Below are 115343 nucleotides of genomic sequence, written 5' to 3'. Positions count from 1 at the left end.
GAGCTGCTTTAATTTTTGCCAATTCTTGCTTATACCCGGTAAATACTTTTATTAACAATATCAATTCTTTAGAACGGATTTTGTGGGCTGATGCAACCGTTAATTTACCGACATACAATTGCTATAAACTATTGTTTAAGAATCCAAGCAAACATTAACGGAGCCACAATTGTTGCATCGCTCTCTACTATAAATTTTGGGGTATGAATGTCTAATTTACCCCAAGTTATCTTTTCATTGGGTACTGCGCCAGAATAAGAACCGTAAGAAGTTGTAGAATCTGATATTTGGCAGAAATAGCTCCAAAAAGGTATATTCTCCATTTCCATATCTTGATAAAGCATTGGCACTACGCAAATTGGAAAGTCGCCCGCAATACCGCCGCCAATTTGGAAAAAGCCAATTCCCTTGCCTCCGCTATTCTTAATATACCAATCGGCTAGATAGCCCATGTACTCAATTCCGTTTTTTACAGTACTTGCCTGCAACTCTTTCTTCATTACATAGCTTGCAAAAATATTGCCCATGGTGCTATCTTCCCATCCTGGCACCACAATAGGTAGATTTTTTTCTGCAGCGGCAAGCATCCAAGAATTTTTAGGGTCTATCTCATAATACTGCTCCAACACGCCACTCAATAACATTTTGTACATGTATTCATGTGGGAAATACCGTTCGTCAACAGTTTCGGCATCTTTCCAAATCTTTTGAATGTGTTTTTGCAACCTGCGGAATGCTTCTTCTTCTGGAATACAGGTATCGGTTACTCTGTTGTAATGATTTTCTAACAAATCCCATTCTTCTTGAGGTGAAAGATCTCTATAGTTGGGCACTCGTTTATAATGCGAGTGTGCAACAAGATTCATAATGTCTTCCTCTAAATTAGCACCTGTACAAGAAATGATAGATACTTTATCTTGCCTTATCATTTCTGCAAGCGAAATACCCAACTCTGCTGTACTCATGGCGCCCGCAAGTGTAATCATCATTTTACCACCTTCATCTAGGTGTGTTTCATATCCCTTTGCAGCATCCATCATCGCGGCAGCATTAAAATGGAGATAATTTTGCTCCATAAATTGAGAGATTGGTCCTCTATTGCTCATGCTTAATTATTTTTATAGTTTGCCCAAAATTAGCGGTTTTTTGCCAAATAGGAAGACTAAAGAATGAAAAACTGCAATGGCAACATTGCTAACCAATAAAAACTAGGTTGAATCTGTGCTAATAAAATCGTCTGGCGCCTTTAAGGAAATTGCATTTGTCTTAATCGTATCTCAGAGCATATACTTTGTGCAGCATAAGAAATTATTGCTTTATTTTGCACACCATGAAAAAGATTCTATTGTTTGGCGCTGTACTTTTTATGTCAACCCCAATCTTCGCACAGATGAAGTTGATTAAAAAGTTACTTTCAAACCAAAAAGATACCACCCGAAGTGCCAGCTTTCTACCTGTGCCTTCTTTTGGCTATTCGCAAGAAACCGGACTACAGTTTGGAGTTGGTGCCATTTATTCCTTTTATATAGATAGAAAGGATACCACCAACCGAAGTTCTAATTTTTCTACCACGGCAACCTACTCAACCAAACGAAGCTATAATTTTAGTTTGTTTGGTGATGTTTGGACAAAAGGCAACCGCTACCATATTTTAGAAGAAATTAGGTTTAAAAAACTCCCTTTTAGCTTTTATGGTCTGGGCAACAACACCAAGGCTGCCGATGAAGATAAGCTAATACAACAACTCATTAAATTAAACTTCGATCTAGAAAAAAACACTGCAAAAAACGCCTATACTGGTGTATCAGTTGGTTTTGAGGATTATGCTTTCGACGATAAAAATCCTGGCGGCATTCTAGACTCGGGCAAAAATATTTTAGATAAAGATGGCGGCCACGTATTGTATGTTGGTCTTTCTCAAAGTTATGATACACGGAACAGCAATAACTATCCAACAAAAGGTTTTTTTGGTAGGGTAACTTATCAATATGCGCCCAATGTTTTTGGCGGTCAGAATTTCGAAGGCAGCAAAATCGGACTAAATCTTAGAAATTTTTGGCGTTTGGGAAACAGGTTCGTTTTGGGCGCACAAGGCATTTACAACAACGTGCTTAGCCAAAATACACCTTTTTATCTGCTGCCGCAACTGGGTAATGATGAGATTATGCGTGGCTATTATTCTGGGCGCTACCGCGACAAAAACCTCTTAGCCTTGCAAGCAGAGTTGCGCTATAGATACAACAATAGGTTTGGAGCGGTAATTTTTGCAGGCGCCGGTACAGTTTGGGGAATAAGCGAATTTTCTGTAGATAATTTTAAACCTAACTTAGGTGGCGGTCTGCGTTATTTCTTCGACCCAGCGAAAGGCTTGAGTATTCGGATAGACTATGGCATTGGCGAAAAAAGACCAGCCGAAAAAAGACAAAGTGGCCTATACATTAGTTTGGCAGAAGCATTTTAGTATTACTGGGTTAGTTGGTGAGATGGTTAGGTGGTTAGATGGTTAGACGGTTAGATGGTTAGACGGTTAGACGGTTAGATGGTTAGATGGTTAGACGGTTAGACGGTTAGAAAAAAAGCAAAAAAACCCAGGTTAAAAAACCTGGGCTAACCAAATATATAACTTTAGAGTTAAGCAACTTCTGCAACCGGCACTGGCTTAGCATAAGTTTTTAAATATTTTTTTAAAATTCCCCTTGCAACATGAATTCTTGTCTTTACCGTGCCAATTGGGATTTTTAGGTTTTCTGCAATCTCGTGGTACTTATAACCTTCAAAATATTTGATAAAAGGCACGTAATAGTCCTTTGGAAGTTGATCTAAAGCTTTGCGAATATCACCCATAACAAATTTACCTTCAGCAGCGTTTTTACTAGAGCTAAAATGTAAGTTTGCAGACGAAATATCTTCGCTTTGCGTAATAAGCGTATTTGTTTTAACCATTCTGCGGTAGTTATTTATGAAGGTATTCTTCATTATGGTAAACAACCACCCCTTTAAATTGGTTCCTTCTTTAAATTTGTTAAAATAAGTGATGGCCTTAAGCATGGTATCTTGAACCAAGTCGTTGGCATCTTCGCCATTTTTAGTAAAGTTTAATGCGTAAGACCTTAATGATACAGAGTGATAATTTACAAGGTTGCTGAATTCGAATTTTGTCATGGTTTTACTGCTTTAGGTGTTTAAAAGATTTTCATCTTTTTGCACCTTTAACAAAACAATTTTAATACCAAAAAAAACAATTCTGTAAACATTCGTGTTAGAAAACGCATTAAGACCATATCGGTCACAATATATTTACTTCCCTACTTAAAGTTACTCCAAACTTAGTGTGTACACTGTCTACAATTTGTTGCGAATAATCGTAAATTTCTGTACCGCTGGCACCACCATGGTTAACCAATACCAAGGCTTGATTTTTCCAACTACCGGTATTTCCAACAATTTTCCCCTTAAAGCCGCATTGTTCTATCAGCCATCCGGCGGCAAGCTTTATACGTTCATCGGGCATTGGGTATGCCACAATACTTGGGTGATTGGCCAAAATTAAGTTGAAGGTATCCTTGCCTATAATTGGATTTTTAAAAAAACTGCCCGCATTGCCAATGGTAGATGGATCGGGCAATTTACTTACCCTAATGTGCGCCACTGCAGCAGAAACGTCTAAAATAGTCGGTTGATTTATTTTCCGCCGTTCCAATTCGCTTTCTATCGCACCATACGAAGTGTTTATTTTCGCTTCTGCAGATAATTTAAAAGTGACCGAAGTAATGATAAACTTTCCCTTTAACGCGCCTTTAAAAATACTCTCACGATAATCGAACTGGCAATCTTCGTAATTAAAGATTTTAGTTTTACCTGTTGCAAGCTCAAAGGCGCTACAACTAGAAAACACATCTTTAAGTTCTACACCATACGCGCCAATATTTTGTACTGGCGAAGCACCTACCGTACCCGGAATTAGTGTTAGGTTCTCCAAACCAGCAAAGCCATTTTTTACACAATAAGTTACCAAATCGTTCCATACCTCGCCCGCGCCCGCAGTTACAAAAACATGGTCGCCCGCTGTTTTCGCTCCTATTCCCGTCATGCTAATTTTAACAACAAGACCTTTAAAATCTTTTGTAAAAAGCATATTGCTGCCCCCGCCAAGAATTAAAAACCGCTCTTGTTTTAAAACATCACTACTAAAGAGCTCATGCAAATCTGCCTCGTTAAATAACTCAACAAAAGATGTAGCCTTTGCTTCTACACCAAACGTGTTGTACGTTTTTAAGGAAATGTTATGTTGAATTTGCAGCATGTTGAAAAAAGATATTTAGCCACAAAACTACTAAATTAATGCTATTGAGGGTAATCGGAACACGCTACTTAAGCAGTTTGGTAATTGCCTTATCGAAATTGAAACTTAAAATTTTTGATTCACTTCCCTGTTCCGTTACGCCCACTAACTTCCAACCAATAAATTTGGGTTTTTCTTTTTCGAGATCTAATAAACCATAACGCTGTTTTGTTAAAGCAGCGCTAATTCTGCCCACACTATCTGATGCTGACTGTGGCAAATGCTCGATCTGTCCCTCTAGTTCTGCAAGTTGTAGATCTAATATTTTAGCTTTTTGTACGCTATCTGCATAAGCCTGTGGAGAGATGTTGTAAAGGCTGTCTAGCTCAGCTGCATCGAAATTAAGTGTTGCATCGGTGTTTTGATGGCTATTTTTAACCAAATCTATGGCGCGTTCTTTAGCTGTCTTCTTGCCACAAGAAAACAAGGATATAGCTAATAAAAGCACAAAATAAAACTGATTTCTTTCCATATTTACCATAATATCATGCTATAATTCTACATCATTCCGTTTTAGTTTACCTTAAAAAAAGCCAACTTATACGGGCTTTTCTTGCCTTTTAAAAACAGCGCTACTTGCATACAACAACCCAAAAGCTATACCATGTTCCTTCTCCATACTTTTATGATGAATTTTGTGTGCTTTTCTTACTTTGGTTAAATAGCTGTTCTTAGATTTAAACGCTTTAAATCGTTGATGCACAAACCAATCATGCACCACAAAATAAATAATCCCGTAAACCGAAATGCCAACGCCAATAAAAAACTTATAACCAAGCGCCGTTCTGTCTATAAACATTAGATAGAGGGAGAGCGCTGCGAAAAATACTGAAAAAACATCGTTCCACTCAAAAAAACTATGCTTTGCGCGATGATGAGTTTTATGGATAAACCAAAGCGGACCATGAAAAAGAAATTTGTGCATTGCCCACGACAAGCTTTCCATCACAACGATGGTGCACAACACAATAAGAATGTCTATAACAGTTTCCATGCTTGTAAGTGTAACGCAAATATATAGTTTTTGGTTTGACCGCCTGCTATGCCGGAAATTTCGTTTACAAAGAAAGGAGAAATCTCAATACTAATGGCTAGTTTGCGGCTCCTTTCTCTAATATGCTGCGGGTTGACCCGCAGCTATGATTTCGTCCGAAGAAACGCATCTGTAAAATAAATTTTTGAGACCTCTCGCTGCATATCGACTGATTTATGATTTCAGATTTCTTAGCACGTCGTCCTAGCCATCACGCAGTCATTTCGATAGGAGAACTCTCAATGCTATAACCGATTTGAGTTATGAGAATTGAAATCGATTGCCTCGTTGCGAGACCTTTTCCCGAAGAAGTCGGGACAGGCGCAAAATCATGTACGTTTTACATAGGAAGCAGAACCTAGCGAAATGGCCAAGCAACTGGTCGGTAGGGAAATTAGTTTTGCATCAAGAATAGCTGATTTCTGAGAACTGACTTCTGAATGCTCTGATTTTGTCCGACCACCGACCTCTGACTTCCGACTTCTTTTTTCCCCCTTGCTCCTTCGTCAATAAAAAGTCAGCTTTTCTAAAAAACTAATCAATTGATTAGTTTTTGCAAATTTTCATTATCTTTGACCAAAATATTAAAATAGTCAGAAAGTAAAAAGGTAAGATGAATGGCTGAGGCAGATAAAAAGAGAGAACAGATTATTGAGGGCGCAATAAAGCGTTTTAGCCATTTTGGGATACACAAAACCACTATGAACGACATTGCCGATGACCTATCTGTTTCTAAGCCTTCTTTATACTATTATTTTCCTGATAAGAAAAGCCTAATAGTTGGTGTTATAGAAAAGGTGTTTAAGGATTATTTTGCGATGCTTAGAACAAACCTTAACGATAACGACAATTTAGAAACTGTTTTATTCGGCAGCATAGATGTACGAAATAGCTTTTTTGAAAAGTATTTTATGCTAAAAATCTCTGAGGGTGTGCCAGATTTAATGTGGGATGATGATGTAAAAGAAAGTTTGGATGTTTTAAAAAAAACAGAAGCTGATTTATTTGCCGACATTTTTAAAAATGCACAATTAAGAGGGGAAATACACGAGAATGACATGCAGCATTTGGCATCGCTTTATTTAGAAAGCTTAATGGGCCTTACCAACATGTGCATTATGGCAGGGCATAAAAAAATAATGCCCGAGAAAAAAATGCTTAAAGATGTTGCAGATAAACAAAAGGCGCTTTCGGCAATTTTTGCACGCGGGCTGAGGTGTTAACATCCGCGGAAGCGAAAAAATAACATTGCCCTAAATAGATGTATACGTTGTAACAAATTTTAAGAAAAAACGACTAAAAGGCACCCTCGAAAAACCCAAAAATTTATAAAATAAAAACCCAAAAACAAAAATAAATGATGCTTAGAATAAAGATGGTAAAATTGTTGTTGACGCTGATGGCATGCATTGTTTTGCCTAATTTGGTGGCAGCACAACAGCAACTAACCTTAAAAGATGCGCTAAACTATGCGCTCCAAAACAACACCAATGTGCGCAAAGCAAAGCTAGATATAGAAGGTGGACGCTACAAAACAGAAGAGATTAGAGCGCAGGCTTTGCCGCAACTTTCTGCCAATACTGGTTTAACTTACAATCCAATTATCGGGCAAATTGTATTTGGCGATCAAGCCATTCGGCTGGGTAAGCCTTGGAACTCTAATGCAAGCGTACAATTATCGCAGCAATTATTTAACCAACAGGTTTTTACTGGTTTGCAGGCTGCAAAATCTAGCGAAGAGTATTACGCACTAACCGCAAATTATAGCGAAGAGCAGATTATAGAAATGGTTGCCAACAATTATTACCAAGTTTTGGTAACTAGGCAGCAGCTTAATGTACTAGATACCAACATAAAAAACGTTGGCATAGTAGGGAAAATTATTAAAAACCAATATGCAAACGGTTTGGCAAGAAAGATAGATGTAGATAGAATAAACGTTAACCTTACCAATTTACAAACGCAGCGTGATCAAACTCTTAATGCCATTACTCAATTAGAAAACCAATTGAAATATAGCATGGGCATGCCTGTAACTACTTTAATAAACTTGCCAGAATCTGAACTTACAGATGTAAAAGCACTTCCTGAATTCCAAGACACTATAAATCTTGCAAATAGAACGGAAATAAAACTTCAAGACATTAGAAGAAAGTTATTGGTGTTGCAAAGAAAAGCATACATAGCAGAATATTATCCATCTTTATCATTATCGGCAAACTATACATACGCAGCCCAAAACGATAAATTTGATTATTTGGGTGCAAGCAGCGGATCTATTGCTTTTGGTGCGTCTGCTATTGGAGTATCTTTAAAAATTCCAATTTTTAATGGCTTCGCTACTCGTTCTAGGGTTAGACAAGCAACCGTAGACATTAAAAAAGCCGATGAGGATAGACTTGAAGTTACAAATGGATTGAATTTGGCTTACGAGAATGCTAAAATTCAATTGAGAAACAACTTTAACACCATTAATGCTCAAAAGAAAAATGCAGATCTGGCTCAAGAAATTTATAAGAGCACACAGAACAATTATAATAATGGTTTGGCATCGCTTACAGATTTGCTAGACACAGAAAACTCGCTCACCCAAGCGCAAAATAGTTATACGCAAGCTTTGTTAAATTATAAGGTTGCAGAAATACAGTTAATAAAATCGAACGGAAACATTAAAACGCTAGCACAATAGACATGAAAAGAATTATTACCACAATTGTAATATTGGTTGTAGTTGCCGGAGGAATATATTTCATCCTAACAAACAACAAAAAGAAGAACAACGCAAAAACGGCTATTGTTGCCCAAAGTGGTGGCAAAATTGTAGTTAGAACTGCCAAAGTAGAAAAGAAAGCTGTAAATTTGGATTTTAGTACAAACGGTACTTTTCAGCCAAATCAAGAGCTAAATTTTTTGTCAGAAAACCCGGGCAGAGTTACCGCCATTTACGTTAAAGAAGGATCTAGAGTTAGAAAAGGTCAAATTTTGGCAAAGGTAGATGCAGAAATTATCAATACCGACAGAGAAACGGCGCAAGCGAACTACCAAAACGCAGTTAAAGATTTAGAACGCTATCAAAGTTCCTTTAGCACAGGTGGCGTTACGCAACAACAATTAGACCAAGCTAAACTTACCGCAAATACTGCAAAACTTCGCTTACAAGCAAGTCGGCGTAGGGTTAGCGATACGAATATCAAATCTCCAATAGATGGTATTGTAAACAAGAAATACATAGAAGTTGGCGCCTTTGTTACCGGCCAAGGAACGCAACTGTTCCAATTGGTAGATGTAAGCAAACTTAAGTTAGATGTAAATGTAAATGAAAGCCAAGTGGCGCTTTTAAAAATGGGCGATAAAGTAGATATTAAATCTTCGGTATTTCCGAGCGATGATTTTTCTGGAAAGATTACTTTTATTGCAGCATTGGCAGATAATAGTCTGAATTTCCCAATTGAAATCCAAGTAGATAATAACCACAAGAACACTTTAAAAGCCGGTATGTATGGTACTGCCGTTTTTAAGTTCCCAAAACAAGACCCAACAATTTCTATTCCGCGTGGCGCATTTGTAGGTAGTGTAAGCAGCAACCAGGTTTACGTGGTTGTAAGTGGAAACAAAGCACAATTACGTAAAGTGGTAGCAGGTAGGATTTTGGGAGATCGGGTAGAAATTCTTGACGGATTGAAAGAAGGCGAAACAGTAATTACCAGTGGCCAGATCAATTTATCAGAAGGCGCTGAAATAGAGGCGGTAAAATAATTTTCATCAGCCGCAGGTTGAAACCTGCTTTAAAATCACTTTGCGATACAAAAAAATATAAAATGAAAATAACAGAAATTTCTATAAAGCGACCTTCGCTGGTTATAGTGGTCTTTACGGCGCTTACGTTGTTAGGTTTGTTAAGCTACTTCTCGCTTAGTTACGAGCTGTTGCCAAAATTCTCCAACAACGTAGTGTCTATCGCAACCATTTATCCGGGAGCATCGCCTAATGAAGTGGAGAATACCGTAACCAAAAAGATAGAAGACGCGGTATCTTCTCTAGAAAATATAAAAAAGTTAAACGCTGTCTCTTACGAAAGTTTATCGGTAGTAACCATTACCCTAACAGATAACGCTAATGTAGATATTGCATTAAATGATGCCCAGCGTAAGATAAATGCAATTTTGGCAGACCTTCCAACTGACGTAAAAGCGCCATCGCTAAACAAATTTTCGCTAGATGATTTGCCGGTGATTACCATGAGTGCTTCTGCAAAAATGGACGATGCAACCTTTTACGATTTAATAGACAAACGCATCTCTCCTGTTCTTTCTAGAGTAAATGGAGTTGCCCAAATTAATTTAATTGGTGGCCAAGAAAGAGAAATTAACGTTGGTTTAAATGCAGATAAATTGCAAGGATATGGATTATCGGTTATCCAAGTACAGCAGGCAATTTTAAGTTCTAACTTAGATTTTCCAACTGGATCGGTAAAAACCAAAGATCAAGACATCCTCATCCGTTTGTCGGGCAAATATAGAAGCGTAGAAGAGCTTAGAAATTTGGTGGTTGCCACCGATAAGAATGGCGCTCAGATAAGACTTCAAGATGTTGCCGATGTGCAAGATTCTCAAAAAGATGTAGAAAAAATAGCGCGTATAAACAGACAAGGTGCAATTGCATTGCAGGTAATAAAGCAGAGCGATGCCAACGCGGTAGATTTAAGTAAGCAAATGCATTCGGTTGTTGATACTTTAATAAAGCAATATAAAAAAAACGACCTTAAAATTAACATTGTAAATGACAGCTCTATCTTTACTTTAGAATCTGCAGATGCCGTAATACACGATTTATTGTTAGCAATTGTGTTGGTTGCACTCGTAATGCTCTTCTTTTTACACAGCATACGTAATGCCATTATTGTAATGGTTTCTATACCCGCATCGCTCATTGCAACCTTTATTGGTATTAGTGCGCTTGGTTACACGCTAAACTTAATGTCGCTTTTGGGGCTCTCTCTAGTGGTTGGTATTTTGGTAGATGATGCCATTGTGGTGTTAGAAAACATTTACCGACACATGGAAATGGGCAAAAACCGAGTGCGTGCAGCCTATGATGCAACTAGTGAAATTGGTTTTACGGTAGTTTCTATAACCTTTGTAATTGTGGTGGTGTTCTTCCCAATTGCAGTAAGTACTGGTTTGGTAAGTAATATTTTGCGCCAGTTTTGTGTGGTGGTAATCATTGCTACACTCCTGTCTTTGGTGGCCTCTTTCTCTATTGTTCCATTAATTTCATCTCGCTTCGGTAAACTAAACAAGATTGAGGGAAAAAACATTTTTGGCCGCTTTATTTTATGGTTCGAAAGGCAGTTAAAGAAATTTACCGCTTGGATTACCAGCATATTAATTTGGGCCTTAGGCCACAAAGCCATTACCTTAATTGGGGTTTTCTTATTGTTAATTAGCTCTTGCGGTTTGTTGGGCGGAGGTTTTATTGGCACCGAATTTTTTCCGAAAACAGATAAGGGCGAGTTTTTGGTACAGCTAGAATTGCCAAAAGACGCTTCTTTGGAGCAGACCAATTTACTAACCCAAAAGGCAGAAGCTTTTTTGACCAAACAGCCAGAAATTACAAAATTGATTACTACTGTAGGCCAAGCTACCGGAGATTTTGGTGGAACCCAAGCAACAGCATATAAATCAGAAATCGACGTTACCTTGGTTCCTCGCGCGGACCGTGTAGATGACCAAGCAATCTACTCTACAAAAATAAGCCGGAAGCTATCCAAATATCTCGTTGGCGCAAAAGTAAAAACTGTACCGATTAGCATTTTGGGTATTGCAGAAAATGCACCTATCGCACTTGTTGTAATGGGGCCAGAATTAGATAGCGTTTTAAAATATGCAGAAGGAGCCAAAAAAGTTTTAGAAGGCGTAAAGGGTTCGGCACAGGTAGAACTTTCGGTGGAAAAAGGTACTCCCGAAATTAACGTACGGGTAGACAGAGATAAAATGGCCGCACTGGGTTTAAACTTACAAACAGTGGGTGCTACCATGCAAACTGCCTTTAGTGGCAATACCGATGGTAAATTTAGAAGTGGCGAGTACGAGTACGATATAAACATACAGTACGAAGCTTTTAATAGACGGAATATTGATGATGTTAGGAATCTAATTTTTATAAATAACGCAGGCCAACAAGTAAAACTCTCTCAATTTGCAGCTATTGGAGAAGATTCTGGTCCATCGCAACTAGAACGCCAAAATAAGAGCACCTCAGTAACTGTTAAAGCACAATCTATTGGCCGTCCAACCGGAACCGTAGTTTCAGATTTTCGTAGCCAATTAGAAGCTTTAGAGAAAAATGGAAAGATGAAAGCGCCCACGGGCGTTAGTTATACTTGGGGCGGCGATGAAGAAAACCAGGCAGCAGGTTTTGGCACGCTCGGCATCGCACTTTTGTCTTCTATTGTGTTGGTTTACCTAATTATGGTTATGCTTTACGATAGTTTTGTTTATCCATTAGTAGTTATGTTCTCCATCCCGCTTTCGGTTATTGGTGCCCTGCTTGCCTTGGCCTTAACAAATAATTCCCTCGGTATTTTTACTATTCTCGGGCTAATTATGTTAATTGGTCTTGTAGCGAAGAACGCCATTATTTTGGTCGATTTTACCAACCAGATGAAAAAGGAAGGGAAATCTACACACGACGCGCTAATTATAGCCAACCACGCGCGTTTACGGCCAATTTTAATGACAACCATTGCCATGATTTTTGGTATGCTTCCAATTGCCTTGGCAAGTGGCGCGGGTGCGGAGTGGAAAAACGGTTTGGCTTGGGTAATTATCGGCGGCTTGTCCAGCTCGCTGTTCCTAACCTTAATTATTGTGCCGGTAATGTACCAATGGTTCGATAATATATTAGACTACTTTGGCATGAATAAAAAAGGCCAGTCTATCGAAGAATTGATGGTAGAACCTTATGACCATAAAGATGTTGCAGAATATGAGATAGAATCGTCTTTCGACTAAAAACATTAAAACAATCATTGCAAGCCGTCCTTAACCCAAGGGCGGCTTTTTTTTGTTTCAATGGAGCAAGGAACAAAGAGCAAAGACTAAAGAGCGGAGATAAATATCGAGCGCTGCGAAAGACCTCACAACTAATTCTGGCATGGCGTGTTGGAAATAGCGTTTGAGATTTCTCCTATCGTCTAAATGACGCGTGCGAGCGAGTAAGGCGCATTTCTATGGAAGTCATCATGTTGAGGACAGCGAAACATCTCACTAGCAGGTCGACGCAAAGCAAACACGCCCCACATTTAAAATTAGCAAATCGAATATAGCGAGTGAGACGCTTCATCTGTAAGCACGGCGATAAAGGGCATCCACAGTCGCTTATAAAAACCTAAAACCGTAGATTAAAATCTACTATATTCGCTTCTATGTTTAAGGCAACCATTTTTTTATTTTTCCTGTTCATAGGCTTTGCTGCAAACGCTCAGTTTCCTCCTGTTTTCCCATTCATGAAAACTGATACCTCAAAAATGAAAATCGGCAACCTGAACATCAATTTGGTAAAGTACAGCTTCAAACCAAATGGGGTAAGGTTTTTAGTGGTGCACGATAATGAAGACACGGGCGTAAAGGCAGCGTTCGAATACATCCGCTGGAGCGGTGGCGAACTCATCGACAGTCAGTATGGCAGCATTAGAAACTACAATTTTATGTATATGGATGATGCCTACCACATTGACCCAAATGCCATTTATACAGATATTGGTGTAAAAACGCGCTTAAAAATGGACCCCAATAGCAGTGTTGAAGTTGCCGATAAAATCATCGCCGCAGGCAAACAGATCCTATCTTTTTACGATGCGGCTAGAACCGGGTATATTTTAACCTTGCACAACAATAGCGATGGTGCGTTTGGAATAAAATCTTATGCAACTGAAGGCGAATTGGCAAGCACCACAGATTCCTTGTACATCAGTCCGCATTGGGACCCAGACGATATGTTATTGGTTACCAAAGTTGCACTCTTTAATTATCTAAAAAAGGCAGATGTAAATGTGGTGCTTCAATCTAAATTTGCAGAAAATGATGGCTCTCTCTCTATTTATGGCACGTTAAACAACATTCCATATATCAACGTAGAGGTTCAGCATGGCCACCAATATGAGCATTTACAACTGATAGAATATGCCCTTGCTGCACTAAAAAGCCAAAACCTCATCAAGCCTAATTAACCGGAAGGTTAGCACCACTTTTAGAAAGCTTTGCTAAAAAATTGACAAAAAAAAAGTCTCGCGACAAAATCATTTGATTTTGTCGCGGGACTTTAAAATAAAGCTCTTACTATCTTTGCATTTGTGGTGCCATTGTTGGTGGCGCAGGTGGAACCGCATTTGGGTTGCCTTTCTTAATGCCTTGCAATTCTATATCAAATACCAATGGAGTATATGGATTTATCGGGCCACCGCCGTTTTCGCCATAAGCAAGTTTAGATGGAACAATAATCTTAATCTTTCCACCAACACCAATTAATCCCACACCTTTTATGAAACCTGGCGCTAACTGACCCAATAACAAAGGTCGAGCTGCATATTGTGCCATAGGCGAAAACATCCCAGCTTCTTTGGCGATTTTTGCGTTAGAGGTATCAAAAACATTTAATTTACCGTCACTTTTTTTGTTGGTAAACTGGCCAGTATAATCAACAACCACGGTATCTATCAAATCTGCTCTTTGCTTATCGCCTGGTTTTTCAATTACATATTTTAAGCCATCGGCAGTAGAATCTACTTTCAAACTATTGTCTTTGATGTATTTTTCTATTTTACCTTGTTCGCTTTTTTTGTTTTTGGCAATCAAATCTTTGTACTCAGCTTCAAAAAACGTTCTTTTTTTCTTCTCGAAAACAGAATCTGCCTCATTGGCTTGTTTGTGCAACACCTTTTCTATTTTCACGGTAAAAAGCGCAAAGCTGTCTTTTGCGTTTGTAGGTTTAGGCTGACCAGAATATTTGGCCATACTATCTAAATTTAATTTAAAACTCGCACTATCGCCTTCACCCAATAATTTTAAGGCAGAGACCATATCTCCTTTAAACATCGACTTGCTAATTGGGAAAAACGCCGGACGTTCATTATCATACGTGTTTACCATCATAGAATCCTTGCCATCTTTAGTCTTTACAGATTGAATGCCGTTCAACTTTACAAAATCTCCTTCTTGAATTTTTGGTTTTTTTTCGTCCTTGTAGATTTTGTAGGTCATATCGCCTTCGCCCTTTTTAAATTGATTACAAGCGGCTAACCCCAAGGTTGCGACAGACAGAATAATTAATCCTTTTTTCATTTTCATTTATTTTGTTTTATTAGAAGCACGCTCGCACTTCTGTCTTTATTATTTTCTTTTATAAGTTTCTAATTATTTATGCCAAAAGCTGTGTTTTATAGTCTGGCAAAATACTTTTAAACACCTCTATAACCTCTTTTAATGGCTTGGCCATTGCGCCACCTGCTGCATTGCGATGGCCGCCACCGCTAAAGTATTTTTTACAAATCTCGTTTGCAGGAAAATCTCCTGTGGAACGCAAAGATAATTTTACCATATCTGGCCGTTCTATTATAAACGCCGCAAGCTTTATACCATTAATAGAAAGCGCGTAATTTACAATACCTTCTGTATCTCCAGTGGCACTGTGGTATTTGGAAAGTTCTTCTTTTGTTACCGATATAATGGCGGTATTAAACTCTTTTAAAACTTCGAGTTTGCTAGACAGACAATATCCTAAAAACTTAATTCTGTCTTCACTAGAATTGTCATAAACCAACTGATGGATTTTCCAATGTTCTGCGCCAAAATCTATCAAATCTGCTGCAATACGATACACATTTGCGCCTGCCAACGGAAAACGGAAAGAACCAGAATCCGTCATAATACCTGTGTAAAGGCAAGTCGCAACATCTTTGTTTATTCCTTCTTTATCTTCTAGCTGGTTTACAATAAATTCATACACCAACTGGGCGGCTGCACAGGCGTTGATGTCCCAATGCCTATAATCGTCAAAATCTTCTGGATCCAGATGATGATCTATCATGATTTTTTTTGCACCGGCGGCACGTACTATTTCGCCAAGTTCGTTAATGCGGCTTAGTGCATTAAAATCTAAACAAAACACCAGCGCTGCCTCTTGAATTAGCGATGTGGCTTCCTCTTTCTTATCTGTATAAATAAGTACCTCGGCGTTATTTGGCATCCATTGCAGAAAATCTGGATAATCTGTTGGGGCAACTAAGCTAACATGATGTCCCTTTTGAATGAGGTAATTATAAAGGCCAAGTGATGACCCCATTGCATCGCCATCTGGCTTATGATGCGTGGTAATTACTATTTTTTGTGGCGTAGCCAATAAAGATTTTAACTCTGTTAGTGTAAGCATATTTATTTTGCGCTGCAAAGCTAAGTATTTTTAGTTTTAATTATACTGTTAATTAGCTGTTTAATTGAGACCATTAGGTATTATAAACAGTTAACAGAAATGACGAAGAAGATTTTGCAAAAGAAAACGGCGCAATTGTGTTGTTCGCGCCGTTCTACACTTATTATATTATGCTATTTATAAGACCCTATCAAATTTTAAAATTTTTATTTTATTTACTAAAAATGCCCCTGCTTTGTCCAATGCTGTCCTATCCGGACGGGAGTCCTACTTTTTTCTTGAAAAAAAAGTAGCAAAAATTCAAGGCTGGCATCTCTTTGGGTAAAAATCCGTCAAGCTATTTCTCATCGATGACTCGAGGCCTTTCCTACGCTTTTCCCACACGGCTGCGAATCATCTTCGGAGGCGTAACTCGTCAGGTCTATGCAAGCAGCTTTAGGCGTTTTTTCCTCCAAACTGCTGCTAGGCCAATCCCACCGAGATGGCTATAGCGCTTTTACTTTGTCCAAATTTAAACAGCTTAACTTTTTAAATTAAAAACGATAAGAAAGTGTGGTAATGAACTGTCTGGGAGCGATTGGATTTACGCTATAATTTTCGTGAACGAAGTAATTTAACTCGTTGGTAATGTTACTTATTTTTGCTAAAAGAGAAATATTTTTCCAAGTGTATCCACCTGTAAAATCGAATGTTGTAAAAGGTGCTAAAGGTATTACGCCGCTAGATGAACCATCTTTTTTAGTATTTCTGCCCCCATTTCTAAAACCAGTATAAAATGCAGATGCACCTAACTTTAACCCATGTGCCCAACCTTTATTAAATCTATAAAATAGGGTTCCGTTTGCAGTATGTTTGGTAGAACCTATCAATCGCTCGCCTTCTACTACGCCGCTTCCAGCAAATGTGTTGGTAAACCGAATGTAGTTATAACTGTATCCGGCCAAGAAATTTAAACCTTCTATTATATTTCCGGTAACGTCTACTTCTACTCCATCGCTAGCGGTTTTACCATTTAATTCTTTAATATTTCTATCGGCGTTTGCTGATCCATCTGCCAAAAACAACGCTTGCTGTGCATACTTATCGTTTAAGATTTTGTAAACCGTTAAGTTTACGGATAACCGCCCTTGTAAGAAATCATTTTTTATACCCGCCTCAAACTGATCTACCAACGATGGATCTAAAGGTGCATTATAAATATCGGTGCCTGTGTTGGTGATAAAATTATCGGCATAACTGACATATAAAGAGGTTGTTTTTAAAGGTTGATAAATTAAGGCAACCTTTGGAGAAAAAGCACCATCGGTTTTGCCATTGTCACCGACAGATTTTTTGTTCTGCGTTAAATCTGTTGTTCTGGTGTTTGCAGTTTTTTGGTTAGTGTACCTTAAACCGGCCAGTACTTTAAATTGATTATTTATGGTAACCAAATCTTGAGCAAATATGCCCATTCTGTAAACTGGAGCCAATATTCTACTTACGTTATTCGCCTCAGGCTCAATACCCGAACCGAAATACGTAGATGGATCTAGCAAGTTAACATTGCCATAGTTAAAAGCTGTTTGTCCACCGGCATATAGAAAACCGTTCGAGGTAGTTCTCAATTGATCTGCATCTGCGCCAACAAGTAGCGTATGTGCTATTTGCCCTGTTTTAAAACGACCGTTTAAATTTATCTGCTGGTTAAAGGTAAACTCTTCTGTTTTAGAACGCGTTACATTTCTGGCAGCAATGCCATTTGCATCGGCAAAAGGACGCTCCGCACTAAAATAGTCACGGTTGTAGCTCTGAAAATTACCAATCAAATTAATTTTCCAGTTTTGGTTAAAAGTATGGTCTATGTTTAATTGTGAGCTAACCGTATTTGTGTTGTTATAAGCCCAAGGCGCATTTAAGTAAGATCCCCTACCAATGTTTACTATTTTGTTATCGACCGTGCCGATGCCAAAATCGGGGGTAAAATCACTTTTTAAATAATCTCCTTGCAATAAAATCTCTGTTTTTTCGCCAAGTTTATATAGCAATGATGGATTGATGTAAGTTCTTTTAGAGCTAACTTCATTTCTGTAACTATCAGCACCCTCAAAACTTCCAATTAATCTAAAGGCCAAATTTTTGCTTATTGGCCCATAAATATCGCCGATAGGTTTGTACATATCATAACTTCCACCCCGAAGCGATACCTCACCGCCATAGTTAAATTCGGGTTTTTTGGTTACTAAATTTACCACTGCTCCGCCAGTAACACCTCCGTATAACAATGCAGCACTGCCCTTTAATACTTCCACCGATTGCAAAGAACTTGTTTCTGGCATTCCGCCAGTATTGGTGCGCGAGCCATTTTTAAAAACATTGTCTCTTCCTAAACTATATCCTCTCGCAAAGAACGTTTCGCCATTTACAGAGCCCCTATTTTCTGCATAAGCCACACCGTTTACATTTTGCAGCACATCACTTAGTTTATTTACCTGTTGATCTTTAATAACTTCTGTACCAATAATTTGAACCGATTGCGGCAGATCTAATGAGGCAATGTCTACTTTGCCAAGGTTAACAGGCTTTCTGTTTTGAGAAATGTATCCTTGTACAGCCACATCTGCCAACTGTGCTGCAGATTCTGAAACAACCATGTAAATAATTTTATTCGTACCGCTGCTAACGATAACGGCTTGCTCTTGAGCCGTCATTCCAATAGCCGAAATTTTTAGCGTGTAATTACCCAGTATAATATGTTTGAGTATAAATTCGCCATCTTCATTTGTAGAAGTTGTTTTGTTGGTATTTAGCAAAGTTACGGTTACGTTTGAGGCCGGTTTACCGTCTGTTGTTTTTACTTCGCCACGCAGATTTGCATTTCTTGTTTGTGCCATTACCGGCGAAAGCATTGCTGCAACAGAGAGCATGGCGATGCAAAAAATCGTATTAAATCTATTCATTTTTATTTGGATTAATTCTAAACAGCCCCAAAGATAGATGGCAAAAATTAAAATCCAAGAGTTATTTAGAATTAATTTAAATAAATATAGTGGAAGAAATTATTACAAATTGCAAGCTCAGCCCGATATAGAATACTATTAAGGCTTTCGATTCACATTACCTTTTTTAATGGCTTTAGTTTCTAGCTACTGAGCTGCCTGGTACCGATTATTGCTTCAACTTTAAAATTGTTCCGTATTGATTTTCTTTGATTTCCGATTCAGAAATAATGGTAAAAGTATAAGATGCTGAGTTCTGTGGCGTCTTAACCTTTATTTTAGCACCATTAATTTTATAGGTGCCTCGATAAACAATGTCTCCGCCTGGATTAACATCTGCAACTCCGTCTGGCTGCAGTGTTAAGCTAAAACCACCATCATAAGCATTGGCTGGTACATGATCAACTTGCGAATAATGTTTTTCTTCGTTTACGTCCAATTGATTCTTTTTACAACCCGTTGAGAACGTTGAGAGCATTAAGAGCGTTAGGAACATTGAAAGCGTTAAGAGTGTTGAGAGCGTTGAGAGCGTTGTTAATGAATTTCGCTTAAAAGCTGGCACAGCGTAGGTTTTGGATAGATTTAATTTCATGGTTAATCTTTTAAGATGATTTATTACTGTTAATGGTAAAACGAAAAAAGTCTCTTAAACGCTACAGTAAATAACAACTTAGCCAGTTCTGTATGTTTTGTCAAAACAAAAACTTTCCTTTTACAGATTAAACATTACTTTTGCAAAAAAATTAAACACCCTATGAGCACGAATAGAACTTTTACCATGATTAAGCCCGATGCAGTTGCTAACGGCCACATTGGCGCGATTATAAACGACATTACCCAAGCAGGTTTTAAAATAATTGCACTAAAATATACCAAACTTACTTCAGAAACCGCTGGCAAGTTTTACGAAGTGCATGCAGAACGTCCATTTTACAAAGACTTGGTTAGCTTTATGAGCTTAGGGCCAATTGTTGCAGCCATTTTAGAAAGAGAAAATGCAATAGAAGAATTCAGGAAACTGATCGGCGCAACCAATCCAGCAGAAGCAGCAGAAGGAACAATTCGCAAAAAATATGCAAAATCTATAGAAGCTAACGCCGTGCATGGCTCAGACAGTGATGAAAATGCCCAGATTGAAGGGGACTTCTTCTTCGCCGAAAATGAGCGTTTCTAATACAACATATCGGCCTTTCCATTTTTTATGGCATAGTAATTTAAAACATAAATCCCGACTTATATCGGGATTTATGTTGAACAATCAATTCTATCTCAACAACAACAATGTCTCTTTTTTTAAGAGAGAAAATAATTTTTAAAACGCATGAAAAAGACAATCTTAACCATAACTATTGCTGCACTAAGTCTCACAGGCTTCGCCCAAAAAAAGAAAGCAACAGTAAAGAAAACAACTATAGTTTCAAAAACCGTAGCTCAACCTGGGTTAAAAACCAATCTAGACTCTGTAAGCTATGCTTTTGGAACTTCTATTGGAGCTAGTTTAAAGACTACAGGAATTACCACATTTAATTTCGAAGCGCTAACTAAAGGCTTGAAGGCAGCATTTTCTGGCGAAACCCAGTTGTTGACCCAGCAACAAGCAGAAGAAAAAATTCAAGCTGCCATTACCAAGGTAAATGAAGCTAAAAATTCTGGGCTTACCGCAGAGGGTAAAAAATTCTTGGCAGAAAACGGGAAACGTCCAGGTGTAAAAACAACAGCTAGCGGCCTACAGTACGAGATTTTAAAGCAAGGAACTGGCCCTAAACCCATCCTAACCGATTCGGTACTTGTACATTATAAAGGAACACTGTTAAACGGAAAACAATTCGATAGCTCTTACGACCGCGGAGAACCAATTACCCTGGCTTTAGACGGAGTTATAAAAGCATGGACTGAGGGCTTGCAATTGATGCCTACAGGTTCTAAGTATAAATTCTTTGTGCCTTATAATTTAGGATATGGAGCGCGTGGCGCCGGACAAGATATTCCGCCATACAGCACATTAATTTTCGAAATTGAATTGCTAAAAGTAAATGGTAAGTAAAAAAATTAAAACTTTATTTTAGTGCTTTTGTTGTTGTTGAAAAATAACTAGATATGAAAAAAGCACTTCCATTACTATCGATCGCATTAATTTGCAGTACACTTAGCAGCTGCGAACTTATTGGTGGCATATTTAAAGCTGGCGTTTGGACAGGAGTCATCGCTATTGTAGTAGTAGTAGCGTTGGTTATCTGGATCTTGGCAAAAATATTTGGAGGTAAGTAATTCACTTACCTCTCCTTTTTTGATTTTACACCCACTAAAAGAATCTACAGAAATACGATTTCTGTAATCACCTCGCTGCCCGCATTTTCATTTAATTTTTGGATAATGCCTTGCCTTACCATCAAAAGTTCGTTTTTTATAACAGACGATTCTAAACGAATGAATAGCTTCTTATCGTAAATATAGATTTGCGTAGTTCTATTTGCTATGGCAGTGCCCATAATCTCTGGCCATAAAGCTACAATTGATGTTTCATCGAATTTTTTTCTAAGCCTATATACATCGAGCATTTTGCCGATTGCATCCTTAACGCTCACATCATTTGGTTTACGCATAATTAATTCCTCCGTTCTCTACCTCAAATAGCGTAATGCTTACAGCTATGCCCTCAAAAATTCTCTCTACCCTATTTTTCCCGGTATCAGTGATAAAGATTTGTCCAAAATCTTTATGAGAAACCATTTGCATCAACTTTGTTATTCTGTTATCGTCTAATTTATCAAAAATATCATCTAACAATAAAAGCGGCTTAAAACCTTTGTTTTTAGAAAGATAGGCATATTGTGCTAATTTTAAAGCAATTAAAAAAGATTTCTGTTGCCCTTGTGAACCAAATTTTTTCAAAGGCACCTCTCTTATCGTAAAAGCAAGTTCGTCTTTATGAATGCCTGTGGTGGTACGCTCTAAAATTCTGTCTTTTTCTACGGTAGCCTTCAGCAGGCTTATAAAAGGAGTTTCAGTCAACTGAGAAATGTAGCTAACCTCCACCGTTTCTGCATCATCAGTTAAATAGCGATAATACTGATTAAATAAGGGGATAAATTGTTGGATAAAAGCAGTTCGTATGGCAAAAATCTTATCGCCAATGCCCACCAATTGATCGTCTATAATTTGCATTAAAACTGCATCATAGGCCTTTGAAATGGCAATCTGCTTTAGAAACGCATTTCTATTTGCAAGTACGCGGTTGTATGCTATAAGCTGATCTAGGTAATGCGCATCTGTCTGCGAAATAACATTGTCTATAAATTTTCTCCGCTCCTCGCTCCCTTCCATAATAAGGTTCACATCATTAGGCGAAACCATTACCAAGGGGAACAACCCAATGTGATTTGCCAATTTATCGTAGTCCTTTTTATTGCGCTTAAACTGCTTCTTTTGATTTTTTTTAACTGCGCAGGTAATTTTCTCGTTTTTATGCTCGCGATCAAAATCACCCTGAATCATAAAAAGCTCTTCGCCGGTCTTAATTTGTTGCCCATCTATCGGGTTAAAATAGCTTTTGCACAAACAGAGATAATGTATGGCATCTAACATGTTGGTTTTTCCAGAGCCATTATTTCCGGTAAACACGTTTACGGTTTCAGAAAAGCTAAGGGCAGCATCTGTGTAATTCTTGAAGTTTAAAAGGGTAATATTTTTTAGCCACATATAACAAATCGCAATTTAGCCATTTTAAACCGCCAATTAACTAACTTTTAATCAAATACTTTTAGATAAAGGTTGTTTCTTTAAACGAAAAATGTATTTTTGCACTCTCAAATTTTTTTTAAAACCAACATGTCTAAACCAATAAATAGAACATCGCCCACCCAAAGAAAAACCTCTTTTATAGAAGAGAACAGCAAAAGTCTGTTGTTTATTGCCGGTGCGGTAGTATTACTAGTGGTAGTTTATATCTGGTATCAAGGTGTATATTTAAAAGGCCGAGCCAAAGAAGCCTCTGCCAAAATGTATAAGGCCGAGCAATTTATAGGCATAGATTCCTTATCGAACAAAGCCATTAAAGGCGAGGGCGGTTATCCGGGCCTGGAAAAAATTGCTGCCGATTACGACAACACAAAATCGGCCAACTTGGCCAACCTTTACATGGGCGGTATTTACCTGCGCAAAGGTCAGTACAAACAAGCTGTAGATGCGTTGAGCAAATATAGCGCTACTGGTAGTCCGGTTGCAGATCCTTTGGCTTTGGGCCTAATGGGCGATGCATATAGTGAGTTGAAAGATTATAAACAAGCTGAAACATTTTACACTAAGGCTGCCGAAAAGGCAAGCAAATTTACATCTCCGATGTTTTTAAAGAAACTGGCATTGGTGCAAGAAAATCAAAAAGAATTTAATGCTGCTGTTGATTCTTATAAAAAGATTAAAACCCAATATCCAGAAAGTGCTGAGGCACAATTGATTGACGGTTATATTGCTAGAGCGCAAGCACAGGCGAAATAAACACATTAACCTATTTTTAGAAAGCTTCCAAGATAATTGGGAGCTTTTTTTTTGAGCAATTTTTTTGCAGCTTTACGCGATAAACTATTTGTTAAAGTCTGTCATGGTTTGGGCCGGCCCGATGGTAACAAAGCTTTTTATAAGCGCCACACTTCTTGTTACTAATATGGGAAGTTCTTTCTGTTCCTTTTTATCAAATGCACCCAATACATAATCTACCTGCCTACCTTTTGCAAAACCGCTGCCGATACCAAAACGTAAACGGGCATAATTTTGCCCGCCACAAACTTCCTCAATGCTTTTTAACCCATTGTGCCCCGCGCTACTTCCCTGAAGTTTTAACCGCAACTTACCAAATGGAAGCGCCAGATCATCAACCAGTACCAACACATTTTCTGGCGAGATTTTGAGCTCTTTCATCCAATGGCTAACGGCCTTGCCGCTCAGGTTCATAAAAGTTGTTGGTTTAACTACATGAAGTTTCCTCGCCTTAAAACCCACTTCGGCATGATAGGCCAACCGACCGATTTCGAAATTTCCCCCTAAATTATTCACCAATTCATCGGCAATATCGAAACCAATATTATGCCTCGTGTGCGCGTACTCGGCGCCTATATTTCCCAAACCGACAATCAGGTATTTCATGCGGGCAAAGATATAAAAAAGGGCTTAAGACCAAAGCGAAAAGAGATTGAGAAGGTTGAGGTTGAGGATTGGAAGGTAGAGGGTTGAAGGTAGAGGATAAGACCGAGGTTGAGGCTGAAGAACAAGGAGCAAAAACCAATCTCTTTAAAATCGTTCGAAGCACAGCCCCAAAGTCATAAAGTTAAGGAAAAACCAATAAAATAGTGTCATCCAGAGGGTTAATATATTTCATATAAATCAACATAAGTGACGCTTTTTTAACTCGCTATAGCCATCTCGCTAGTCCCGGCCTAGCAGCAGTTTGGAGTAAAAAACGCCTAAAGCTGCTTGCAGAAACCGGACACTTTTCAGCTACGAAGAGGATTCGCAGCCTTGCGCGGGAATGAGTAGGGGAAAGGCCTCGAAGCATCGTTATTGAACAGCTTGGCGAATTTTTACCCAAAGGGGTGCCAGCCTTGATTTTTTGTAAACTTTTTTATCAAGAAAAAAGTTTGAAGCCCGTGCGGCTAGCACAGCGTTAGGCAGAGCAGAGGTGATTTTCGGAAGGGCCGAATGAAGGGATGGTGGAAATTAAATAATATTATAATTGTTTGATATTCAATTGATTATAAATAACGTCAATGGTAGCTTCCCGAATGGTCGGGACAAGTAGTCGAAGGACAACCATTTTATTGGTTTTTGGATTTTTTTAAGGTCTTCGACAGGCTCTGACGGACAAACGATTTCTTTAAGTTAATGACATTGCCCTCTCTAGCGTAAGTGTCCACTTGTGTTGTCATGAGACTTGAGAAGCGCCGTCTGGCAATTACCGAGAACGACTTTTTGGCTTCCTTGAATCAAAAAAAACGACAGGCAATAATTACCTATCGTTTTAAAAAATTAGATTCATATAAAATCTAGCTTACTTCTTCGCTACTTTAGAAGCTTCAGTTTCTGCTTGTTTTAATGCTCTAGATAAAGAAACAGAAGTAATGGTATCTTCTGGAGTGTTTACCACAGCAAAACCTTCTGTTTTTACATCTCTCACTCTAATAATATCTCCAACTTCTAATTTAGAAATACTCACATCAACACTTTGTGGCATAGCGTTTGGCAATGATTTAACACGTAATTTACGTAATTTCTGCACCATTTTACCACCCATTTTAACACCTGGAGAAGTACCAGTTAATTTAATAGGTATTTCCATAACAATCTCCTTATCATCAAATAACTGAAGAAAATCGATATGCATCAAAACATCAGTTAATGGATGAAACTGTGTGTCCTTTACAATGGCTTTTGTCTTTTTGCCACCTAAGTCGATTTCTACAAAATTTGCCTCTGCTGTATAGATTACGTCTTTTAAATCAGTAATCAATACAGAAAAATGATGTTGTTCTTTACCTCCGTACAATACTGCTGGAGCTTTACCATCATAACGAAGCCCCTTGGCGTCGCGTTTCCCTACGTTCTCTCTAGGAGAACCGCTAATTGCGATTGTTTTCATTTTTGTCTTTATTTATCTCTATTGTTTTGCTTTCCTATTTGATATTTAGCTAGGCCAAATCCTTTCGGTTCTGCTATTTGTATTAACGCTAATCAACTTGATACTTGATATTTGATACTTGATACTTGAATCTATATACTCTACACTTTAAACAGTTCACTTATGCTGCCATGTTCGTTTACGTTGGTAATTGCCCTTGCAAAAAGATCTGCTGTGCTCAATACCTTTATTTTTTCACTTTTTTCCCTTAACGGGATGGTATCTGTAACGATAAGCTCTGCCAAAACCGAATTTTCTATGGTTTGCACAGCGTTGCCCGATAAAACAGCATGTGTACACACGGCCCTAACACTCGCAGCGCCACTTTCCATAATCAACGCGGCCGCTTTAGATAATGTGCCAGCGGTATCGCAAATATCATCCATCAACACCACATCTTGCCCGGTTACATCTCCAATAATAGACATAGATTCTATCTCATTTGCACGTTTTCTGCGCTTGTCGCAAATAATTACTTCGGCATTAAAAAACTTTGCGAAGGTTCTGGCACGATAAGACCCGCCCATATCTGGCGATGCAATGGTAAGGTTTGCTAATTTTAAACTTTTAATGTATGGAACAAAAATAACCGAGCCATCTAAGTGATCTACTGGAATATCAAAAAAACCTTGAATTTGTGCAGCGTGTAAATCCATCGTCATAATGCGGTGTATCCCAGCCGATTTTAACAGATTAGCCACCAATTTAGCTCCTATTGCCACGCGGGGCTTGTCTTTTCTATCTTGTCTAGCTAAACCGTAATAAGGCACAACCGCTGTAATGTAATGGGCAGAAGCACGTTTAGCTGCATCTACCATGAGCAAAAGTTCCATTAAATTATCGGTAGGTTGGCAAGTAGACTGAATTAAAAACACATCGCAGCCACGGATAGATTCATCAAAAGAAGGCTGAAACTCTCCATCGCTGAAACGATGAATGGTAACTTCGCCCAATTTTTTACCGTAATTACCGGCTATCTTCTCTGCTAAATCCCGTGAACCAGTTCCTGAAAAAAGTTTCACATTGTTAAACTGCAATGGCATGATCCGTGTAGTTAACTGTTTTTAAAAAAAATCGGATCATGTTTTGTTAAACATGATCCGAGCCTAAACTTATGTTGTCCGACCTGGATTCGAACCAAGACAAACAGTACCAAAAACTGTCGTACTACCCTTATACTATCGGACAAAAATCAATCGACAAGGCAATCATCGAAAGGGAATGCAAATGTAGGCACCTTATTTTAAATTTGCAAGAGTGTTGTTAAAAAAAATGTTGTTTTATCAACTTTTCAAAATAATTAAAAAATCTACTCTAAAAAATCTTACTGCATGCAACATCAATTTATCTTTAACGTCCTTATGGGTACATCAGCAAAAAAAAAGCAAAAAAGACTTAACATAATCATCAAGAAAAAGTGTTGTATAAATTTTATCGGTAGAAATGAGCTAAAGGGTTAAATATTGTTAAAACAATCTGCCAAAACTTTATTTTTATCGACATTATTGGTTAATTTCGGCAGCATTTTAGTAAGCCTAATTTTTAAAAACAGTTACCAACTAAACAATGAAATATTCAAAAGTTAACAATATAATTGGGTGGATATGTTTCTTTATCGCCACATTAACTTACGTATTAACGCTAGAGCCATCCTCCAGCTTTTGGGATTGCGGAGAATTTGTAGCTTCTGCATTTAAAATGCAGGTTGTGCACCAACCAGGCGCGCCGCTATTCTTAATGATTCAACGCTTTTTTTCTCTATTTGCCTTGGGCAACCTTACCGAAATAGCTTACTGGATGAACGTTGGCTCTGCGGTGTGTAGCGGGGCTTGTATTCTTTTCCTTTTTTGGACCATTACCGCCCTAGCAAAGAAAACTTTGGTTAAGGCAGGAGAAGAGGTTACAAAAGCACAGTTGATAAGCATTATGGGCGCTGGTGCAGTTGGCGCTTTAGCTTATACTTTTTCTGATAGTTTTTGGTTTTCTGCAGTAGAGTCTGAAGTGTACGCACAATCATCATTGTTTACCGCAATCGTTTTTTGGGGAATTTTAAAGTGGGACGCTCATGCCAACGAGCCAAAAGGAGATAGATGGTTGTTATTTATTGCCTACATGATGGGACTTTCTATCGGCGTACACTTGCTCAACTTGCTGACGATACCTGCAATGGCAATGGTTTATTATTTTAAAAGAACAGAGAAAACAACTTCTACGGGCATTTTTAAAGCACTCTTTGTAGGGATTTTAATTTTAGGTTTTATTCAATACGGCATTATCCAGTATGTGGTTTCTTTAGGCGCTTATTTCGATTTGTTTTTTGTAAACACTTTGGGCATGGGCTTTGGTAGCGGTGTGTTATTTTTTGCGGTAATTTTAATTGGCGCATTTGTTTGGGGGATAACCTACTCTATTAAACATCAAAACAAGATTTTAAACCTAGGTTTAATGGCTACGGTGCTTATTATATTTGGTTACGCATCTTTTGCCATGATCGTAATTAGAGCTAAAGCGGAGCCCAACCTAAACAATAGTGACCCAGAAAATGCTTTCTCGTTTTTAAGTTATTTAAACAGAGAGCAATACGGCGATAGACCACTCCTATTCGGTCCCAACTATAATTCTGAAAAAACTGGCGTAAGCGAAGGAAAAAATATCTACCGCAAAGGGGATAAAAAATATGTGGTTGCAGGGCAAAAAACAGATTACGACTACAGCAATACCACACTTTTGCCACGTATGTATAGCGATGACCCAAGCCATGCGGCATTCTATAAAGAATGGATGAACCTAGACGACAGTGCAAAACCCGGCTTTATAGATAACCTTGGCTTCTTAACAAGTTACCAAGTGGGCTATATGTACATGCGTTACTTTATGTGGAACTTTGTTGGGCGGCAAAACGACGAACAAGGACAGGGTAGTGGCTTTGAAGGTTCTTGGCTTAGCGGCGTTAAACCCATAGATGCGCTGCGTTTAGGTAATCAAAGCCATTTACCACCTTCTACCGTAGATAGTAATGCCTATAACCGTTTCTTCTTTTTACCACTTATTCTTGGGCTTTTAGGTGCTATTTGGCACTTTAAACGCAACCAAAAAGATGCTGGTGTGGTGGCTTTACTTTTCTTTTTTACAGGATTAGCAATTGTACTCTACCTCAACCAAAAGCCTTTAGAACCTCGAGAGCGAGATTATGCCTACGTCGGGTCTTTTTACGCATTTGCCATTTGGGTCGGGCTCGGGGTGTTGGCCATTCAAGAATGGCTGTTTAAAAAACTCACTCCCATAAAGGGTGCAATAGCTGCAACGGTAATAGGTTTGTTGGCGGCACCGACCATTATGGGCGAGCAAGGTTGGGATGACCATAATCGGTCTACCAAAATGGTAACACATGACATTGCGTACGATTATTTGCAATCTTGCGCTCCGAATGCCATTCTGTTTACCTACGGGGATAACGATACCTATCCACTTTGGTATATTCAAGAAGTAGAAAACGTACGCCCAGATGTTCGTGTAGTTAACCTGAGTTTATTTGATACCGATTGGTACATTAATGGCATGAAGCAAAAACAAAATGAATCTGCTCCATTGCCAATTACCATGACGAAAGCGCAATACGTACAAGGTGTAAGAGATGTAATGCCTTTTGATGATTACAAGATTCAAGGAAATATTGAGCTTAAAAAGATTGTAGATCTACTGCTGTCTGAGAACGCAAGCGATAAGGTTGCCATGCAAGACAACACGCAGAGCAACTTTTTGCCGACCAAAAACTTTAAGTTGACCATAAACAAAGCTCAGGTGATTAGTACAGGCACCGTTCCGGCAGCAGATTCGGCAAACATTGTTTCAGAAATGGACTGGAAATTCAATAAGAATTATGTAACCAAAGGAACATTGGCTATGTTAGACATTTTGGCACACAACAACTGGAAACGTCCAATCTATTTCGCATCTACCGTGCCGTCAGAACAGTTTAATGGCCTAGATAAATATTTACACACAGAAGGATTAACACAGCGTTTAGTACCTTTAGAGGTTGACACCACCGCGAAGGACGATGAAAGATCAGACCAACTAAATACGCCGGTGATGTACAACAATGTAATGAATAAATTTAAGTGGGGCAAAATGAAAACCGCGACTTATTTGGATCCACAATCATCAGACGATACCTTTATATTTACCAACGTTTTTAACAGCTTAACATCAAGCTTGATTAAAGAAGGAAAAACTGACAGCGCTAAAAAAGTGGTAGACAAATTTTACGAGGTGATGCCGCAGCGCTTTTTTGGCATCCGCACTGTAATGCTTAAATACTATCTTGTAGAGAATCTTTACAAGTTGGGCGAAGTAGAGCGGGCGAATGATATTTTAGCTAAGTCTGGTGATTATGTAAATAAAGAACTTATTTACCTTGCAGATATCTCAGATTCCAAGGGTCAATTGACAGGAGCGCAAAATGTGAGAACAGGTTTATACTTTTTGGGAAGAATGAGTGAAGCAGCAAAAGCGAATAATCAAATTAAAATCGCCAAGCAGCTTGATAACATCTCGAAAGGGCTTGAAAACCGGTTTACCATATATATGGGTCAAGCACCTGCCCAATAAAAACTTAGAGATATAAATGGATTAAGTAAAAGCCCTGCAACTATATGCAGGGCTTTTTTCTTTTGTAGATGCTTCTCTGATGCAATGCCTATAATTGTCGTTCTTGTGAGATGTTTCGTTGCACTCAGCATGACAGTTCTGTGGTTTAGCATTTTGACAAATAGACCATTTGCCGTCATGCTGACAGAGGAAGCATCTCACGCGCTACCTCCGCCTCGCAATAATAGCCTTTCTAGTGAGATGTTTCCCTGCACTAAACATGACGACCGTTGGAAAAAAGCGCCTTACTCGTGCACACGCGTCATGCTGACATAGGAAGCACCTCAGTACTACGAGAAAGACGTTATACAAAACTAGTTGTGAGATTTTTCACTGCGTTTAAAATGACGAAATCCTTAAGTTAATGACACTGTGTAGATGCCGCCAGGCTTTTGATCTAACAAACGCCGAACAAATATAACTCTGCGACTGCCAATGCCTAGTCCCTATCACATACGCACCTAATACCTTTTACCTAGCACCTCAAAGCTTTACACACTTTCCTTCTGTAGCAATGCGGGTATAGTTTTAAGAATTAGGCGTAAATCGTTTACGAAACTTTGATTTTTAGCGTAAGTATTATCCAATTCCAAGCGTTCGTCTTCGCTCATATCGCCTTTTCCGCGTTTTTCTACCTGCCAAAGTCCAGTAATTCCAGACGGCGCTGCAAAGCGAAGCACATACTTATCTGTTGTTAACTTCTCTGCTTCATATAATGGCAAAGGACGGTTACCTACAATACTCATATCGCCAATCAGCACATTCCAAAGCTGTGGAAGCTCATCAATGCTTGTGTTTCGTATAAAATTCCCTACTTTGGTTATACGGGGATCATTTTTGATTTTAAAAAATGCGGAGCCTGCTGTGTTAGATCTGTGATCAAGGAAATTCTTTTCGCACCATTGAACTTTATCTGCATACATCGGAAATTTACATATCCCTCCGCCCGCACAATCTGCACAAAGCCCTTGAGGTTCGATAGCTGCCGATTTTTCTCCTGCATCTATATTGTATTGATTTAGGTGCATTAAATCTTTAATGCGTTGATCTGCATCAACAAACATAGACCTAAATTTATAAAATTTGAATACTTTGAAACCTGTTCCAGCCCGTAATGAATAATAGAACACTGGCCCTTTAGATTCTAGCTTAACCAATACGTAAATGACCAGAAACAAAGGAGAAAACGCCAAAAGGGCAAGTCCTGCGAAAAAAATATCGAATACTCGTTTTGCTAAACCAGTACTTTTTACGGAGGGAACATCTGCCCTAATGCTACTTTTTAGTCCATCCCAATGGTCTACTAAAAAATTAATTCTTTTTTCTAATTTTTCAGTTACTAATGGAAACCTAAATACGTCGGCAATTCCTGCCTGCAGCGCAAGCTTTCGCAAGTTTGGGTTAAAATAATTTGCTGCAAGGAAGAACGGAACTCGTGGAGTCTCTTTATTTTTAAGTGTTTCTATAAGCGCTAAACCACCTGGCGCCATAATTTCGCTTTGCGAAACAATTGCAACAATGTCTAATCCCTGTTCTATCCAAGCTGTAGCCATTTTCATCCCATTTTCGAAACTTAGCAGCTTACGATCGCCAAAGTCGCAAGATTCAAAATACTGAATGTTGGCAGAATCAAATGCAATTAATGCAATAATCGGCTTCTTGGTGTCGCTTAAAATGTCTTCGCTCATGTCTTTGCAACGGTAAGTTTGCCCATCCTTCTTAACACCACCCTAATCCTTGCCTTTAACTCTGCGGGGTTAAATGGCTTCACTACATAGTCGTCAGCGCCAGAGTCTAAGCATCGAATTCTCTTTTCAGAACTTTCTTCGCCAGAAAGGATAATAATCGGAATAGAATTAAAAAAATCGCTACTTTTTACCTGTTCAATCAATTGCAAACCACCCAACTTAGGTGTATTCAAATCAGCAATTATTAGATCTGGCATGTTTCCATTTTGCAAATAGGCGAGCCCGTCCATGCCATTTGAAACGATTTTTGTGAGATATTGGCTTCCCAAAATCTCCTCTAAGATTGCCTGCATAAAGACGTCGTCTTCTACAACGAGAATACTTCTGGGTCTATTATCGGATAAATTCATTATTTGGGACTATTAATTTATACTTTTCAATACTGGAACAGGCAAAATTTCGCTTAAAATTAGACACCCACTCTTGCTTACGAAAATTAAACAGAAGCAGATTTCCATGCACAAATCTAATCATAACATATCTCCCCTTAAAAAGATATACAATTATACGAAAAAGCAATAATTAAAAGGCACACAACACAAACTAACTATTAAAAAACACGCAAAAACTGAGGATTTGTGGAGTAAAGGAATATCTAAAAAAAATATGCTTAGCCTGCATTAAAATACTTATATTTACCATTTTACAAACAAACTCTACCAGCGAACTCAGAATTCTCTCCCAAAGAAAAAACCTTAAGACGCTTTATATCGTAGCTTATTATCGGATTATTGGAAATGAAAATGCCTCAAATATCTTTTACTGAAAAACAGTTAAACCACCTGTTCCCCTATTTTATCGTTTTTGATAAAAATTTATGTATTTCGAATCGCTCGATAGCGCTTACTAGCCAGCTTGGCGATTGCATTGGCAAGCCCTTTAGCGAGTTTTTTACAGTTGTTGAACCAAACGATGCGGGTATTAGCTATGAAAAACTTATAGCACAAGAACAGCTGAGTTTGAAGCTACAGTTTAAAAATCAAAGAAATGCATTGCTTAGCGGCAAATTGGAAGTACTTACAGAAGATCTACTGCTTTTTGCAGGCAGTAAAAGCGAAGAGCCACTTACCTACCCGAGCGTTGGAAAAACGCTTGAAGAGCGTTTAAATATACTTTCGCAAATTGTAGAGAACAATATTCATAGTGTAACCATAACCGATTTGCAAGATCGGATTACTTGGGTAAATAGCAGTTTTACAGAACTCACACAATTTACTTTACAAGAAGCGTTGGGGCAAAAACCAGAGCATCTGTTAGGCGGAAAGAACACGAGTGGACATACACTAAACTATTTAAACAGCCAAGTGGCCAATGCAAAACCCTTTAATAGCGAACTGATTAACTACAAAAAAGACGGAACGCCATATTGGGGCAGAATTAACGGCCAAACAATTCATAGCAATGATGGTGATGCAACGGGCTTTTTTACGGTAATAGAAGACATTACCGTACAAAAACAGATCGAAGAAAAAGCGGCACTTGCAGAAGAAGAATTTAAGCTTGCGCTAGAACAGATTACCCATTTTTGGGAGCATAATTTTGACACCGGGATAACTACCTTTTCTAAAGGCAATATAGAATTTTGGGACGTACAAGGAAAAGATTTTGAGGAGCGAAAAGCCAATTGGTGGAACAAGATTCACACAGACGGCAAAGAAATAATACAGGAGAATATTAAGAGCTATAGGCTCGGGTTAATAGACTCTCACAATGAAAAATATAGGTTTTATACTTCTGAGGGAGATGTAAAATGGGTATTAGACCAAGGCGTGGTTGTTAAAAAAGATACAAGCGGACAACCTTTAAAATTAATCGGCACGCATACAGACATTACTGGCATAAAGGAAACAGAAGAATCTTTAGAGAGAGCGCTTGGACAGTTCAAATCGCTATCAGAGCATTTGCCTATTGTGCTTTATGAATATGAATATAGATCCGACGGCTCTGACGGAATGCGCTATATTAGTTCTGCCATAGATCGTGTTTTTGGCCTTAAGCCCCACGAGTTTTGGAATAAAAAAAGCATTTCGGATGTAGACCAGCGCAGAATAGACCGTAAGCAACAATATAGCCGCCGAACCCTAAAACCATTTTATGATGAATGCCAGATTACTACGCCAAGTAAAGGGCCACGCTGGTATGCTATTAGCTCCGTTTATTCTTACACCACACAACAAGACGCCATTGTTTATACGGGTTTTATGGTAGACATTACTGAAAGAAAGGCAGTAGAAGATTCTATCCGTGTAAATGAAGAAAAGTATCGCAGCATCTTGGCCAGTATGAAACTGGGAATGTTGGAGGTGGACAACGAAGGTATAATTACCTACGTAAATAAAAGCTTTTGTTACATGAGCGGCTACAAAGAGAAGGAATTGCTAGGCATCAATTCAAAAGAAATTTTTTCAGACAATCTACAAAAAATATCAGAAACAAACGCCAATGGAGTTTTACCTGCTTACGAGTTAGAAGCTTTAAACAAAAGCCGAGAGCAAAAATGGTGGATGGTTAGTGTTGCGCCACGGTACAACGAGAAATCTGAGCAAACCGGTAGTGTAGGCATCTATTTAGACATTACTGAAAACAAAGCACAAGAAAAAGAACTTGTAAAGGCTCGTATTGATGCAGAAAGGTTGGCTCAGGCAAAAGAGACTTTCTTGGCAAACATGAGCCATGAAATGCGTACGCCTATGCATGCCATTATGAGCATGACAAGCCAGTTAGAAAAAACCAATTTAGATTCTAGCCAGAACTTTTACCTAGAAACCGTGCGCAAAGCTTCTAAAGGTTTACTGGTTTTGATAAACGATGTGTTAGATCTTTCTAAAATTGATGCTGGGCAACTTAGCTTAGAATACATTGGCTTTGATTTAATGGCAGAGTTGTTAGATGCCATTAAAGTGGTAACTCATAAAGCCGAGCTAAAGGGTATTGTATTGAACGAGCAGTTTGTGCAGGGAACTGTTGCTCCCGTACTTACTGGTGACCCACATAGGCTCAAACAAATTATAATTAATTTGTTAACCAATGCCATTAAATTTACAGAAAAGGGTTCTGTAACCGTAAACTGTAAGGTACTGGAAGATAGGCCAGACGCTCAACTCATCGAGATAGCCGTTCAGGATACTGGTATTGGAATGGAACAAAGTTATGTGGCACGGATTTTTGATAAATTTAGCCAAGAGCATGAATCTGTTAGTAGAAAATACGGTGGAACTGGCTTGGGCATGAGCATAAGCAAAAGTTTGATAGAACAAATGGGGGGCACCATTACTGTTGATAGTAAAAAAAGCGTAGGAACTAGAGTTACATTAAATATCGAGTTTGAAAAAGGATCGAAGCAAGACCTGCCAGAAAACAAAATAATTACTTTTAATGATGATTTCTTGGACGGTAAAAAGATTTTAATTACCGATGATAATGACCTCAACAGACTCGTTGCATCTATTTTGCTTTTAAATTATGGCGCAACGGTTATTGTAGCAGAGAATGGAGAAGATGCTTTAGAGATGATTGGTAAAAACAGCTTTGACCTCGTTTTAATGGATGTACAAATGCCCGTTCTAAATGGCTACGAAACTACTAGAATTTTGCGCTCTCAAGGCTATACCCTTCCGATAATTGCGCTTACTGCATCTGCGATTGAAGGAGAGCGAGAGAAATGCATAGCCGAGGGTATGAATGACTATATTACCAAACCTATAGAAGAACAGCTGTTCTTGCAAAAAATAGACAAATGGTTAAATGAAACCGATATTATGCGCGCTCTTGTGCCAAACGAGGAGAAGAAAGAAGAGCAAGATAACAATCCTCTGTACACGCTCGATTCTCTAATACAGATAAGTAAGGGTAGAGAAGACTTTGTAATTAAAATGGCAGCCCTGTTTTGTACGCAAATGCCAATTATGGTTCAGGAAATGAAAATTGCCTTTTTAAACAACAATCTATTAGAAATGGGTTCTGTTGCACACAAGTTGAAATCGAACATAGACCATTTAAAGGTTTCCAGAATTCAACGCGTTATTAGAAATATAGAAGAACTCGGTAATGAACAAATAAACGATAAATCGCTAGCCACATCTATAGAATTGGTAGAACAAACTATAAACGAAACCGTTAACTCTTTAAAAGAAAAATTCCCGGTTGTTAATTAACCTCCGGTTAAGCTGGATACGATAATAAAATAATTTGAATCTTCTGTACGCAGAAGGCCACTTTCCTTACGATTTGAACTCTTTTTAATACGGGAGAACGCTGCAATTTCCAATTGTCCTATCGTACTTGTTTGATTGGAAAAAATTGCCAAGTAAAGAAAATACTTTATTAAAAATATACGTTTAAAAACCTGTGCATTTCAACCACCGAGTTTGAGTATATTTTCTTAAAAAAGATTCGAAATTACTTCTGTCTAAAAAAGATCTGAATAGGCGTGCCAGCAAAATTGAAATTTTCCCTCAGTTTATTTTCTATAAAGCGCTTATATGGATCTTTAATGTATTGGGGCAGGTTACAAAAAAAAGCAAACATGGGTGAGCTTGCGTTTATTTGGGTAATGTATTTTATTTTGATGTGCTTACCTTTTAATGCCGGTGGCGGGAAGTTTTCAATAATTGGGAGCATCACATCGTTTAGTTTAGACGTTGGCACTTTTTTCTTCCTATTCTCGTATACCGCAAGTGCTTCCTCAATTGCCTTAAAAATTCTTTGCTTGTTTAGTACCGAGGTAAAAATAATCGGCACATCGGTAAAAGGCTTAATACGCTCGTGAATTGCCTCTTCAAAGGCTTTCATGGTTTTGGTGTTTTTTTCAACCAAATCCCATTTGTTAACCAAAATTACAATACCTTTTTTATTCTTCTCTGCAAGATGAAATATATTAATATCCTGACTCTCAATACCTTCTGTAGCATCAATCATCAACACCACCACATCGGCTTCTTCTAAAGCTTTTATGGTACGCATTACCGAATAAAACTCTATGTTTTCTCTTACTTTGGTCTTTTTACGCAGTCCTGCCGTGTCTATAAGCATAAACTCATGGCCAAACTGATTGTAATGGATTTTTATAGAATCGCGGGTGGTACCAGCAATAGGCGTTACAATGTTACGCTCTTTTCCTATCAGCGCATTTATTAGTGAAGATTTACCCACATTCGGTCTTCCTGCGATGGTAATTTTTGGCAGAGAATTTTCTTCTTCGGGTTCGTCTTGAAAATGTTTAACTATATCATCCAACAATTCGCCTGTCCCAGATCCCGTCATAGAAGATAATGGATAGATTTCTCCCAATCCAAACCCATAGAAAGTATGTATTTCTGAGTGTAGCGCAGTGTTATCAACTTTGTTTGCCACAACAAAAATAGGCTTGTCGCTTTTTCTTAGCACACTTACTATGTCATCATCCAGATCGGTAATACCTGTGGTTACGTCCACCATAAAAACAAGCACACTTGCTTCCTCTATGGCAATCATTACCTGTTCGCGAATGGCCGCCTCGTAAATGTCGTCTGGATTGGCCACGTATCCGCCAGTATCTATCACCGTAAACTGCTTATCAGTCCACTCCCCCACACCATAATGCCTATCGCGGGTTACGCCACTTACATCATCAACTATTGCTTTTCGGCTTTCTGTTAAACGATTAAAAAGGGTGCTTTTGCCAACATTTGGCCTTCCCACAATGGCTATTATATTACTCATGTTTTTCTGAAATTGATATGAATTTTAGTTAAGGTTACAATCTTTAACCCAGACTATAAGGATAACAAACTGCGCGTTTTTCTGTGCTTATCTAAAAATAACGCGACAAAAATACGCTTAATTATCGTAACCAAAGCTTTTTAGATAATTCTTCTTACTGCGCCAATCGGGAATTACTTTCACAAAAAGCTCTAAGAAGACCTTGCTTCCTAGCATTTTCTCTATCTCTATCCTTGCCTCTGTTCCAACCTTTTTTAACATGTTGCCAGCGGTGCCGATGAGAATATTTTTCTGCGAATCCCGCTCAACGATAATTTCTGCTGTAATCCTGACAAGCACGTCTCCTGCTTTGCCAGATCTTAATGGTTCTTCTTTAAACGATTTTACAATCACTTCTGTGCTGTACGGAATTTCCTTTTGGTAATTTAAAAAGATTTTCTCTCGCACAATTTCCGAAACAAAAAACCGCTCAGATCTATCTGTATAGTCCTCTTTGTTGTAGTATGCAGGATGCTCTGGCAACATAGACAATATTTTATCTAAAAGGCCATCTACATTATGTTTGTGAAGCGCAGAAATTGCATAAATCGCCACCGGATGCAGCAGCTCTTCCCAATAAGCAATTTTCTCTGCTACCTTATCTTGCTTTGCGTTATCTATCTTATTAATTAACACAATGGTTGGAATATTTTTATTCTTTATCTTTTCGATTGCGTCTTCCTCATCGTGTTTTTCGTTCACGTCTGTAACAAATAAAAGCACATCGGCATCTGTTAAAGAACCGTTAACAAAGCTCATCATACTCTCTTGCAAACCGTACTTTGGCTTAATAATCCCGGGTGTATCAGAAAAAACAATCTGATAATTCTCGTCATTAACGATACCTAAAATGCGGTGTCGAGTGGTCTGCGCTTTTGGCGTAATGATGCTAAGTCGCTCGCCCACAAGAACATTTGTTAACGTAGACTTACCCACATTGGGCTTTCCCACTATACTTACAAAGCCTGCTTTATGTGCCATTAAAATTTTTTTTAAAATAAATTTGCACCGCAAAGAAACGAATTATATCTTTGCATTCCAATTCGGGGGAGGCGTTAAGGATTTAAAGCCGCTAAAAATTGGAATTGCTACTTATGTAGCCTCTTTAGAGTAATGGTTTAAAGAGATTAATTTTTGAAATATATTGCGGGGTGGAGCAGTTGGTAGCTCGTCGGGCTCATAACCCGAAGGTCGCACGTTCGAGTCGTGTCCCCGCTACAAAGTTGATGTACGGTTTTAGAATTACGAGTTACGATTGTTTTTAATCGTCAATCTAAAATCCAAAGTCGTAAGTCAAAATGGCCCGTTCGTCTAGGGGTGAGGACGCCAGATTTTCATTCTGGAAACAGGGGTTCGATTCCCCTACGGGCTACAATAAAACAAATTAAACCACTAACTATCAATGAGTTAGTGGTTTTTTCTTTTATCCTCGGACAGATTTCGGACACTAAATTTATTTGATGTAAATTATCCCAGACTCCACGAATTGGCTGAAGTCCTTGATTTTCCTTTCCTAGATAGAAACTTTAAAGCTTCGTTCAATAAACTTGCTCTTTCGGTTGATAACCCATCATTGGTTGAGGTAGCGTCCTCTTGACCGAAATCACTATTAAATTCAGATTCATTAATTAGTAAATATCCGGTGTCAAAGCCGAAGATTTTTAAAACGCCGTTTATACTACAAATTTCCGCGCGGCTATCTCCAGCCCAAATTATATAATCCCCAGTTTGGATTTTCCAGAAGGCGCTTATCTCATCTATTTCAATTTGATTTAACGATTTGCGATATACCTTTTTATGTTTCTTTAAAATTACATTAACGTTTTTATAGCCTGAAATTTGGTCAGAAGAAACGTAAAGATAGTTAGGCAAGTCTTCAACCCTATTAGTAATTGCAATCGAACTACCAGCAGACATGACGCATAAATCCATTATACCATAGTTCGCTGTTTTTGATAAAAGTCCACCAGAATCACGAACCCAAATAAAAAGATCATTTTCTCTACATGGAAGTAGGATTGTTGAGTCATTTTTCAGGCTCGTGATAAGAAAATCGTTCATTATATCTATGAATCTAAATTTTAGAACTTAAGTGTTGAAAGGCTTTTTAACAATTAATAAGTATCTATAAAAATTGAGCAAACATTATGGCTCACGAGATAAACAAACGTTTGGTGAAAATTATTTCAACTGCATAATTATCGACCTAAAATTTTCTATCCCGGCCTCTAAATTTTCCAAAATATCATTTGCCAATACATCAGGATCTGGCAGGTTATCTAAATCTGCCAAAGAACTATCTTTAATCCAGCTGATGTCTAAAGACGTTTTATCTCTAGCTATAATTTCCTCATAAGTGAACTTTCTCCATTTTCCATCTGGATTGGTTTCTGAATGATAAGTTTCTTTTCTCTTAGCTCGATTCTCCATTTGATACAAGGAAACGAAATCTTGCAAGTCTTCTAACTTTAATGGGTTTTTCTTCAAGGTATGGTGTACGTTGGTTCGGTAATCATACACCCAAATTTCTTTTGTCCATGGGGTTTTACTGGCTGGTTTAGCATCCCAAAAAAGTACATTTGCCTTAACGCCATTCGCATAAAAGATTCCGGTAGGCAATCTTAAGATGGTGTGCAAATCTGCTGTTTCCAATAATTTCTTTCTGACGGTTTCTCCAACCCCACCTTCGAACAAAACATTATCTGGCAAAACAACCGCAGCTTTACCTGTGCTTTTAAGCATCGATTTAATATGCTGTACAAAGTTTAGCTGCTTGTTTGATGTGGTTACCCAAAAATCTTGACGGTTATACGTCAAATCTTCTTTTTCTTGCTCTCCTTCTTCATTGGTAAAAGTCATGCTGCTCTTCTTACCGAAAGGCGGATTGGCCAACACATAATCATATTTAACACCTGTATCTGCAATTAATGAATCATTAGGCGAGATGGCGGAATCTGCATCAATGTCTCCAATGTTGTGGAGGAATAAATTCATCAACGCCAAACGACGCGTTCCTGCAACAATCTCATTTCCATAAAAAGTACTGTATTTCAGAAATTTCTTTTCGTCTTGATCCAAATCTCGATTTTCTGTTAACCAATCATACGCTGCCAAAAAGAAACCACCAGTTCCGCAAGCAGGATCTGCAATGGTCTTACTTGCTTCTGGCTGCAAACATTCTACCATTGCTTTAATTAAAGCCCTTGGCGTAAAATATTGACCGGCACCGCTTTTTGTATCTTCTGCGTTCTTCTCCAATAAACCTTCGTAAATATCGCCCTTATCCTTAACGCCCATCAACAACCACTGCTCTGCATTTATTAAAGCAATAAGTTTATAGAGTTTTGCTGGATCTTGTATTTTATTTTGGCTCTTGGTAAAAATTTGCCCCAATATGCCTTTGTCTTTCCCTAACTCTCTTAGCAGAATGTTATAATGGGTTTCTAGTTCTGCTCCAGACTTGTTGGTTAACGTATCCCAAGCATATTCGCTTGGAATGGGCATTGTTCGGCTATACGGTGGTTTTGTGTATTCATCGGCCATTTTCAAAAAAAGCAAATAGGTTAATTGCTCTAAATAATCGCCATAACCTACGCCATCATCTCTGAGGGTATTACAAAAAGCCCATACTTTATTTACGATGTTTGATGCGTTGTTTGCCATTATTATACTTTGCTTTTTTTGTTAAAGATGTAAACTAAATACAGAGTTAGGCTACATGTTTGAAAAGATGTAGCCTAAAGTTGAGTTTTTGAAATATTTAATTTTCGACTCATTTACCTAATTTTCGTTAAAAATATCTACATAATTGCGATAAATATATGTTTTGCCGTATTTAGCATTTTCATCTAACGGAGATAAAATATTCAAACCAATAAATCTATCTATAATTTTATTTGCTCCTGATCTGCTAAATTTCATTTCTCTCGCTACAGAAGCATTTGTTATTATTGGATTTCTATATAATTCCTTTAGGAAAGAAACGCCACTATTGGCTTCTCTTTTTCCCAAGGCTTGAATTTTACGCATATCTTCTTCCCGAAGTTGGGTAATTTTTTTCGAAGTTTCGATACTCTGCAAGGCAATTTCTATTACACCATCTAAGAAAAAATGCATCCATTCTTTTGGTCTATTTTGATGATAAGCTTGTAATTTATCATAATACGTTTGCTGATGCTTTTTGAAATAACTACTTAGAAACAAGACTGGTTGTTCTAAAACTGCTCGTTGAAATAAAAACAGGGTAATCAACAACCGCCCTGTTCGTCCGTTACCATCTAAAAACGGGTGAATTGTTTCAAACTGTGCATGTAGTAAACCTGCTTGCAACACAGGCATTAAAGTTTCATCGTGAATAAATTCTTCTAAATCTGCCAAAGCGCTATTCATAGCTGCAACGGGTGGCGGTACATAAGCTGCATTTTGCAGTGTAGTTCCTCCAATCCAGTTCTGGGATTTACGAAACTCGCCGGGATCAGAAAAATGCGTAGAACGAGCGCCAGTCATTAACTCTTTATGAAGCTCTCTTATAAAACGAAGAGAAAATGGAAATTGACCTAATCTTTCGGCTCCGTATTTTAATGCCTTAATGTAATATAAAATATCATCTGCATCGGTATCTTTTACATTAATGCCCATGCGCATTTCTAAAGCGTCCATCATGGTTGCTCTTGTTCCTTCTATTTGGGCAGAACTTGTAGCATCTTTAATAATGTACATGCTCAAAAAGAAATCTGCATCGGGTAATACATGGGTAATCCCATCTAATTTTCCAATTAGTCTTTCTGCTTTGGCTGCTTTAAGTAAAATATCAGCAGAAAAGCCTAACAGTTCTACTGCAGGAAATTTGTCTGGAATAAAAGCTTGATAGCCTTCTGTTTGCTTAATTAATCTACCGATTTGCATTTTTGTTATTTTTGCATTTTAGTTTACATCTTTACACAAATGTAAACTAAAATTGATTATAGTGTACATGTTTTAAAAGATGTACACTATAATTTTATTTCACCAACCGGCCCTCAAAAGCTTTTTTTAATATACTTTGCCTTAAACTTTCTGCCTGTACTAAACTTTGCTGTATGCTTTCCTCCATTTTATCGGCAACGGAAAGGCGGGATTCTATTTCTTCGATAACTTTAGTTTGAATCTTGATAGAAGGTAGAGGAATTTTAACTTTTTCTAAAATATCTACGTTGATGTTTTTCTGAGCAGTTGCTGGAGCTAAGGCCTCGAGTTTGGATTTATGTGATATGAAAAAGTAATTGGTGTAGCTATTTAAAACTTTTTCTTCGTTACAAACTAATCCCACAACGCTGTCAGGAAAACACGCGTTCATTTTCAAAATTGCTGTTTCACCAATATTGGCAGCAACTGTTATACACAAAGTCCCAATTGGCCAAAGCTTGCTCTGTTCTAGTCCCTTCTTGCTATAAGTTTGAGAATAGTTACTCAAAAAACCACCATTTGCATTTCGAATATCTCCTGTTTGTATGAATGGATATTTACCACCAAACAAACTAGGCTCATTTCTTGGCCTATGTTTAGATTTCCCCCTCTTTATTAAACATATATCTTTCAACTGTGTAAGTATCCAGCCTTCTGGCAATCCTCCATTGTCTGAACCTTGATTACTTTGATTGGCATGATTTTCTTGATTACCTGCTAATCGTTTAGTCTTGTTACTTTTTAAATCAAGGCCATCTTGTAAATTCTTTAAATCATTGTTCAAATTTTTTGCCGATTGATAAACCGCCCCAGGTTCTGCCACCATGCCTAACTCATGTTCATCAGGTAAATCATTAAAATTACTGTTAATACCATTTGTTAACCTACCCTCAAAAGCCCATTTTAAAACAGCTTGCCGATAAACTTTTAATTGTTGTTGGGCTGTTTTTAAATTCTCTACACCTTTATCCAACTCAGAAAATAATTCTTCTATTTTGGATACGATGGCTTGTTGGGCGGGGAGTGGAGGGAGAGGAATTTTAAATTCCCTCATTGCTTTTAAAGAAACGTTTGGAATAGTACTTCCGCTTGCGTTCTTTAAAGCATAATTTATAAAGATTCTACTAGTTAGGATATATCTTACGTAGTGCTTGTCTGCTTCATCAGACAGATTAACATAACATGCACTTTTACCTAAAATTACTTTTTCTTGATTGTAGAATGCTGTGTTACCTAAAGTTCCGTTAATAGAAATTAATATTGTTGAAGAATTAAGGTTTTTCTTATGCTTCTGATACTCATCAATATTTACTCGCTTTGTGGATTCTTTAAATATTATTTCTCCGTCAACTAAATTATTCCCATTTATGAAATAATACTCACCATCAGCTGTATATTTTGGAGTTCCATGTAGACCATCTCCGATTAAATCACTAACTTCTTTGAGGTTTGTACACTTCCATCCCTTTGGCAATTCTTTCAATTCGTTCATTTTAGCTTTTCAGTCAAATAGCCGTCAAATAAGATAGCGCTGATAATCATGTAGTTATGATTTAATTTTTTTTAAAAATATTTTTTCAGTCAAATAAGAAATAAGCAAAATGTTAATAACTTTCAAATCCAGTCAAATAGCCGTCAAATAAAAACTATTTGATAATCAAATGTTTAACTTTCTTTTACTAACGTTTTCTATTTTCAGTCAAATAAACATCAACTAATTAAAGAGTGGTTTTTGTGCGCAATTGCCACAAAAGCATAATTTTAATTTAATCCATTTTAACAAACGCAGTTTTCGACGTACACCTGAAAGCAAAGGGCGGTTTGTTCTTATTAACGATTTTCTTGATATTCTCCCATTCGGAAATAAGCTTTTTTACCATTTCCCAATACTGATAGCCAAGTTTTGAAGGTGGATTTAGAAAGAAAATGCCGACATCATTTTTAAGATAAAGTTCTCGTTGATGTTTTTGAGTTTGTATTCTAAAATCTTGGGTAATTACTATACCATTTATTGCTCCAACTTTAGGTATCCAATCTTCATCTTTTGCTCCGATACCATAAACATCAGATACAGAAAGAACTTCTAATTCAAAGCCATCTCTAATGTTTTGTGGGCGTTGCAATTCATTTAAGCCAATGGCTAATTGTTTTGGTAAGTTTTCATCTATAAATATTTTAAATTTTTTCACTAAGCGGCAGATTTGTAAAATTCTAGCGCGTGTTTAACTTCAGAAGTTGAAATTGAATAAAGTTCGGCAATAAATTTTATTGGTTCTTTAGCTAAGTGCATTCTGTAAATGGCTTCTGCTTGAATGTTCGTACCGTCAATAACTGCCTGACCGAAACGATGATGAGGATCACAAACTATTTCTTTACCCTTGCCTAGTGGCCAAAAACGTGAGGCAAGCATTTCTCTATCAAAATCTAATTTCTTAAAGAACATCCTAATGAAATCCAAATTTAGCTGTTTGGTTCCATCTAATGTAATTGTGTCCTCACCTTTCCGCAAAAATATTTTTTTACCATCCGTCGATATGTTGTCTAAAACTTCTTTAATCGCGAAAGGAAAAATGGTAAAATGTTCTTTGGCTAGCATCTGGTGAGCCGTTAAAATCTGCCTTATACTGGCACCAGCTTCAGCAAATTGTACCATCACGTAAAACTCGACTAATGTATGAAAGCCTATGGCTTTCGTGTCATCAACTTTCCAAGAATAATTTTGCTCATAGGCCGTCCCAAGCTCTCCGTCCCAATATTTACTAATCCAACAGCGCACCTTTTGAGCCGAAATTCTAAGAATATGGGAAATCTCAGGAATGGTATAAACGCCATTTCCTAGCTGTAGTTTATTTTCGAAGTTTTCTAACATTTTTAGTAAAATTAGTCTAAAATTTGTTTTAAAGCAAAATCTAATAGTCAGTTACGCCGCTAAAACTTCATTTAATTCTTCAATAATTCCCTCTGTTCTATCGCCAAAGAGTTGCCACATTTTACCCAAACCGCCATTTTTGTTAAAAGGGTCGAGTTCAAAATCTTCTTTATCTACATGGAAAGAGTTGGCTACATAATCTTTAATCATCCGCAGCCATTGCATTTGCTCTTCGCTAAACTTTAAAGTTCCCGCTTGTTGTTTAAATACCCAATCTTTAAAATGAGCATCTACGGTTTTATCATAAGCGGTCAGGTTTTCATCTAAACCAATTACCCGCCTAATTAAAGAAACCAACGCCACCAATTCGTTTTTTGGAGAGCCGTTTACTTTTTCTAGCTGTTCGTAACTTTTCCAAACAGAAAGCGGTGCTAACGTTGGCGCATCGGTTCTCAGGTTTCCGTACAGCTCTTTAATCATTTTATAAGTCAGCTCCCTGCGTTGATAACTTTGCCCGTAAAATAATTGTAAAGCGGTAATCTCGTCTTTATGGTCGACAATCCACTCACTAAAGCTATTGATTACCATCTGCGCATTTTCAGTTTGATCTTTAACCCAACCAATATTCACAATTTCATCTATGTTAATGCCATCAATAATCTGATCGTACTTTTTACGCACGTCCATAATGTAATCACGCAATTCGGGATTGTGAAATACTTCTACTGCATCGGCAATAAGCTGTTCTGTTTGCTTATTAATTTCTTTTTCTATCGCAAACGGAGATTGCCCTTGCATTTCGACATTTACTTTTTGAATAATCTCTAAATGTGTATCTGGGTCGTGCGCGTTTAGCAATTGTTTTACTACGTGATTTATGGTAAAGCCATTTGCATGCTCGGCGAAAGCCATTTTCTCTTTCTCATTTATTTGGCGATCCATGCGAATTAATCGGTTTGCCAAAGTGGAAAGTATTTCTTCTTGCGTATTCCCTACAGAAACCATCTGCAATAAATCTTTTAACGAAATACCGGGCGCTTTTTCCAACTGCCGGCTATCGGTTTTCTGCGAGCTTTCTACCCCTATCGCATCAATGATTACAAAATGGTCTTTTGTGATTTTGGCGGTCGGCGTACCCGTTAATTTCAATTGTTCTAGCGAACAAGTACGTGTACCACGACCTTTCATTTGCTCATAATAACTTTTGCTTTTTACATCGCGCATAAACACCAGCACCTCTAACGGGCGAATGTCTGTACCGGTAGCAATCATATCTACGGTAACGGCAATGCGTGGGTAATAATCGTTACGGAACTGACTTAATACCGTTTTTGGGTCTTCTGTACTTTTATAGGTAATCTTTTTGCAAAACTTGTTTTCTTCGTTAAACTCTTCTCTTACGATGTTTATAATGTCTTCGGCGTGAGAATCTGTCTTGGCAAAAATCAAAGTTTTGGGTACTTCAAAAGCTCCATCTTTATCAAACCTATCGGGAAACATTTGAGGCAGATTTTCTTTTATGGCTTTAACAATCGTTCGGATCTGACTAGGATTTACGATGTCTTTATCCAGCTGTTTACCGGCATACTCAATATCTTCATCCACACTTTCCCAAAACTTCTTTCGGGTTAATCGCTCGCGTTTATCTACCTTTTCGCCTAAACCAATTTTAGCTCCGTCCTTTGTAATTTTAGTTTCGATACCGAATACATTGTAAGGAACTAGAACACCATCAATTACTGCTTTTTCATAACCATAATCAGAAACTAAGTTTTGGTTAAAATAACCAAAAGTTCGGTTATCAGGAGTGGCGGTTAAACCGATTTGGAAAGCATCAAAATAATCTAACACCTGTTTCCAAAGGTTGTATATACTTCGGTGGCATTCGTCTATCACTATAAAATCGAAAAAGTCTAAAGGAACTTTTTCGTTGTAAACTACCGGCAATGGTGCCTTCGCCTTAAATACACTTTCGTTCGGATTATCCTCTTCTGCACTTTCATCCAATTCTGTACCCTTTAAAATGGCATACATCCTTTGAATGGTGCTGATATAAACTTGATTGTCTGTTGGGATGAAACTACTTTTTAAACGGGTTGCGCTATAAAGTTCTGTAAACTTACGGTTATCGTCATTTGGCAAATACGCCATAAATTCTTGTTCCGCTTGTTCGCCTAAGTTTTTGGTATCAACTAAAAATAAAACACGTTTTGCTTTGGCATATTTAAGCAAACGGTAAATAAAAGTGATGGCCGTAAAAGTTTTGCCAGCGCCAGTCGCCATTTGAATTAAAGCTTTCGGTCGGGCATCTTTAAAAGACTTTTCTAAATTGTTAATCGCTAAGATTTGGCAGTCACGTAATCCAGCTTCTGGCAATGCCGGAATATCATGTAGTCTTGTTCGTAAAGAGACATTTGCTTTAATCTGTTCTTGAAAAGTTTCTGGCCGGTGGAAACTAAATACTTCTCTTGAGCGTGGTTTTGGATCGTGATAATCTGTAAATCGAGTAAGCGTTCCCGTACTTTCGTACACAAAGCGCAACGGTTCGTTATCTAAATATTTGAGTTTGGCGTTGGCATAATCGGTAGATTGATCTTCTACTTTAATCAATTGATAACCTTCTTCTTCCTTTTTTGCCTCAATTAAACCGACAGGTTTTTTATCTACAAAAAGCACATAATCTGCCGGACCAACGTCGGTTAAATATTCCCTCACTGCAACGCCCAAACCAGCTGATAAATTTATTGCTTTTTTAGACTGAATAATCCATCCGCAGGAAATCAACTTATCATCGATGTGATCGCGTGCAATTTGTTCTGGGTTTTGGTTCATCGGAGCGGTTGGTAGGTGCTAAAAATAGTATTTAGTTGGCGAAAATCATAACGGAATAGAATTTTTGTCCCTAATTATGTGAATGCTCCTGAGATTTCGCATCGGCAAAAAAAACAGACTCCCAGCTACTAATGTCAACTATATTGACAAAATTATTGGGGTTCCAAATGCCCCACATTTCAGAATCAGTTTGGAATACCTTTTTTTAATTCCATTCTATTTAATTTTTATACCTGAAATTTTGGTTCCTTTTGACAAATCTTAACTTGATTATTAATTCGCGGCCCAAGGCTTCGATTTACCCTATAGTCTAAAGGTTTCATATTGGAAAAATCATCAATCGTCAACAGGACGACGCAAATAATGTTATGCAGCGACTACAAAGCCGCAAAATCGTTACCTCGAGGAATGAGAGTTCTCAGACGCAAGTAACAGCATTGCAGGCAAACTCAAATCTCACTTCTCCAATCTCAAATCGGCCATAGCATTGAGATGTCTCCTATCATAACATGACGACGCACCGGAGTTGGCGCGAGCAATCGTAAATCATTAAATTTGCTTAACACCGAAATTAAACAACTTTTGCAGCCACTTTTTACTATAATTGTTTTCGAGATCGTAAAGATGCCCGATGGTGCTGGTATGAACAGGGTTTATTTGGCGTTTCTCTAACATGATCTTTTTTACCGACAGGTAGGTTGGCTTTTCATTCTCTTGCCAATCTTCCCATGCCTTGCTATCCAGAATAGAGATGATGCGGGCTGACTTGCCAGAAAAGTTGGTATCCACGCTAAATATCTGATCCGGAAGAAAGATACGATCGAAAAATCCCTTTATTTTGGTATTGATAGACATTTTATACACCGGACAGAAAATAGCAATGTGCGCTGCGCCCTTTATCATTTTGATGGCATTCTGCAACCCCGGCTCAGGCAAGCTGTCTTTTAGACCAAATGTTTTATTGGGATTAAAAATAACATCAGCGATAGCCAATTCTTTGATCGTTGCTTCTGATTCCCTTGCGCCTCTTACATAAGCATTGATTAAGGCCCGCGTTATCGGACTTTTATCTATATCGGCATTGATGATTAATACACTTTTCATTAGCCAACAAAAGTAAGCAGATATTTAACAATACATACATCAAAATTTCAACGATACTTTAGGCTATACTCTAATTAAACGAAAAAACGCCTGCTCAAATTAAGAACAGGCGCTGCGTTTATCTTAAAAATTTATCCTTATTGTTGATCATAAGCAGACTCCCAAGTGGTACTTTCGTCTTCTCCTTTATGCCCATCTAATTTAACCAAGAAACTTTTTGCAGGAAAATAAGGGGTAATGTGAATGTCTAAATTGATGCGGTCTTTTTGTGTCTCATCGCGTTCAAAACGCATGATTTTAAAACGTTCAATCAATCGTTCCGGTCCTTGAATTTTATCTAAAAATTTTACAATCTGCGACCTTAAATCTTTTTCTGTTTTAGAATTCCAGTTTTCGAATGCCCTTCGGTTAAGAAAATCGAACAGCACTTTAGTAATGTAATCGAAAACCCGCACTACAGAATAGGTCTGTAAGCCAATGTTATCTCCGTTAAACAAAGTTTTAGCCGAGAACGCCATCACTTTGCCATATTCATTAACCATTGGTACAAGCCCTATACGCTCTAAATTAGAAATCTCGCTTTTCTTCAAATCGAAACGTACACCATCAACTTCATTAACCGCACCATGCTTTTTACCCGCCGTAACCTGAGACATCAGCGTATAATACATTTTTCCGGCTAAAGCTGCTGAACCAGGTACATAAACGTCCTCTTCTTCCCCAACTTCTGCAACTTTTCCCCTACCAACCATCCAATTACAGGTCATGATGGTATTGGATTTAAATGCGTCTCCACCAGTAAGATTCGCTGACGTGAACAAGTCGACCACATCATCTGGCTGATCTAAATCTGCAAAATCGGTGACCAACATCACCTTGTTGTCAAACGCAATTTTAGACCAACGTTCAACTACTTTATTGGATCCCAGATAACCCGGAATTACCATGATAGAATAGTTTTCTCTTAAATCTAAGCGATCGTAATTTTGTTTTAGTTCACTAGATACGTGTTCAATAAAACGCGGATTGTCCAATTCTTTCAATTGGTCTAAACTGGCATTCATTAAAACTACATTCTTAACTTTGTCGTGTTCGGTATTTTTAAAAAATAAATGTACCGATCTATAAGCCTGTTCTAATTCGCGCGTGCTATTTAAAACCGTCAACATATTTTTTTTGAGGTTGTCATCTACCGATTGCAATTTTTCAGTACTGCTATCTACCATCTCGCTCAGAGAATCAGAACTTTCTAGCGCAGCTATCCAAAGATTTAATTTTTGTTTTAAGTCTTCTCTTTCATTCTTCTTCTCATCATCTGTCAGAAATATCTGCTTTCTTGCCTTCCTCTCGGGATTAAGGTTTTGCAAGCCGTCTATCGTAGTTTCTAACAGATCAAATCCTCCTACTTTCGCTAATTTGTCTAAACTCTGATTTAAAGAAAGCGCAGTAGATTTCTCTTCGTGCTTAAATGATTTTTCTTGGGGATCGCTATATGATTGTTCTTTCGAAGTTGCCATGTTTGGTTTATTTATGTAGAGTACGTTATTTTTCTAATTCCTTTACGAAACTCTTCAAAGCGCCAATAAATGCTTCTTTTGTTTCGGCGTCATTTAGAGTGGTTTTAAGTGTTTTGTTTGTTTTCAACTGCTTAATAATGCTCATGTACATGTCTCGCTCTACGTTAGCTCTACGCAAAAAGTTGCTCTGTTGTACCATGCTTTTAATGTTGAAATCGCCAAGGTGATCGAAATGAAGTTTCTCATTCACTACACTGCCATCTTCGTTATCTAGCGAAACACCCACATTTGGCTTAAAATGTTTAAAAACATCTTCAACTGTTTTTAAGCCTTCTACTGTTTCTGGCTTAAGCGGGTCTTGCTCGGTTAACTTTTGAATGAACAAAGTCTTATTGGGTGAAATGTCTCCAAAAGCTTCTGAGGTATCTACTTTTCTTTCGTTCCCTCCTATTTCGTAATTAAACATGGTGTTAAATTTAGTGTTTGGCTAATATAATTATTTATCTATTAAGTTTTTAATCTAGATTTTGTTTTTATCAACGGAAATTAAAATTTATTCAATTGCCCAAGTTAAAGTATCGTCTTCTTTATTTTTATCAACGTTAATTTTATTTCCTTTTTTCAATTCTCCAGAGATGATGTATTTAGATAAAGGTCTACGCAACTGGTTTCTAATCACCGCAGCCAATTGTCTTGCGCCATATTTTGGCGTAAATCCGGTTAGGGCAAGCATAGATTTAGCTTCTTCTGACAAGGAAAATTCGATACCCATTTTATATAGAGATTCTTGCAGACTTTTAAGTTGGATTTCAAAAATCCTGACTACATTTTCTTCTGATATTGGTGCAAAAGGCACAATCTCAGAAAGTCTGGCTAAAAATTCTGGTCTAAAATGACCAGCCATAATTTCCATAATCTCATTTGAAGTCGGCATGTGTCCTTCTTTTAACCGTTCGGCAACCCACTCACTCCCAATGTTCGAGGTAAATAGAATAAGCGAGTTGGAAAAATCGCCCGCTTTGCCCAAGCGGTCGTGAATGTGGCCTTCATCCATAATCTGCAAGAAAATATCAAAAACCGATGGATGTGCTTTTTCAATCTCGTCAAACAACACCACCGAATAAGGCTGTTGCCTAATTTTGTTTACTAAAAGGCCACCTTCTTCGTAACCAACGTAGCCTGGAGGCGCACCATACAGCAGAGCAGCAGAATGCTCTTCCTTAAATTCAGACATATCGAACCTTATCATCGCCTTCTCGTCGTTAAACAAAAACTCGGCTATAGATTTCGCTAGTTCCGTTTTACCGGTACCTGTTGGCCCCAACAAAAAGAAGGAACCAATTGGCTGACCCTTTTTATTCAATCCGCTTCTCGATTCCAAAATGGCATCGCTTACCGCCTTTAGTGCTTGGTCTTGTCCAACAACTCTCTTTTTGAGAAAGCTTTCCATATTTAAAAGCCTTTCCTTTTCTTGAGCTTGAATTTTGCCCAACGGAATGCCCGTTTTAAACGATATGATTGCCGCAATGTCTTCCTTATCTACTTCACTCGTCTTTTCTTTTGCTAGCTCAGCTAACAACGCAAAATTCTTTTCAAAATATTCGATGTACTCCTCGGTATTTTCAAAAGCTCCAACTTGGGTTTCATCTTCAAGTCTGCCCAAAAGTACGGCGCTCATCTTATTCTGCATTAAAGAATACAACCATTTGGCATCCTTAAATTTTTCTTCCTCAGTTTTTTCGCTGTTTTTAAGCGACAGTAATTCTTCGTGTAATTCAGCAATAACGGTTTCAGAGGTATCGTTCATCATCCTCAAGGCAGCCATGGTTCTATCCAATAAATCAAATGCTACATCGGGCAGTCTTCTATCTTTCAAATATCTTTTCGCAAGCCTAACACATTCGCCAATTGCATTGTCGTTTACTTTTAATTCATGATGTTCTTCGTAGCGAGGCACTAATTTCTCGACCATTTTTATGGCCGTATCCATATCCGGCTCCTGCACATGCAATACTTCAAACCGTCTGCTAAAAGCTTGTTCTGGTTCAATAATTTTACGGTATTCTTCTGTGGTGGTTGCCCCGATTACTGTAATTTCGCCACGTGCCAATTCTGGTTTAAGTAGGTTGCCCACTCCGCCACCCATAGGCCCTTTCTGATCTAAGAGTGTATGGATCTCATCAATAAACAAAATGGCTTTTTCGAACTTTTTTATTTCTTTTAAAATGTTTTTAAGTCGATCTTCTATTTCGCCTTTGTAAGATGCTCCCGCGATAAGCGAACCTAAATCGAGTTCGAAAAGTTGCACCCCAGCTAAATTTGATGGCGTTTGCTCGTTTACAATATCCAAGGCAAAGCCATCTACAAGCGCAGTTTTGCCCACTCCGGCATCGCCGGTAATGATGACATTTGGTTTAGTTCGGCGACCTAATATTTCCATCATCATGCGCGTTTCTTTATCGCGCCCAATTATTGGGTCTATTTTTCCCTGTCTCGCCTGATCTGTTTTATCTACACAATATTTAAACAAGGCGCCATTCAGGTTATTACCAGTTTCTTCCTCATTTTCCGTACCACCACCAATGGCTTGCTGCGTTTGCGCTCCATCCATATAAATAGATAACAGTTCTTTCTCTTTTAATGGGAAAGATTTGAGCTGATTTACATCGAAACCAATATTTGGCTTAATCAATGCTGCCAACACACAAACTGGAGTAATTAAATCTACACCTAGCTTTAATCTGATGTTATCTGCTTCTTCAAACACCATTTTCACTTGGTCGTTGCCCAACATTTCATCTGGAATGCTGAGTGCAGGCTCATATTCTTCCATGCGCACTTCTGCCCAATCTGCAATGTAGTTGGAATCTTTGCCCAAAGAAGTAAGCATTTTTCTCAATCCAACCTCTTGGTGCATTAAGCCTTTTAACAAATGTGGTGGCCCAAATTCTTTATGATGGTATTCTTTCGCCAAAGAACGGGCAACATTTAGGGCGGTTTGTACAGATTCGCTTAAGTTTATGGTGTTCATACTTCTCGGTAAATTAAATAGTGGTTAACGCCAATTCGACTGCGTAACATAATAGTATTTCTTGCCGTTAGAGTAAAAATACTGTTTAACCAGGGTGTCTTTGTTAATGGTGTTGATTTTACTTTCTAAAAACTTAATGTACGTTTCAAATTCTGGCAGAGGCATTCTGCTGCTGCTCCGTAAATTAACCACGGTATATTTCTCTAACATTGGATTGCTAAATACCGGTATTCCTGTTACTTTCTGTATATAAGCTGCAAGTGTCATGTGTTTGATGGTACCTCTAGATAAATCCATATTTAATTTATCTTTGATAATAGAAAAGTAGTTTTTAACCAATTTTCTTCGATAGCTTCCGGCATCTTTCTGCAAATTATCGCCCACCATTAACGAAAGGATATCTGTCATTTGCTTATACTCCTCTTCATTTAAAATGATGAGGTATTGCAGTTGATTTGGATGTTCGGTAACAGCTGATGCCGACATTTCTGCGGGTAAATAATATTTAAATGCATTATGTGGCATGCTGCTTCCAATGCTATCAGAAACTGATGGTGTAAGTTGCGCCAAAACTACCGGATAAACCAAACTGTGTTCGCGCCCGGTTAACCTGAATGCACTATCTAGCAATGAAATTTGGCTGTTTATATCAAAATCCGTCTCCTTCATAAACCGACTAAGAGACTCCTCTATGGTCTTGTTGGTTTTTACTACGCCTTTCGGCGGGAAGATAACTCCACCTTGAATAAGGCTATTTTTTGGATAATCTAAATAAAACGACACCGAATCTGTTAGCGAAGTATTGTATTGTTGTACATCGCTCAACCCTTCGCCACTAACCATAATGCTTTTTTTGTTTTCGGCCAACAGGGCAGCAGATTGCGAAACTAGTTTTCTAGATTGGATAACAAAGTTGTTATAAAGTGGATTGTAATCGCTAAACACCTGGACCGCCAAAATTCGGGCATTTACACTGGCCACATCAGAAGCTAAATTAGCCAAGTAACTGCTAGCAACATCTTCATTGCCGGTACTTCCCACCAGAACAATAAGATTGGTTTCTCCGGGATGATTTTTAAACATCGAAAGTGCAGCTTGAATGCCTTCAAAAACTGGTTGGCTGGTTACACCTCCATAACATGCCGAACTAATTTTACTTTGCTTATCTAAAAAGCGGGTCAGGTCTCTATAATCTCCACTAAAAGGCTGCTTAACTATGCCGCCAACAGCACAGCCAGAATTGTTGCGGTAAACCACACTTCCATACTGAATGATGTTTTTTCGTCGGTAAGGGGTAAATATGTTTTCAAAAGATTGGATAGAACTGGTAAGGCCAGCAAAGTACGTGCGCATGGCGTTGCCACCGTCTACCACATAAACCAAATTAATTTTATGGCTGTTACGCCTTAAAGAAAGGTACTCTTTATAGCTGATGTAACCTCCTTTAATGTTTAAAATGCGGTTATTTGATTTATCATATACATCTTTGGCTATGCCGAGGCTTAAATCGCCAGATTTATAATTGGCATCTTTGGCAGAGATAACAGGTATGCTAAGCAACAAAGGCTTGTCTCGGTCTATCAGTGGATCAAATGCAAAGCCAGAAGAATTGGTTGCTGACTGAACGGAAATTTTTAAATTCTTATTGATGGTTACCGCAGCAGAATCATCAGCAGAATAACTTTTTAATAAAGAACTAATGTACAATCTATCTCCCCAACTGTGTACCGCATCTGCAGGTATCCAACCATACACACTTCTCGAGGCGCTATCTGCCAACAGCTGACTTTGAGAACCTATCAAAACTGTTCTACCATCTGCAGATTTTTTATAGACATATACTAATCCATTTAGCGCAACCTTTGCCTTTTGCTTATCTAATTTTGGAGAATTGTACACATATACAGAATCTGTGTTATCGTAATAAAACTTGGGCATGGTTAAAGGTCCTTTGCCAGAGATAACGGTAACCGCTTTAGAGGGATACCTAGATTGAGGGTTTACAAAAGCAGATTGCCAAAGCAACACTTTACTCCTGCTTACCCAACCGTAGCTTTCTGCTGCTTTCTTGTTTTTAAGTTTTCTACCCAGCACCATGCCCGCTTGGTACTTCACAAGCTTTAAATATCCATCTTTTTCTTTGCTTACGTAAAAAGGCTCCATAAAATGGATTTTTTTCATAACCAATGATCCGCCTGGTGAGGTATATGTATAATTTTCATCGCGATCAGAAAACACAATCCAAGGCAAACTGCTCGATCTACCATTGTCATAAACATTGGTCTTATCCGTTGGATTTTCGAAAGTCCTAGGTAATTTGGCAACTTTTTTCTTTAACGAAAATGGTGATTGGGCGGCCACGGCCATAGGTATAACGAGCGCAATTAAAGCAATAATTTTTTTCATAGTTGTAAGCATTAAAGAGCTTTAATAATATATATTTTTTAGGGTTGTTGATGTTTGGTTGAATGCTGTTTTACATTTAAAGCACCCGCACATTTTGATTTTGGTTTCAAACTTACCTTGGCATCATCTACAATGGTTCCGCCACCAAATGTTAGGCGCATACAATAAGAATAGAGGTTACTTTGCTTTTTTGTACCATCTGCCTCTATGCTCACCGAGACATCTTCATCTCCGCAAAAATATTTCCTTACCAAATAGTAATAGTGAGTATTAAAGTCGGCACCGTTGGCTATGGCTTGCAAATTAACTTTAATATCATCCACCATCTCACGTTCCCCTTGCCCAGGATCTACAATGTTATAGTAGCTCGAATCTGGACTGGTAATGAGTATTTTATGATATATTGGCTTTGTACTGGTTTCTGTTTCTAATTTAACCAAATAAGTGCCCGGAATCTGGAAGGTATAAAAAGCAGTTGGGCCTTTAACATCTACGCGTCCGGTCTCGCCAAAAGACCAGTTGTAAATCCTTGCGTTCCCTTGTGCTTCTAAACGGACTTGTTCATTTACAATTCCCTGCGTAGGGCCATTAATGGTTATGGTAGAATCTATCGCTACAGCCACTGGCTTTTCTAAAATATTTATAGGAAACTGCTGTTGCAATTCACCATCTACCGTTACTCTTACAATGTAAGCCCCTGCTTTGTTAAATTTATAAGTGCCGTCTTGCTTATCAGATTTGGCACCGTTTCCAAACTCCCAAAGCCATTTCTTGGCATTCTTGGTATTGTCGGCATAAACTAGGGGTTCGTTTACAGACATTTCGTCTTTTAAAATGCTAGCGTTTATCGTTCGGCTATCAAAAATAGAGCTCCTAAACAAAAATATAAGTGCAGCGATTAATACGATGCCTCCGATAACATAAAGCAAGGCATAATTTTGCCGGTTGGTATCTACCGCTTTTCCTTCATTTTTCATAGATATTATTAGATTTAGATTATTAATTTAGATTATCGAGCTGCGCCAGCGCTAATACTTTGCTGAAGCTGGCTGGTGGAAAGCTTACAGTCGTTTAGTAGTTTGTTGACATTATCAATATCGTTGTAATTACCTTTAAGTTCTTTTCTGTCGTAAAAAAGGTTATCATATAATTTAGATGCATAAATAAAACATTTATATCTGCTATCGTATGGTTTCCTGTTGTAATACGATTTTATAGATCCAATTGCATTTTTTATATCATTCTCTAAAAACTGCGCTTGCACATTTGGGTTATATTTAGCAATGCGCGCGTAAGTAGAATCTAAACTAGGTAAAACTTCTGTCGTAGCCTCTTCAAACTCGTTCTCCTCTTGCAGACGTTTTGAAAATTCTTTTTTTGAAATTTTCGAATCATTGTTATAATTGTAAAAAATAGCCGTACATAAAATTGCGGCTGCCAACACAAAAACACTAATAAAAAAGAGAAAACGTTCTCTTTTTTCTTTTAAAGTTAACTTTATCATATCAATTATCGTCCAAATCTACCTCTTAACCGGGCTACTGCGGCATTATTTGCCTGCTGGCATAAATTTAACTGGGCACGCGCACTTTCTATTTGAAAACGTGTAGTGAATAAAGAATCTTTCACAACTGCAGCGGCAGCAACATGATCGCTTAGCTTTTGATAAAACTCAAAACTTTTGAGCGGAAGTTTATTCTGCTGAATAATCCCTTTTATGTGCTGGTTGGCATCCTGTATATCATTTAATAGCATAGATTGGTTATTTCTCTCTGTAGAACTCATTTTCGTAAAGGCAGATAAATCCTGCAAGCGTTGGACAATCAATTCCAAATCGCCATTTATTTGGTTTCTGATACTTATTAAACGATCTGATTCTTTTACTTTTTGATCCAAGAGCGTAATCTCTCTATCAGACGTAAGAAAATAAAAATAAACGCTTGTTACGCTAAAGGTAAGCAAGAGTGCAAACAGTAAAAAAAACTTGCGGTAACTTGCTCTTAGATCATCACTATTTACAGGTTTCATATATGCCGAGGCTAATTTAGATTTGTAGCTTGTAAAAATTTCAACAGGATTAAATTTTTTGACTAACGTATTTGTTAACTTTTAGTTTTCGATTTCTATAGGTTTCTCTTTTGACATTGAAAATTTCCTTAAATCATCCAAAAGTAAAACTATCCTGCTATTTTAAGAAAAAAAAATCAGATAATATGCTTAGTGGGTAAGATTATTGTTTGTTTTAAATTTTTGATAATAAAAAAATAATTAGTTTCGTAGCACATGGCAAATCCCCTATATAAAAAACCCTTACAGATTAAACGTTTAATGCAGGGTGCCGACCTTGAACACCAAGACCTTGGTATTTCTATTTCTCAATTTATAGAGTTGATTATTTTTACGCGATATGGAGAGCACCGTTATCTCCGAGATTTCGGTTGTGAAATTTGGGATTTAGACTTCGAATTGATTGTTAGTGAAAGTATGTGGGAAGAAAAATTGAGACAGTCTTTGTTGCGTTCGATAAAAAAATTCGAAAAACGTATTTATAACGTTAGTGTTGACATTAATATCTCTGAAGTAAATAAATTTTATCCGATGAAAAACCTCTCTGAAATTAAAAAAAAGGTGGAAATAGCCATAAACGCCACCATACATCAAACCGGAGAAAGTTACTTTTTTTCTACCTCCTTATTTCTTAGCCCCTTATCTGCTTAACTATGTCTGCTACTATTTTATTCAATTCTAAAGAGGAAATAAGAAACAGAATGCTCAAAAATGCGCTCGATTTTTGGGGTTCTACCAATGTAAATGACTTGGATCCGTTTGTTAAAATCATTGTCGAGGCATTGAGCACAGAAATTTTTAATGTATCCAATGATGTTAAGAATTTAGAAAACAGGGTTTTAAACAAAATATCTAGAATTCTCGCTTCCGATTATTTGACCAATTCTTTGCCCGCGCACGCTATCTTAACTGGAAAGCCGCACGAATCTACAGAGAATTTAAAAACCATAAACCATTTCTTTTACAGAAAAGCTAAGGCAAAAAATGCTAAAGAAAAAGACGGTAAAACAGACGATGCTTTTGATGTTTACTTTACCCCCGTTGGCGAGGCAAAACTATTTAATGCCGATATCCGATATTTTTTCTACGACAACCAACTTATAGAGTACGATAAAAGTGGCCACAAAATGCCAGTGGCAAATGCCATCTCTGCAAATTCTAAACGCGAAGCTTTTATTGGGATACAGTGCCATGGCGATTTAACAGACTTAAGAGATCTATCTTTATTTTTTGAATGGCCTGGATATACGAATAACGAAGATTTTTACAAGCTACTTGCGGTATTGAAGTGCCACGCCGGTGAGGATGAATTGGAAATTGCGACCGGTTTAGGGTATCAAGAAAACCGAAAAGCAAAAAAAAGACCTGTTTTTTATGAGCAAAATGTTATAAACAGAATTACCGATGACATTAAGAATTTTTACGACAATAGATTTATTTCTCTAACAGACGAAAGGCTAAAAGATATTGGAAATTATGCCGACTTACCCGCGAGTTTTAAAGAACACTTTGCTGCCGAAGATTTAAAAGCCATTAAACCTTGTTTTTGGCTCAAGCTCACTTTTCCAACCACCATAACCTCACAGACCATTGCAGAGCTAGATATTTCTTTAAACTGTTTCCCCGTACTTAACCGGAAACTTTTCGAAAACAAACTGAGGTTAAAGGACATTAACAACATTGTGCCGGTAAGACCACCAGATAACGAATATTTCTTATCCGTTAACGACTTGCGTGATGATTTGAACATTGTTTACAACGAGGTGATCTATTCTGAATCTAACAAAAGCTACGAAGGCAGCTATTCTATTCGCAACGGAGGCGCCGAACGTTTTGATCAGCGGAATGCAAGGCAATTGATAGAATATTTGTTCGAACTGATTAGAGATGAGAAGGCTGCCTTTTCTACGTATGGAAGCGACTTTTTAAACAGCATATTAACAAGTATGGAGCAAAATCTTGCCTTGGTAGAAAAACGAACAGCAAATACGCTTTTAAGCAACGAACTATTAAACTACATTATAGTTAAGCCAGAAGATAAGGCTACTATGCTATACGTAAAGTATTGGACCACGCTAGCTGCAGATGCCAACCACATTAGAAAAGGATCTAAGTTGCAACAGTTTGAAAATGTAAAACTTCAACCAGAATCTTTACGTTTACTAAGTACCACTCTGGGCGGCAGGAACACGTTAAATGCATCAGAGCGTATACAAGCCTACAAATACGGTTTAACGACGAAAGATCGCATTGTAACCCAAGCAGATTTGACGAGTTTTTGCTTTTACGAACTGGGGGGTAAAATACAAGATGTAAAGGTGCAAAAAGGCGTGGCAATCTCTAATAATCCAAAAGAAGGATTGAAAAAAACCATAGACATTTACTTTAAACCGTCGGCAGGTATGGCATTATCTACAACAGAATGGGATACCCTGTTAGATTTATTGCGTTCCAAATTAGAGCACAGAAGCATTATGAACAGTAATTATCGGCTATTTTTAGGAATTTGATCAGTTGAGAAACGTTGTATAGCCCATGCAGCAATTTACACTTTCATTGCCCATCACAAATTTTTGCGAATCTATATCAATGTCATATTTAAAAATGATTTCTGTAGAAAACGGAATAAAATAAGAAAGAAAAACATTTAAAGCTTCTGACGTTTTGTTGCCCGGCAAAAATTCCAGCATTTTATTGGCGCTCAATGGACCAATCTCTATCTTTAATTTTTCTTCTTTTTCTTTAATTCTACCTGCAATAAAATTTACACCTAAATCGGCAGCGCCCAGTTTCGTGTCAATAGCTTCTAATACTGCTTCTGGCACATTCATCTCTCCATCAACATAATTTAGGTTTACAGAAACTTTAAATAGCATCGCTAAAATGCTGCTGATAAAATTTAGGTCGTTACGGTGTTCGTGAATAATTGGAAGTACCTGCAAAAAAACAACCATCTGCTCCTTATCAAAGCAAGTAAACTCTGTCCATTCTTTTAAAAAAATTAAGATTAGGCTATCGTATTTATTCTTTTTATCCAGATGACTTTCGTACAGTTCTATCCGCATGCGCATTTGGTATAGTTCTGCTTCTAAGGGTGCAAAAAACTGACGGGCCTCCTTCTCTTCCTCTCTTCTTTTCTTTATGCCTTTAATCATTGTCTCTTCAGTAGCCAGAACATTGGTTATAGGCGGCGCATGAAAAAGACCTTCTGGAAGCATGTCATACAAACCCTCTCGGTTAATTTGTATATTTGTCATTTTAAGATTATGAAAGGCAGAAATGTATGTAGAAACATCACCCACATCTTTAGAATAGGCTCTTCTATGAGACCCAATAGGCAAAATGACAATTTGATCATCGCTTACAGCCCCGTCTTCAACCAATTCTGCAGCAATTACGGTAGCTTTAAAATCAGAATCTATTAGATTGTAACTTCTTTTTTTCATTTTTGTATGATTAAATCTTCTATATTTAAAACAATTAACGTTTTTATTTAATAATTGCTACAGCAACCCATATTTAACAGCAACCCATCCTCTCCCAATCTATGGACATTAAATCGTTTTTCGTAAGATACCTACTTTTTCCTCTTGTTTTTTTAATTGCTACTGCAATTATGACCATCGTAAACAAGAAAAACAAATTGCTAAGCAACAAAAGGCTAATCATCATCCTTTTGATAACAGCAGTATCATTGGGCATCCCCGGTCTGTTAGGGTTTTTAGGCTTATATTTTATGCCATGGGGATACATTTTATGTCAACTGATTTATTTAATACTAGGTATTATGTATGTTTGGCTTGCAGGAAAATATCAGGAAAACGAGTTGCTAAATAAAAAATTATTCTTTTTTTTCTGCACACTCGTATCGGCTTTACTTGGTTTTTTTCTTTTCAAACTTGGATTTAACTGGTTAAATGAAATGGATTATGGAATCGTAGCGGCATCTTCTATCTTCATATTTTTTGTGCCGATTATTTTTTGGTGGACATATATTGCCTACTTGAGTATTCCGTTAGAAATTTACAAAATATGGGAGTATCCATTGATTGCCGATGACATTAGCATGGAGCACTTGGATTTTAACAGGTTATTGGTGTTAGAGTTAGATCTTTACAAAAACACCAACGACATGGAACCTTTAAAAGTAAAGGCTAAGGCACCGCGTAACATGAATTTCGGTTTATGGTTTCAAAAATTTATAGACGATTATAATTTAAAATTTCCAGACGCTCCCGTACACTTTAAAAGCGCAACTGGCGAAAATTATAAGTGGATTTTCTACATCAAACCTTCTTTTTTTAAGCAACGGTCTTTTATCGATCCAGAGTTAGATATAGAACAAAATAATGTAACGGAAAACTTTACCATTTACGCCAAAAGAGTTTCTGAAATTATTAGCGAAAGAACAAGGAGTGCTGACGAAGCTGTATTTTTATAAATTTGATATATAACCTATGATTTTACCATTAAAATATAAACCCGTTAATTGGATAGATGGAATGAAAATTTCGAGCGGTCATTTCGTAAATACCGATCAGTTTATTCAAGATATTAACCGAGATACAGCATCGCTTTTTATAAATAAAAATAATTTTGGCCTGCTTCCCCCGTTTAAGGGAGAAACAAAATCTCTAAACTTAGAAATCTTGGCGCGTGCTTCTAACCACTTGCACATAAAGCTTAATGGCTGTAATGCAATCAATTCAGATGGCATGCACATTAGCATTGGGGGTTCTACAGAGGGCTACACATTTGATCATTATTTTAAACAAGATAATGCCAGCGATTCTGATGGAACTTATTTTGTAATACTTTCTGTAAATCCTTTTGATAGGATTGCGTCTGGCGTTCCAGATCCTGATGAAACTCCCTTACGCTATCCAGAGATAGAAAATAATTACAAGATTTCTATTGTTCCGGCAGGTCAAATCAATGGAAAAACCAACGATTATTTCGAAGTTGGAAAATTTGTAAAATCTGGCGACAACATTCAGATTGATTCAAATTTTATCCCAGCCTGTACTTCTGTTGTAAGCCATCCGGCGCTAATTGGTTATTATGAAAATTTTGGTTCTTATCTAAACGAATTTCAACTTCTTTCTTTTAGAATTATAGATAAGATTACTTCTAAAGAAAATATTTCTCCGATTGGGAAAAATGTTAAATCGCTTTGCGATAGCATGGTAAATTTTGTGGCCCGAATTTATTTTTCGTATCGCAATGATGCTCAATACCGCACGCCGGTATTTTTGGTGAACTATTTTTCAGAAATGGCCCATTTATTCTTTACCAGTATAAAAAGTATTTCGGGTGCGGAGCGAGAAGAGTTGCTTAAATATTTTTACGAGTGGAAAGATGTTACCCCAGGCAATTTCGAGGAATTGTTATCGCGTTTAATCGAGCACGTTTATCAACACCACGACATCCAATCATCAATGCAGCTGATTGATGAATTTATGAAGGTAATGATTGCACTTTGGACAAAACTAAGCTCTTTAGAATACATTGGCCAGCGCAAAGAAAACATTGTGGTTGCCGAGCAGCAGATGAAACAGCAAACGCAAGCAAGAAAAACCTGGACGCTGTTGGATTAATGTCGATTGTAAATAAACTTTGATTGTGTTCGATTTTATTCTAAGTTCAAATATCGAAAATTCTACGGCAACATTTCATCAACCTGCAGAAATCTTTAAATCGCATATACTGCTATAAGCTTAACTCTTCTGCACAATACCCCATCAGCTTTTTGTAAAGGCAAGAAAAGCACTACCCGATGCGCAGGCTAGCAGTGGAGATTTATTTGTTAAAAACAATAAGAACTATGATCTATAAATTTTGTATAAAGCCTCCCAAAATATAGCCTTCGAACAATTTTACAGGACGTCTGCCTATCACATGATTGTCAACGATATCAATGTTTCCAGAATTAGTATTTAAGTTTTTTAAATCCGCTTCTGTAGCCGTCTCTTTCATTTCAAAACATGTTTTTTTTGTTAAGTATAAAATCGATTCCCTTGCCGGTCTTTAATTGTTAATAGGCTACATCCCCAAAATGCAATAAGTGATTGAAGACTGCACCTTCGTCCATAAACAGAAAGACAGATGAACCGAAAAACACTAAAAAACTTAACCTTCATAGATTATTGACCGCAAAGCCATTACATCAGGTAAATATCAAATAAGTAGCTATAAAAGCAAAATACACCCGCGAGAGCCTTTGTAGAAACGCCTCGGGGAAATCAATTTTAAGCAAAACAGCGTCTTCCAACTACCTTCATCACTAGTGCGCTATTCGAAAAAAACAGCAAGTCCTTCATTGTTTTTAAGCCGTTCAAAACATTCGTCTTTTAACGGTTTAGTTATATAATCTATAACCATCTCATAAGAGAATGCCTTATCAATATCCCTCTGGTTTACAGATGATGACACAACTGCTACCAGAATTTTTTCTCTTTTTGGATGATTACGTAACTTATTCAGCATTTGCCAACCATTTACGAACGGCATGTTTATATCCAAAAAAATAAGGAAGCGCATATCTTGGTCAGGCTCATTTGCAATGTATTCAAGTGCTGTCCCAGCACTAAGAAAATACTTAGCCTTGGCTGTTAAAATACTGCCTTCTATAACTACTTGATGGATGAACAGAATCATGCTGTCATCATCTACAACTAATATTGTACCCTTCATTACAGTCTGCTTAAGTTTTCCTGCTGCTCTGACTTTTTAGTAATTTCTCTTATTATGTGATCTAACTCTGCTGTGCAATGCTCAATATTTTCGGTAAGTATTTTTTGTTTTTCTAAATCGCGCATGGAGCGTTTACCCAGTAAAGCAACCAATCCCATCAGTTTTGCCAATGGTGCCCTTACCATGTGAGACTGTACCCAAGAAATTTCTCCCAACACCTTGTTTTGCTTTTTCAACGCACTTAAATACTTTTGGCGTTCGGTGATGTCATTAACCAAAACTAACTTAGCCTTCTGACCTTTAAAGTTAACGACATTGCTCTTAATTTCTACATCTATAATTTCGCCATTCTTTTTCTGATGCTTGAAAATTCCCATGTAAAATTGACAACCTTCTTCTCTAGTTATTTCTACCGTATCTTCCATAGCCGGAATTTGTGATTCAGGTCTTATGTCTCGTAATGTCATACCCATAAATTCCTCGTAGCTGTAACCATAGTGACTTAATGCCATCTCGTTAACATCCATAAATTGAAGGGTTTCATAATTATAAACCCACATTGGATTTGGGCTTAGATGAAAGAGATCACTGTACCTTTTTTCTGACTCCTCCAAATCCTCCAGCGCAACTTTCGCCTTTATTTCTGCTCTTTTTCTAGTGTCAATATCTTGAAAGCTGCCAAATATTCGGGTACATTTTCCGTCAACCATCTCTGCCTGGCCTATTGTTCTTACCCATTTTTCGTTGCCCTTAAAAGTTAGGATTTCCAGCTCCTCATCCCATGGAAGTCCATAAGCGATGCATTCGTCAACTTTTCTTCTAATTGTTAGCTTGTCGACGTCTTTTCTAAAATTGTCTATGCCCGTGTTTAAGTCAGGTTCAAAACCAGGGTCTGCCTCGCGTATTTCTCTCGTAACATCAGACCAAAAAACAGTGCCCGCTAAGACGTTAATCTCCCAGCTTCCCACTTTTGCCAAACTGTTAGACCTCGCAAGTAGTTCTTCTAAGTTCTTTTTATCCGTTATGTCCTTGGCAACAGAAAATATCAAACCCCTATCCACTATCGCATGCGATGTCCAGGCCAGCCATTTAATTTCTCCAGTCTTTGTCAGATAACGTTCCTCGATAAAATAATTAGTAGTACCTATACCGTGAGGATGAACCCTGTCGATAGCCAAATTCCTGTCTTCTGGATGAAGAAACTCAGTAAATGGTTTCGACATCAATTCTTCTGTAGTATAACCCAAAAGGATACTCGCTGCAGGATTTACTTTTTTGAAATAACCGTCGAAATCAGAGATGGCGATAATATCTGGAGCGAAGTTAAAAATCTGTCCTAGTTCCTGTTCTAGCTGCTTCCGGCGAATCTCTGCCCCAAGGTGCAACCCGAATTTCTCAGATACGATACCTACTTCCGTTTGCACCTCCTCAACCTGCGACCCGAGAACGAGCACCCCAATCGGTTCTTTATTGTAAAAAAGAGGCAAACCGAAGATTGTGCCTAAAACGGTCTGACCGGTAAAAATTTTTTCCTTATTTTCTGAAATAACCCTCGCCTGGATTTTTCCCGCTTTCCAAACTTCTCCAGCAAAGCCATGCGCTTTTTTAACCTTTGTCCTTAGGTCTGTACCCTTATATAACATTTCCTGTTCTGGACATAAAGCATGCCTTCCCATAAGGCTTAAGTGCAAGGCGTCATGATCAAGCATCCAAATTTCTCCATAAACGTACTTTCCAGACTTTGTAAGTAGCTTCATCGTTTTCTCCATTGCTTCCACAAGTCCGTCAGTCCTGTTAAATATCTCGCTAACAGAAGAAATTATTCTTTCTTGATTCTGCAAATTTATCAGGTCGCTTATGTCCCGCCCAATAGAAATCCAGTGGGTGTATACGCCACGTTCATCTGCTACGGGGTTCATGGAAAAATTATTCCAAAACTCTTCGCCGTTTTTTTTATAATTGATAACTGAGACCTCGCAGGATTCAAATTTTTGTAGAGATTTACTTAGCCTATTGAGTTCCTTCCTGTCTGTTTTCTCTCCTATTAACAGTCGGGGTGTTCCACCTATCAGTTCTTGGACAGTATATCCTGTTAACTGACAAAAAGCTTCGTTGACATAAATTATCTTCAATTTTTCGTCACTTTCCGGATCAGCCTCTGTAATCATTACCAAATCGTCTGTGTGAGTTACTACCGATTCTAATAGTTTGAGCTGGTGTTCTTTTCTGCGTTGCCTACTTACATCCTGCATCGCACCCACTACTCTCGTGGCTTTCCCCGTATTGTCTCTCACAACAAAACGCCTGTCAGACACAACGTTAAACCCTCCCTCTGCTCTGGCGAATCTATACTCGTCCGACCACTGGATTTCTGAACTTTCCAAGAACAACGAGAGTTTTTTCTCGACGTTTGGAAGGTCTTCGGGATGCACCAAATTCGCCCAAGAGCTTATGTCTGCGCTTAGCTGGTTGGGCTGCCAGTGAAAAATACGCTGAAATCCATGCCCCCAATACACCTTATTTGTCTCCAGATTCCAGTCCCATACAGCATCGGAAGTCGCCCTAGTGGCGAATCGATAACGCTCTTTGCTCAGCAGAGTATCTCTTTGGACATTTATCTTTTCGGTAATGTCTCTAGAGTTTGCAACAATACCTTTTATAGCGGGATCCTCGGTAAGATCGGTAATAACAGTTTCCATCCACCTCCAGCTTCCGTCGTTGTGGAGGAAACGATATGGCGGCAACTCAATTTTTTGTTTAATGTTAAGCTCACCAAATTTCTCCATCGTTGACTCTTTATCGTCAGGATGTATAAAATCAAATGCATTCTTACCTAGGTATTCTTCCGCCACCTTACCCATCACGCTCTGTGAAGTATGACTTACATAAAGATAATTCCCATTCGAATCGAGAATAGAAATCAAATCTGACCCATCTTGAACTAGGGTTTTAAACCGCTGCTCACTAATTTTGAGATTATCTTCCGCCACCTGTTTCTCAGTTCCATCCTTCGCCACACAATATATTATACGTTCCTGATTGTCCCAACGTGCAGACCACACCAACGGTATATAGGTTCCGTCCATCCGCCGCAGCCTATTTTCAAAATGGCTGATATCCACCCCGCCAACAATTTGGCTAAGTACTGTCCGCATCTCTTTTACATCTTCCCGATGTAGCAATTCTGCACAGTATTTGCCTTCAAGCTGTTCTGGCGCATAGCCCCACATCCGTTGCGATGCTGCATTTAGACTTAAGAATCTTCCGAACTCGTCGAGGGTACAGATTACATCGGGCGATGATTCTAGAATTTTAGAAAGTTTTCTGTTCGTTGCTTCAGCTATTTTCTCTAATTCTTTATGGTCTGAAATATCGTGTATAGATCCGATGAGTTTTTCGCAGCATCCATCCGTATCAAATACAGGGGTTACAGTAACAATGACGGTTTTTTCTCCTGAGGGATATTGCATTACTTCTTCCCAGCTCAAAGATTTACTGCTAGCAATACATTCTTTATAACGCGCAATGGCGGTTTTAATACGAGCCTTTGGTATAACCTGATCAATTGGAGTACCTACAACGATCTTTGCAGGCATATCTACAAGTTGTAGGAAGGTCTTATTTGCTGAGATAAACTTAAATACAGACTTTTGGGTTACCCCGATTACAAAAACGGCGTAATGTAAATTGTCATATATAAAGCCAAGTTCTCTTTCATTCTCTTCTAACCTTTGTTCTGTGTTGCGTTGCACGGTTATATCCGTCCCAGAAACAAAAATACTCTCAACCGCCCCTGAAGCTCCAATTATAGGTTTGAAATCGAGAATTAGCTTTTTAAATACATTTGTTGAAACCTCTGTAATGATTTCGGACTGCTCTCGCTTTCCACTAAGTACCCGTTTGTATATTTCTGCTACTAGATCTCGTCTCTCCTCTTTCGCATAATCAATAATAGAGCGGCCGACCTCAACAGCTTTTCCGTAATACTCCTTATAAAGAGCGTGAAATTTCTTGTTACAGAATGTAATATGAAGCTGGCTATCTAACAGCACAAAAGGTTCTTCCGCACCCTCACCAACGGCTTCGAGAATTGCAAGAAGTTTTTCGGATGGCTGACCCAAATTTTCTGCCAGAGGCCGCATGGAAATATGCCCAGAACCCGAAACCTGTATAGGGTTAACTGTATGAAGAATGTAGTTCCCTGCACTATCACTAGAGGAAAGCAGTATATTACGAACGTTAACAGGTTGTTGTTGATGTGTTGCAAAAGAAGTTTTAAAAGAATAATTCTCTAGGTTTATGTGTTCTTCAGGATTATCGTCTCCTAGGCGATTAATTGCAGTCATTAGATTCAGCGAATCCTCTAGTGCTATACTGGAGAATAGATCTATACCTAGTAGTTTCTCCTCCGTCAATTCCATTAGTTCGGTGTAAGAATGGTTTGCCGCCTCGATAATAGCTTTGCCAGATTTAACGCACAGAATAAGCGCAGGTTCTTTAATATTTGTAAAAATATTTCTTACCAGCGCATCCTTTATCATCTTCTTCTATTTAAGCTGTAACCTAATAATCTATATAAAAATGCCCGTTTTCTATGTTTGAACGAGCATGACTTCTTACGAATATAAGAGATAATTCTATAAACTAAAAGACAATGCAGATATAATGTTTAAGATTTATACTCGCTCAAAAATTCAGAAATTCTTTGGAGTTTGCTGCACCACATACGCAAAAATTTTACACGAAACTTCCAAATTTTTTTATAAACGCCTTTAGGGAGATTTTTATGCTGAAATTCATAAGGTGTAATTAAATAGCTGAGCATTACATTTATTGGCCGTTTAATAAAATTGTTGACTTACTAATTTCCAAGTTCTTTTTATTTTCTTAAATCTAAGATGTAATGTAAATGCGAATTATTTAAAACAAAACTTGTCATTTCATCATGAATTGTGGGACTTAATTAAATATAAAAAAATTTGCTTATTCCATAAGGGTTATATTTGATAAGTATTTGTTTGAATTTTTCTTCCTCTTCTTATACTTATTATGACTTGTGGCTTATGGCAAAAATTGATGATAAACAGTACATTATAGCAATTGGCGCCTCCGCAGGAGGTTTGGAGGCTATTTCCGCTTTTTTTGATTATACTCCGCTCGATGCTGTATCCTACATCATCATCCAACACCTTTCATCTGATTTTAAAAGCCAGATGCCAAGCCTGCTTGCGAGTCATAGCAAGTTGGAGGTTGTAGAAGCATTGGAGAATGTAGCCATCAAACCAAATACGGTATATCTTATACCAAGCACCAAGTTCATGTCGGTACAAAACGGCAGACTTCAGTTATCTGATAAGAAAGATCAGCCACGGCCACACATGACCATCGATTACTTTTTCTCATCGCTTGCAAAAGAACGCGGCGACAAGGCAATCGTGGTCGTACTTTCCGGAACAGGAAATGATGGGTCGAAAGGCATTGAGGCTATAAAAAAAGCTGGAGGCATAGTCTTTGTGCAAGACCCAGCTAGTGCAAGTTATAATGAGATGCCTTTGGCAGCAATTGCAACCAGTTGTGCAGACATGATTCTCTCTCCAAAAGCAATGCCCAAAGTGATTGAGGATTATGTGAAAAATGGGTGGCTCGAAGAGCGTAATGGCAATAAATATGACCCGATTAGCGAAACAGAGCTTACAAAAATATTTGATCTGATAAAAGAAAACTTACCTTTGGATTTTTCAGAATATAAGCGGCCTACCATCATCAGAAGAATTAGGCGGCGGATGGCCGATCACAACTTTGACAAGGTAGATAAATACCACGATTATTTAAAAGACAATAGCGGCGAAGTAAGTTTATTGGCCAATGATTTCTTGATAAGCATTACTTCTTTTTTTAGAGACATTGAAGCATTTCAAATCATTCAGGAAACGGTAATTCCAGACCTTATAGAAAAAAATGAGACGGATGTTTTAAAGATTTGGGTTGCTGGCTGTGCCACTGGCGAAGAAGCATACACTATGGCTATTTTGGTTACAGAATATCTAACCAGTCATCCTAAAAACATCGAAGTAAAAATATTTGCCACCGATATAAGCAAGGCGGCTTTAGACACTGCATCCAAAGGCATTTATACCGGCAACATAGAAAAATGCCTTTCAAAAGAACGATTGAACCAATTTTTCACTAAATGCGGAGATTCTTATAAGGTAAAATCTAATATACGGAAAATGCTTATTTTTGCACAGCACGATTTGGTCAAAAATACCCCATATTGCAATATCGACCTGATTAGCTGCCGGAACTTATTAATCTATTTAAATCCAACGCTCCAAAAGAAAGTTTTCTCCTTGATGCACTTCGGCCTTAAGAAAGGCGGCTATCTATTTCTGGGGCCAAGTGAAAGTGCTACAATATCGTCAGACGATTTTGACAAGGTCAACAGCAAATGGAACATTTTAAAAAGCACCAATAAGGGTAGGTCTGTCAAACTCGACACATTTTCTTCTAGTTTTATCGAAGGCGCAAAAACAACGACGACAGAAACGAACAAAAGGAACGTATTACCCGCATCAAAATCCACATTGACCGAGCAGATCGGCGCGGCAGTTTTCGAAGCATCTGGCTTTGTCGGTGTCTGTACAGATGAAAATCTAATCGTAATGGAGTCTTTTGGTAATATGAGCTCCTACCTTAAAAATATAAATTTCAATTACAATCTTAACGACTTATTGCCAGACCACATTTCGACTGTTTTTAAAGCAGCCGCCCATAAAGCTTTAAAGCTAAATGAAAAGGTAACACTTAACAAACTGCACCTACCAAAAAAACATAATTACAAAGCGAGAACGGTAACTATCCATATCATTCCGTTTTTTATCAAAAAATTAGAAGAACAGTTGCTGATTATTGAGTTTACTGAAACCAACATTAAAGGCTTTGAAAAAAACATAATTAATGTTGGCGATATCAATGAGGTGACTAAAGAACATTTGATTAGCCTAGAACAGCAAAATATAGAGCTAAAGCAAAAACTTGCAGTTGCTTATGGGCGGATCGAATCTTCGAATGAAAATATGCAATTGTATAATGAAGAATTGCAATCTGCAAACGAGGAAATGCAGTCTGCCAATGAGGAAATGCAGAGCACGAACGAAGAGCTGCAATCGGTAAATGAAGAGCTTCAGACCATTAATGAAAACCACGATGTTACCATCGAGAAGCTGACCGATCTGAACGATGACCTAAATAACTATTTTCGTAGCAATACCAATGGTCAGATTTTTGTTGATAGGGATTTATTGCTCAAAAGGTATTCTCCCAGTGCAACCAAACATATAAATATAAGGGAAAGTGATATTGGGCGACCCTTAACGGACATATCCTCCAACGTTAAACTGGAGACCTTAATTCTTGATATTAAAGAGGTTATAATCAACGAAAAAACCGTAACCAGAGAAGCGGAATCTACTGATGGCAAGATATATCAGGTAATGACGATGCCTTATATCAAAAAAAATAGCATCAAAGCCGATGGTGCAATTGTAAGTTTCTATGATATATCAGAACTAAAACAGTTACTAAAGGAGCTAAATATCAGCAATGAAAGCTTCCGCAGGATAAACGAAGATCTTAACAATTTTGTTTATGGGGCATCCCACGATCTTAATGCGCCACTTTTTAATATCGAATCGCTGATGGGGATTCTGAATATGAAAATAGATCTTTCCAACCCAGACTTATCGAATATATCTGGAATGATGGATAAGGCTCTGACCAATTTTAAGGAAGTTATAAAGGAAATGGGCAAGATAGTTGTCCTAGAAACTGAATCTAGTGAAAATGCGAAGCTGGAAAACTTCGAAGGTGTATTTAAAGAAATTGAAGGTGCAATATCTGGAAGGATTAAACTTGCCAACGCCAAAATAACTACAGATTTCAAAGAAAAAGAGGTTAGGTTTTCTAAAAAAAATTTAAGGAGCATTCTCTTAAACCTAACCACCAATGCCATCAAGTTTCAGTCTCCAAACAGATTATCGGAAATATCGATAAAAACCAAAAAGGAAGATAATTTCGTTGTTTTAACAGTAACTGACAATGGAATTGGAATAAAAAAAGAACGACTTGGTTATTTATTTAAAATGTACCATCGCATCAATGATGATATTGAAGGTCAGGGTATCGGCCTTTACTTAATTAGAAAGATAATTAATGCCTCCGGCGGCAAGCTAGAAGTGGAAAGCGAAACAGACGAGGGAACCACATTTAGGATATATTTTAAAATTTAAACAGATAGATAAGGGGAAAACGGACGCTGATTTTTTATAAAGGCTAAACGTTTTAGCGATAATATGTTTATATTATTGCTATTTTAAATCACTCTAATAAGTTTTATCACATCTATAACCCCGAACTTTTCGTATCTATTAAGCATGAAAAACTCAGAAAAGAAATATAAATGTGCAATTATAGATGATGACCCTATTTCAATCGGCATCTTGAGTGAGTACATTTCAATGATACCAAAGTTGGCCTTAATCAAAACTTATACAAATCCATTGTTTGCCATTAAAGAAATTCAGGAACAAGAGAGATTGGACTTCCTCTTTTTGGATATAAATATGGACATATCTGGATTAGATGTTGCTTCTATTCTCCGTGAACACGTGGAGTGTCTAATTTTCGTAACGGGTTATCCTAAACATGCTTTTGACGCGTTTGGAGTTTATGCTGATGGCTTTTTGGTAAAGCCCATCGATTTTCAAAAACTCCTTACCTGTGTTAATCGGGCTATTGTTATCTCTTTATCCCTCCAATAATCTTAATAAGTTTAACACCATTAATACTGCGGATGTCCTTTTTATGATTTCTGTTTTTTTTGGGAATCCCATTTATACATAGCCTTTTCCTTCAAAACATAAACCGTCACGACAAGCCCTTTGGAAACAGCACCTTTTCATAAGTTCTTGTTTTCTGAAAAAGAATTTAATTCTTAAGCTCGGAAAATAAAAAAAAGTCGACCTAAAGCAATCGTGCCAAATGCCAACTTTTTTTCGTTTAATCGTTACCGTTCCACATCGTGCGGAAACTGATGAAACTTTTACCTAGATATATCGGTTTATTAAATTCTCAAGGTATTCTTGTTTACCGCTTGTTCTTGCCGGTTCGCCTTTACTTGCTGCGTAATCGCGAAGGTCTTTTAAAGAAAGTTTGCCATTTTCAAATTCTCTGCCCGCACCGCTATCAAAAGAATTGTACCGATCCGCCCGGGTCTTTTTATAGTCTGATTTCTGCAAAATGTTATCGGCAATAATGAGCGCCCTGGCAAACACATCCATACCGCCAACATGTGCATAAAACAAATCTGAAGGATCGGTAGAGTTGCGGCGAATCTTGGCATCGAAATTTATTCCGCCACCTGCAAAACCGCCTGCCTGTAAAATAATAAGCATGTATTCCGCAACCTCCATCACATCATTAGGAAACTGATCGGTGTCCCAACCATTTTGCATGTCTCCACGGTTGGCATCCATCGAGCCCAACAATCCGTTATCTACCGCAACCTGAAGTTCGTGCTGAAAAGTATGCCCTGCAAGTGTAGCATGGTTAACTTCTAAGTTCAATTTAAAATCGCCTAACAAATCGTATTTCTGCAGAAAGCCGCATACCGTGGCAGCATCATAATCATATTGATGCTTGGTTGGTTCGCAAGGTTTAGGTTCGATGAAGAAGGTACCTTTAAAGCCCTGCTTACGCGCATAATCTTTTGCTGTGTGCAAGAATTTTGCCAAATGGTCCTGTTCCCGCTTCATATCGGTATTCAACAGGCTCATGTAGCCTTCTCTCCCACCCCAAAAAACATAATTCTCTCCTTTTAAAGCAATGGTTGCATCTATGGCCGATTTTACCTGCGCGCCAGCATGTGCCAGTGCATGAAAATCGGGATTGGTAGAAGCGCCATTCATATAGCGGCTATGGCTAAATACATTGGCCGTTCCCCAAAGTAGCTTAACGCCACTTTCAGCTTGCTTTTGTTTGCCATATTCTACCAAAGTATGCAACCTTTTTTCGTTATCCGACACATCGTTGGTATAATCTACCAAATCAATATCATGGAAGCAATAGTAAGGAAGGTCCATTTTGGTAATAAACTCAAATGATGCGTCCATTTTGTCTTTTGCACGTTCTACGGCATCACTTTTAACATCCCAAGGGAAAACATGCGTAGCAGCACCAAACGGATCTGCGCCATTGCCGTTGAACGAGTGCCAGTAAGCGCAAGCAAAGCGCAAGTGCTCTTTCATAGTTTTACCAGCAACAACCTTGTCTGCCTCGTACCAACGAAACGCAAGTGGATTGTCTGATTCCCGACCTTCGTACTTTATTTGATTTATTCCCGTAAAAAATTCCTTTTCGCCTGTTACAACTGACATAGTTTTTATATTTTAAGTTTATTGAAATGTTGATGTTTTTTCTAATTCTTGCTCAAGCAGGGCTTTCCAGCTTTGGTAAACTATTTCGAAACCAGCCGTGTCTGTTGGCTTAATTTTCTGGATCAGGGCTGCCCGTCCAAATCCTTCATCGGCGGGCAAAAACCCCGCTCCAATTCCCGCACCAATAGCTGCACCTAGGCTTCCGTCGTTATCGTAAAGTTCTACGGGCACACCTGTGGCGTTTACAAAAGATTCCGCGAAAAGTTCGCTTAAAAACATATTGGTTTTCCCCGCACGGATAACTGTGGGATTCATCCCATTACTGCGCATAATATCCAGACCAAAGCGAAACGCACAGGCAATACCCTCTTGTGCCGCGCGATAAATATGGGCAGATGTATGAAGGTTAAGATCGATATTATGTAGATGAGCACCCACGCTTTTATTATTCAGCATCCTTTCGGCGCCGTTTCCAAATGGCAATATACGCAGTCCGTTAGAGCCCAAAGGGGCTTTTTCGGCTTCAGCATTCATTTCTGCATAGGTTAAATGCGGCGCAAATGTGTCCTTTATCCATCGGTAAAGGCTGCCCGTGCCATTAATACACAATAGCACACCTAACCTCTTCTGCTCGCTGCTGTAGTTAACATGTGCAAAAGTATTTACCCGCGATTGCGTATCGTAGGCCAGTTGGTCGCTTACCCCGTAAATAACTCCAGAGGTTCCGGCAGTAGCAGCAACCTCACCCGGCTTTAATACATTTAACGAAAGTGCATTATTTGGCTGGTCGCCAGCTTTGTAAGATACAGGGATGCCGGTAGTCAGGTTTAGCTCGGCGGCAATATTTTCCGTCAACTCACCGTGCGAAGAGAACACAGGCTTCACCTCTGAAAAAAGACTGCGGCCAAAACCAAAGTAATCGATTATGTCTTTGGAAAGTCCGTTAGATTCGAAATCGAAAAAAACACCTTCTGAAAGTGCCGAAGGTGATGTGGTGATATTACCTGTAAGCATCATGGCGATATAATCTCCAGGCAGCATAACCTTATCTATCTGTTCATAAATAGCGGGTTCGTGTTGCTTTACCCAAGCCAGTTTAGAAGCTGTAAAGTTGCCCGGAGAATTGAGCAGATGCGAAAGACAGGTCTCGCGACCAATATCGTCAAATGCTTTATTTCCGATCTCTACGGCGCGGCTATCACACCAGATAATGCTGTTCCGCAACACTTGCTTATTTTTATCGACTAAAACGAGGCCATGCATCTGGTAGGCAATGCCTATTGCCGCGATATCTTTCGGGTGATAACTTCCTTTTTTATGGCACAAAGAAATAGCCTTTACGGTTTGCTGCCACCACATATTGGGCGATTGCTCTGCCCAGCCGGTTTGCAGCGATACAATGGGCGATTCCTTTTCTGGGTATTGCGCAGAGGCAATAACCTTCTGGCTCGAAGCATCTACAACACTCACTTTTACAGCCGAAGTGCCGACATCTATCCCTAACAATAACATAATTTAACTAGCTGTTTTTGGTTATAATTGTAAATCAAATTTAAAAAAAAATTTACTAAAATGCAATCGATTGCATAAATTTATGATTTCCTCGAACACATGAGCCCAAAAAAGAGAACGACCATTTACGACATCGCCGAAAAACTCAAACTTAATCCCTCATCTGTTTCTAGGGCACTTAACAACAATCCTTCGGTAAATGAGGCCACAAAGAAGTTGGTACTCAAAACGGCCAATGAGATGAACTACATACGCAACACCATTGCAAGCAATCTTAGAACTGGCCTCTCAAAAACCATTGGTGTGGTGGTGCCTCAAATAAATCAAAACTTCTTTTCGAATGTAATTGCGGGGATTGAAGATGCAACCTATAAACAGGGATACAACATTATTATCTGTCAGTCGAATGAATTGTACGAAAAGGAAGTACAGTGCATCAATACGCTGATCGATCAACACGTAGATTGCATCGTCATCTCAATCTCGGTGGAAACTACAGACCACGCACACCTGCAAAATGCCATAAATCGGGGTATCCAAATGATACAATTTGATCGCGTGGCCGATGAATTGGAGACGCTTAAAGTTATAAACGACAACGAGCAAGCTTCTTTTGACGCGGTGACCCACCTCATCGAACAAGGATATTCTAGGATTGCACTTTTAGAAGGCCCACAGAACCTTGATATTTTTAGGCAACGAAAAAATGGCTATTTGCGAGCGCTGAAAGAACATAATTTACCCATTTTAACCGAGTTGATGATGGAAAACGCCTGGACTAAAGAATTAAGTGCCGAAGCGACTCGGAAATTATTAGGCTTGCAACAGCCGCCTGACGCAATATTTGCTTCAACCTCTGACTTTTCTGCACTGGGTGTTTTGGAGGTAGCAACAAATATGAACTTAAGAGTGCCCGAAGAACTGGGCGTTTGTGGCTATTCTAATGAACATTTTTCAGAAATTACCAGTCCATCTATTACCACCATAGATCAGTTTAGCTTTTACATGGGTAAAACCGTCGCCGATTTGTATTTTCAAGAAATGCAAAATGCCCATACTGAGGTTATAGCGAAGACTATAAGCATTAAGCCAAAACTGATTGTTAGGTTGTCTAGCCGAAAAAAATAAAAAAACAATAGTCGCTAACAGAAAGGCAAGTGCTCTTCCTTTTCTGGACAACCTTAAGCTCATCTCTCAAAAACTTGCACCGATACGCAAAAAATGCTTCGCCGATTTCAAAAAAAAAGCTAGTTTAGCTAAATCGTTTTATCGATAGATTTCTGAAAGATCATCGAGCGTTTAAAAACCACGAACCAAACCAATAGCTAGAGTAGTTTATGAGACAAATTGAAAAATCTACGCATTTTAACTATTTCGTTTTTTCTGCATTCAAATTCTTGTTGCTTCTCACCTTAATTCTTTCTACCATATCTAAGGGCAAAGTCTCGGCTCAAACCGCTTATTTTGTAGATGGATTTCACGGTGGCATTTGGGGGCATTATCCTAAAGGCTACACCAGCTACATCGTTGCGCAACTAAATAAGCATCCAGATTGGAAAATCAACCTAGAAATCGAACCCGAAACCTGGGACCGAGTAGAAAGGCTAGACAATAAAGCGTATAGCGATTTAAAGGCGTTTTTAACGGATAAATCGCGCAATGGGCGAATAGAATATGTTAACCCTGCGTATGGCCAAAGTTATATGTACAACATCTCTGGCGAGAGCATTATAAGCCAGTTTAATTATGGCATTAAAAAACTACGACAACATTTTCCATCGCTCGAGTTCTCCACATACTCTTCAGAAGAACCCTGTTTTACGAGTGCTTTGCCACAAATTCTTAAATCGTTCGGTTTTAAATATGCTTCCTTAAAAAACCCTAACACCTGTTGGGGCGGATATACGAGCGCCTTTGGCAATGGCTTGGTAAACTGGATCGGACCCGATGGCACAAAAATATTGGCCGTTCCCAGATATGAGTTTGAAACCTTAAAGCCAAACTCTACTTGGGAAACCATTGGAAATGCCAATTCGCCAGCCTATATAGATGATGCATTTAAAAACGGTGTGCAATCGCCAGTTGGAATGTGCCTACAAGATGCTGGCTGGCAGCTAGGCCCATGGCTGAAAAACAATTTCTACCAACCCAGCCAATACACTACCTGGAAAAATTATTTTGAAAACATCAATCCCAATCATGCCAATGCAACCGACTGGCGATTTAGCCAAGAAGATGTGAAAGTTGGACTGGTTTGGGGCGCTCAAGTGCTTCAGCGTATTGCGCAAGAAGTAAGGATAGCCGAAAATAAAATCGTTCAAGCAGAAAAAATAGCTGCATTTAGGTCTATCGATAATAAATCCAACTATCCTTCTAATACTTTAGAAAAGGCTTGGCAACCATTACTCCTTGCCCAGCATCACGATTGCTGGATTGTACCATATAATGGAAAAAAAGGCGATACCTGGGCAGATAAAGTAAAAGGTTGGACTGCTTTTACCGATAGCAAAAGCGACAGCATTATGCTTGTTGAGAACAAACCAAGCACGACAATTCCTGCACTAAAAGTATACAACACTACGCTTTACGATAGGCAGGAATGGATTGACGTAAAATTGCCAAAAGGTTGGGATGCCGCCAAAACCGTTGTGCTAGATAAAGATGGAATAGAGCTACCAACCCAACCAGCAACAGATAAAACTTCGGACGCATTGCTATTTAAGGGATTTGTTCCATCGGCTGGCTATAGTTTTTTTCACTTAAAAAAGAAAAAACCGTCCATTATCGCGGGAGCAAACATAAAAAAATTGGAAAATGGAGATTTTCAGTTAGAAACAGATCTCTATCGGCTGATCATCGACCCTAAACATGGTGGAGTGATTAAAGAATTAATTGCCAAACAACTTAAAAATAAGAATTTCGTAGATACAGCTTCTGCATTTGGATTTAACCAACTGCGCGGAAACTTTTTTAATAAGGGAGGTTTCCACTCTAGCGCTGATAGCCCAGCCAAAGTACGAATTGTAAAAAATGGACCTGCGCAAATCAGTTTAGCGATAGATGGGCAAATTGCCGGTGAACCGTACACGCAAACCATCTCGTTAAACCAAGGTCAGAAACGAATTGATTTGAGCGTAAAAATCGACTGGAAATCGATCGAAGGAATCGGCGAATTTGCTGAGACCGATTATCAAGCTGCTAAACGGAAAAAGGCCTTTTATAATGACAGGTACAAACTGCTTACCCTCTTCCCTTTAAGTTTAAAGGGACAAAAGGTTTTTAAAAATGCACCTTTTGATGTGATGGAAAGCAAATTAGAAAACACTTTCTTCAGTTCTTGGGATAGCATTAAAAATAATGTGATTTTAAACTGGGTAGATGTAGTTGATGAAAACAACGCGTTTGGCTGTGCGATGTACACAGATCATACGACCAGTTATACACATGGGCAGGATTTTCCACTTGGCCTAAACATTCAATACGTAGGCAAGGGGCTTTGGGGGAGGAATTATAATACAGAAGGCGCCACAGAAATAAGCTATGCTTTAATTCCTCATTTTGGAGATTGGAAAAAAGCTGAATTATGGAAAGAAAGCGAATTGATAAACGAGCCTTTACAAACCGCCTTAGTGCCTGAAAATATCAAAAACAAACAAAAGTCTTTTTTTAAAACCACCGCTAAAGGCTGGGTTCTATCATCTTGCACAATAGATGGAAACGACTTATTGCTGAGGATTTTTAATGCTGAGGGAACAGCTCAAAAATCAAGAATAGATTTTGCCTTTAAGCCTACGGCAGCAATATCAGAGCAGTTAAACGGAACATTAATAGAAAAATTACTTATTGAAAAAACGAAAAACGGCAGCTTCACAACGCTCAGCATTCCACCAATGGGTTTTAAAACAATTAGGTTAAAGCATGTAAAATAAAAATCGTTGCAATTCAAAAAAAATAAATCATGTATACTAAAAGGCTAGCTATGACAGCAAATAAAATAGGCAATACGCATTTCAGTAAAAGACATTTAACGGCTTTTTTGTTGCTGTCTATCGCCTTCGGCGGATGCTCGGAGAAAACGCTAACAAGTAAAAAACAAGGATGGGCATTAGGCACGTTTGAACGACCTGCAAATCCTAAACCTGTCATTCTACCAAATGCCAACACTACTTTTAAAGACCCAATGAGCGGCAAAGTGATCAAATGGGAATCTAATGATACCTTTAATCCCGCAGCAGCTGTAAAAGGCGACAGCATTTATGTGCTTTATCGCGCAGAAGATAGATCTGGCTTGGGCATTGGCGAACGCACTTCTAGAATTGGATTAGCCGCTACCGCAGATGGTATTTCTATGCATAGACGTACTACTCCTGTACTATTTCCAGCAAACGATAGCCAGAAAAAATATGAATGGCCGGGCGGTTGCGAAGACCCTAGAGTGGCCTGCACGGCAGATGGACGCTACATCATGCTGTATACACAATGGAATAAAAAAGTGCCTCGCTTAGCTGTAGCAGTTTCTAAAGACCTAATAACCTGGGAAAAACATGGACCAGCTTTCGGAAAAGCTTATGATGGTAAATTTCTTGACCTTGCAAGTAAATCCGCTTCGATTGTTACCAAAGTAAAAAATGGAAAACAGGTTATCACAAAAATCAACGGAAAATATTTGATGTACTGGGGCGAAAAATTCGTCAACCTTGCCACATCTGATAATTTGATAGATTGGACACCTTCTTTAAATCAAAATGGAGATTTAGAAGCAATCGTTTCTCCGCGGAAAGGTTTTTTCGACAGCGCGCTAACAGAATGTGGCCCGCCCGCTGTGTTAACAGATCAGGGAATTGTTTTATTATACAATGGCAAAAACGACCTAGGTACTAACGGCGACAAAAATTATACCCCAAACACGTATGCGGCCGGACAAATATTGTTTGATAAGAAAAACCCTAAAAGCGTGATTGCACGGTTGGATAAGCCTTTTTTCCAGCCAAAAGAAAATTTTGAGAAAAGTGGCCAATACCCAGCAGGAACCGTTTTTGTAGAAGGATTGGTTTACTTTAAACAGAAATGGTTTTTATACTATGGCTGCGCAGATTCTAGGGTTGCAGTTGCGATCTATAATCCGGAACTGTAAAGAAATAAGCAACGAAATTTAGAAAATAGTGGCACAGACACAATTATCCAAGCCCCATTTAACAAAACCAACTTTAAATATTTATACATGTGCACATTAACTCACAAAATAGGATTAATATTTATTTTTATTATCTCCTCGTTTTGTTGCTATTCCCAAACTACAAAATTATCGCTCGACAGCAATAATCCGCAGATTGAATGGCAAATAAAGCCCCAAGCAGATTTGCCCAACACAGGAAACGAGATTTCTACGCCAGGTTTTAAAATGTTAGACTACGTTAAAGGCATTGTGCCAGGAGTGGTATTTACTGCTTATGTTCAAGCGGGCAAAGAAAAAGACCCGAATTATGCAGACAATATCTGGAAAGTAGATGAATCGAAATACAACCGCCCATTTTGGTACAGAACAGAGTTTGAGCTACCTGCATCGTATAAAAAAGGGCAAAAAGTATGGCTTCATTTTAACAACACAAATAGATATGCCGATTTTTATTTCAACGGCACTAAATTATCTGGAACGCCAACTTCTACCAAAGATGTAAGCGGGCACATGCTTCGCACAAAATATGATGTGACAGATTTATTAAAAGACTCTGTAAAAAATGTAATTGCAGTGTTGATTACAGATGCAGACCAAAAGAAACAGCGCAATTCTAAAGAAGGGTTCGGCGTAACGGCCAGTCCAACTTATCTCGCTGCTGCTGGTTGGGATTGGACGCCCTACGTACCCGGAAGATTGGCGGGCATTACCGGAGATGCGTTTGTAGAAATAAATGGCGACATAACCATGGAAGACCCCTGGATCAGGTCGCAACTGGAATCTAACGATTATGCTTATCTCTTTGTATCTTCTGAATTAAAAAATTCGTCGAACACAAAAAAAGAGGTGACATTTTCTGGTGTAATCCAACCTGGCGACATTAAATTTTCGAAAAAAATTACCCTCGATTCTGGCGCAACTAAAACATTTTATCTCGATAGAAAAGACTTTCCACAGTTTTTAATTGAGCACCCAAAACTTTGGTGGCCAAATGGTTATGGCGAGCCAAATTTATATACTTGTAAATTAACAACAACGGTAGATGGACAAGTATCTGACGAAAAAGAAATTACTTTTGGAATTAAAAAATATGAGTATCGTTTTGAAAAAAACAATGTAGGTTGGCCAGTAATGACTTTTTACATAAACGGACAAAAGCTGTTTATAAAAGGTGGGAGTTGGGGCATGAGCGAATACCTGCTAAGGTGCCAGGGAAAAGAGTACGAGACCAAAATTAAGCTGCATAAAGACATGAATTATAATATGATTAGGCTTTGGACTGGTTGTGTTACAGATGATGCATTCTACGATTATTGCGACAAATACGGCATTATGGTGTGGGACGATTTTTGGCTCTATGTTGCTTATAACGATGTTGCAAATGGTGAGGATTTTAAAATGAACGCGCTAGATAAAGTTAAGCGTTTAAGAAACCACGCCAGTATTGCGCTTTGGTGCGGCGCAAATGAAACCCACCCTAAACCAGAACTAGATAATCATTTAAGGAGTATTATTGCGAGCGAAGACCACAACGATAGGATGTATAAATCTTCGTCCAATCAAGATGGCTTATCTGGCAGCGGATGGTGGGGAAATCGACCGCCAAAACAACATTTTGAAAACTCTGGCAGCAATTTAGCATGGAACAAACCTCCATATCCTTACGGGATAGATCACGGTTATGGCATGCGTTCTGAAATAGGCACGGCAACTTTTCCTACTTATGAGAGTATACAAGAATTTATTCCCAAAGAAAACCAATGGCCTCTGCCTACCGATGAGGAATTGAGAAAGCAGGAGGATAACGTTTGGAACAAGCATTTTTTCGGAAAAGAGGCTTCTAATGCAAATCCGGTAAATTATAAAATAGCGGTAAATTTTCAATATGGCCAATCGAAAAGTTTAGAAGAATTTACCGAAAAGGCGCAGCTGATAAATTTGGAGGTGATGAAAGGAATGTATGAGGCTTGGAACGATAAAATGTGGAATGACGCATCGGGCATTTTAATTTGGATGAGCCAGTCTGCCTATCCGTCTTTCGTTTGGCAAACTTATGATTATTATTATGATGCGACCGGCGCTTATTGGGGTGCAAAACAAGCATGCGAACCGCTGCATGTTCAATGGAACAGCTCAAACAATAGTGTAAAGGTAATAAATACCACTGCTAAAGATTTAAAAGGCGCTAAAGTTAAGGCTACAATTTATGATTTAAATGGAAAAGCACTTGCTAAATTTGGCAAAGACACCACTGTAAATGTCTCGGCAAGTGATAAAGCAGAAGCATTTATTCTTAATTTTAAGACTGAAAAGAACGATGATCTTGGGAAAAACATCCAAGGAGAGAACGTCTTTCAATTTATAAAATTGGAATTGAAAGACGCTAATGACAAACTGATTTCAGAGAATTTCTATTGGAGAAATGCCGTGAACGATTTAGACTATACCTCGTTAAATGCTCTACCGAAGGCAAATGTTTCTGTTGAGATGAAAGAACAGGCTTCAAATAAAGCAACCGGTAATGGCAGTTTACGCTTCATCTTAAAAAATAATTCAAAAACGGTGGCATTTGCCAATAGGTTACGGTTAGTGAATAAAAGCACAGGAAAAAGAGTTCTACCAATTATTATGAACGATAATTACATTACCTTGATGCCTGGCGAGGAGAAAGAGGTTACAATGGAAGCATCGGAGGATTTATTAAAGGGTAATGTAGATTTGCTGTTAAAACCATACGGACAAAAGGAGCAAAAAGTATTTTCTGGTGCGTTTTAGTCGTTAATATTGAAGATTTTGCAGGAACATTAACTTGAAATCGATTACAGAACATCTAAAAAGGTTGCTAGGAACTAAGCAATCTCAACCCAAAATTAGTGCGCAATATATGCTAAAACCAAGTTTATTAAATAAAAACCACTAAAAATTAGCCTTTTATAAGTTAATAAATTACATCAGTCAACCAATATAAATCATGAAAAAACCAATTCAACTTCTATTTCTTCTAACCTTTTTACCAACCATATTATTAGCCCAAACTGGCAGTAAGGTTTTCGATAACTTAACGATCAAAAGCAAAATTTTAAATACGGAACAGAAGTACGCCGTTTATTTACCTCCAGGTTATGACAATTCGGAGAGAAGCTATCCTGTTTTATATCTATTTCACGGACACGGAGACGACCAGACCGGATGGATACAATTTGGCGAACTAAAAAGAATAACAGATAAAGCAATTGAAGATGGCAGCGCCACCCCAATGATTATTGTAATGCCCAATGGCAACAACGACATTATTGGATATTTTAACACAATCGATGGTAAGTGGAGATACGAAGATTATTTCTTCAAAGAATTTATGCCTGAGATTGAGAAGAAATTTAGAATTAAAAGCGAAAGACGCTTCAGAGCAATTGCAGGACTATCTATGGGCGGTGGCGCATCTTATATTTATGCGATGCATCATCCAGAACTATTTTCGTCATCTTACGTAATGAGTGGGTCTCCAGGTATTAGAGCCGATGCAAATGCCGATGAGAAAACCAAAGCATATATCCAGAATTACAATGCATTGCAACAAGTTGAAGTTTTACCAACAGATAAAATTTCTTCGGTTAGGTGGTTTATAGATTGTGGCGATGACGATTTTCTATCGGTAGATAATTGCAATATACACATCGCTATGTTGGCAAAGAAAATTCCACATGAGTTTAGAGTGCGAGATGGCCACCATTCTTGGACCTATTGGCGAGCTTCTTTGCCCGAAGCGCTAAAGTTTGTTACTGATGCCTTTCATCAGTATTAAATTGTGGAGAAAACAATACTCTGCAAATGAGATTGCTTCGTTACTCGCAAGGATTTCCCCGCCGCATTCTTGTGAGGAACGAAGCAGTCTCTACCACAAAATAGAAGTAATACAGGTGGTAAAAACGCCGATCCAAATAGTATGAAAAGGAGCTTAATTATCGTCGTCCTTTTTCGCATAATTCAATGAAAGTTCACAAAAGCATAATAAGCTCAATAACTTTTTTCGAAAGTTAACAGCGCATGCTGACTAGCTGTATGCACGTCTCTAAAAACCCGGTTAATCTCCGAATGTTTATTTGCGGCCTCTAGGCCACAATAAGGATATAGTTTTTGCACGTTTCTCCAACAAGCGTGTACCAGCTTTCTGCTTGTGTCGCTCACTTCGAAGAGTTTGCCTTCTTCAATTGCTTTATTTGCTATAAGTTGGCTCCAAGATTCATCTAAGGCATTATAAAATGCTGTACGTACTTGTTCTATTTCTTGTAGTGATGACGTTAAAAGTTCTTCAAAGAGTTGTAGCTCTGCCTTAGAAAACCTATTTAAACCAGACCGACTTAAAAAAACATCTTTTACGAGTGCTAAAAAATGATTGCACATGCCTAAACTGTTTACTGCTAAAGTAGTTTCTGCCAATTGCAAAAAAGGATAATCAAACCCATCGTTTGCTATTTTTATGTCTTCGTTAATTTTAAAACTTCGATTAAAGGGCACCAATAAATTCTTCACTTCGAAGGCATGGCTACCTGTCGCAACCAAACCAAAATAGGCCCAACCTTCTAAAACTTTAACTTCTTCTTTTTTTAAAATGAACGAAAGCACCTCCGCATTTCCATCACTTTGAGCGTTATTAGCGCCATTACCATCAACAACCTTACAATTTGCCGTAAATATAGTAGCGTGTAATGCTCCGCTGGCATATTTCCAATGTCCATTAATGATATAGCCATCGTCCGTTTTAATGGCCGTACCGCCAACAGCACCGCTGCCCGCAAAGCAAACTTTTTCATCTGCAAAAACCGTAGTCGCCAGTGCAGGATCTAAGAAACCTGCAAACCATGCCGCACCTGCACAAAGCGTAACAATCCATCCCAAACTCCCATCTGCAGCCGCCAATTGTTCTTCTAGCCTCAAAATCTCCGGTAGCTGCTTGCCAGCACCACCATAAATTTTCGGCACAAATAACTTAAACCAATTTTCTTTATAAGCCTGCTCTAAAATTGCCGGGTGTAATTTCCCCAACTCTTCTGACGCGGCTGCATATTCTTGCACAACTGCTTCCCAACTATTATCTTTCTGTAATTCCATTTAAGCTATTGTTTTTTTGTTTTTGATGATTTTTTTCCAGTCTAAGAACCCAAAAATGGCTACTACAAACAGCACAAGCGTTAACACGGCAAACATGGCGAGGTGTTTATGTATAAGCAACGGAATGGCGACTAAGTTGGAAATGTTTAGAAAAATCCAATTTTCTATTTTACGTTTCGCCAACAACCACATTCCCGCCCAAGCGGTAGCAGATACAAATGCATCCCAAATGGGCACATCAGAGTTTGTGAAATGGTGGAGTACTAAATAAAGGAGGATAAATCCAAAAACGGAAATAAAAATTGCAATTGATAACTCCTTTTTAGAAGACCATGAAACCTGCATAGCTCCAGCTTCCTTGGTTTTTTTCCAGATGACCCAGCCATAAACACTCATTACCAAGTAATAAATGTTTAATAATGTTTCTGCATAAAGCTGCACATTGAACAGCAAATACATGGACAAAAGCACCGATATAATTCCCGTAGGATATAGCCAAATGTTGTTGCGTTTGGCGAACAGCACTTCGGCGACGCCAAAACCGACTGCCAGCGCCTCTAGCCAGGAAGTCTCTAAAATTTGTGTTTTGAAAAGGTCAAACCAATGCTGAAAATCCATGTCTCTTATCATTGCCCTTAGGCGATACGTAAAAAACTGTTTCAGGGGCTAAGAACAGCCAGAAATCTAAATAACCAATCCCTACGGCGGCATTACCCGCATCAGGTGCTTTTAAAGTGGGAAGTTGTAGGTTATAAGTATTAAGTGTATCCACTTACAACTTATAACGTTTAACTTAGAACTCTAAAAATGGGTATAATCTCAGCCGATTTATCTAGTTTGAAAACTAAAATAACCAGCACCCCTTTGAGTGTGGCAAATATAGTTTTTAAAATTAAAAAGAATAAAAGCCTGTTTAAATTTTATAATTTTTATTCTCTTTGCCAAAATCGGCCTCTGCTTTACCCAATACTGTGTTGGCCGGACGGGAGTCCAACTTTTTTCTACTATATAGCAAATTACAGCTAGTTGATTTTTAAGAAATCGTCTGCAAAGTCATCTATTTTTGAGATTCTGTCCCACAGCCACATAAACCTGATTTGAAAATAATGTTCTTTAAAATTGAAACCAAATACCTTGCCCTTTTACATATCCTCAACCTGAACCGGAACGGTTCAAATGTCTACAGCACCAATTCCTTTTTGCAGCATACGACCCCGACAGGGTCGAATAATTTTTAATACAATGTTTTCTATAAACATTCAATCCCTTCGGGATTGCGCCGGTATTCCAAAATTGCTGTTTTAGAACTCCGTGTTATCCAAATTTCGATATATCTTCTGCCGTAAAAAGAATTACCTTTGGCAAGGTTTCTAAGCGCCCTGCCACAAATTTATCTATTTTTGAGATTTGGTTCTGCAACCACATAGACTTGAAAAAAAAGTAGCAGAACTGAGCATTTCTGCGAGATCATGAACGCATTTAATCAATAAACACTCGTGAATAAACTCAAGATTGGCACCTCTTTGGGTAAAAATTCGCCAAGCTATTTAATATCGATGCTTCGAGGCCTAACCCTTGCTTTTCCCCTGCGCGCGGCTGCGGATCCTTTCCGCACGAGCAACCCGACAGTATTCTGCAAGCAGCTTTAGGCGTTTTTTCCTCCAAACTGCTGCGAGGCCGACCCCACCGAGCTGACAATAACGATTTTATTTTATCGAATTTTAAACAGGCTCTAATACTAGTTTTTTATTTTCCCGACAGTTGGCGGATTACCGGTTCCGCCAACTCTTTTAAACGATAAATAATCAAATTTACCATCGGCATTTAAGGCGCATTGAAAATCTGCATTCGTTGCTTCGTCTTCACAAATAAAATAGTAATTAAATGTTTGTCCGTGCGCAGAAACAAATTTGGCAGACTTGATACCCGATGTCATTCTGTGAATATTAACCATATACATCTCAAGTGTGTTTTTAGAGACTGTTAATTTGTATTTCGCACTCAAAGTTTGATATATATAGTCATATTTAGCCTGATTAAATTGAACTATAAATTTCTGAACCGCTTTATCCACATCTTTTTGCTGAGCAAAAGCAGAATAAGTACAGAAAAAAAATAAAATTAAAATCCCTCTCTTCATTATAAATTATTAAAACAACCCAAACTGACCTTTATCATCCATGTCAATATCATTTGGATTGGTAATTTCGAGATCTATTTTTTTCGCCAGCTTAGGGGCTTCGGTTGGTTTGTCCTCTTTTATCTTTTGCTCTGTTGGTTTAACCTTCTGCTCCACTTCGCTTTGGTCTTTAGTCTTTGGTCTTTCAGCGTTGGTCTTGTCTTCAACCTTAACCTCAGTCTCAGCTTCGCCCTTCGTCTTATCCTCAGCCTCAACCTTAACCTCACGCTCATCTTCGCTTTGGCCTTTAGTCTTTGGTGTCTCAGCTTCTTTCTCAATCACGTTCTCAGCCTTAACATCGGCCTCAATCTTAACCTCGACTTCGGGTTCAACCTCCTCCGGTTCTTCTAATTTAACCTTTTGCACATCGTGTGTTGAAAGTCGGTTGCCATTCGCCTTAAAACCTTTTACATCTATTTGATCGGCCAAGACTAGCTCTAATGTCTCTGGAGTCTGACTTCTGCCTTTTAATATCTTTACAATTGCCTTGGCAGCTGGATTAGAAGTTAAAAACAACAACTTAGATTTTTGCTCTTCGCTTATAAAAAACACTTTCTTACCTACCGATTGTGCGTCAAACGCAAACCGTTTAACTAGATAATTTTGGCTTTTACCTTCAAACTGAATAGCAGCAAATATTTTCTCCGCATCAAATTTTTCGATTAACAATAAATCTGCATCAAAATGGTTGCTCAAATCAAAAGTGCTTAACTCGTAGCTCCCATCATTATGCACTTGCAAAATTTTATCATCTCCATCAAATTCGCCCAAATACCTACCGCGTTCATCTACATTTAGCCTTTTTAGCAAATCATCGTACCAAATTTTTAATCCCGATAGGGTAGAAACCCCTTTACTTTTAAGCGTTATCTTTTTAACAGGAAATTTGGAAACAATGTTACCGTTTGCCCCACGGCCTTTAATGGCCACTTCTGCAAAATCTAAATCGAACTGCAATTTGCGCAGTTTAGAATGGGGCCGCAAAGCGATGTTTACCACTTCTGCCTCGCCATTGGGGTTTGCCGTAAAATATAAAACTTTCGTTCCCTTGCTGCCACCCTTACTTAAATCGTATTCCTTATCTCGCGTAACGCCAACTACCGCAAAGCGCTTCATGTAACTTGTGCCGCTTGCGCCGTCTTTATAAATCATGTTATAAACGGTGCGCTCATCATTTTTGGCAAAAACCTGGGCATGAATAATGTCTTTGCCGACAAAGGTTTTATCGGCCACCTTGGTAATTACGCAACTTCCATCGCCCTTAAAAACAATAATCTCATCGATATCAGAACAGTCTGCAATAAATTCGTCTTTCTTTAATCCCGTGCCTATAAATCCATCCTCTCGGTTCATGTACAATTTAACGTTGGCTAACGCTACTTTTGTGGCTTCTACTTTATCAAAAAACCTAATTTCTGTTTTACGTTCTCTGCCTTTGGCATATTTATCTTTAAGTTTTTGGTACCAAGCGATCGCATAATCTGTTAAATGCCTTAAATGCCCCTTTACCACTTTAATGTCGTCCTCCAAGTTGCGCATCAACTCATCGGCCTTTTTTACATCGAATCTGGTAATGCTGCTCATCGGTTTATCAATAAGCTTCTTAAAATCCTCTGGTAAAATCTCTCTATATAAAGACGGTTTAAATGGTTCGAAAAGTCTATGCAACACTTCTACAACGGCCTCAAAATTACTCGAGTTCTCATACTCAGGGTTTTTGTACATACCCTCCTGAATAAATATTTTGAGCAATGAGCTAAAGAATATGCGTTCCTGCAATTCGTGCAACTTAATCTCCAGTTCTCTTTTTAGCAGGTTTTTGGTGTTCTTGGTATTCTCTATCAAGATGTCGTTCACACTCAAAAACTGAGGCTTGTCATCTTTAATGATACACGTATTTGGAGAGATAGAAACCTCGCAGGCCGTAAAGGCATAAAGCGCATCAATGGTTACATCGGGCGAAATACCTGGAGCAAGGTGCACTACAATTTCTACTTTTGCAGCGGTATTGTCTTCTATCTTCTTAATTTTAATCTTTCCCTTATCGTTTGCTGAGAGAATGCTGTCTATTATAGATCCTGTTGTGGTGCTAAACGGCACTTCGGTAATAACCAAGGTTTTTTTGTCTTTCTCGGTAATTTTTGCCCGAACTCTTATTTTACCTCCACGCTGTCCTTCGTTGTAATTAGAAAAATCGGCCATACCGCCGGTAAAAAAATCGGGAACAATATCTGGCCTGTTTCCTTTTAAAACTTCGATAGACGCATCAATCAGCTCTATAAAATTGTGTGGCATAACCTTAGTGGCCAAGCCAACCGCAATACCTTCTGCGCCTTGTGCCAACAACAACGGAAATTTTACGGGCAGCGTAATTGGCTCGTTGTTTCTGCCATCGTAACTTAACTGCCAAATGGTTGTATCGGCATTAAACACCACGTCGTTAGCAAACTTAGATAATCTTGCTTCGATGTAACGGGGCGCAGCGGCGCTGTCGCCGGTAATAGGATCGCCCCAGTTGCCTTGCATATCAATTAACAAATCCTTTTGCCCCATTTGTACCATTGCGTCTCCAATAGATGCATCGCCATGCGGATGGTATTTCATGGTATTGCCGATAACGTTGGCCGCTTTGTTAAAACGTCCATCGTCCATTTCTTTAAGCGAGTGCATAATACGGCGCTGCACAGGTTTTAGCCCATCGTTAATGTGCGGCACTGCTCTATCTAAAATTACATAAGAGGCATAATCTAAGAACCAGTTTTCGTATAATCCGTTAATTGGGATGATGGTTCTTTTGTTCTCGTCGTTTGCTTCTGGTTGTAAATCTTCACTCATGTATTAAAAAAATTGGCAGCGGTAAATATAATAAAAAGGATGGTAGGGCTTTTACTGTACTAAGTTTTTAACGCATCAAATTGAAGCTTTTTTCCACAGGCTTCTTCATCTTCGATAAAATCACTTATTTTCTTATCTAAAAACAAAGTAAAGATGTGATCAATACGTAATTTTACCTATTTTCAAACAATCTCCCATTAATGTGGTATTATATTATAACTTTTGTGTGTAAAGTTAAAATAATGGCATAATTTTGGAGCTTTAGTACCGACAAATCAAAAAAATTGAATAGATATTTACGTAAGGGCCTCAAGATTTTATTATGGATAATAGGCTCTATTATACTTTTGGTCGTTGTGTTAGCGGTTGCTCTAAACATCCCTGCGGTGCAAAATTTTGTGAAAGACAAAGCGATCACCTATTTAAAAAACAAAACGCATACCGACGTAAGCCTAGAAAGCATTAAAATTGCCCTTCCAAAAGACATTGTTATTAACAAGTTTTTTATTGCCGATTTGAAAGGCGACACCCTACTTTACGCAGGTAAACTTTCTGTAGACATTAGCCTATTTAAACTCTTAAGCAATACTGTAGAGATTAACAATGTAGATTTAGCGCATGTAAGGGCAAATGTTACACGCGTAAGGCCAGACACTACTTTTAACTTTTCTTTTATTGTTGATGCCTTTGCCAGCGAACAAAAAAAGCCAGCAGATCAAGTAAAAAAAGACAGTACTTCTACCATGAAGTTTTCCATTAACAAGGTAAATTTTGAAGACATTGGCCTGCACTACAGAGACGATGTTTCTGGTAACGATGCAAAAATTTACATCGGAAAATTCGATACGAAAATTAAGGATTTTGATTTAGCAAACCAACATTACGTAATCAAAACCCTAACCCTTAAAAACACAGGCTTAACGTACCTGCAACAAAAACCACTTATCCAACTGGTAAATAAAGTTGTTGAAAAAGTAGATAGTAGTAAAAACAAGGCGGCCGCGCTTCCTATTGTCGAAATACAAAAATTCTCTGTCGATAATGTAAAAGTTAACTACCAAGATGAACTTTCTACCACAAAAGCCATTGCAGACATTAACGATCTTGGCTTTGTTAATTTAAAGGTTGATTTGGGCAAAAGTGGATATAGTGCTGATGAGGCTCATTTGAAAAAGTCTAACATTTTATTTGCATTTAAACCACAACCTGCTGTAAAAGACACCATAAAACGAGATACAGTTGCAGGCACACCATCATCTTTGGCATTAAATATAAACAAAGTAGATTTTGCAGACAATAGCTTGCAATTCGACAATTTACCGGCAAAGCCACAAGCCGGCTTAGATTTTAATCACCTTAAAATAACAGGGCTAAACCTTGGTGCAGATAGTCTGAGTTATTCTGCTCAAGGCATAAAAGCAAACGTAACCAATGGCTCGTTAAAAGATAAAAGCGGTTTTCAACTAGACGTACTTAAGGGAAATGCCATTTATAACGATAAAGAAATTAAGCTGAGCAACTTTATTTTAAAAACTCCAAATACTTCCATCCAAAATAATACGCAGTTAAACTTTACTTCAATTGATGATCTGACCAAGCAGCCCGAAAAGGTAAAGCTTAATATTGTGCTCAAGAATACCGTAATCGGGTTAAAAGATGCCAGCTACTTTAGCAAGGCTATCCCTGCAAACTACGCCGATAAAAAATTGAACGTTAATGCTTCTGTAAATGGATATTTGAACAACCTTCAAATCCCAAAACTGCAGATAAATGGTTTAACGAGTACACAAGTAGACATTAGTGGAACTGCAAAGGGTTTGCCAGACATGAATAAGCTATTTCTGGATTTAAAATTGAACAAGGTTCACATCACAAAATCGGACTTGTTGGTACTTATTCCAAAAAAATCATTGCCGCCTAGCATAAATTTACCAAATGTAATAGATGCCAAAGGGACCTTTAAAGGTTCGCTTACCAACTTTAACACCAACATAAACGTGCGGACAGATTTAGGCGGTGCAGATTTGAAAGCGAAAATGTCTGGACCAAAAGGCCGTGAAAAGTACGCTGCCGATATTAGCCTAAATAATTTTAATCTTGGCAGACTTCTAAAACGAGATTCTATACTTGGCCGAGTAACACTGAAAGCTAATGTAGAAGGCACAGGTTTAGACCCAAAAAAGATAGATGCAAAACTAAAAGCAACCGTTATTAGTGCTTATTACAATAAATACACTTATAGGAATTTAAAACTAGATGGTAGCTATGCAAACCAAAAGGTAAACATTATAAGTAGCATGCCCGATAGCAATGCGAATTTTGCGTTAAATGCTAAAGTTAACCTTGCGGGAAAATATCCAGCTATTAATGCCGACCTTGATTTAAAAAGAGTTGATCTGCAAGCTTTAAACTTTAGTAAAACGGTGTTGCAAGCTGCCGGGAAAGTTACCGTTGATTTGGCCACAGCCGATGCAGATTATTTGAATGGAAGTATAGACGTTACAGGAATGCAGGTGGTTAAAGACCAGCAAAAGATTAATTTAGATACCATATCTGTCCGGGCAAAAGCCACAGAAACCGCCAATGAATTAACGCTAAAATCAGAAATATTATCCGCTAAAATCGATGGTAAATATCAACTTACAAAAATTGGCGACGCCATAATTAATCAAATAAACCAGTATTATAAGTTTGGTGAGGTTAAAAAAATTCCGGCACAGAGATTTAGATTTGCCTTGCAGGTATATGACAGCAAAACATTAAAGAGTTTTGTTCCTGCGTTAACGGTATTCAAATCTGCCACATTTAATGGGTTAATTGATACCCAAAAAGACAGCTTACAGATCCACGGAAATTTCCCTCAGATTGTGTACGGCGATTTTAAGTTGGATAGTACAACTTTAAATATAGACAACAAAGATAAAAAACTGACTTATGCACTTAATAACAAAAGCTTTGTAAGTCCGTCTGTTCAATTGTTTGGAACAGAGGTTAACGGCGCTGCAGCAATTAACAAACTAGATGTAAACATCTTCTTAAAAGACAGACAGCTAAAAACAAAGTATGCTTTGGCGGGCGTTTTCGAAAGCATAAATAAAGATTTTAAATTTAGCCTCGACCCAAATAAAATTCTATTAAATTATGAAAAGTGGACGGTGTCTCCTCAAAACTATATTCAGTTTGGAGCATCGGGAATTCTTGTGAATCAATTTGACATAAGCAATAATGGGCAATCGTTAAGTATCAACAGCAATCCTACAAAACCAAATTCGCCCATAAATTTAAATTTTAAAGATTTCCAATTAGAAACCTTAACCAAATTTGCCGAAACTGACACGACTTTGGTTGGTGGAAAATTGAATGGCACGGCCAATGTGAAAGACTTGGCAGGAAGCCCAAAATTCGAAGCAAACTTAACAGTAGATAATTTAAGGTATTTAAAAGACGAGCTAGGCACTTTGCGTTTGGCAGTTAACAACAACAAGGCCGATGCTTTTGAGGTAAACGTAGCTTTAAGCGGTGTGCACGATTTAAGGGTAAATGGATTTTATTATACTAAACCAACAGGCAAATTAGATTTAACTGTAAACGTAGATAAGATTGATTTAAGCAAGGTTCAAAGTTTGTCGGCAGGGCAAATAAAAAATGGAACAGGGACGCTATCGGGTGCGCTTACCGTTAAAGGCGCCATAGCTTCTCCAAGTATACTCGGCGATTTGACCTTTAACAATGCAGGGCTTACCATTGCCTATGTAAACTCCTATTTTAGGATGCCGAATGAAAAAATTTCGTTCACACCAGAAGGAATTGCATTTAACAATTTTACCATCATCGATTCCTTAAATCAAAAAGCAACCATAAACGGCAAGGTGTTAACTACTAACTATAAAGACTATCGCTTTGCGTTAGACATTAAGACCGATAATTTTAGAGCCTTACATTCTACCGCAGCAGATAACGATCTGATTTATGGAACCGTATTTTTAAGCAGCAACATCAAAATTCGCGGCGATTTAAATCAGCCAGATGTTAATATGAATATAAATGTTAACAAAGGCACCAAGTTCTTTTTCGCGTTGCCTACCGGCGATCCTGGCGTGATAGATCAAAAAGGAATTGTTGAGTTTATAGATGCAGATGCGCCACCATTTAACGGAGAAAAATCTTTAAAAGTAGATAGCGTTTCAAAATCGCCGATAAAAGGTTTAAACTTGGTGGCCAAAGTGGTGATAGATCCAGAGGCAGAATTAAACGTGGTGGTAGACCCGGCAAACGGCGATGCCTTAAACATTAAGGGAAATGCGAACCTAAATGCCACGATAGATCCGAGTGGCAAAATCAGCTTAACTGGTAGATATGAGGTAATTGATGGATCATACAATTTATCTGTTGGGCCTTTGGGCAAAAAAGAATTTAAATTGCAAAAGGGAAGCACCATTGTTTGGACTGGAGATCCTACCCAAGCAAACATAGACCTAACAGCAGTATATGAAGTTAACGCTGCACCTATAGATCTTCTAGGTGAATCAGCCACTGCGCAGGCTAAGACTAAATTGCCGTTCCAAGTTTATTTGATGATGAAAGGAGAGTTGTTAAAGCCGATTATATCCTTTAGATTAGATTTGCCAGAAAATGAGCGTAATGCTTTAGATGGAACCGTTTACGCTGCAGTTCAAAATGTAAATAGGAACGAAAGCGAGCTTAATAAACAAGTTTTTGCCTTATTGGCTCTTAACAGATTTATCGCCAATAACCCGTTCCAAAGTTTAGCGGGTGGCGGTGGCGGAGTTTCTACACTGGCTCGTCAAAGTGTGAGCAAATTATTAACTGAGCAACTAAACAATTTAGCGTCAGATTTGATTCAAGGGGTGGATTTGAATTTTGGAGTAAATTCTTCTGAAGATTATTCTAGCGGCTCTTTGCAACAAAAAACAGATTTGCAGGTTGGATTATCTAAAAAACTACTTAATGATCGGCTTACCGTAAGCGTGGGCAGCACCTTTAATGTTGAAGGCCCTCAAACACCTGGACAAAAATCTACCGATATTGCTGGTAATGTAAATGTAGAGTACGCCTTATCTGCTGATGGCCGATATAGATTAAGGGCGTACCGCCGAAACCAGAATGAAGCCATTTTAGAAGGGCAAATTATTGAAACCGGGTTAGGGTTTACACTTGTGGTAGACTACAACAAGTTTAAAGAAATCTTTCAGAGTAAGAAGAAAAGAAGACTAAAATTACAACAAAAACCCAAAAATGAAACCACAAATTAGACCTATATTATTTTTAATGGCCTGTTTCGTTTGGGCGGGTTGTAGTGTTACGAAGCGCGTGCCCGAAGGACAGTATCTGTATACTGGTGCAGAGGTAATAATCAATCCAGATTCTGCTAAAAAGATTGTCGATGAGAAAGCAGTAAAGAACGATTTGGAAAGCAAAACCAGACCGAAACCAAACAAGTCTGTTCTTGGTATTAGGTATAAATTGCTGTTGTATAACATTTATGGAAAGCCAACAAAACAGAAAGGTTTTAAACACTGGGTAAGCGCCAAATTGGGTGAACCGCCAGTACTTTTAAGTGAGGTTAAGTTAAAAAACAACAATGCTGTTTTAGGAAGTTATTTAATTAGCCAGGGTTACTTGCAGGGAATAGTAACTGGAGACACCATTGTAAAAGGTAAAAAGGGAAAGGCAATTTATACTGCTGTAACCGGACAGCGCTACAAGCTAAATAACATTACTTTCCCATCCGACACGGGGAATTTAACTAAAATCATCGCCCAGAATAAAGATAAAACACTATTAAAAACTGGCAATTTTTATGATTTAGACGTGTTTAAAAATGAGCGTGAGCGCATAGACAATGATTTAAAAGAACAGGGATACTTTTATTTTGGCCCAGATGACATTATCCTTCAAGTAGATAGTACCATAGGCAACCATTTGGCAAACATAAATGTAAGGATTAAAAATATCGCACCAGATGCTGCAGTAAAGCCCTATACTATCAAGAATATAGATATTTACCCTAATTATAGCTTACGCAGAGATAGCGTTATTAGACATCTAAAACCGTTAGAATATAACGATTTCGAAATCTTTGATGATAAAAAAACCTTTAAACCAAAGTTTTTTGATAGACTGGTTTTCTTTAAAAAGAACGAGCTTTATAACCGTACCGATCACAGTCAAACATTAAATCGTTTAGTAAATGTCGGTGTCTTTCAAGACGTAAGGGCAGAGTTTTTGCCAATTGATAGCAGTAAAAACGATCAACTGGATTTAAACATTTATTTAACTCCGTTAAAGAAAAATTCTTTAAGCTTTTCTGTACTTGGAACCAATAAATCAAATGGCTTTGTGGGTTCTGAAGTTAAGGTTACCCAAACAACTAGAAATTTATTCCATGCAGGCGAACAATTAGACCTGAGCCTAAGTGGAGGTTTTGAGACCCAGGTTGGTGGTGGTACGCAAAAGCAAAACTCTTATTCCTTAACTGCAGAAACAAAGCTAACTTTTCCGAGACTAATTGTTCCGTTCTTTCATTTCGATGCCACAAACGCATACATTCCTAGAACAATCGCTTCACTTTCTTACCAATTATTAAACCGAGGCTCACTTTATTCACTCAGCGCATTTAAGGGAGAATTTGGCTATAATTTTAAAGAAAATAAGTATAAAGAACATGTTTTCAATCCCATTTCGATAAGCTATGTAAAACCAAATATAGACTCTGCGAAACGTGATAGCCTTTTTTTAGCGAATCCAGCTTTCAACTATACGCTGCAAAAGAATTTCTTAATTGGTAGCAACTATAATTTTACGTTTACCAACCAAATGGAAGATGAGCGGAGAAACAATATGTATTTCTTCGGAAGTTTGGAGACTGCGGGTAATGTTTGGGGCTTGTTTACACCGAAAGATGCGACAGGCCAAAAAAGTTTACTCAATGTACCATTGGCACAATTTGTAAGAGGCGAGGTAGATTTTAGAGATTATTTTAAAATCAACAGAAATTTAAAGTGGGCAAATAGGTTGAACATAGGTTATGGATATGCCTATGGAAATAGTACTTCTCTCCCATTTGTTAGGCAGTTTTTTGCAGGTGGCAGTAATGACATCCGGGCATTTGCAGCTAGATCGCTTGGGCCTGGAAGTTTTAAGGATACCACTAATAGCATTTTTGCAGATCAAGGGGGAGACATAAAAATCATGTTAAACTCGGAGCTTCGGTTTCCAATTGTAAGCATATTGCAGGGTGCTGCCTTTATAGATGCCGGTAACATTTGGTTAAGAAAAGAAGATTTAGGCGAACCTGGCAAACCAAACACCGCCAGGCCTGGTTCTGGCTTTAAGCTCAAAAATGTTTTTAACGAAATGGCTGTAGGCACAGGTCTTGGACTCAGAGTAGACGCAAAAATCTTGGTGGTTAGGCTAGATGTTGCCTTTCCCATCAGAAAACCTTACCTGCCCGAAGGCCAGCGTTGGGTAATTGATAACATCGCCTTTGGCAGCAGCCAGTGGCGCAAAGAAAATTTAATTTATAACATAGGCATAGGTTATCCTTTTTAATTGATGAAGTTTTTAAAAAAAATAAAGCATTTTTTTGTGGCGTTGTACCACTTATTTCTGGCGGCTGGCAAAGGCTTTGCAGAAGACAAGGTAATGAAATTGAGCGCATCTTTGGCCTATTACACCATTTTTGCGCTAACTCCACTTATCATAATTGTTATCTCTGCAGCTAGCATATTCTTTGGCAATAAAATAAACCCTGGTACAGAACTCTTTAGTCAGATTAGCGAGATGGTTGGTACAGATGCCGCCAATCAACTAAGAGGGTTTGTCGACCATGCAAATCTAACGGGTAAATCTACGGTTGGCCTAATTATTGGAATCGTGACTTTGGTGATCGCTTCAACCGCCATTTTTGTCGAAATACAAGACAGCATCAATATTATTTGGCAAGTTAGGGCCGTGCCAAAAAAAGGCTGGTTAAAAATGCTAACCAACCGCTTGCTTTCTTTTTCACTTATCGTTTCTTTGGGATTCTTACTATTGGTTTCGCTCGTTATAAATAGCGTTATTGTTAGTCTCGGATCCCATCTTTCTACTTTTTTGCAGAGGAGCAACATCAACCACGTAATTCCGATTGCCACAGACACCATGGCATTAATCATCTACGTTTTAAACACCGCCCTTACCTTATTGGCGGTTACTGCTGTTTTTACCATTATTTTTAAGGTGCTGCCAGATGTAGATATGAAGTGGAAAACACCAATAATGGGTGCTCTTTTCACTGCGTTACTTTTTAGCCTAGGCCAATACGTAATAGGTGTTTACATTCAAAAAGGGAATCCCGGCAGCGCTTTTGGTGCGGCAAGTTCTATTATCGTAATTTTAGTGTGGATTTATTATACCTCGGTTATCCTATATTTTGGCGCAGAATTTACCCAAGCTTATGCAGAGAAATACGAAAAAGGCATAAGGCCAAGCAAATACGCGGTGCATGTAAAAACTTCAGTAGAAGAAGAAAAAGTATCGGTGCTGCCCAAACAACATCCAGAAGATACCAATGAGCAGCCGGGAGAAAAGGATTAAGCTTTACTTTAATAATCAGAACTTGTTCGTGGAGACACAAACCAGAGAGGTCTTCATCTCGGTTTAGTCTCGTTTGGACCTATCCAAGAAAAAGAGATTTTCGCAGCATTTCTTCCTAGTTGTGAGATGTTTCCCTGCGTTCGACATGACGAAGCCTCGAGTTCAGACACTTGTAAAGAAACAACTTAAACAGCCTCTGCTATCTGTGCGGCTTCTTCCACCTCGCTAATATCATCCTTCTCTACCCGTAAATTCTTAATAATGTGTTGCTGCCTATCGGGTGTATTCTTGCCCATATAATACTCCAACAGCTTTTTAATGGTCTGGTCTTTTAAAATAACAGGATCTAACCTAATATTCTCTCCTATAAAAAGTCCAAATTCATCGGGCGATATTTCACCCAATCCCTTAAATCGGGTAATCTCTGGCTTTCCCCCAAGTTTTTGTATCGCGTTTTTACGCTCTTCATCGCTGTAGCAATAAATAGTTTCCTTTTTATTTCTTACCCTAAAAAGTGGCGTTTGTAATATATACACATGGCCTGCCCTTACCAGCTCTGGGAAAAACTGCAGAAAAAACGTCATCATCAATAACCTAATGTGCATGCCATCTACATCTGCATCGGTGGCAATTACAATATTGTTGTAGTGCAACCCCTCTAACCCATCTTCTATATTTAAAGCATGTTGCAAAAGGTTAAACTCTTCGTTTTCGTACACCACTTTCTTGGTAAGCTCGAAACAATTAAGCGGTTTTCCTTTTAAACTAAAAACGGCTTGCGTATCTACATCTCTAGATTTTGTGATAGAACCAGATGCCGAATCTCCTTCGGTAATAAACAGTGTGGTTTCGTATTTCTTGTCGTGGTTACTGTTAAAGTGCGCCTTACAATCCCTTAGCTTTTTATTATGGAGCGAGGCTTTTTTTGCACGATCATTCGCCAGTTTTTTTATCCCGGCAATGTCTTTGCGTTCTCTTTCACTTTGCACAATACGTTTCAATAAGGCATCGGCAACATCAGCGTTTTTGTGCAGGTAGTTATCTAATTCCTTCTTTACAAAATCGTTTACAAAGGTAGCCACAGAAGGCCCTTCCGGCCCCATATTTTGCGATCCAAGTTTGGTTTTGGTCTGAGACTCGAAAACCGGTTCTTGCACCCTAACAGAGATTGCTGCGATAATAGACGACCGAACATCGGCGGCGTCAAACTCCTTTTTGTAAAACTCTCTAATGGTTTTAACTACCGCAGCCCTAAAAGCTGCTTGATGTGTGCCGCCTTGGGTGGTATGTTGCCCGTTTACAAAAGAATGGTAATCTTCTCCATACTGTTGCCCATGTGTCATGGCAATTTCTATGTCGTTGCCAATCATGTGTATAATTGGGTAACGAAGCTCCTCGGGCTTGTTTAGCTTTGAAAGCAAATCATAAAGACCACGCTCCGAAAAAAACTTTTGACTGTTAAAATTTACAGTTAAACCAGTGTTTAAAAACACATAGTTCCAAACCATACTTTCTACAAAATCTACAATATAATGGTAGTTTCTAAAAATGGTTTCGTCTGGATAAAAAGTAATGGCCGTACCGTTGCGTTGGGTGGTATCTATAATTTCTTGGTCGGTAACAATATTTCCTTTACTAAATTCTACCTTTTTTGTTTTTCCATCGCGGTAGCTTTGTACTACAAAATTTGTAGATAGTGCATTAACGGCTTTTGTACCAACGCCATTTAACCCAACAGATTTCTGGAAAGCGTTGCTATCATACTTGCCACCAGTATTTATTTTACTTACGCAATCTACCACCTTACCCAAGGGAATTCCTCGGCCATAATCTCTAACGTTAACTTTTTGATCGGAAACCGTAATGTCGATGGTTTTTCCGCTGCCCATTACAAACTCATCTATAGAATTGTCTACAATTTCTTTTAACAACACATAAATGCCATCATCTTGGGCAGATCCATCGCCCAATTTGCCAATATACATTCCCGGCCGTAACCGAATGTGCTCCTTCCAATCTAGTGACCGGATACTATCATCGTTGTAAACTACTTCTGCCATATCTAATTATATTGCCACCTCTTAGAAATAGACAAAAACCTAAAAAGAGGTACAGGTACAATAATAACATTTTTCTGGCAAGCAGTTAAAAGTAAATATCAACAAATGCACAACTCGTTATTTTTGTACGTTATTGGTTGGTGCGTAAAAGACCATAATTTTAGCGCTATTTTGAGTTAAAATAGCCGCTAATCGAATTCAACAGCTAAAATTCCTCTTACTTATTAAGCAAAATAATGTATCTGGAAATTTTATGCGTTATAGTTCTTCACGCTATTCTTGTATAAATTCCCCGCTAGCTTTTCCAATTTCCCTGCAACCTTCGCAACACTACAATTTCTGCAATGTGGTAGGCGTTATGATCGGCAGTTTGCAATGCCTCCAATAAAACCGTTTGGCCATCACCACTCGTAATTTTTTCATACACGTCTGCCTTGCGCAGAAACACAATAAACGCTTCCAAGTCTGCGTCGATTTGTTTTATAGTGTCTCCCCACTCTTGGTCGTTTTTTGGTGCAGCTTCTTTTGGCCAATATTCTTTTGGCCATTCTGGAGATTGATGATTAGGATTTTTGCAAAACTCGAGCATGTCCCATTGTGCAATTTTTATATGGCAAACAAGTTGCCAAATGCTATAGGGGAGTTTTTCTACAACTTGGCCTCTTGCTGCTTTTGGCAAGTCTTTAACTGCATCTGCAAAACTAGCGTGCGCAATTCCGCCGTGTAAAAGTTTTTCTAATGTTGTAATCAAAATTTCGTGATGATTGTCCATTGCTAAAATTTATCAGGTATATCCTCTCAACAAACAAACAACAGCTTTGATTGCAACAATTTGGAGAAAAATGAACAGCTTGAAGCTAAAAGTGTATCTTGCTCTCAAATTTCTGTCAATATGTTTAAAAAACCAACCTTTATTATCTGCCTGTTCTTTGCACTATGTTCTTTTTTTGGCAAAGCCGATGCTTTCGCAGCAAAACCATCAGCTATTTATCAACTGCAAATATTCCAGTTATCGAACAAAGACCAAGAAACACGATTAGATGCCTATTTAAAAAACGCTTATTTGCCTGCCTTACATCGATTCGGCATTAAAAGTGTTGGGGTTTTTAAAACTGTAGAAAAAGACAGCGCAGCAAACTTACTTTATGTTTTTGTGCCGTTTAAAAATTTAAATGAGTTAAGTAAGTTGTCGCAAGTATTAGAAAAAGATGTAGACTATTTAAATAATGGCAAAGATTTTATCAACGCAGCTTATAACAATGCACCTTACTTACGCATGCAATCCATTATTTTAGACGCTTTTGCAGGCATGCCAAATTTCGCTGTACCAAATCTTACCTCGCCTAAGAGCGAGCGCATTTATGAATTAAGGAATTATGAGAGCGCCACGGCAAAGATTGGGCTGAACAAGATAGATATGTTTAACAAATACGAAATAGGCATTTTTTCTAAGTTAGATTTTAATGCTGTTTTTTATGGCCAAGTAATATCTGGACCTAAAATGCCAGATTTAATTTACCTGACAACCTACAACAATATGGCAGATCATGAAGCGAAATGGAAAGCTTTTGGCGCAGCGTACAATAAGGTAAATAAACTTCCACAATACCAAAACAATGTATCGCACATTACCTCAACCTTTTTAAGACCAACGGAATATTCTGATTTATAGGGTAGCGATGAGGTACATATTGCTTTTATGTTGCTGTCTGCCAATTTTCGTATCGGCACAAAACATTGCCTGGGATACATCTACCTTAAGAAAAGTTGCGCCTGCTGGCGATGATAAATCGGCTAATTACGCGCGGATTATACAATTGTCTTCAGGCCAGTTAATTTGCGTTTACGAAACAGCCGGAAACATCGCCTGCATTTTTAGCAACGACCTTGGCAACACTTGGACTGGCGAAACCATCATCGCCAAGCAAGAAATTGGGCTGAACATGACAGTTCCAGAGGTTATAGCACTCAAAGACAAATCGCTTTTAGCATCTTACAATCCTAGACCATACCTTATAGATGGCAAGGCCGATACAAGTAAGCATTTTGAAATTCGCACTAAAAAAAGTTATGATGGCGGTAAAACCTGGAAAGATGAGAGGCTTTTGTACCAAGCGAGCAACACGTTTGAAGATGGTTGTTGGGAACCTTCACAGGTGCAACTTTTAAATGGCAAGATTTTGCTGTTTTTCTCTAACGAAAATGTTTACAGAAAATCTAACGAACAAAACATTTCGATGCTCACATCTGCAGATGGCGGCTTAAGCTGGAGCAAAAACCCAGAAATTGTTTCTTTTACTCCAAATTTTAGAGACGGAATGCCCGTGCCGATTTTGCTAAAAGATAAAAAAACGCTGCTCTTTTCTATTGAAGACAATTCTAAAGGAAACTTTAAACCAACGCTTGTTAAGTTGAATAGCGCAAAAATCGGTATCCCCGAAAATTCTTTAAAATATCAGCCATTGGCAAATCCATTGCCAGATTCGGTTTATGCTGGTGCGCCGTTCCTACGCCAACTGCATAATGGCGTAACAATTTTGTCTTTTCAGAGCACGTTAAAAAGAACCAAAGATTGGCAGCGTTCTACTATGCAGGTTGCAGTTGGAAACAATTTTGGACAACATTTTGTGTTGGCAAACCAGCCATTTAAAATTCCAAAAGACAAACATGCCTTATGGAATTCGCTCTGCGTGCTTGCAGACAATAGCATAATAGCAATAACCTCTACGAATGCATATAGCAACAAAAATGCCATTTGGATGGTAAAAGGAAAACTTATTGACAAAAAATAAGTACATAATGAGCGAACTTAACTTAAATCAATTAAGCTTTGTTTGGTACTTTTGAGGTCTTGCTTATTTAAAGATAAATTATGAAATTAAAACTGTGTACTATTTTTTTTCAAGTCTTGTTGCTCTCAGTTACAGCTTTTGCTCAGAGTTTTCAGAATGGAGTAAACTACAAGCTTACAAACAGCAACGGCCTAACAGTTGATACCCGTGGAAGCTTAGCAGACAACGACAATATTTTTCTTGAAAAAGAAATGGCAACAAGCGCTAACCAAGTTTGGTTGCTTTCTACTTTAGGAAACGGCTATTACACTTTTACCAACCCTGTTAGCTTTAAAAGTATCGACAATGGAAATGCTGGCGGTGGCAACGGCAACCCAGTAGTATTGTGGACAAAAGACGAAAACAATCCAAATCAACAGTGGAAACTAGCTGAAAACGGAAAGGGAAAGTACACCATAAGCTCTAAACCTAGCGGCTATAATTTGGCTTTACGCGATGGTAAATTATATCAGGCAAAACCCGATTTAAGTGACGCGAGCCAGCTTTGGAGCATTACAGAAGCCAAAGAAAAAATTAAAATAGTTAAACGCGTAAGCAAAAACGATTGGGAAAACGAAACAATTATTGGCATAAATAAAGAGTTGCCACATGTTCCTTATGTTCCATTTTCCACAGAGGCAAACCTTAAAAAAGATGCTTCATTCGATAAACCTTGGCTTAAAAACAACTCTTCTCTATACCAATTATTAAATGGAAATTGGAAATTTAATTGGGTAAAAACGCCAGAAGAACGCCCAATGGATTTCTTCAAAACTGATTTTAATGCCGCTTCTTGGAAAGAAATTCCTGTGCCATCTAACTGGGAAATGTTGGGTTACGGGACACCTATTTACACCAATATCACTTTTCCATATAAAAATGACCCACCTTTTATAGAGCCACAAAAAGGGTATACAAACGAAACAGAGGTTAACCCAGTTGGCAGTTATCTAAGAAATTTCAATATGCCTCAAACCTGGAAAGGAAATGCTATTTATTTGCGTTTTGATGGGGCTTATAGTGCCATGTATGTTTGGGTAAATGGCAAGAAAGTGGGCTACAGTCAAGATGCTAACGGCATTGCAGAATTTAATGTAACCGACTTTGTAAAAACGGGCAATAACAGTTTGGCCGTACAGGTTTTTAGATGGAGCGACGGAAGTTACCTAGAAGATCAAGACATGTTTAGGTTGAGCGGTATCCACAGAGATGTTGCAATTTATGCCGTACCGAAAACACATATTAGAGATTTCGAAATCACCACCAAGTTTAATGGAAATGATTTTACGGCTTCTACCCTAAACGTAAAACTAAATGTTGCAAATGCCGGAGATAAAGCTTACAAAGGTGGGAACATCAAAGTAACCGTTTTAGATATTGCTGGAAAAGCGGTTAATACCGGGAACGCTAAAATTTCATCGGTAAAGAATGGTGGAGAAAGTACCTATAACGTAGCGCAAACCATCAAAAATCCCGCGTTATGGTCGGCAGAAATGCCGAACTTGTACACAGCAGTTCTTTCTGTGTATGATAATTCTGGAAAACTGACCGAGGTGCTTTCCTCTAAATTTGGATTTAGAAAAATTGAGGTTAAAAACAACCGTGTTTACATCAACAACAAACAAATTTTCTTTAAAGGCGTAAATAGGCACGATATGGATCCTCTTATGGGGAATGCTTTGCCGATTGAAACCATGCTAAAGGACATTACCTTGATGAAGCAAAATAACATCAACACCATTAGAACAAGCCACTATCCAAATGACCCTAAAATGTACAATATGTACGATTATTATGGCTTGTACACTATGAGTGAGGCAAATTTGGAATGCCACGGCAACCAGTCTATCAGCAAAATGGCAAGTTGGATCCCTGCATTTGTAGATAGGAACGTTCGCAATGTGCAAGAACATAAAAACCATCCGGCTGTTATTTTTTGGTCTATGGGAAATGAAAGTGGAAATGGCAACAACTTCGATGCAGTTTATGCGGCCATTAAGAAGTTAGACAGCGTTAGACCCATCCATTACGAGGGCAAAAATGCGATTGCCGATATGGATTCCCAAATGTATCCTGATTTGGTCGACATGGCTAAACAAGATCAGAACGGAAAACAAAAACCGTATTTTCTCTGCGAATATTCGCACTCTATGGGCAACGCCATCGGCAACTTGCCAGATTATTGGGATTATATAGAAAACAAATCGGTGCGTATGATTGGCGGCTGCATTTGGGATTGGGTAGATCAAGGCCTAACTAAATTTGGTGGACCAAATGATGAATATTATTATGGAGGCGATTTTGGCGACAAACCAAACGACAGCAATTTTTGCCTAAATGGTATTGTTACGCCAGATAGAAAGGAAACTCCAAAATTGATGGAGGTTAAAAAAGCTTATCAATACATTAAACTCGCCGCAGCAGATTTAAACGCTGGAATGATTAAGGTTACAAATAAATACGATTTTACAAACTTAGATCAGTTTAACATACGTTATAATATATTAGAAGATGGCAAAGTGGTAGAAAGTGGAAACCTTGCACCTTTAAGCCTTAAGCCAGATGCATCTAAAATAGTTAAGCTAAATTTTAAAACCAAAACCGACAATAAGCACGAATATTTTGTAAACATTTATTTCTCGCAAATAAAAGACCTGCCTTATGCTAAAGCGGGCCATGTGGTAGCAACAGAACAGTTTGCGCTGAACCAAAGGCCAGCGGTTGTTTCAGTTCCAAACTTTGCAACAACGCAATTAACATCACAAAAATCTGGCAAACAGCTAAATATCAGCGGAGATAACTTTTCGGCAACTTTTGACTCTCAGAGCGGCATGATTACATCTTTGAAAATGAATGGCCAAGAAATGATTTATAAGAATAAAGGCTTTTCTCTTAATTGGTATAGAAGTATTGACAACGATAAAAGGGATTACATCAACCCAGAAACAAAACTTTTAAATTTTACGACAGAAAGCATTGCCAACGGCGATAAAATTTTGGTAAATACCAAAATGGAAACCACTTTAAAAGGCAAGAAAACAAGTGTTATTCCGTTCTCTGTAAACTATACCTTTTATAAAAGTGGTGCTGTAGATGTTGCCGTTTTTATAGACAACACCAAAGATGAGAACAAAGTGCCTCGCCTTGGTTTGCAAATGGCAATGACTCCTGGTTTTGAAAAAGTTGCTTGGTATGGTCGCGGGCCACAAGAAAATTATCAAGATAGAGAAGCTTCTGCCTATTTTGGCTTATTTAACAGTACCGTTACCGGGATGGAAGAAAGTTATGTGCGTAGCCAAAGCATGGGAAACAGGCAAGATGCAAGGTGGTTAAGTTTTTCTAACGGAAAGGGAGGCTTTAAAATAACTTCGTTAAACAAGTTAAACTTTACTGCGCTGCACTTTTACGATAAAGATTTATGGGATATGGCGCACGATTTTAAACTGAAGAACAACCGTTTGCCAGAAACAATTTTAAGTTTAGATTATATGCAACGCGGACTTGGAAATGCAAGTTGTGGCCCAGGTCCTTTGGCACGGTGTGAATTACCAGTTTCTGCAAATAACGATTATGCATTTAGAATTGAGCCGCTAAAAGAGTAGAAAATTAATAAACTTAAAAAGGGCTGCAAATTTAGATTTGCAGCCCTTTTTTACTTTATCATGGTATATTTCATTTTATAATTAACCGGAGGTTCTTTGCCCAATAGATTTTTCACAAAATAGTCCCAACGGCGGCGCATCATATAAAACGAATCCATTCCATAACCATGGTGTGCGTGTGGGAATAAAACCAAATCGAAGGTTTTATTTGCTTTAATAAGCGCATCTACCACCAACATGGTGTTGCTAAGCGGCACGTTATCATCCATCATGCCATGTGCCAACATCAATTTTCCTTTTAAGTTTTTTGCATAGTTCTGATTTGCCTGTGCATCATAATCAGCATTTTGCACTAGCCCGTTGTAGCGTTCGCCCCAATCATCTTCGTAATTTCTATTGTCGTGATTGCCCGATTCTGCGATGCCGACTTTAAAGAAATCAGGATAACGGAACATCGCCGCGACTGCTGCAAAACCACCACCAGAATGGCCCCAAATGCCAACCTTATTTGTATCGATCGGGAATTTTTTAGACAGCTGTCTAATAGAAGTGATTTGATCTGGCAAGGTATTTTCTGCCATATTTCCATAACTCATGTCGTGAAAACTTTTTGATCTATTTGGATTGCTGGTTCCTTCCATCACTACAACCACAAAACCCAATTCTGCCAAAGCCTGGTTATCTCCTCTTGCCGAAGCAAAACTCCAACTTCCAACACTGCCACCTTGCGGCCCAGGATATATATAATCTATCACCGGATATTTTTTGCCTTCAATCATTTTTGTGGGCGTAAATACAAGACCATAAATATCGGTTTTTCCATCGTGTGCTTTAGCCGAAACTTCTATTGGCGGTTTCCAGCCTGTGGCCTTTAAGGCTGTTAGGTCTGCTGTTTCTAATTTAGAAATTAGCTTTCCGTTTATGTTTTTTAATACGGCTGTTGGCGGTGTAGATGGTGTAGAATAAGTGTCTACAAAATAATCTGCCAAAGGCGAAAATCCAATATCGTGCGCACCTGTTTCTGGCGTTAAATCTTTAAAGTTTTTTCCATCAAATTTAATGCTGCAGAAATGGGTAAAATATGGATTCGCTTTGTCGAGGCCATCGGCTTCAAAGTAAAGTAATCTATTTTTTTCATCAACCTTAATTAACTTTGTTACTACAAAATTGCCTTTGGTAATCTGATTTTTTACCTTTCCTGTAACCGAGTCATACAGATATAAATGTCCCCAATTATCGCGCTCAGAATACCAAATTATTTCTTTTGATGCTGGCAAATAGCGCCAGTTTATTGCGCCTTGGCCAGATTCATATTGCGTTTTTACTTTTTCCTCAAACACCTCTCTAACGGCACCAGTCTCAGCATTTGCAATGCGAAATTTCTCTTCTTTATGATCTCTTGATGTAGAAACGAATGCCATTTCTGTTCCATCTGCTTTCCAATCTATATCATCAAAAGTGCCGCTACTGCTCACATCATCACTTAACGTAGCGCGATGCGGATCTGCCGGAATTTGCAAGCTGATCACTTTTGGTTGATCTACGTTTATAATAACCCGTCTAATTGTTGCAATAACAGAATCGCCGGGCAAGGGGTATTTCCAAATGGTGAGTTTTGGCGCACCAATATTGGTGCTAACCATATACATGTCGCTTAAATTTCGCTGATCTTGTTGAAAAGTGGCAACTTTTTTAGAATCTGGCGACCAACGTACAATGGCTGCATCGCTATGTTTCCAACCCGCGTTATCGGTAGCATAACCGTAATTTTTTATACCATCAGCGGTAAGTTGAATTTCCTTTCCGGTTTCTAAATTGCGAACGTATAAATTGTGATCTTTAATAAAAACTGCTTTCTTGCCATCTGGAGAAACGACTTCATTGTCTCCCCTACTTCTTCTCTGAACAGTTTTCGAAACAGGCAACTCTTCGAGCGCCGCTTTGCTGTCTTTCTCAATTCGATTTTTTTGTGCGGGATCGATAAGCACATAGCTTACACCGTTTGCTGTATTAACCGAATACCAAAAACGTCCATCAGGCAGCCAATTTGGGGAAACACTAGCTCGATATAGTAATGGATTTGTATTATATCCCATAAAGCTTTCTGCATGTTGATAATCTTTTGCAGAAAGCGAATCTTTAGTCTGCGCATTTAAAGTTATCGCGCAAGCAGAAAGCATAAAAAACACCAAATTTTTCTTCATGTTATTTTAATTTGATTGCCTAAAGTAGAGAAAGAAGCATTTAAGCAACCCAAAGTATTAAGAATAATACATTTATGCAAAAGAAACGTTTGTCTAAATTTAACAGCAAAAAAAAACACCTTTCGGTGCTCCTCTAAAATATCCTATTTTTTATTATCGTGCTTTCGCTGATTGTCTTTGTTTGATGTTTGGTCTGATCGCTGACCGCCGGCGTTAGAAATGCCCTGCATTTTCTTATCGGTAGTAACATCGTGGTTTGCACGATCTGAAGTAGTATAACCTTGATCTTCGGGATTATGCACTGGTGTTTTTGTCCTTTTCATAATGGTAAATTTTAAGTTTAAGAGAACGGTATTTAAAGAACGCATGAGAAAGCCATCTGTTTTAATTTTTTTGACATTTCATCTTTTAAAAAACAAATAGCGTGCCTACCTATCTCATTTTTCTCTGCGGGGTTCAACCGTGCCAGAGTCGGCCTCTGCTTTACCCAACGCTGTCCTGTCCGGACGAGAGCCCTACTTTTTTCCTGACAAAAATTAGCAAAACCGAGCATTTGTGCGAGCTCATGAACGCGTTTAATCAATAAGCACTCGTGAATAAACTCAAGGCTGGCACCTCTTTGGGTAAAAATTCGCCAAGCTGTTCAATATCGATGATTCGAGGCCTTTCCTTAGGCTTATTTCCGCGCAAGGCTGCGAATACTCTTCGTAGCTGCAAAGTGTCCGGCTTTTGCAAGCAGCTTCTGGCGCTTTTTCCTCCAAACTGCTGCTAGGCCGACCCCTCCGAGTTGGCTATGGCAATTTTATTTATCCAAAAAACAAACAGGGTCTAAGTTATGATTACTATTTTTACACAAATTTTATATTTACATTTTGAACAAAAAAACGATACTTTTTATTCTTTTTATTGCTTTTAGCACTTTAGCCTCTGCGCAAAAACAAAGTTTTTTAGAGCTTTTAAAAAACAGACCTGAATGGGTAGAAAAAACTTTTACAAAGATGAACCGCCATGAACGCATTGCACAAATGTTCTTTGTTCGGGCGCACACAAACCTAGGCCAAAACTATGCAGATTCGGTAGGTAAGGTAATAAAGAAAGAGCAATTGGGTGGCGTTGTTTTCTTTCAAGGCGGGCCAGGTAGGCAGGCGGCCTTAACAAATGCTTATCAAAAGTTAAGCAACGTTCCGCTAATTGTTACTTCGGATGGTGAATGGGGTTTAGGCATGCGTTTAGACAGCACCATTTCATACCCTTATCAAATGGCATTGGGCGCCATACAAAACAACGATCTAATTTATCAAATGGGGCTGCAGGTTGCCAAAGACTATAAACGCATGGGCATGCAAATGAATTTTGCGCCCGATGCTGATGTGAACAACAATCCAAAAAATCCGGTTATAAACTATCGTTCTTTTGGCGAGAACAAATATAACGTAGCTATTAAGGCTGCAGAATATATGAAAGGGATGCAAGCAGGCGGCTTGTTAACCACCTTAAAGCATTTTCCTGGCCATGGCGATACGGATGTGGATTCGCATAAAGATTTACCGCAGCTAAATTTCACTGCCGAACGTTTAGATACATTAGAAATGTATCCATTTAAACAACTTATAAAAGAGGGAGCAACCGGAATTATGGTTGCACACTTGAGCATTCCGGCATTAGATACCACTGCTCATTTACCATCTTCTCTTTCCAAACCCATTATAACCGGCATTTTAAAAGAAAAATTGGGTTTTAAAGGGCTTGTGGTTTCTGATGCGATGGACATGAAAGGTGTGGTAAAATATTTTAAAGATGGCCAAGCAGATTTACTTGCGGTGATTGCAGGTAACGACATTTTAGAGCTTTCTGAAAATAGCGATAGGGCCATCCATTTAATTAGAAAAGCGGTTAGGCAAAACCTAATTAGTATGGATGTGATAGATGCTAGCGTAAAAAAAATCTTAACTGCAAAATATTGTGCGGGCTTAAACACACCCGACACCATCGTTACCAAAGGCCTTTACGCTGACATAAATCGGACAGAAAGCACGGCTTTGGTGCAACGGTTAGCAAACGCATCGGTAACGTTGTTAAGGGGCAAAGATTACATAAAAAACCTTATCCCTATCAGAAGAACGGCTATTATTAGTATTGGCGAACCTAACGTGACCATTTTTCAGAAAGAGATCAGAAAAGGTTTTTACAACGCAGTATACTATGTATTGGATAAAGATGCCACTACCGAACAGATATCTAACATTGCCAGAGAAATAAATGCTTTCGATCAAATTATAGTTGGGATCCACGACAGTCGATCCCGTCCCGCAAACAACATTCCATTAAATGCAAATGTTAAAAAATTTATAACAGAGTTGACGCGGAAAAATGCGGTATTTGCGCTTTTCGCAAACCCATATAACCTTGCGGGATTATCTGGTCTTCAAAACAGCAAAGGGCTTATTGTTGCTTACCAAAAAGAAGATTTTATGCAAAAGGCCGCAGCCGCGGTATTTAACAACAGACTTATTGCTACAGGCAAGCTACCAGTAAGCATTCTACCGTTCTTTAAATACGGCGATGGCTTATAAATTCATTTTGAGCAATGTTTTTAATTTATTTTAAAACAATTTATTTTAGATAATGGTCTTTATAGAAAACAACATCATGATAGACCCACAAAGACAAAACAACGCAGACGATAGCTATTCTGAAAATCAAAACGATGCGTTGCGCAGAGAAGATGATACAGAAAACATTAAAGAATTAGCTGGAGATGATATAAGTATAGAGGCAGATGTAGATAGGTTAGAACAAGCAAATGAGGCTTCGAAACCATCGTACGAGCTAGGCTTGGACGACAAAAAAGACCCTGAAACTTAGGAAATCAAAATATTTTAAAGATATTTACCCTAAAGTTTAAACAATAAAACAACATACCATGTTAAAAAAAATCAGCCCATTGCTATTTTTGATTGTTCTTACGTATGCATTAAGCAGTTGCAAATCAAACAAAAAAGGCGAGGCAGACAATGATACTTCTATTGTCGATAGTAAATCGGTTATGGTTAAAGAAGCCGAAAAAACCGTGGACTCATCTTCCCCAGCAACGTACAACGCCGTGCCAGACACCGCCTTACTTGGAAAAAGCTACGAGGCAAAGGTAAAAGTTATCAGTATGTCTGTAATGCCGCTTAAAGATCCCGACGGGAAATCTACCGGTTCTGAAGTGACCCTAAACCTTTCTGTAACCAATAAGAGCACATTGGATGATAAGAAATTCTTTTCTGTTTCTTCAGATGATGCACGATTAGAAATGGACAATGGTCAGGCGATACCCGTAAATGAGCATTCTGGCAAAACAAATCCAGACCCTGAGTCAACAAGTTCTGGAGAATGGAAATTTGAATTGCCCCCTAATGCAAAACCTGCAAAATTGCACTTGTATTTAGATGGCACTAGAGTAACTTTAAATCTTCAAACAAAATAATTTAAAAGCCCTGCAACGCAGGGCTTTGTTGTTTTATGGAAGTACAAAATTTGTAAAAAAAAGAAGAGAATGTTGCGTAAGCCAATTATTATTTAAATATTTACGTCTTATTAAATAAAAGCTGATTAAAACGCCTAAAAATGTTTAAACAAATTATACTTAAACTTTCTGTTTATCTGAACAATATGTTCATTACAAATAATTTGTTAGCTTATGCTTTTAAGCCTGCCTATCAGCACACTCGCTGTCGGCAAAACTTTACAACTCGTATTTAGTATTTCTTACTA

The 115343-nt window shown here is 38.3% G+C and carries 79 protein-coding genes and 2 tRNA genes; 34 read left to right on the top strand and 47 right to left on the bottom strand.

Translation table 11 applies throughout. The features are described from left to right. Positions 1-128: 128 nt before the first annotated feature. On the bottom strand, positions 129-1106 hold the full coding sequence (locus tag ABIB40_RS03520) for a deoxyhypusine synthase family protein (protein ID WP_354356025.1): 978 nt from the start codon (positions 1104-1106) through the stop codon (positions 129-131). 224 nt (positions 1107-1330) lie between these two features. Between ABIB40_RS03520 and ABIB40_RS03515 the strand changes: the two genes are divergently transcribed. Then, positions 1331-2461 carry a BamA/TamA family outer membrane protein gene (locus tag ABIB40_RS03515; RefSeq protein WP_354356023.1) on the top strand — a complete coding sequence of 377 codons (1131 nt, stop codon included), beginning with the start codon at positions 1331-1333 and terminating at the stop codon, positions 2459-2461. A gap of 170 nt (positions 2462-2631) precedes the next feature. Here the strand turns inward: ABIB40_RS03515 and ABIB40_RS03510 are convergent, their stop codons facing one another. The 4 genes from ABIB40_RS03510 to ABIB40_RS03495 form a co-directional block, all read right to left on the bottom strand. Further along, entirely contained in the window at positions 2632-3162 is a 531-nt protein-coding gene (locus ABIB40_RS03510) for an RNA polymerase sigma factor (protein WP_354356021.1), read from the bottom strand. A gap of 124 nt (positions 3163-3286) precedes the next feature. Continuing rightward, positions 3287-4303, bottom strand: a complete 1017-nt coding sequence (murB, locus tag ABIB40_RS03505) for a UDP-N-acetylmuramate dehydrogenase (protein WP_354356019.1) — start codon at positions 4301-4303, stop codon at positions 3287-3289. 64 nt (positions 4304-4367) lie between these two features. Next, positions 4368-4814: a hypothetical protein gene (locus ABIB40_RS03500; RefSeq protein WP_354356017.1), complete on the bottom strand. Its 447-nt coding sequence runs from the start codon at positions 4812-4814 to the stop codon at positions 4368-4370. Between the two features lie 66 nt (positions 4815-4880). Continuing rightward, positions 4881-5336, bottom strand: a complete 456-nt coding sequence (locus ABIB40_RS03495; protein WP_354356015.1) for a sterol desaturase family protein — start codon at positions 5334-5336, stop codon at positions 4881-4883. A 656-nt stretch (positions 5337-5992) separates the two neighbouring features. Here ABIB40_RS03495 and ABIB40_RS03490 point away from each other — a divergent pair. The 5 genes from ABIB40_RS03490 to ABIB40_RS03470 all read left to right on the top strand — a co-directional run bounded on the left by ABIB40_RS03490 (position 5993) and on the right by ABIB40_RS03470 (position 13605). Continuing rightward, complete coding sequence (locus ABIB40_RS03490; RefSeq protein WP_354356013.1) at positions 5993-6598, top strand: TetR/AcrR family transcriptional regulator; 606 nt, start codon at positions 5993-5995, stop codon at positions 6596-6598. 134 nt (positions 6599-6732) lie between these two features. After that, the gene (locus ABIB40_RS03485) at positions 6733-8064 is read left to right on the top strand and encodes a TolC family protein (protein ID WP_354356011.1); all 1332 of its coding nucleotides are present in this window, start codon (positions 6733-6735) and stop codon (positions 8062-8064) included. 2 nt (positions 8065-8066) lie between these two features. Next, a complete protein-coding gene (locus ABIB40_RS03480; protein WP_354356009.1) occupies positions 8067-9131 on the top strand; it encodes an efflux RND transporter periplasmic adaptor subunit in 1065 nt (354 codons plus the stop codon). A gap of 62 nt (positions 9132-9193) precedes the next feature. Then, a complete protein-coding gene (locus ABIB40_RS03475; protein ID WP_354356007.1) occupies positions 9194-12388 on the top strand; it encodes an efflux RND transporter permease subunit in 3195 nt (1064 codons plus the stop codon). A 515-nt stretch (positions 12389-12903) separates the two neighbouring features. Then, a complete protein-coding gene (locus ABIB40_RS03470; protein WP_354356005.1) occupies positions 12904-13605 on the top strand; it encodes a hypothetical protein in 702 nt (233 codons plus the stop codon). 109 nt (positions 13606-13714) lie between these two features. On the opposite strand, the gene ABIB40_RS03465 is transcribed toward ABIB40_RS03470, so the two are convergent. The 4 genes from ABIB40_RS03465 to ABIB40_RS03450 all read right to left on the bottom strand — a co-directional run bounded on the left by ABIB40_RS03465 (position 13715) and on the right by ABIB40_RS03450 (position 19370). Next, the gene (locus tag ABIB40_RS03465; protein WP_354356003.1) at positions 13715-14716 is read right to left on the bottom strand and encodes an FKBP-type peptidyl-prolyl cis-trans isomerase; all 1002 of its coding nucleotides are present in this window, start codon (positions 14714-14716) and stop codon (positions 13715-13717) included. A 76-nt stretch (positions 14717-14792) separates the two neighbouring features. Further along, complete coding sequence (locus ABIB40_RS03460; protein ID WP_354356002.1) at positions 14793-15803, bottom strand: DHH family phosphoesterase; 1011 nt, start codon at positions 15801-15803, stop codon at positions 14793-14795. Between the two features lie 533 nt (positions 15804-16336). Further along, entirely contained in the window at positions 16337-18739 is a 2403-nt protein-coding gene (locus ABIB40_RS03455) for a TonB-dependent siderophore receptor (protein ID WP_354356000.1), read from the bottom strand. A 208-nt stretch (positions 18740-18947) separates the two neighbouring features. Further along, entirely contained in the window at positions 18948-19370 is a 423-nt protein-coding gene (locus ABIB40_RS03450) for a hypothetical protein (RefSeq protein ID WP_354355998.1), read from the bottom strand. 162 nt (positions 19371-19532) lie between these two features. Between ABIB40_RS03450 and ABIB40_RS03445 the strand changes: the two genes are divergently transcribed. The 3 genes from ABIB40_RS03445 (at position 19533) to ABIB40_RS03435 (ending at position 21046) form a co-directional block, all read left to right on the top strand. Next, positions 19533-19952, top strand: a complete 420-nt coding sequence (locus ABIB40_RS03445) for a nucleoside-diphosphate kinase (protein WP_354355996.1) — start codon at positions 19533-19535, stop codon at positions 19950-19952. Between the two features lie 147 nt (positions 19953-20099). Further along, positions 20100-20822 carry a BamJ family beta-barrel-assembly machinery protein gene (gene bamJ / locus ABIB40_RS03440; RefSeq protein ID WP_354355994.1) on the top strand — a complete coding sequence of 241 codons (723 nt, stop codon included), beginning with the start codon at positions 20100-20102 and terminating at the stop codon, positions 20820-20822. A 53-nt stretch (positions 20823-20875) separates the two neighbouring features. Further along, the gene (locus tag ABIB40_RS03435) at positions 20876-21046 is read left to right on the top strand and encodes a hypothetical protein (protein ID WP_354355992.1); all 171 of its coding nucleotides are present in this window, start codon (positions 20876-20878) and stop codon (positions 21044-21046) included. A gap of 44 nt (positions 21047-21090) precedes the next feature. Here the strand turns inward: ABIB40_RS03435 and ABIB40_RS03430 are convergent, their stop codons facing one another. Continuing rightward, positions 21091-21381, bottom strand: a complete 291-nt coding sequence (locus ABIB40_RS03430) for a DciA family protein (protein WP_354355990.1) — start codon at positions 21379-21381, stop codon at positions 21091-21093. Then, entirely contained in the window at positions 21374-22477 is a 1104-nt protein-coding gene (gene recF, locus ABIB40_RS03425; RefSeq protein WP_354355988.1) for a DNA replication/repair protein RecF, read from the bottom strand. Before recF ends, ABIB40_RS03430 begins: the two co-directional genes overlap by 8 nt. 129 nt (positions 22478-22606) lie before the next feature. Between recF and ABIB40_RS03420 the strand changes: the two genes are divergently transcribed. Continuing rightward, positions 22607-23272: a tetratricopeptide repeat protein gene (locus ABIB40_RS03420; RefSeq protein WP_354355986.1), complete on the top strand. Its 666-nt coding sequence runs from the start codon at positions 22607-22609 to the stop codon at positions 23270-23272. 84 nt (positions 23273-23356) lie between these two features. On the opposite strand, the gene pth is transcribed toward ABIB40_RS03420, so the two are convergent. The 3 genes from pth to ABIB40_RS03405 form a co-directional block, all read right to left on the bottom strand. After that, positions 23357-23917: an aminoacyl-tRNA hydrolase gene (gene pth / locus ABIB40_RS03415; protein WP_354355984.1), complete on the bottom strand. Its 561-nt coding sequence runs from the start codon at positions 23915-23917 to the stop codon at positions 23357-23359. Positions 23918-24818: 901 nt separating this feature from the next. Continuing rightward, positions 24819-25406 carry a 50S ribosomal protein L25/general stress protein Ctc gene (locus tag ABIB40_RS03410; RefSeq protein ID WP_354355982.1) on the bottom strand — a complete coding sequence of 196 codons (588 nt, stop codon included), beginning with the start codon at positions 25404-25406 and terminating at the stop codon, positions 24819-24821. 140 nt (positions 25407-25546) lie between these two features. Beyond that, positions 25547-26488, bottom strand: a complete 942-nt coding sequence (locus ABIB40_RS03405; RefSeq protein ID WP_354355980.1) for a ribose-phosphate pyrophosphokinase — start codon at positions 26486-26488, stop codon at positions 25547-25549. A 523-nt stretch (positions 26489-27011) separates the two neighbouring features. On the opposite strand from ABIB40_RS03405, the gene ABIB40_RS03400 reads away from it, so the two are divergent. Continuing rightward, positions 27012-30056, top strand: coding sequence for a glycosyltransferase family 117 protein (locus ABIB40_RS03400; RefSeq protein ID WP_354355978.1), 3045 nt, complete (start codon positions 27012-27014; stop codon positions 30054-30056). Between the two features lie 530 nt (positions 30057-30586). Here the strand turns inward: ABIB40_RS03400 and ABIB40_RS03395 are convergent. Further along, positions 30587-31783 carry a sugar transferase gene (locus ABIB40_RS03395; protein WP_354355976.1) on the bottom strand — a complete coding sequence of 399 codons (1197 nt, stop codon included), beginning with the start codon at positions 31781-31783 and terminating at the stop codon, positions 30587-30589. Beyond that, positions 31780-32193 carry a response regulator gene (locus ABIB40_RS03390; RefSeq protein ID WP_354355974.1) on the bottom strand — a complete coding sequence of 138 codons (414 nt, stop codon included), beginning with the start codon at positions 32191-32193 and terminating at the stop codon, positions 31780-31782. Before ABIB40_RS03390 ends, ABIB40_RS03395 begins: the two co-directional genes overlap by 4 nt. A gap of 393 nt (positions 32194-32586) precedes the next feature. Here ABIB40_RS03390 and ABIB40_RS03385 point away from each other — a divergent pair, with 393 nt between their 5' ends. Next, the gene (locus tag ABIB40_RS03385; RefSeq protein ID WP_354355972.1) at positions 32587-35997 is read left to right on the top strand and encodes a PAS domain S-box protein; all 3411 of its coding nucleotides are present in this window, start codon (positions 32587-32589) and stop codon (positions 35995-35997) included. Between the two features lie 244 nt (positions 35998-36241). Here the strand turns inward: ABIB40_RS03385 and der are convergent, their stop codons facing one another. Both der and era read right to left on the bottom strand, forming a co-directional pair. Next, entirely contained in the window at positions 36242-37543 is a 1302-nt protein-coding gene (gene der / locus ABIB40_RS03380; protein WP_354355970.1) for a ribosome biogenesis GTPase Der, read from the bottom strand. A gap of 117 nt (positions 37544-37660) precedes the next feature. Beyond that, positions 37661-38563: a GTPase Era gene (era, locus tag ABIB40_RS03375; RefSeq protein WP_354355968.1), complete on the bottom strand. Its 903-nt coding sequence runs from the start codon at positions 38561-38563 to the stop codon at positions 37661-37663. A gap of 164 nt (positions 38564-38727) precedes the next feature. Between era and ABIB40_RS03370 the strand changes: the two genes are divergently transcribed. Together ABIB40_RS03370 and ABIB40_RS03365 are read left to right on the top strand one after the other, a co-directional pair. Then, positions 38728-38800 (top strand) — tRNA-Met (locus ABIB40_RS03370). Positions 38801-38882: 82 nt separating this feature from the next. Then, positions 38883-38954: transfer RNA gene (locus ABIB40_RS03365), tRNA-Glu, on the top strand. A 95-nt stretch (positions 38955-39049) separates the two neighbouring features. On the opposite strand, the gene ABIB40_RS03360 is transcribed toward ABIB40_RS03365, so the two are convergent. The 15 genes from ABIB40_RS03360 to ABIB40_RS03290 form a co-directional block, all read right to left on the bottom strand. Further along, positions 39050-39643 (bottom strand): hypothetical protein, encoded by a 594-nt coding sequence (locus ABIB40_RS03360; protein WP_354355966.1) that lies wholly within the window; start codon positions 39641-39643, stop codon positions 39050-39052. Positions 39644-39763: 120 nt separating this feature from the next. After that, positions 39764-41245, bottom strand: coding sequence for a type I restriction-modification system subunit M (locus ABIB40_RS03355; RefSeq protein ID WP_354355964.1), 1482 nt, complete (start codon positions 41243-41245; stop codon positions 39764-39766). A 117-nt stretch (positions 41246-41362) separates the two neighbouring features. Then, entirely contained in the window at positions 41363-42487 is a 1125-nt protein-coding gene (locus tag ABIB40_RS03350; RefSeq protein ID WP_354355962.1) for a Fic family protein, read from the bottom strand. A 94-nt stretch (positions 42488-42581) separates the two neighbouring features. Beyond that, positions 42582-44018, bottom strand: a complete 1437-nt coding sequence (locus tag ABIB40_RS03345; RefSeq protein WP_354355960.1) for a restriction endonuclease subunit S — start codon at positions 44016-44018, stop codon at positions 42582-42584. 274 nt (positions 44019-44292) lie between these two features. Continuing rightward, entirely contained in the window at positions 44293-44715 is a 423-nt protein-coding gene (locus ABIB40_RS03340; RefSeq protein ID WP_354355958.1) for a PIN-like domain-containing protein, read from the bottom strand. After that, positions 44715-45395 carry a DUF433 domain-containing protein gene (locus ABIB40_RS03335; protein ID WP_354355956.1) on the bottom strand — a complete coding sequence of 227 codons (681 nt, stop codon included), beginning with the start codon at positions 45393-45395 and terminating at the stop codon, positions 44715-44717. Before ABIB40_RS03335 ends, ABIB40_RS03340 begins: the two co-directional genes overlap by 1 nt. A 51-nt stretch (positions 45396-45446) precedes the next feature. Next, on the bottom strand, positions 45447-48227 hold the full coding sequence (locus tag ABIB40_RS03330) for a type I restriction endonuclease subunit R (protein ID WP_354355954.1): 2781 nt from the start codon (positions 48225-48227) through the stop codon (positions 45447-45449). Between the two features lie 549 nt (positions 48228-48776). After that, a complete protein-coding gene (locus ABIB40_RS03325; protein WP_354355952.1) occupies positions 48777-49331 on the bottom strand; it encodes an NAD(P)H-dependent oxidoreductase in 555 nt (184 codons plus the stop codon). A 137-nt stretch (positions 49332-49468) separates the two neighbouring features. Continuing rightward, the gene (locus ABIB40_RS03320) at positions 49469-50848 is read right to left on the bottom strand and encodes a DUF5458 family protein (RefSeq protein WP_354355950.1); all 1380 of its coding nucleotides are present in this window, start codon (positions 50846-50848) and stop codon (positions 49469-49471) included. Between the two features lie 25 nt (positions 50849-50873). After that, positions 50874-51314 carry a hypothetical protein gene (locus tag ABIB40_RS03315; RefSeq protein ID WP_354355948.1) on the bottom strand — a complete coding sequence of 147 codons (441 nt, stop codon included), beginning with the start codon at positions 51312-51314 and terminating at the stop codon, positions 50874-50876. Positions 51315-51401: 87 nt separating this feature from the next. Continuing rightward, the gene (locus tag ABIB40_RS03310) at positions 51402-53879 is read right to left on the bottom strand and encodes an ATP-dependent Clp protease ATP-binding subunit (protein WP_354355946.1); all 2478 of its coding nucleotides are present in this window, start codon (positions 53877-53879) and stop codon (positions 51402-51404) included. Positions 53880-53903: 24 nt separating this feature from the next. Further along, entirely contained in the window at positions 53904-56285 is a 2382-nt protein-coding gene (gene tssR, locus ABIB40_RS03305; RefSeq protein WP_354355944.1) for a type VI secretion system protein TssR domain-containing protein, read from the bottom strand. Between the two features lie 38 nt (positions 56286-56323). Beyond that, positions 56324-57262, bottom strand: a complete 939-nt coding sequence (locus ABIB40_RS03300) for a PKD domain-containing protein (protein ID WP_354355942.1) — start codon at positions 57260-57262, stop codon at positions 56324-56326. A gap of 32 nt (positions 57263-57294) precedes the next feature. Continuing rightward, the gene (locus tag ABIB40_RS03295) at positions 57295-57789 is read right to left on the bottom strand and encodes a type VI secretion system transmembrane protein TssO (protein ID WP_354355940.1); all 495 of its coding nucleotides are present in this window, start codon (positions 57787-57789) and stop codon (positions 57295-57297) included. A 5-nt stretch (positions 57790-57794) separates the two neighbouring features. After that, a complete protein-coding gene (locus ABIB40_RS03290) occupies positions 57795-58313 on the bottom strand; it encodes a hypothetical protein (protein WP_354355938.1) in 519 nt (172 codons plus the stop codon). A 255-nt stretch (positions 58314-58568) separates the two neighbouring features. Between ABIB40_RS03290 and ABIB40_RS03285 the strand changes: the two genes are divergently transcribed. Both ABIB40_RS03285 and ABIB40_RS03280 read left to right on the top strand, forming a co-directional pair. Further along, the gene (locus ABIB40_RS03285) at positions 58569-59003 is read left to right on the top strand and encodes a GPW/gp25 family protein (protein WP_354355936.1); all 435 of its coding nucleotides are present in this window, start codon (positions 58569-58571) and stop codon (positions 59001-59003) included. A 2-nt stretch (positions 59004-59005) separates the two neighbouring features. Continuing rightward, entirely contained in the window at positions 59006-60862 is a 1857-nt protein-coding gene (locus tag ABIB40_RS03280) for a hypothetical protein (RefSeq protein ID WP_354355934.1), read from the top strand. Here ABIB40_RS03280 and ABIB40_RS03275 read toward each other — a convergent pair whose 3' ends face one another. Next, complete coding sequence (locus ABIB40_RS03275) at positions 60863-61798, bottom strand: type VI secretion system baseplate subunit TssG (protein ID WP_354355932.1); 936 nt, start codon at positions 61796-61798, stop codon at positions 60863-60865. It lies immediately after the preceding gene. Between the two features lie 101 nt (positions 61799-61899). Between ABIB40_RS03275 and ABIB40_RS03270 the strand changes: the two genes are divergently transcribed. Then, complete coding sequence (locus ABIB40_RS03270; RefSeq protein ID WP_354355930.1) at positions 61900-62793, top strand: TssN family type VI secretion system protein; 894 nt, start codon at positions 61900-61902, stop codon at positions 62791-62793. A 16-nt stretch (positions 62794-62809) separates the two neighbouring features. Then, entirely contained in the window at positions 62810-63949 is a 1140-nt protein-coding gene (locus ABIB40_RS03265) for a hypothetical protein (RefSeq protein ID WP_354355928.1), read from the top strand. A gap of 232 nt (positions 63950-64181) precedes the next feature. On the opposite strand, the gene ABIB40_RS03260 is transcribed toward ABIB40_RS03265, so the two are convergent. The 3 genes from ABIB40_RS03260 to ABIB40_RS03250 form a co-directional block, all read right to left on the bottom strand. Next, the gene (locus ABIB40_RS03260) at positions 64182-64328 is read right to left on the bottom strand and encodes a hypothetical protein (RefSeq protein WP_354355926.1); all 147 of its coding nucleotides are present in this window, start codon (positions 64326-64328) and stop codon (positions 64182-64184) included. A gap of 315 nt (positions 64329-64643) precedes the next feature. Beyond that, positions 64644-65045, bottom strand: coding sequence for a response regulator (locus ABIB40_RS03255; RefSeq protein WP_354355924.1), 402 nt, complete (start codon positions 65043-65045; stop codon positions 64644-64646). Further along, the gene (locus ABIB40_RS03250; protein WP_354355922.1) at positions 65045-69586 is read right to left on the bottom strand and encodes a PAS domain S-box protein; all 4542 of its coding nucleotides are present in this window, start codon (positions 69584-69586) and stop codon (positions 65045-65047) included. Before ABIB40_RS03250 ends, ABIB40_RS03255 begins: the two co-directional genes overlap by 1 nt. A gap of 522 nt (positions 69587-70108) precedes the next feature. Here ABIB40_RS03250 and ABIB40_RS03245 point away from each other — a divergent pair. Next, positions 70109-73333, top strand: a complete 3225-nt coding sequence (locus tag ABIB40_RS03245) for a chemotaxis protein CheB (RefSeq protein WP_354355920.1) — start codon at positions 70109-70111, stop codon at positions 73331-73333. Between the two features lie 144 nt (positions 73334-73477). Then, positions 73478-73864: a LytR/AlgR family response regulator transcription factor gene (locus ABIB40_RS03240; protein ID WP_354355918.1), complete on the top strand. Its 387-nt coding sequence runs from the start codon at positions 73478-73480 to the stop codon at positions 73862-73864. Positions 73865-74149: 285 nt separating this feature from the next. Here ABIB40_RS03240 and xylA read toward each other — a convergent pair whose 3' ends face one another. Next, on the bottom strand, positions 74150-75478 hold the full coding sequence (gene xylA / locus ABIB40_RS03235; RefSeq protein ID WP_354355916.1) for a xylose isomerase: 1329 nt from the start codon (positions 75476-75478) through the stop codon (positions 74150-74152). Positions 75479-75496: 18 nt separating this feature from the next. Continuing rightward, positions 75497-76990, bottom strand: a complete 1494-nt coding sequence (locus ABIB40_RS03230; RefSeq protein WP_354355914.1) for a xylulokinase — start codon at positions 76988-76990, stop codon at positions 75497-75499. 99 nt (positions 76991-77089) lie between these two features. Here ABIB40_RS03230 and ABIB40_RS03225 point away from each other — a divergent pair, with 99 nt between their 5' ends. The 5 genes from ABIB40_RS03225 to ABIB40_RS03205 all read left to right on the top strand — a co-directional run bounded on the left by ABIB40_RS03225 (position 77090) and on the right by ABIB40_RS03205 (position 85968). Beyond that, a complete protein-coding gene (locus ABIB40_RS03225; protein ID WP_354355912.1) occupies positions 77090-78118 on the top strand; it encodes a LacI family DNA-binding transcriptional regulator in 1029 nt (342 codons plus the stop codon). A 209-nt stretch (positions 78119-78327) separates the two neighbouring features. Beyond that, positions 78328-80919 (top strand): glycoside hydrolase family 38 N-terminal domain-containing protein, encoded by a 2592-nt coding sequence (locus ABIB40_RS03220; protein ID WP_354355910.1) that lies wholly within the window; start codon positions 78328-78330, stop codon positions 80917-80919. A gap of 50 nt (positions 80920-80969) precedes the next feature. Continuing rightward, on the top strand, positions 80970-82124 hold the full coding sequence (locus ABIB40_RS03215) for a beta-1,2-mannosidase (RefSeq protein ID WP_354355908.1): 1155 nt from the start codon (positions 80970-80972) through the stop codon (positions 82122-82124). Positions 82125-82211: 87 nt separating this feature from the next. After that, a complete protein-coding gene (locus ABIB40_RS03210) occupies positions 82212-84941 on the top strand; it encodes a glycoside hydrolase family 2 protein (RefSeq protein ID WP_354355906.1) in 2730 nt (909 codons plus the stop codon). Positions 84942-85137: 196 nt separating this feature from the next. After that, positions 85138-85968 (top strand): alpha/beta hydrolase, encoded by an 831-nt coding sequence (locus tag ABIB40_RS03205; protein WP_354355904.1) that lies wholly within the window; start codon positions 85138-85140, stop codon positions 85966-85968. Between the two features lie 212 nt (positions 85969-86180). Here the strand turns inward: ABIB40_RS03205 and ABIB40_RS03200 are convergent, their stop codons facing one another. The 4 genes from ABIB40_RS03200 to ABIB40_RS03185 form a co-directional block, all read right to left on the bottom strand. After that, positions 86181-87275, bottom strand: a complete 1095-nt coding sequence (locus ABIB40_RS03200) for an acyl-CoA dehydrogenase family protein (RefSeq protein WP_354355902.1) — start codon at positions 87273-87275, stop codon at positions 86181-86183. After that, positions 87276-87905: a nicotinamide riboside transporter PnuC gene (gene pnuC, locus ABIB40_RS03195; protein WP_354355900.1), complete on the bottom strand. Its 630-nt coding sequence runs from the start codon at positions 87903-87905 to the stop codon at positions 87276-87278. Positions 87906-89013: 1108 nt separating this feature from the next. Continuing rightward, positions 89014-89415: a hypothetical protein gene (locus ABIB40_RS03190; RefSeq protein WP_354355898.1), complete on the bottom strand. Its 402-nt coding sequence runs from the start codon at positions 89413-89415 to the stop codon at positions 89014-89016. Between the two features lie 9 nt (positions 89416-89424). Next, positions 89425-92289, bottom strand: coding sequence for a DNA gyrase/topoisomerase IV subunit A (locus tag ABIB40_RS03185; protein WP_354355896.1), 2865 nt, complete (start codon positions 92287-92289; stop codon positions 89425-89427). Between the two features lie 386 nt (positions 92290-92675). Between ABIB40_RS03185 and ABIB40_RS03180 the strand changes: the two genes are divergently transcribed. The 3 genes from ABIB40_RS03180 to ABIB40_RS03170 are packed head-to-tail and all read left to right on the top strand — an operon-like array spanning position 92676 to position 100887. Further along, positions 92676-97562, top strand: coding sequence for a translocation/assembly module TamB domain-containing protein (locus tag ABIB40_RS03180; RefSeq protein WP_354355894.1), 4887 nt, complete (start codon positions 92676-92678; stop codon positions 97560-97562). Continuing rightward, positions 97546-99861, top strand: coding sequence for a translocation and assembly module lipoprotein TamL (gene tamL / locus ABIB40_RS03175; protein ID WP_354355892.1), 2316 nt, complete (start codon positions 97546-97548; stop codon positions 99859-99861). The genes ABIB40_RS03180 and tamL overlap by 17 nt, the downstream gene beginning before the upstream one ends. 3 nt (positions 99862-99864) lie before the next feature. Then, a complete protein-coding gene (locus ABIB40_RS03170; protein WP_354355890.1) occupies positions 99865-100887 on the top strand; it encodes a YihY/virulence factor BrkB family protein in 1023 nt (340 codons plus the stop codon). A gap of 185 nt (positions 100888-101072) precedes the next feature. On the opposite strand, the gene ABIB40_RS03165 is transcribed toward ABIB40_RS03170, so the two are convergent. Together ABIB40_RS03165 and ABIB40_RS03160 are read right to left on the bottom strand one after the other, a co-directional pair. Then, positions 101073-102947 (bottom strand): DNA topoisomerase IV subunit B, encoded by a 1875-nt coding sequence (locus ABIB40_RS03165; RefSeq protein ID WP_354355888.1) that lies wholly within the window; start codon positions 102945-102947, stop codon positions 101073-101075. 295 nt (positions 102948-103242) lie between these two features. Then, on the bottom strand, positions 103243-103719 hold the full coding sequence (locus ABIB40_RS03160) for a DinB family protein (protein WP_354355886.1): 477 nt from the start codon (positions 103717-103719) through the stop codon (positions 103243-103245). A 120-nt stretch (positions 103720-103839) separates the two neighbouring features. On the opposite strand from ABIB40_RS03160, the gene ABIB40_RS03155 reads away from it, so the two are divergent. From ABIB40_RS03155 to ABIB40_RS03145, 3 genes are all read left to right on the top strand, one after another. Then, entirely contained in the window at positions 103840-104619 is a 780-nt protein-coding gene (locus ABIB40_RS03155; RefSeq protein WP_354355885.1) for an NIPSNAP family protein, read from the top strand. Between the two features lie 7 nt (positions 104620-104626). Then, on the top strand, positions 104627-105739 hold the full coding sequence (locus ABIB40_RS03150; protein ID WP_354355883.1) for a sialidase family protein: 1113 nt from the start codon (positions 104627-104629) through the stop codon (positions 105737-105739). Positions 105740-105819: 80 nt separating this feature from the next. After that, positions 105820-109380 carry a glycoside hydrolase family 2 TIM barrel-domain containing protein gene (locus ABIB40_RS03145; protein ID WP_354355881.1) on the top strand — a complete coding sequence of 1187 codons (3561 nt, stop codon included), beginning with the start codon at positions 105820-105822 and terminating at the stop codon, positions 109378-109380. 50 nt (positions 109381-109430) lie between these two features. On the opposite strand, the gene ABIB40_RS03140 is transcribed toward ABIB40_RS03145, so the two are convergent. Further along, positions 109431-111584, bottom strand: coding sequence for a S9 family peptidase (locus tag ABIB40_RS03140; RefSeq protein WP_354355879.1), 2154 nt, complete (start codon positions 111582-111584; stop codon positions 109431-109433). A gap of 143 nt (positions 111585-111727) precedes the next feature. Further along, positions 111728-111907 carry a hypothetical protein gene (locus tag ABIB40_RS03135; protein ID WP_354355877.1) on the bottom strand — a complete coding sequence of 60 codons (180 nt, stop codon included), beginning with the start codon at positions 111905-111907 and terminating at the stop codon, positions 111728-111730. A 546-nt stretch (positions 111908-112453) separates the two neighbouring features. On the opposite strand from ABIB40_RS03135, the gene ABIB40_RS03130 reads away from it, so the two are divergent. The 3 genes from ABIB40_RS03130 to ABIB40_RS03120 are packed head-to-tail and all read left to right on the top strand — an operon-like array spanning position 112454 to position 115056. Next, positions 112454-114157 (top strand): glycoside hydrolase family 3 protein, encoded by a 1704-nt coding sequence (locus ABIB40_RS03130; RefSeq protein ID WP_502931050.1) that lies wholly within the window; start codon positions 112454-112456, stop codon positions 114155-114157. Positions 114158-114209: 52 nt separating this feature from the next. Beyond that, a complete protein-coding gene (locus ABIB40_RS03125; protein ID WP_354355873.1) occupies positions 114210-114449 on the top strand; it encodes a hypothetical protein in 240 nt (79 codons plus the stop codon). A 58-nt stretch (positions 114450-114507) separates the two neighbouring features. After that, a complete protein-coding gene (locus ABIB40_RS03120; RefSeq protein ID WP_354355871.1) occupies positions 114508-115056 on the top strand; it encodes a hypothetical protein in 549 nt (182 codons plus the stop codon). The last annotated feature ends 287 nt before the right edge of the window (positions 115057-115343 follow it).

The organism is Pedobacter sp. UYP30 (assembly GCF_040547165.1).
In the GTDB taxonomy this organism is placed as follows: Bacteria; Bacteroidota; Bacteroidia; order Sphingobacteriales; family Sphingobacteriaceae; genus Pedobacter.
This window is presented reverse-complemented; position numbering and strand designations above follow the sequence as displayed.

Bases quoted from the DNA above. Each gene is read 5' to 3' on its own strand.
- ABIB40_RS03520 (WP_354356025.1), bottom strand. From the start codon at position 1,106: ATGAGCAATAGAGGACCAATCTCTCAATTTATGGAGCAAAATTATCTC.
- ABIB40_RS03515 (WP_354356023.1), top strand. From the start codon at position 1,331: ATGAAAAAGATTCTATTGTTTGGCGCTGTACTTTTTATGTCAACCCCA.
- ABIB40_RS03510 (WP_354356021.1), bottom strand. From the start codon at position 3,162: ATGACAAAATTCGAATTCAGCAACCTTGTAAATTATCACTCTGTATCA.
- murB (WP_354356019.1), bottom strand. From the start codon at position 4,303: ATGCTGCAAATTCAACATAACATTTCCTTAAAAACGTACAACACGTTT.
- ABIB40_RS03500 (WP_354356017.1), bottom strand. From the start codon at position 4,814: ATGGAAAGAAATCAGTTTTATTTTGTGCTTTTATTAGCTATATCCTTG.
- ABIB40_RS03495 (WP_354356015.1), bottom strand. From the start codon at position 5,336: ATGGAAACTGTTATAGACATTCTTATTGTGTTGTGCACCATCGTTGTG.
- ABIB40_RS03490 (WP_354356013.1), top strand. From the start codon at position 5,993: ATGGCTGAGGCAGATAAAAAGAGAGAACAGATTATTGAGGGCGCAATA.
- ABIB40_RS03485 (WP_354356011.1), top strand. From the start codon at position 6,733: ATGATGCTTAGAATAAAGATGGTAAAATTGTTGTTGACGCTGATGGCA.
- ABIB40_RS03480 (WP_354356009.1), top strand. From the start codon at position 8,067: ATGAAAAGAATTATTACCACAATTGTAATATTGGTTGTAGTTGCCGGA.
- ABIB40_RS03475 (WP_354356007.1), top strand. From the start codon at position 9,194: ATGAAAATAACAGAAATTTCTATAAAGCGACCTTCGCTGGTTATAGTG.
- ABIB40_RS03470 (WP_354356005.1), top strand. From the start codon at position 12,904: ATGAAAATCGGCAACCTGAACATCAATTTGGTAAAGTACAGCTTCAAA.
- ABIB40_RS03465 (WP_354356003.1), bottom strand. From the start codon at position 14,716: ATGAAAAAAGGATTAATTATTCTGTCTGTCGCAACCTTGGGGTTAGCC.
- ABIB40_RS03460 (WP_354356002.1), bottom strand. From the start codon at position 15,803: ATGCTTACACTAACAGAGTTAAAATCTTTATTGGCTACGCCACAAAAA.
- ABIB40_RS03455 (WP_354356000.1), bottom strand. From the start codon at position 18,739: ATGAATAGATTTAATACGATTTTTTGCATCGCCATGCTCTCTGTTGCA.
- ABIB40_RS03450 (WP_354355998.1), bottom strand. From the start codon at position 19,370: ATGAAATTAAATCTATCCAAAACCTACGCTGTGCCAGCTTTTAAGCGA.
- ABIB40_RS03445 (WP_354355996.1), top strand. From the start codon at position 19,533: ATGAGCACGAATAGAACTTTTACCATGATTAAGCCCGATGCAGTTGCT.
- bamJ (WP_354355994.1), top strand. From the start codon at position 20,100: ATGAAAAAGACAATCTTAACCATAACTATTGCTGCACTAAGTCTCACA.
- ABIB40_RS03435 (WP_354355992.1), top strand. From the start codon at position 20,876: ATGAAAAAAGCACTTCCATTACTATCGATCGCATTAATTTGCAGTACA.
- ABIB40_RS03430 (WP_354355990.1), bottom strand. From the start codon at position 21,381: ATGCGTAAACCAAATGATGTGAGCGTTAAGGATGCAATCGGCAAAATG.
- recF (WP_354355988.1), bottom strand. From the start codon at position 22,477: ATGTGGCTAAAAAATATTACCCTTTTAAACTTCAAGAATTACACAGAT.
- ABIB40_RS03420 (WP_354355986.1), top strand. From the start codon at position 22,607: ATGTCTAAACCAATAAATAGAACATCGCCCACCCAAAGAAAAACCTCT.
- pth (WP_354355984.1), bottom strand. From the start codon at position 23,917: ATGAAATACCTGATTGTCGGTTTGGGAAATATAGGCGCCGAGTACGCG.
- ABIB40_RS03410 (WP_354355982.1), bottom strand. From the start codon at position 25,406: ATGAAAACAATCGCAATTAGCGGTTCTCCTAGAGAGAACGTAGGGAAA.
- ABIB40_RS03405 (WP_354355980.1), bottom strand. From the start codon at position 26,488: ATGCCATTGCAGTTTAACAATGTGAAACTTTTTTCAGGAACTGGTTCA.
- ABIB40_RS03400 (WP_354355978.1), top strand. From the start codon at position 27,012: ATGAAATATTCAAAAGTTAACAATATAATTGGGTGGATATGTTTCTTT.
- ABIB40_RS03395 (WP_354355976.1), bottom strand. From the start codon at position 31,783: ATGAGCGAAGACATTTTAAGCGACACCAAGAAGCCGATTATTGCATTA.
- ABIB40_RS03390 (WP_354355974.1), bottom strand. From the start codon at position 32,193: ATGAATTTATCCGATAATAGACCCAGAAGTATTCTCGTTGTAGAAGAC.
- ABIB40_RS03385 (WP_354355972.1), top strand. From the start codon at position 32,587: ATGCCTCAAATATCTTTTACTGAAAAACAGTTAAACCACCTGTTCCCC.
- der (WP_354355970.1), bottom strand. From the start codon at position 37,543: ATGAGTAATATAATAGCCATTGTGGGAAGGCCAAATGTTGGCAAAAGC.
- era (WP_354355968.1), bottom strand. From the start codon at position 38,563: ATGGCACATAAAGCAGGCTTTGTAAGTATAGTGGGAAAGCCCAATGTG.
- ABIB40_RS03360 (WP_354355966.1), bottom strand. From the start codon at position 39,643: ATGAACGATTTTCTTATCACGAGCCTGAAAAATGACTCAACAATCCTA.
- ABIB40_RS03355 (WP_354355964.1), bottom strand. From the start codon at position 41,245: ATGGCAAACAACGCATCAAACATCGTAAATAAAGTATGGGCTTTTTGT.
- ABIB40_RS03350 (WP_354355962.1), bottom strand. From the start codon at position 42,487: ATGCAAATCGGTAGATTAATTAAGCAAACAGAAGGCTATCAAGCTTTT.
- ABIB40_RS03345 (WP_354355960.1), bottom strand. From the start codon at position 44,018: ATGAACGAATTGAAAGAATTGCCAAAGGGATGGAAGTGTACAAACCTC.
- ABIB40_RS03335 (WP_354355956.1), bottom strand. From the start codon at position 45,395: ATGTTAGAAAACTTCGAAAATAAACTACAGCTAGGAAATGGCGTTTAT.
- ABIB40_RS03330 (WP_354355954.1), bottom strand. From the start codon at position 48,227: ATGAACCAAAACCCAGAACAAATTGCACGCGATCACATCGATGATAAG.
- ABIB40_RS03325 (WP_354355952.1), bottom strand. From the start codon at position 49,331: ATGAAAAGTGTATTAATCATCAATGCCGATATAGATAAAAGTCCGATA.
- ABIB40_RS03320 (WP_354355950.1), bottom strand. From the start codon at position 50,848: ATGGCAACTTCGAAAGAACAATCATATAGCGATCCCCAAGAAAAATCA.
- ABIB40_RS03315 (WP_354355948.1), bottom strand. From the start codon at position 51,314: ATGTTTAATTACGAAATAGGAGGGAACGAAAGAAAAGTAGATACCTCA.
- ABIB40_RS03310 (WP_354355946.1), bottom strand. From the start codon at position 53,879: ATGAACACCATAAACTTAAGCGAATCTGTACAAACCGCCCTAAATGTT.
- tssR (WP_354355944.1), bottom strand. From the start codon at position 56,285: ATGAAAAAAATTATTGCTTTAATTGCGCTCGTTATACCTATGGCCGTG.
- ABIB40_RS03300 (WP_354355942.1), bottom strand. From the start codon at position 57,262: ATGAAAAATGAAGGAAAAGCGGTAGATACCAACCGGCAAAATTATGCC.
- ABIB40_RS03295 (WP_354355940.1), bottom strand. From the start codon at position 57,789: ATGATAAAGTTAACTTTAAAAGAAAAAAGAGAACGTTTTCTCTTTTTT.
- ABIB40_RS03290 (WP_354355938.1), bottom strand. From the start codon at position 58,313: ATGAAACCTGTAAATAGTGATGATCTAAGAGCAAGTTACCGCAAGTTT.
- ABIB40_RS03285 (WP_354355936.1), top strand. From the start codon at position 58,569: ATGGCAAATCCCCTATATAAAAAACCCTTACAGATTAAACGTTTAATG.
- ABIB40_RS03280 (WP_354355934.1), top strand. From the start codon at position 59,006: ATGTCTGCTACTATTTTATTCAATTCTAAAGAGGAAATAAGAAACAGA.
- ABIB40_RS03275 (WP_354355932.1), bottom strand. From the start codon at position 61,798: ATGAAAAAAAGAAGTTACAATCTAATAGATTCTGATTTTAAAGCTACC.
- ABIB40_RS03270 (WP_354355930.1), top strand. From the start codon at position 61,900: ATGGACATTAAATCGTTTTTCGTAAGATACCTACTTTTTCCTCTTGTT.
- ABIB40_RS03265 (WP_354355928.1), top strand. From the start codon at position 62,810: ATGATTTTACCATTAAAATATAAACCCGTTAATTGGATAGATGGAATG.
- ABIB40_RS03260 (WP_354355926.1), bottom strand. From the start codon at position 64,328: ATGAAAGAGACGGCTACAGAAGCGGATTTAAAAAACTTAAATACTAAT.
- ABIB40_RS03255 (WP_354355924.1), bottom strand. From the start codon at position 65,045: ATGAAGGGTACAATATTAGTTGTAGATGATGACAGCATGATTCTGTTC.
- ABIB40_RS03250 (WP_354355922.1), bottom strand. From the start codon at position 69,586: ATGATAAAGGATGCGCTGGTAAGAAATATTTTTACAAATATTAAAGAA.
- ABIB40_RS03245 (WP_354355920.1), top strand. From the start codon at position 70,109: ATGGCAAAAATTGATGATAAACAGTACATTATAGCAATTGGCGCCTCC.
- ABIB40_RS03240 (WP_354355918.1), top strand. From the start codon at position 73,478: ATGAAAAACTCAGAAAAGAAATATAAATGTGCAATTATAGATGATGAC.
- xylA (WP_354355916.1), bottom strand. From the start codon at position 75,478: ATGTCAGTTGTAACAGGCGAAAAGGAATTTTTTACGGGAATAAATCAA.
- ABIB40_RS03230 (WP_354355914.1), bottom strand. From the start codon at position 76,990: ATGTTATTGTTAGGGATAGATGTCGGCACTTCGGCTGTAAAAGTGAGT.
- ABIB40_RS03225 (WP_354355912.1), top strand. From the start codon at position 77,090: ATGAGCCCAAAAAAGAGAACGACCATTTACGACATCGCCGAAAAACTC.
- ABIB40_RS03220 (WP_354355910.1), top strand. From the start codon at position 78,328: ATGAGACAAATTGAAAAATCTACGCATTTTAACTATTTCGTTTTTTCT.
- ABIB40_RS03215 (WP_354355908.1), top strand. From the start codon at position 80,970: ATGACAGCAAATAAAATAGGCAATACGCATTTCAGTAAAAGACATTTA.
- ABIB40_RS03210 (WP_354355906.1), top strand. From the start codon at position 82,212: ATGTGCACATTAACTCACAAAATAGGATTAATATTTATTTTTATTATC.
- ABIB40_RS03205 (WP_354355904.1), top strand. From the start codon at position 85,138: ATGAAAAAACCAATTCAACTTCTATTTCTTCTAACCTTTTTACCAACC.
- ABIB40_RS03200 (WP_354355902.1), bottom strand. From the start codon at position 87,275: ATGGAATTACAGAAAGATAATAGTTGGGAAGCAGTTGTGCAAGAATAT.
- pnuC (WP_354355900.1), bottom strand. From the start codon at position 87,905: ATGATAAGAGACATGGATTTTCAGCATTGGTTTGACCTTTTCAAAACA.
- ABIB40_RS03190 (WP_354355898.1), bottom strand. From the start codon at position 89,415: ATGAAGAGAGGGATTTTAATTTTATTTTTTTTCTGTACTTATTCTGCT.
- ABIB40_RS03185 (WP_354355896.1), bottom strand. From the start codon at position 92,289: ATGAGTGAAGATTTACAACCAGAAGCAAACGACGAGAACAAAAGAACC.
- tamL (WP_354355892.1), top strand. From the start codon at position 97,546: ATGAAACCACAAATTAGACCTATATTATTTTTAATGGCCTGTTTCGTT.
- ABIB40_RS03170 (WP_354355890.1), top strand. From the start codon at position 99,865: ATGAAGTTTTTAAAAAAAATAAAGCATTTTTTTGTGGCGTTGTACCAC.
- ABIB40_RS03165 (WP_354355888.1), bottom strand. From the start codon at position 102,947: ATGGCAGAAGTAGTTTACAACGATGATAGTATCCGGTCACTAGATTGG.
- ABIB40_RS03160 (WP_354355886.1), bottom strand. From the start codon at position 103,719: ATGGACAATCATCACGAAATTTTGATTACAACATTAGAAAAACTTTTA.
- ABIB40_RS03155 (WP_354355885.1), top strand. From the start codon at position 103,840: ATGTTTAAAAAACCAACCTTTATTATCTGCCTGTTCTTTGCACTATGT.
- ABIB40_RS03150 (WP_354355883.1), top strand. From the start codon at position 104,627: ATGAGGTACATATTGCTTTTATGTTGCTGTCTGCCAATTTTCGTATCG.
- ABIB40_RS03145 (WP_354355881.1), top strand. From the start codon at position 105,820: ATGAAATTAAAACTGTGTACTATTTTTTTTCAAGTCTTGTTGCTCTCA.
- ABIB40_RS03140 (WP_354355879.1), bottom strand. From the start codon at position 111,584: ATGAAGAAAAATTTGGTGTTTTTTATGCTTTCTGCTTGCGCGATAACT.
- ABIB40_RS03135 (WP_354355877.1), bottom strand. From the start codon at position 111,907: ATGAAAAGGACAAAAACACCAGTGCATAATCCCGAAGATCAAGGTTAT.
- ABIB40_RS03125 (WP_354355873.1), top strand. From the start codon at position 114,210: ATGGTCTTTATAGAAAACAACATCATGATAGACCCACAAAGACAAAAC.
- ABIB40_RS03120 (WP_354355871.1), top strand. From the start codon at position 114,508: ATGTTAAAAAAAATCAGCCCATTGCTATTTTTGATTGTTCTTACGTAT.